The 112,701-nt window shown below is 73.7% G+C and carries 101 protein-coding genes and 4 pseudogenes; 47 read left to right on the forward strand and 58 right to left on the reverse strand.

The genetic code is table 11. The features are described 5' to 3' along the window. Positions 1–322: 322 nt before the first annotated feature. Positions 323–1,153: a maleylpyruvate isomerase family mycothiol-dependent enzyme gene (locus tag SCA03_RS19770; RefSeq protein WP_030894816.1), complete on the reverse strand. Its 831-nt coding sequence runs from the start codon at positions 1,151–1,153 to the stop codon at positions 323–325. Between the two features lie 21 nt (positions 1,154–1,174). Further along, entirely contained in the window at positions 1,175–1,483 is a 309-nt protein-coding gene (locus SCA03_RS19775) for a DUF8827 family protein (RefSeq protein ID WP_030887797.1), read from the reverse strand. 302 nt (positions 1,484–1,785) lie between these two features. On the opposite strand from SCA03_RS19775, the gene SCA03_RS19780 reads away from it, so the two are divergent. Both SCA03_RS19780 and SCA03_RS19785 read left to right on the forward strand, forming a co-directional pair. Further along, positions 1,786–2,775, forward strand: a complete 990-nt coding sequence (locus SCA03_RS19780; RefSeq protein WP_086815077.1) for a C40 family peptidase — start codon at positions 1,786–1,788, stop codon at positions 2,773–2,775. A gap of 357 nt (positions 2,776–3,132) precedes the next feature. Beyond that, positions 3,133–3,852: a phosphatase PAP2 family protein gene (locus SCA03_RS19785; protein ID WP_030887803.1), complete on the forward strand. Its 720-nt coding sequence runs from the start codon at positions 3,133–3,135 to the stop codon at positions 3,850–3,852. A gap of 84 nt (positions 3,853–3,936) precedes the next feature. On the opposite strand, the gene SCA03_RS19790 is transcribed toward SCA03_RS19785, so the two are convergent. Then, positions 3,937–4,200 carry a hypothetical protein gene (locus SCA03_RS19790; RefSeq protein WP_086815076.1) on the reverse strand — a complete coding sequence of 88 codons (264 nt, stop codon included), beginning with the start codon at positions 4,198–4,200 and terminating at the stop codon, positions 3,937–3,939. Between the two features lie 86 nt (positions 4,201–4,286). On the opposite strand from SCA03_RS19790, the gene SCA03_RS19795 reads away from it, so the two are divergent. Further along, entirely contained in the window at positions 4,287–5,204 is a 918-nt protein-coding gene (locus SCA03_RS19795) for an SCO4651 family lipoprotein (RefSeq protein ID WP_212767304.1), read from the forward strand. A gap of 135 nt (positions 5,205–5,339) precedes the next feature. Further along, positions 5,340–5,564: a hypothetical protein gene (locus SCA03_RS19800; protein WP_037852756.1), complete on the forward strand. Its 225-nt coding sequence runs from the start codon at positions 5,340–5,342 to the stop codon at positions 5,562–5,564. Positions 5,565–5,581: 17 nt separating this feature from the next. Here SCA03_RS19800 and SCA03_RS19805 read toward each other — a convergent pair whose 3' ends face one another. Further along, positions 5,582–5,974 (reverse strand): metal-sensitive transcriptional regulator, encoded by a 393-nt coding sequence (locus SCA03_RS19805; protein WP_170298008.1) that lies wholly within the window; start codon positions 5,972–5,974, stop codon positions 5,582–5,584. A 194-nt stretch (positions 5,975–6,168) separates the two neighbouring features. Here SCA03_RS19805 and SCA03_RS19810 point away from each other — a divergent pair, with 194 nt between their 5' ends. Both SCA03_RS19810 and SCA03_RS19815 read left to right on the forward strand, forming a co-directional pair. After that, complete coding sequence (locus tag SCA03_RS19810) at positions 6,169–6,789, forward strand: DUF47 domain-containing protein (protein WP_030887812.1); 621 nt, start codon at positions 6,169–6,171, stop codon at positions 6,787–6,789. Between the two features lie 6 nt (positions 6,790–6,795). After that, complete coding sequence (locus SCA03_RS19815) at positions 6,796–7,791, forward strand: inorganic phosphate transporter (protein ID WP_030887815.1); 996 nt, start codon at positions 6,796–6,798, stop codon at positions 7,789–7,791. 134 nt (positions 7,792–7,925) lie between these two features. Here the strand turns inward: SCA03_RS19815 and pstB are convergent, their stop codons facing one another. The 4 genes from pstB to pstS form a co-directional block, all read right to left on the reverse strand. Further along, a complete protein-coding gene (gene pstB / locus SCA03_RS19820) occupies positions 7,926–8,702 on the reverse strand; it encodes a phosphate ABC transporter ATP-binding protein PstB (protein ID WP_030887818.1) in 777 nt (258 codons plus the stop codon). Between the two features lie 13 nt (positions 8,703–8,715). Continuing rightward, positions 8,716–9,786: a phosphate ABC transporter permease PstA gene (pstA, locus tag SCA03_RS19825; RefSeq protein ID WP_030887821.1), complete on the reverse strand. Its 1,071-nt coding sequence runs from the start codon at positions 9,784–9,786 to the stop codon at positions 8,716–8,718. Between the two features lie 115 nt (positions 9,787–9,901). Beyond that, positions 9,902–10,882 carry a phosphate ABC transporter permease subunit PstC gene (pstC, locus tag SCA03_RS19830; RefSeq protein WP_030894824.1) on the reverse strand — a complete coding sequence of 327 codons (981 nt, stop codon included), beginning with the start codon at positions 10,880–10,882 and terminating at the stop codon, positions 9,902–9,904. A gap of 281 nt (positions 10,883–11,163) precedes the next feature. Continuing rightward, positions 11,164–12,288, reverse strand: coding sequence for a phosphate ABC transporter substrate-binding protein PstS (gene pstS / locus SCA03_RS19835; RefSeq protein ID WP_030887826.1), 1,125 nt, complete (start codon positions 12,286–12,288; stop codon positions 11,164–11,166). Between the two features lie 543 nt (positions 12,289–12,831). On the opposite strand from pstS, the gene SCA03_RS19840 reads away from it, so the two are divergent. Further along, positions 12,832–13,923 carry a C40 family peptidase gene (locus SCA03_RS19840; protein WP_086815081.1) on the forward strand — a complete coding sequence of 364 codons (1,092 nt, stop codon included), beginning with the start codon at positions 12,832–12,834 and terminating at the stop codon, positions 13,921–13,923. A gap of 701 nt (positions 13,924–14,624) precedes the next feature. After that, positions 14,625–15,998: a PP2C family protein-serine/threonine phosphatase gene (locus SCA03_RS19845; RefSeq protein WP_037852760.1), complete on the forward strand. Its 1,374-nt coding sequence runs from the start codon at positions 14,625–14,627 to the stop codon at positions 15,996–15,998. On the opposite strand, the gene SCA03_RS19850 is transcribed toward SCA03_RS19845, so the two are convergent. From SCA03_RS19850 to SCA03_RS19865, 4 genes are all read right to left on the reverse strand, one after another. Beyond that, positions 15,985–16,335 carry a DUF2516 family protein gene (locus SCA03_RS19850; protein WP_086815080.1) on the reverse strand — a complete coding sequence of 117 codons (351 nt, stop codon included), beginning with the start codon at positions 16,333–16,335 and terminating at the stop codon, positions 15,985–15,987. The genes SCA03_RS19845 and SCA03_RS19850 overlap by 14 nt on opposite strands. Before the next feature lie 246 nt (positions 16,336–16,581). After that, positions 16,582–17,301, reverse strand: coding sequence for a prolipoprotein diacylglyceryl transferase (locus tag SCA03_RS19855; protein WP_107428961.1), 720 nt, complete (start codon positions 17,299–17,301; stop codon positions 16,582–16,584). Between the two features lie 116 nt (positions 17,302–17,417). After that, complete coding sequence (locus SCA03_RS19860) at positions 17,418–17,852, reverse strand: helix-turn-helix domain-containing protein (protein ID WP_030894830.1); 435 nt, start codon at positions 17,850–17,852, stop codon at positions 17,418–17,420. Positions 17,853–18,051: 199 nt separating this feature from the next. Beyond that, positions 18,052–18,459, reverse strand: coding sequence for a RidA family protein (locus SCA03_RS19865; protein ID WP_086815074.1), 408 nt, complete (start codon positions 18,457–18,459; stop codon positions 18,052–18,054). Positions 18,460–18,572: 113 nt separating this feature from the next. Here SCA03_RS19865 and SCA03_RS19870 point away from each other — a divergent pair, with 113 nt between their 5' ends. After that, entirely contained in the window at positions 18,573–18,956 is a 384-nt protein-coding gene (locus SCA03_RS19870; RefSeq protein ID WP_086815073.1) for a winged helix-turn-helix transcriptional regulator, read from the forward strand. Positions 18,957–19,019: 63 nt separating this feature from the next. On the opposite strand, the gene SCA03_RS19875 is transcribed toward SCA03_RS19870, so the two are convergent. Next, positions 19,020–19,883, reverse strand: a complete 864-nt coding sequence (locus SCA03_RS19875) for a helix-turn-helix domain-containing protein (protein WP_169729620.1) — start codon at positions 19,881–19,883, stop codon at positions 19,020–19,022. Between the two features lie 214 nt (positions 19,884–20,097). Between SCA03_RS19875 and SCA03_RS19880 the strand changes: the two genes are divergently transcribed. Then, on the forward strand, positions 20,098–20,988 hold the full coding sequence (locus SCA03_RS19880) for an alpha/beta fold hydrolase (protein ID WP_086815072.1): 891 nt from the start codon (positions 20,098–20,100) through the stop codon (positions 20,986–20,988). A 333-nt stretch (positions 20,989–21,321) separates the two neighbouring features. Here SCA03_RS19880 and yczR read toward each other — a convergent pair whose 3' ends face one another. Beyond that, positions 21,322–22,779: a MocR-like transcription factor YczR gene (gene yczR, locus SCA03_RS19885; RefSeq protein ID WP_086815071.1), complete on the reverse strand. Its 1,458-nt coding sequence runs from the start codon at positions 22,777–22,779 to the stop codon at positions 21,322–21,324. A 304-nt stretch (positions 22,780–23,083) separates the two neighbouring features. On the opposite strand from yczR, the gene yczE reads away from it, so the two are divergent. Beyond that, positions 23,084–23,935 (forward strand): membrane protein YczE, encoded by an 852-nt coding sequence (gene yczE, locus SCA03_RS19890; RefSeq protein WP_230988825.1) that lies wholly within the window; start codon positions 23,084–23,086, stop codon positions 23,933–23,935. On the opposite strand, the gene SCA03_RS19895 is transcribed toward yczE, so the two are convergent. Next, positions 23,924–24,331 carry a YunG family protein gene (locus SCA03_RS19895; RefSeq protein WP_086815070.1) on the reverse strand — a complete coding sequence of 136 codons (408 nt, stop codon included), beginning with the start codon at positions 24,329–24,331 and terminating at the stop codon, positions 23,924–23,926. The two genes, yczE and SCA03_RS19895, sit on opposite strands and share 12 nt — an antisense overlap. A 177-nt stretch (positions 24,332–24,508) precedes the next feature. Between SCA03_RS19895 and SCA03_RS19900 the strand changes: the two genes are divergently transcribed. Together SCA03_RS19900 and SCA03_RS19910 are read left to right on the forward strand one after the other, a co-directional pair. After that, the gene (locus SCA03_RS19900) at positions 24,509–25,990 is read left to right on the forward strand and encodes a pyridoxal phosphate-dependent decarboxylase family protein (protein WP_086815069.1); all 1,482 of its coding nucleotides are present in this window, start codon (positions 24,509–24,511) and stop codon (positions 25,988–25,990) included. 880 nt (positions 25,991–26,870) lie between these two features. After that, positions 26,871–27,569, forward strand: a complete 699-nt coding sequence (locus SCA03_RS19910; protein WP_086815068.1) for a TetR/AcrR family transcriptional regulator — start codon at positions 26,871–26,873, stop codon at positions 27,567–27,569. Between the two features lie 58 nt (positions 27,570–27,627). Here SCA03_RS19910 and SCA03_RS19915 read toward each other — a convergent pair whose 3' ends face one another. Beyond that, positions 27,628–28,347 (reverse strand): TetR/AcrR family transcriptional regulator, encoded by a 720-nt coding sequence (locus SCA03_RS19915; protein ID WP_030887872.1) that lies wholly within the window; start codon positions 28,345–28,347, stop codon positions 27,628–27,630. A gap of 287 nt (positions 28,348–28,634) precedes the next feature. On the opposite strand from SCA03_RS19915, the gene abc-f reads away from it, so the two are divergent. The 3 genes from abc-f to SCA03_RS19930 all read left to right on the forward strand — a co-directional run bounded on the left by abc-f (position 28,635) and on the right by SCA03_RS19930 (position 32,362). Next, positions 28,635–30,323 carry a ribosomal protection-like ABC-F family protein gene (abc-f, locus tag SCA03_RS19920; protein WP_086815067.1) on the forward strand — a complete coding sequence of 563 codons (1,689 nt, stop codon included), beginning with the start codon at positions 28,635–28,637 and terminating at the stop codon, positions 30,321–30,323. A 239-nt stretch (positions 30,324–30,562) separates the two neighbouring features. Next, on the forward strand, positions 30,563–31,465 hold the full coding sequence (locus SCA03_RS19925; protein ID WP_230988826.1) for a Vgb family protein: 903 nt from the start codon (positions 30,563–30,565) through the stop codon (positions 31,463–31,465). Positions 31,466–31,576: 111 nt separating this feature from the next. Then, positions 31,577–32,362, forward strand: coding sequence for a methyltransferase domain-containing protein (locus SCA03_RS19930; RefSeq protein WP_086815066.1), 786 nt, complete (start codon positions 31,577–31,579; stop codon positions 32,360–32,362). 163 nt (positions 32,363–32,525) lie between these two features. On the opposite strand, the gene SCA03_RS19935 is transcribed toward SCA03_RS19930, so the two are convergent. The 4 genes from SCA03_RS19935 to SCA03_RS19950 all read right to left on the reverse strand — a co-directional run bounded on the left by SCA03_RS19935 (position 32,526) and on the right by SCA03_RS19950 (position 36,678). After that, positions 32,526–32,942, reverse strand: coding sequence for an ankyrin repeat domain-containing protein (locus tag SCA03_RS19935; protein WP_030887880.1), 417 nt, complete (start codon positions 32,940–32,942; stop codon positions 32,526–32,528). Between the two features lie 107 nt (positions 32,943–33,049). After that, entirely contained in the window at positions 33,050–34,324 is a 1,275-nt protein-coding gene (locus SCA03_RS19940) for a GNAT family N-acetyltransferase (RefSeq protein WP_086815065.1), read from the reverse strand. Positions 34,325–34,569: 245 nt separating this feature from the next. Then, complete coding sequence (locus SCA03_RS19945; RefSeq protein WP_078873873.1) at positions 34,570–35,583, reverse strand: asparaginase; 1,014 nt, start codon at positions 35,581–35,583, stop codon at positions 34,570–34,572. Between the two features lie 396 nt (positions 35,584–35,979). Continuing rightward, a complete protein-coding gene (locus SCA03_RS19950) occupies positions 35,980–36,678 on the reverse strand; it encodes an RsiG family protein (RefSeq protein ID WP_141275545.1) in 699 nt (232 codons plus the stop codon). A gap of 593 nt (positions 36,679–37,271) precedes the next feature. Between SCA03_RS19950 and dtd the strand changes: the two genes are divergently transcribed. Next, on the forward strand, positions 37,272–37,697 hold the full coding sequence (gene dtd, locus SCA03_RS19955; RefSeq protein ID WP_030887894.1) for a D-aminoacyl-tRNA deacylase: 426 nt from the start codon (positions 37,272–37,274) through the stop codon (positions 37,695–37,697). Between the two features lie 63 nt (positions 37,698–37,760). On the opposite strand, the gene ygfZ is transcribed toward dtd, so the two are convergent. From ygfZ to SCA03_RS20020, 12 genes are all read right to left on the reverse strand, one after another. After that, positions 37,761–38,792 (reverse strand): CAF17-like 4Fe-4S cluster assembly/insertion protein YgfZ, encoded by a 1,032-nt coding sequence (gene ygfZ / locus SCA03_RS19960; protein ID WP_086813834.1) that lies wholly within the window; start codon positions 38,790–38,792, stop codon positions 37,761–37,763. A 9-nt stretch (positions 38,793–38,801) separates the two neighbouring features. Next, entirely contained in the window at positions 38,802–39,239 is a 438-nt protein-coding gene (locus tag SCA03_RS19965; protein ID WP_030887901.1) for a Fur family transcriptional regulator, read from the reverse strand. A 154-nt stretch (positions 39,240–39,393) separates the two neighbouring features. Continuing rightward, a complete protein-coding gene (locus SCA03_RS19970; protein ID WP_030887904.1) occupies positions 39,394–39,960 on the reverse strand; it encodes a heme-binding beta-barrel domain-containing protein in 567 nt (188 codons plus the stop codon). Positions 39,961–40,297: 337 nt separating this feature from the next. After that, positions 40,298–40,666, reverse strand: a complete 369-nt coding sequence (locus SCA03_RS19980; protein WP_030887908.1) for a DsrE family protein — start codon at positions 40,664–40,666, stop codon at positions 40,298–40,300. Positions 40,667–40,772: 106 nt separating this feature from the next. Continuing rightward, entirely contained in the window at positions 40,773–41,060 is a 288-nt protein-coding gene (locus SCA03_RS19985; RefSeq protein ID WP_030887918.1) for a DUF1416 domain-containing protein, read from the reverse strand. Between the two features lie 41 nt (positions 41,061–41,101). Continuing rightward, on the reverse strand, positions 41,102–41,938 hold the full coding sequence (locus SCA03_RS19990; protein ID WP_030887920.1) for a sulfurtransferase: 837 nt from the start codon (positions 41,936–41,938) through the stop codon (positions 41,102–41,104). A gap of 787 nt (positions 41,939–42,725) precedes the next feature. Beyond that, a complete protein-coding gene (locus tag SCA03_RS19995) occupies positions 42,726–43,442 on the reverse strand; it encodes an LmeA family phospholipid-binding protein (RefSeq protein WP_030887932.1) in 717 nt (238 codons plus the stop codon). A 178-nt stretch (positions 43,443–43,620) separates the two neighbouring features. Then, a complete protein-coding gene (locus tag SCA03_RS20000; protein WP_030894874.1) occupies positions 43,621–44,043 on the reverse strand; it encodes a DUF2267 domain-containing protein in 423 nt (140 codons plus the stop codon). Between the two features lie 245 nt (positions 44,044–44,288). Further along, entirely contained in the window at positions 44,289–44,711 is a 423-nt protein-coding gene (locus tag SCA03_RS20005; protein WP_086817700.1) for an Hsp20/alpha crystallin family protein, read from the reverse strand. A gap of 274 nt (positions 44,712–44,985) precedes the next feature. Next, positions 44,986–46,647: a hypothetical protein gene (locus SCA03_RS20010; RefSeq protein WP_141275546.1), complete on the reverse strand. Its 1,662-nt coding sequence runs from the start codon at positions 46,645–46,647 to the stop codon at positions 44,986–44,988. A 659-nt stretch (positions 46,648–47,306) separates the two neighbouring features. Continuing rightward, positions 47,307–47,573: a MoaD/ThiS family protein gene (locus tag SCA03_RS20015; RefSeq protein WP_030891813.1), complete on the reverse strand. Its 267-nt coding sequence runs from the start codon at positions 47,571–47,573 to the stop codon at positions 47,307–47,309. 13 nt (positions 47,574–47,586) lie between these two features. Continuing rightward, positions 47,587–48,660 (reverse strand): alpha/beta fold hydrolase, encoded by a 1,074-nt coding sequence (locus SCA03_RS20020; RefSeq protein WP_086818153.1) that lies wholly within the window; start codon positions 48,658–48,660, stop codon positions 47,587–47,589. A gap of 961 nt (positions 48,661–49,621) precedes the next feature. Between SCA03_RS20020 and SCA03_RS20025 the strand changes: the two genes are divergently transcribed. The 6 genes from SCA03_RS20025 to mshD all read left to right on the forward strand — a co-directional run bounded on the left by SCA03_RS20025 (position 49,622) and on the right by mshD (position 56,845). Continuing rightward, a complete protein-coding gene (locus tag SCA03_RS20025) occupies positions 49,622–50,398 on the forward strand; it encodes a winged helix-turn-helix transcriptional regulator (protein ID WP_086818150.1) in 777 nt (258 codons plus the stop codon). Between the two features lie 362 nt (positions 50,399–50,760). Continuing rightward, on the forward strand, positions 50,761–51,813 hold the full coding sequence (locus SCA03_RS20030; protein ID WP_030891819.1) for a LacI family DNA-binding transcriptional regulator: 1,053 nt from the start codon (positions 50,761–50,763) through the stop codon (positions 51,811–51,813). A 443-nt stretch (positions 51,814–52,256) separates the two neighbouring features. Next, positions 52,257–53,393: a S1C family serine protease gene (locus SCA03_RS20035; protein WP_086818152.1), complete on the forward strand. Its 1,137-nt coding sequence runs from the start codon at positions 52,257–52,259 to the stop codon at positions 53,391–53,393. Between the two features lie 52 nt (positions 53,394–53,445). Next, a complete protein-coding gene (locus tag SCA03_RS20040; protein WP_051847025.1) occupies positions 53,446–54,249 on the forward strand; it encodes a response regulator transcription factor in 804 nt (267 codons plus the stop codon). Positions 54,250–54,311: 62 nt separating this feature from the next. Continuing rightward, complete coding sequence (locus SCA03_RS20045) at positions 54,312–55,859, forward strand: HAMP domain-containing sensor histidine kinase (RefSeq protein WP_086818151.1); 1,548 nt, start codon at positions 54,312–54,314, stop codon at positions 55,857–55,859. Between the two features lie 83 nt (positions 55,860–55,942). Next, the gene (gene mshD, locus SCA03_RS20050) at positions 55,943–56,845 is read left to right on the forward strand and encodes a mycothiol synthase (RefSeq protein ID WP_030891825.1); all 903 of its coding nucleotides are present in this window, start codon (positions 55,943–55,945) and stop codon (positions 56,843–56,845) included. 124 nt (positions 56,846–56,969) lie between these two features. Here mshD and SCA03_RS20055 read toward each other — a convergent pair whose 3' ends face one another. From SCA03_RS20055 to SCA03_RS20065, 3 genes are read right to left on the reverse strand one after another with little or no spacing between them, the layout of a single operon-like run. Then, positions 56,970–57,191: a DUF397 domain-containing protein gene (locus tag SCA03_RS20055; protein WP_030894886.1), complete on the reverse strand. Its 222-nt coding sequence runs from the start codon at positions 57,189–57,191 to the stop codon at positions 56,970–56,972. Next, a complete protein-coding gene (locus SCA03_RS20060; RefSeq protein ID WP_230988827.1) occupies positions 57,188–57,328 on the reverse strand; it encodes a hypothetical protein in 141 nt (46 codons plus the stop codon). Before SCA03_RS20060 ends, SCA03_RS20055 begins: the two co-directional genes overlap by 4 nt. Before the next feature lie 49 nt (positions 57,329–57,377). Continuing rightward, positions 57,378–58,151, reverse strand: a complete 774-nt coding sequence (locus tag SCA03_RS20065) for a glycosyltransferase family 2 protein (RefSeq protein WP_086818149.1) — start codon at positions 58,149–58,151, stop codon at positions 57,378–57,380. A gap of 314 nt (positions 58,152–58,465) precedes the next feature. On the opposite strand from SCA03_RS20065, the gene SCA03_RS20070 reads away from it, so the two are divergent. The 5 genes from SCA03_RS20070 (at position 58,466) to SCA03_RS20090 (ending at position 65,750) form a co-directional block, all read left to right on the forward strand. Then, positions 58,466–60,730 carry an RNA degradosome polyphosphate kinase gene (locus SCA03_RS20070; protein ID WP_030891843.1) on the forward strand — a complete coding sequence of 755 codons (2,265 nt, stop codon included), beginning with the start codon at positions 58,466–58,468 and terminating at the stop codon, positions 60,728–60,730. A gap of 158 nt (positions 60,731–60,888) precedes the next feature. Next, entirely contained in the window at positions 60,889–62,052 is a 1,164-nt protein-coding gene (locus tag SCA03_RS20075; protein ID WP_078875433.1) for a CHAD domain-containing protein, read from the forward strand. A gap of 102 nt (positions 62,053–62,154) precedes the next feature. Beyond that, positions 62,155–63,978 (forward strand): FUSC family protein, encoded by a 1,824-nt coding sequence (locus tag SCA03_RS20080; RefSeq protein ID WP_086815478.1) that lies wholly within the window; start codon positions 62,155–62,157, stop codon positions 63,976–63,978. A 181-nt stretch (positions 63,979–64,159) separates the two neighbouring features. Next, positions 64,160–64,621 (forward strand): MarR family winged helix-turn-helix transcriptional regulator, encoded by a 462-nt coding sequence (locus SCA03_RS20085; protein WP_051847054.1) that lies wholly within the window; start codon positions 64,160–64,162, stop codon positions 64,619–64,621. A 199-nt stretch (positions 64,622–64,820) separates the two neighbouring features. Continuing rightward, entirely contained in the window at positions 64,821–65,750 is a 930-nt protein-coding gene (locus SCA03_RS20090; protein ID WP_030892228.1) for a D-alanyl-D-alanine carboxypeptidase family protein, read from the forward strand. Between the two features lie 168 nt (positions 65,751–65,918). Here SCA03_RS20090 and SCA03_RS20095 read toward each other — a convergent pair whose 3' ends face one another. Beyond that, positions 65,919–67,124, reverse strand: coding sequence for an FAD-dependent monooxygenase (locus SCA03_RS20095; RefSeq protein ID WP_086815479.1), 1,206 nt, complete (start codon positions 67,122–67,124; stop codon positions 65,919–65,921). A gap of 131 nt (positions 67,125–67,255) precedes the next feature. On the opposite strand from SCA03_RS20095, the gene SCA03_RS20100 reads away from it, so the two are divergent. After that, on the forward strand, positions 67,256–67,912 hold the full coding sequence (locus SCA03_RS20100) for a MarR family winged helix-turn-helix transcriptional regulator (RefSeq protein WP_141275547.1): 657 nt from the start codon (positions 67,256–67,258) through the stop codon (positions 67,910–67,912). 49 nt (positions 67,913–67,961) lie between these two features. Here the strand turns inward: SCA03_RS20100 and secD are convergent, their stop codons facing one another. The 3 genes from secD to SCA03_RS20115 all read right to left on the reverse strand — a co-directional run bounded on the left by secD (position 67,962) and on the right by SCA03_RS20115 (position 72,075). Further along, positions 67,962–70,340, reverse strand: coding sequence for a protein translocase subunit SecD (secD, locus tag SCA03_RS20105; RefSeq protein ID WP_170298182.1), 2,379 nt, complete (start codon positions 70,338–70,340; stop codon positions 67,962–67,964). 717 nt (positions 70,341–71,057) lie between these two features. Then, positions 71,058–71,561, reverse strand: a complete 504-nt coding sequence (locus tag SCA03_RS20110) for a hypothetical protein (RefSeq protein WP_086818160.1) — start codon at positions 71,559–71,561, stop codon at positions 71,058–71,060. Between the two features lie 256 nt (positions 71,562–71,817). Then, a complete protein-coding gene (locus tag SCA03_RS20115; protein WP_051857210.1) occupies positions 71,818–72,075 on the reverse strand; it encodes a DUF2277 domain-containing protein in 258 nt (85 codons plus the stop codon). A gap of 245 nt (positions 72,076–72,320) precedes the next feature. On the opposite strand from SCA03_RS20115, the gene SCA03_RS20120 reads away from it, so the two are divergent. Next, positions 72,321–72,791: a Crp/Fnr family transcriptional regulator gene (locus SCA03_RS20120; RefSeq protein WP_030892245.1), complete on the forward strand. Its 471-nt coding sequence runs from the start codon at positions 72,321–72,323 to the stop codon at positions 72,789–72,791. A 391-nt stretch (positions 72,792–73,182) separates the two neighbouring features. Here SCA03_RS20120 and SCA03_RS20125 read toward each other — a convergent pair. The 4 genes and pseudogenes from SCA03_RS20125 to SCA03_RS20140 all read right to left on the reverse strand — a co-directional run. Further along, positions 73,183–74,172, reverse strand: a pseudogene (locus tag SCA03_RS20125) (rod shape-determining protein); the annotation flags it as partial. A 138-nt stretch (positions 74,173–74,310) separates the two neighbouring features. Beyond that, positions 74,311–76,365: an ABC transporter ATP-binding protein gene (locus tag SCA03_RS20130; protein ID WP_086817982.1), complete on the reverse strand. Its 2,055-nt coding sequence runs from the start codon at positions 76,363–76,365 to the stop codon at positions 74,311–74,313. Positions 76,366–76,431: 66 nt separating this feature from the next. Further along, entirely contained in the window at positions 76,432–77,112 is a 681-nt protein-coding gene (locus SCA03_RS20135; protein ID WP_086817983.1) for an ABC transporter ATP-binding protein, read from the reverse strand. After that, positions 77,109–78,200, reverse strand: a complete 1,092-nt coding sequence (locus SCA03_RS20140; RefSeq protein ID WP_086817984.1) for an ABC transporter permease — start codon at positions 78,198–78,200, stop codon at positions 77,109–77,111. Before SCA03_RS20140 ends, SCA03_RS20135 begins: the two co-directional genes overlap by 4 nt. 542 nt (positions 78,201–78,742) lie before the next feature. Between SCA03_RS20140 and SCA03_RS20145 the strand changes: the two genes are divergently transcribed. The 3 genes from SCA03_RS20145 to SCA03_RS20155 all read left to right on the forward strand — a co-directional run bounded on the left by SCA03_RS20145 (position 78,743) and on the right by SCA03_RS20155 (position 81,318). Continuing rightward, positions 78,743–79,957: a sensor histidine kinase gene (locus tag SCA03_RS20145; protein ID WP_086817985.1), complete on the forward strand. Its 1,215-nt coding sequence runs from the start codon at positions 78,743–78,745 to the stop codon at positions 79,955–79,957. A gap of 143 nt (positions 79,958–80,100) precedes the next feature. Beyond that, complete coding sequence (locus SCA03_RS20150; RefSeq protein WP_030891056.1) at positions 80,101–80,751, forward strand: response regulator; 651 nt, start codon at positions 80,101–80,103, stop codon at positions 80,749–80,751. A 327-nt stretch (positions 80,752–81,078) separates the two neighbouring features. Continuing rightward, the gene (locus SCA03_RS20155; RefSeq protein ID WP_030891057.1) at positions 81,079–81,318 is read left to right on the forward strand and encodes a DUF397 domain-containing protein; all 240 of its coding nucleotides are present in this window, start codon (positions 81,079–81,081) and stop codon (positions 81,316–81,318) included. Positions 81,319–81,691: 373 nt separating this feature from the next. Here SCA03_RS20155 and SCA03_RS36370 read toward each other — a convergent pair. Next, positions 81,692–81,820: pseudogene (locus SCA03_RS36370) on the reverse strand (ATP-binding protein); the annotation flags it as partial. A gap of 330 nt (positions 81,821–82,150) precedes the next feature. After that, positions 82,151–82,507 (reverse strand): annotated as a pseudogene (locus SCA03_RS36375) (ATP-binding protein); the annotation flags it as partial. A 288-nt stretch (positions 82,508–82,795) separates the two neighbouring features. On the opposite strand from SCA03_RS36375, the gene SCA03_RS20165 reads away from it, so the two are divergent. The 6 genes and pseudogenes from SCA03_RS20165 to SCA03_RS20190 all read left to right on the forward strand — a co-directional run bounded on the left by SCA03_RS20165 (position 82,796) and on the right by SCA03_RS20190 (position 89,863). Beyond that, the gene (locus SCA03_RS20165; protein ID WP_051847027.1) at positions 82,796–83,701 is read left to right on the forward strand and encodes a Sco1979 family transcriptional regulator; all 906 of its coding nucleotides are present in this window, start codon (positions 82,796–82,798) and stop codon (positions 83,699–83,701) included. Positions 83,702–83,759: 58 nt separating this feature from the next. Further along, positions 83,760–85,217, forward strand: a complete 1,458-nt coding sequence (locus SCA03_RS20170; RefSeq protein WP_030891061.1) for an aldehyde dehydrogenase family protein — start codon at positions 83,760–83,762, stop codon at positions 85,215–85,217. 162 nt (positions 85,218–85,379) lie between these two features. Further along, on the forward strand, positions 85,380–85,943 hold the full coding sequence (locus tag SCA03_RS20175; protein WP_086817913.1) for a DinB family protein: 564 nt from the start codon (positions 85,380–85,382) through the stop codon (positions 85,941–85,943). Positions 85,944–86,092: 149 nt separating this feature from the next. Next, positions 86,093–86,689, forward strand: coding sequence for a PadR family transcriptional regulator (locus SCA03_RS20180; protein ID WP_086817914.1), 597 nt, complete (start codon positions 86,093–86,095; stop codon positions 86,687–86,689). Positions 86,690–86,795: 106 nt separating this feature from the next. Then, positions 86,796–87,551 (forward strand): annotated as a pseudogene (locus tag SCA03_RS20185) (MerR family transcriptional regulator); the annotation flags it as partial. A gap of 665 nt (positions 87,552–88,216) precedes the next feature. Further along, a complete protein-coding gene (locus SCA03_RS20190) occupies positions 88,217–89,863 on the forward strand; it encodes a threonine/serine exporter family protein (RefSeq protein ID WP_030891069.1) in 1,647 nt (548 codons plus the stop codon). Positions 89,864–90,012: 149 nt separating this feature from the next. Here SCA03_RS20190 and SCA03_RS20195 read toward each other — a convergent pair whose 3' ends face one another. Further along, positions 90,013–90,504, reverse strand: a complete 492-nt coding sequence (locus tag SCA03_RS20195) for an inorganic diphosphatase (RefSeq protein WP_030891071.1) — start codon at positions 90,502–90,504, stop codon at positions 90,013–90,015. A gap of 104 nt (positions 90,505–90,608) precedes the next feature. On the opposite strand from SCA03_RS20195, the gene dacB reads away from it, so the two are divergent. From dacB to folE, 6 genes are all read left to right on the forward strand, one after another. Further along, positions 90,609–92,273 carry a D-alanyl-D-alanine carboxypeptidase/D-alanyl-D-alanine endopeptidase gene (gene dacB, locus SCA03_RS20200; RefSeq protein ID WP_086818284.1) on the forward strand — a complete coding sequence of 555 codons (1,665 nt, stop codon included), beginning with the start codon at positions 90,609–90,611 and terminating at the stop codon, positions 92,271–92,273. 74 nt (positions 92,274–92,347) lie between these two features. Then, complete coding sequence (locus SCA03_RS20205; protein WP_030891077.1) at positions 92,348–93,502, forward strand: Rv3626c family coenzyme F420 biosynthesis-associated protein; 1,155 nt, start codon at positions 92,348–92,350, stop codon at positions 93,500–93,502. 268 nt (positions 93,503–93,770) lie between these two features. After that, the gene (gene tilS / locus SCA03_RS20210) at positions 93,771–95,000 is read left to right on the forward strand and encodes a tRNA lysidine(34) synthetase TilS (protein WP_141275550.1); all 1,230 of its coding nucleotides are present in this window, start codon (positions 93,771–93,773) and stop codon (positions 94,998–95,000) included. 161 nt (positions 95,001–95,161) lie between these two features. Beyond that, positions 95,162–95,701, forward strand: a complete 540-nt coding sequence (gene hpt / locus SCA03_RS20215) for a hypoxanthine phosphoribosyltransferase (protein WP_030891083.1) — start codon at positions 95,162–95,164, stop codon at positions 95,699–95,701. A 181-nt stretch (positions 95,702–95,882) separates the two neighbouring features. Beyond that, positions 95,883–97,904, forward strand: a complete 2,022-nt coding sequence (gene ftsH, locus SCA03_RS20220) for an ATP-dependent zinc metalloprotease FtsH (RefSeq protein ID WP_030891091.1) — start codon at positions 95,883–95,885, stop codon at positions 97,902–97,904. 98 nt (positions 97,905–98,002) lie between these two features. Further along, the gene (folE, locus tag SCA03_RS20225) at positions 98,003–98,608 is read left to right on the forward strand and encodes a GTP cyclohydrolase I FolE (RefSeq protein WP_030891094.1); all 606 of its coding nucleotides are present in this window, start codon (positions 98,003–98,005) and stop codon (positions 98,606–98,608) included. Between the two features lie 81 nt (positions 98,609–98,689). On the opposite strand, the gene SCA03_RS20230 is transcribed toward folE, so the two are convergent. From SCA03_RS20230 to SCA03_RS20260, 7 genes are all read right to left on the reverse strand, one after another. Then, positions 98,690–99,178, reverse strand: coding sequence for a DUF3180 domain-containing protein (locus SCA03_RS20230; protein WP_086815492.1), 489 nt, complete (start codon positions 99,176–99,178; stop codon positions 98,690–98,692). Between the two features lie 77 nt (positions 99,179–99,255). Further along, complete coding sequence (folK, locus tag SCA03_RS20235) at positions 99,256–99,852, reverse strand: 2-amino-4-hydroxy-6-hydroxymethyldihydropteridine diphosphokinase (RefSeq protein WP_030891101.1); 597 nt, start codon at positions 99,850–99,852, stop codon at positions 99,256–99,258. Then, positions 99,849–100,208 (reverse strand): dihydroneopterin aldolase, encoded by a 360-nt coding sequence (gene folB / locus SCA03_RS20240; RefSeq protein ID WP_030891104.1) that lies wholly within the window; start codon positions 100,206–100,208, stop codon positions 99,849–99,851. Before folB ends, folK begins: the two co-directional genes overlap by 4 nt. Positions 100,209–100,656: 448 nt before the next feature. Beyond that, a complete protein-coding gene (locus tag SCA03_RS20245) occupies positions 100,657–101,178 on the reverse strand; it encodes a nuclear transport factor 2 family protein (RefSeq protein ID WP_030891107.1) in 522 nt (173 codons plus the stop codon). Next, the gene (gene folP / locus SCA03_RS20250; protein WP_051847029.1) at positions 101,175–102,116 is read right to left on the reverse strand and encodes a dihydropteroate synthase; all 942 of its coding nucleotides are present in this window, start codon (positions 102,114–102,116) and stop codon (positions 101,175–101,177) included. Before folP ends, SCA03_RS20245 begins: the two co-directional genes overlap by 4 nt. A gap of 243 nt (positions 102,117–102,359) precedes the next feature. Beyond that, positions 102,360–103,895, reverse strand: coding sequence for a PH domain-containing protein (locus SCA03_RS20255; protein WP_086817864.1), 1,536 nt, complete (start codon positions 103,893–103,895; stop codon positions 102,360–102,362). 17 nt (positions 103,896–103,912) lie between these two features. Then, positions 103,913–104,431, reverse strand: coding sequence for a PH domain-containing protein (locus tag SCA03_RS20260; RefSeq protein WP_030889416.1), 519 nt, complete (start codon positions 104,429–104,431; stop codon positions 103,913–103,915). Positions 104,432–104,500: 69 nt separating this feature from the next. Between SCA03_RS20260 and SCA03_RS20265 the strand changes: the two genes are divergently transcribed. Beyond that, positions 104,501–105,658 carry an NADH-quinone oxidoreductase subunit D gene (locus SCA03_RS20265; protein WP_086817863.1) on the forward strand — a complete coding sequence of 386 codons (1,158 nt, stop codon included), beginning with the start codon at positions 104,501–104,503 and terminating at the stop codon, positions 105,656–105,658. 57 nt (positions 105,659–105,715) lie between these two features. On the opposite strand, the gene SCA03_RS20270 is transcribed toward SCA03_RS20265, so the two are convergent. The 4 genes from SCA03_RS20270 to SCA03_RS20285 all read right to left on the reverse strand — a co-directional run bounded on the left by SCA03_RS20270 (position 105,716) and on the right by SCA03_RS20285 (position 109,441). Then, a complete protein-coding gene (locus SCA03_RS20270; protein ID WP_141275551.1) occupies positions 105,716–106,621 on the reverse strand; it encodes a hypothetical protein in 906 nt (301 codons plus the stop codon). Between the two features lie 152 nt (positions 106,622–106,773). Beyond that, positions 106,774–107,814, reverse strand: a complete 1,041-nt coding sequence (locus tag SCA03_RS20275) for an ABC transporter substrate-binding protein (RefSeq protein WP_141275552.1) — start codon at positions 107,812–107,814, stop codon at positions 106,774–106,776. A 65-nt stretch (positions 107,815–107,879) separates the two neighbouring features. Continuing rightward, positions 107,880–108,668, reverse strand: coding sequence for an ABC transporter permease (locus SCA03_RS20280; RefSeq protein WP_230988829.1), 789 nt, complete (start codon positions 108,666–108,668; stop codon positions 107,880–107,882). Beyond that, a complete protein-coding gene (locus tag SCA03_RS20285; RefSeq protein ID WP_030889385.1) occupies positions 108,665–109,441 on the reverse strand; it encodes an ABC transporter permease in 777 nt (258 codons plus the stop codon). The genes SCA03_RS20280 and SCA03_RS20285 overlap by 4 nt, the downstream gene beginning before the upstream one ends. A 248-nt stretch (positions 109,442–109,689) precedes the next feature. Here SCA03_RS20285 and SCA03_RS20290 point away from each other — a divergent pair, with 248 nt between their 5' ends. Beyond that, complete coding sequence (locus SCA03_RS20290) at positions 109,690–110,919, forward strand: ABC transporter ATP-binding protein (RefSeq protein ID WP_086818405.1); 1,230 nt, start codon at positions 109,690–109,692, stop codon at positions 110,917–110,919. 37 nt (positions 110,920–110,956) lie between these two features. Here the strand turns inward: SCA03_RS20290 and SCA03_RS20295 are convergent, their stop codons facing one another. After that, complete coding sequence (locus SCA03_RS20295; RefSeq protein ID WP_141275553.1) at positions 110,957–112,450, reverse strand: dihydrolipoyl dehydrogenase family protein; 1,494 nt, start codon at positions 112,448–112,450, stop codon at positions 110,957–110,959. Positions 112,451–112,701 lie beyond the last annotated feature (251 nt).

Here is a 112,701-nt window from a genome sequence, read left to right on the forward strand (position 1 = left end):
TGCCGGGTGCCGGGTGCCGGGTGCCGGGTGCCGGGTGCCGGGTGCCGGGTGCCGGGTGCCGGGGCCGGGGCCGGGTCGCGGCGAGGGCGGGCTCTCCGTTCTTCCGGCCGTGCCGGGGCCGCGGCGAGGGCGGGCTGCTCCGTCCTTCCGGCCGTGCCGGGGCCGGTGGGCCCGTCCGGTCGGATTCAGGACAGGCCGGGCCGGTTCCGGTCCGGCCCCGGCTCGGGCCCGGGTGGCGCGCGCCCTTCGGCCCTCCGTGCGCCTGTCGTGCGACCCCGGCGCCACCGCTTGCCGGACCTCACGGACCTCACCGGCCCCGCGCTCAGCCGAAGTTGGCGGACTCCAGCCACAGATCCAGCAGGCCGCGGTCGCCCAGCACTTCCAGGCGCTCGTGGTCGGGGGACCGGCGCCGGTAGAACGTCAGGAGCAGGTCCGTCATGGGGCCGCGGACGGCGACGTCGGCCTTGGCGTGTGCCCGGGTGTAGGCCATGGAGCCGTCGGCCACCTCGATCAGCCACTCGGCGGGCTGTTCGCCCTCGGCGGGCGCCGGCATGTCCGTCGGGTGCGCGTGCAGGGAGGCGCCGGCGCGGGTGTTGAGCTTCCGGAGCGAGGTCATATGGGCGCGGGCCTGCGGGCTGCACACGATCTGGAGCCACTCGTCGAGGCCGTCGGCCGCGAGGTCCGGGGCCACCGTGAAATCCCGGTCGAGCCGGTCGAGTGTGCGGAAGGCGTCCGCGCGGTGGATCACCGTCTCGTGGGTGGCCCGGCGGGCCCAGAAGGCGGCGCTCTGGTCCTCGGACCAGGTCCACACCGGGGCGTCGGGGCCGGCGGAGCGCAGGGCGTCGACGAGCTGCCGGGCGCCCTCGCCGAACCACTCGGCCAGCTCCGGGGCGCCCGCCTGCTCGCCCGGCCCGCTGCCGCCCGGTACGGCGTCGTGGGGCACCATCTCGCTCGCCCTGCTGCGGACCGTCTCGCCCATCCAGCGCAGGGCGCCGCCGAGGTGCTCGGTCAGGTGACGCAGTGTCCAGTCGGGGCAGGTCGGCACCCGGTGGCCCAGCGCGTCTTCCCCGGCGGCGGTCAGTGCCTCGGCGAACAGGCGGACCTGGTGGTCGAGTTCCGCGCAGTAGCGCTCGTGCGTGAGTGTGTTGGCCATGGGCCGAGGCTAGCCGCCGGCCTAGACCGCCATCCCGTACACGATGGTGAACAGCGTGGTGAGCGAGCCGATGATGAACACTCCGGTCAGCCCGGCGACGATCAGTCCCTTGCCTTGCTCGGCGCTGAAGGTGTCGCGCAGTGCCGTGGCGCCGATGCGCTGCTTGGCCGCGCCCCAGATCGCGATACCGAGGCAGAGGAGGATCGCGACGGCCATGACGACCTGGATCATCGTCCGCGCCTCGTTCCCGAGTGTGCCGAACGGGCCCCAGTCCGGGGCGATGCCGCCGATGATGGTGGTGATGTCGCCCTTGTCGGCCGCCAGGAGCATGGTGAACTCACCGCCCTAGTTCGAAGGTTGTCTCAGACGGATTGTGCCACGCCGGGGCGACACCCGCGCCCGTCGCACGGTCCGAAGTGCCGCGGTGCGCTGTGGTCTTGTCGCTCGGACACCATCTGTCGCGGGGTTTCGGCGGGTCCGGGCGGCCGGGGGCGGGTGGGGCTGCCGGGAGGGGGGTGACGGATCGAACGCGGCTGGAATGATGGGGGCGTTGAGGGGGCGCGCGGCGGCACCGGGGAACGTTTGTCGCCCTCTCGGTACTGAACAGGTGGTCGGCGGGGGAGGGTTGAGGAATGCGCCAGAACCGCAAGAAGCTGTGGCTGCTGGGGTTGGGCGGCGGGCTGGGAGTGCTGTCCCTGTTCGTCGTGCTGCTCGTGGTGGGCACCTATATGGCTGCCGCGGGGATGGCGGGTGCCGGCGGGCGGTCCGTCGGCCTGGCGAAGGGTGCGGTGCCGGCCGCGTACCAGGGGCTGGTGCAGAAATGGGGCAACCTGTGCAAGGCGCTCAACCCGGCGCTGCTGGCGGCGCAGTTGTACCAGGAGAGCGGCTGGAAGCCCGATGCGCAGAGCGGGGCGCAGGCGCAGGGCATAGCCCAGTTCATCCCCGGCACCTGGGCCACCCACGGCATCGACGCCAACGGCGACGGGAAGCGGGACGTATGGGATCCGGAGGACGCGATTCCGTCAGCGGCGAGTTACGACTGCAAGCTGGCGAAGTACGTCGAGGACGCCCCCGGCGACGCCGGCGACAACATGCTGGCGGCCTACAACGCGGGCGCCTACGCCGTGATCAAGTACGGCGGTGTGCCGCCGTACAGCGAGACGAAGAACTACGTCTCGACCATCCGCAAGATGGAGCAGAGCTTCGCGTCGCACAAGAAGGGCCGCCTCGATCCGTCGCAGCAGGCGGCGGGGGCGATCACCTATGCGCAGAAGAAGCTCGGCACCCCGTATCTGTGGGGTGGCGACGGCACCCCGCAGGAGGGCGGCCGGTTCGACTGCTCGGGGCTGACCAAGGCCGCCTACGCCTCGGTGGACATCGAGCTGCCCCGCGTGGCCAACGACCAGTGGAACACCGGGCCGCATCCGAAACGGAACGAGCTGCTGCCCGGCGATCTCGTCTTCTTCGGCTCGGACCTGAACAACTCCCGGTCCATCGACCACGTCGGCATCTATGTCGGCGGGGGGTACATGATCGACGCTCCCTACACGGGTGCGAAGATCAGGTTCGACCCGATCGACACCCCGAACTACTTCGGGGCCACGCGCCCGAGCGCGGACTGAGCGGACGGCTCGTCCGACGGCGGCGGGCCCGCTCGCGCGGGGGCCGGGAGCGGAGCCGGCACCGCTGTGACCGGGAGTGTCGGATTCGGTCAACAATTCGTGAGGCATAGGCCCTGAGCTGCGCGAACGGGTCACTCTTGGGTAACGTCCTGGTGATCGTTCGGTAAGAGCGGAACGGCAGACCCGGCACAGGGCGTTCTTCTTCGCGGAACCGGACTTCCACACAGCGACCACGGGGGGTCGTCAGCGTTGTCTGTGACATCGACGCCACCGGCGTCAGCAGCGTCACCGGCGTCCGCAGCGCCGCCGACGTGAACCGAGCACACCCACGGAGCAGAGAAGAGGGGCCGCACCGCCATGGCTGTTTGGGACAACCCTGATGTCGAGCTGCTCTACGACATCAATGGACTGGCCAAGGACGCCCCCGGATGGGCCGACCGGCTCATGGAGTACGTGGGTGAGTACGGCATCGCGATCGGCCTCGTCGTTCTGGGCCTGTGGACGTGGTGGGGGGTGACCCGCAAGCGGGACACCCTCGACGAGGCCGTGAGCGGCTTCGCCGGGCTGGTGTGGGCGCCGCTCGGTGCGGTGATCGCACTGATCATCAACATCCCCATCCGGGACTTCGTCGGACGGCCCCGTCCCTTCCTCGAACACAAGGGGCTCGACGTCCTGATCGACGGGAAGAGCGACTTCTCCTTCGTGAGCGACCACGCGACGCTCACGATGGCCATCGCGGTCGGCATCTTCATGGTGCAGCGCAAGCTCGGTCTGATCGCCATCGTGCTCGCCGTCCTGGAGGGCTTCTGCCGGGTCTACATGGCCGTGCACTACCCCACGGACGTCATCGGCGGCCTCGCCCTCGGCACCGCCGTCGCCCTGCTCCTCGCGCCCGTCGCCCAGTGGGCCCTCACCCCGCTGGTGCGCCTGCTGACCGGCAACGCGTTCCTCCGCGGACTGCTGTGGGCCGGGCCGCACACCGACCACGCCGACGCGGGCGGGCCGTCCGCCGCCGGTGCGGACTCCGGCCGCGCCGCCGGAAGCCGCCGCGCCGGCGACCGCGACCTGGCGGCCTGACACCGGTCCCCCTCGGGCGTCAGCGGCCCTGCTCCGCCGCCGGCCCCGCACGGTGCTCGCCGCTCCCCGCTCCCTGTTCGCTGTTCAATGTGCCCCTGCCGGGCCTCCCGGCGGGGGCACGCTGCTGTCGTCCCCCGGGCCGCCGGGGCCCGCCTGTTCCGTGTGTGTCCCGGCGTCGAGCCGGGCGCGGTCCCGTGCCCGCCGGGCCGGGCCGCGCCAGCCGCAGCTGCACTGCGCGTAACAGAAGGAACCCCGCTCCCGGGTGTCCGCCCGGTGGGGTACCGGTCCGGTTCCCGCCGCGGCCTCGGGGCCGGTCGTGGGCTCGTCGTCCAGCGTTCGCTCCAGCACGTGACCACCGTACTGCGGGCGTGACGGCCCGGACGCGGGCCTCGTTGAGTCTGGCATCCGAAGCGGGGAGCGCGGACGTGGGGCAGATGACGCACGAAGGGCATGCAGCGTCGAGGCGGCGCGGGCGGGGGGCCGGAGCGTCCCGGGAGGCCGTCGCGGTGCGGGTCTGCGCGGTGGGGGCGATCGGTGCGGCCCTTCTCGCCGTGACCGGCTGCACGTCCCAGAGCCCGGCGGCGGGGGACGGCCGGCGTCCCGGGGAGCGGCCCCGTGCGGCGGACGTCGAGCGTGCGGCCGAGACGCTGCGCCGGGCCGGCAGCTCCCGGGCGCTGACCTCCATGGAGGTGGAGAGCGGCGGCACCCGGCTGACCATCGAGGGCACCGGCGTCTTCGATCTGGCCCGCGGCACCGGCCGGCTGCGGGTCACCCTCCCTCCCGGCGCGGGCGGTGCCCGGCCCGGTGAGCGCCGCCCGGTGCCCGAACTGCTGGCGCCCGGTGCGCTGTACATGAAGAACCGGGGCGCGGGCGTTCCCGCGGACAAGTGGGTGCGGGTGGACACCACGACGCTGCCGGACGGCAATCTGGTCACCGGGGGCGCCACCGACCCGCTCAGCGCGGCCGAACTGCTGGGCGGCGCACGGCGGATCCGGTACGAGGGCACCACCGCGCTCGACGGTGTACGGGTGTGGCGGTTCACCGGCGTCGTCGACATGGAGGCCGCGGCCGTCGCCGCCGGGTCGACACAGGTGCGGCGGCAGTTGCGGGCGGCGGAGAAAGGGTTCTCCGGTGCGGGCGTCCCGTTCGACGCCTACTTCGACGAGCGGGGCCGGCTGCGCAAGGTGCAGCACCGGTTCACGGTCGCCGCCGCGCCGGCGGGCTCCGGGAACGAGGCACGGGGCGGCGTCGAGGTGCTCTCGACGACGCGGCTGCACGGCTTCGGTGCCCGCGCGGACATCTCCTTCCCCGAGCCCGGGGACATCTACGCCGGGAAGATCGCGCTGCCGTAGCGGACGGGACCGCCGGCCCGCGCCGCGGTGTGGCCGTGCGGGGGTAAATGGTTCCCAAGTGCCATGCGCGCGCTGTGCGGCGCTCCTACGCTGGGGAGGGGTGGGGCCGGTCCGCATGCGCAGGAGGTGAGACGTGTGCCTGTTCCGCTGCCCGACGAGGGCGAGGAGACCTGCGACAGGCACCGCTCTGCCATGCAGGACCAGGTGGCGCTCGCCGAGATCGAGCTGTGCGGCGAGTTGATGATCGCCGCGTCCGCCGCCGAGGGTCCGCTCTCGGCGGCCCGGATCGACGAGGTGCTCGGCGGCGCGCCGGGCGGCGGCCGGGAGGAGGGGCCGCGTCCCGCACGCCGGGCCGAGTGACCGGCGAGCGGGGGTGATCAGGTGCGCAGCAGGCGCGCGATCGCGGCGGTGGCCTCCTCGACCTTCGAGTCCATCTCGGCCCCGCCGTCCTGCGCGGCGTGTGCCACGCAGTGCCGCAGATGCTCCTCCAGCAGCTGGAGCGCGAAGGATTGCAGTGCCTTCGTGGACGCCGACACCTGCGTGAGTATGTCGATGCAGTAGACGTCCTCGTCGACCATCCGCTGGAGGCCGCGGATCTGGCCCTCGATGCGGCGCAGTCGCTTGAGGTGTGCGTCCTTGTGCTTGGTGTAACCGTGCTCGCCGGTGGCGGCGTGTGCCGAGCAGCACTGCGATGTGGCTTCGGCCACGGTCGCGGGTGCCGTCTCCGGTGCGTCCGCCGCCTCCACGGCGCCGGTTTCGGCTGACGTCATGCATCCTCCCTGGGGGAAGCGGGGCCGGTCGCCGCGGGCGCCGATACCCCTCCTGGGTATATGGTACCGGACTTTCCGGAGCCCGCTTCAGGCCCCGAGTCCCCATGGGTGACACTGGGGACGCCGGTTCGCTGTGGCCGGATGATGCGCCTAGCATCAACGAGACCGACATCGAGGCACCCCGAGGATCCCCAGTGCGCTTTCGTCTGACCCCCAGGGAGACGAGCTTCTACGACATGTTCGCGGCCTCCGCGGACAACATCGTGACCGGCTCGAAGCTCCTCATGGAACTGCTCGGGGCGGATTCCTCCGCACGTGCGGAGATCGCCGAACGGATGCGGGCGGCGGAGCACGCGGGGGACGACGCGACGCACGCGATCTTCCACCAGCTCAACTCCTCGTTCATCACGCCGTTCGACCGCGAGGACATCTACAACCTGGCGTCCTCCCTCGACGACATCATGGACTTCATGGAGGAGGCCGTCGACCTCGTCGTCCTCTACCAGATCGAGGAGCTGCCCAAGGGGGTCGAGCAGCAGATCGAGGTCCTGTCGCGGGCTGCCGAACTGACGGCCGAGGCCATGCCGAACCTGCGTACCATGGACAACCTCACCGAGTACTGGATCGAGGTCAACCGGCTGGAGAACCAGGCCGACCAGATCCACCGCAAGCTTCTCGCCCACCTGTTCAACGGGAAGTACGACGCGATCGAGGTCATGAAGCTCAAGCAGGTCGTCGACGTCCTGGAAGAGGGGGCCGACGCCTTCGAGCACGTGGCCAACACCGTCGAGACCATCGCGGTCAAGGAGTCCTGACCTTCCGTGGACACCTTCGCGCTGATCGTGACCGTCGGTGTCGCGCTCCTCTTCACCTATACGAACGGCTTCCACGACTCGGCGAACGCCATCGCGACGTCGGTCTCCACCCGCGCCCTCACCCCGCGTGCCGCGCTGGCGATGGCCGCCGTGATGAACCTGGCCGGTGCCTTCCTCGGCAGCGGCGTCGCCAAGACCGTCAGCGAGGGGCTCATCCAGACCCCGCACGGCGACATCGGGATGGGTATCCTGTTCGCCGCGCTCGTCGGAGCCGTCGTCTGGAACCTGATCACCTGGTACTTCGGGCTGCCCTCGTCCTCCAGCCACGCGCTCTTCGGCGGCATGGTGGGCGCGGCGCTCGCCGGCGGCATCGGCGTCTACTGGTCCGGCGTGTTCGAGAAGATCGTGCTGCCGATGTTCCTCTCGCCGATCATCGGCCTGGTCGTCGGCTACTTCGTCATGTGCGTCATCCTGTGGCTCTTCCGCAAGACGAATCCGCACCGGGCGAAGCGCGGCTTCCGGATCGCGCAGACCGTCTCCGCCGCCGGTATGGCGCTCGGTCACGGCCTCCAGGACGCGCAGAAGACCATGGGCGTGGTCGTCATGGCGCTCACCATCGCCGACGTCCAGGAGCACAACGAGATCCCCGTCTGGGTAAAGATCGTCTGTGCGGCGATGCTGTCGCTGGGCACCTACGCCGGCGGCTGGCGGATCATGCGGACGCTGGGGCGGCGGATCATCGAGCTGGACCCGCCGCAGGGGTTCGCGGCGGAGACCACGGCCGCGTCCGTCATGTACAGCGCGTCGTTCATGTTCCACGCGCCCATCTCGACGACGCATGTGATCACTTCGGCGATCATGGGCGTCGGGGCGACCAAGCGGGTCAGCGCCGTCCGCTGGGGGGTCGCCAAGAACATCATCGTCGGGTGGTTCATCACCATGCCCGCTGCGGCGGTCGCCGCGGCCGTCGTCTACTGGGCGGTCAAGCTGGCCTTCGGCTAGCGCCGTTGCCGCCGGCCCGTGCCGTCTTCCCGCTCGTCCGTATCCGTGTCGGCCGGGGCGCTCGTCCTCAAGTGCCGGACGGGCCCGGGCCGGCCGGGTCCGGCCGTCGAGGGCGAGCACCGCCCGGCGGGGGATCAGCCGAAGCGGCCGGAGATGTAGTCCTCGGTGGCCTGGACCGAGGGGTTGGAGAAGATCCGCTCGGTCTCGTCGATCTCGACCAGCTTGCCGGGCGCTCCGACCTCGGCGAGGTTGAAGAACGCGGTGCGGTCCGAAACCCGCGCGGCCTGCTGCATGTTGTGCGTCACGATCACGATCGTGTACTGCGCCTTGAGGTCGGCGATGAGGTCCTCGATGGCGAGGGTGGAGATCGGGTCGAGCGCCGAGCAGGGCTCGTCCATCAGCAGCACCTGCGGCTCGACCGCGATGGCCCGGGCGATGCACAGCCGCTGCTGCTGTCCGCCGGAGAGCCCGGAACCGGGCTTGTTCAGCCGGTCCTTGACCTCGTTCCACAGGTTGGCGCCCTTGAGGGAGCGCTCGACGACCTCGTCGAGGTCCTTCTTCTTGTGGTCGCCGTTGAGCTTCAGTCCGGCCGCGACGTTGTCGTATATGGACATCGTCGGGAACGGGTTGGGCCGCTGGAAGACCATGCCGATGGTGCGGCGGACGGAGACCGGGTCGACGCCCGAGCCGTAGAGGTCCTCGTTGTCGAGCATCACCTTGCCCTCGACGCGGCCGCCGGCCGTGACCTCGTGCATGCGGTTGAGCGTGCGCAGGAAGGTCGACTTGCCGCAGCCCGAGGGGCCGATGAAGGCGGTCACGGAGCGCGGTTCGACGGTCATGGAGATGTCGTCGATGGCGCGGAAGCCGCCGTAGAAGGCGGAGAGGCCGCTGACGTCGATGCGCTTGGCCATGGGAACCACTCTCTTAGTGCTTGGGGGCCTTCCAGCGGGCGATGCCGCGGGCGACCAGGTTGAGGATCATGACGAAGGCGATCAGCACGAGGGCCGCGGCCCAGGCGCGGTCGTAGGAGGGTGCGTTGCCGTTGGCCCACTGCTCGTAGATGTAGTACGGCAGCGAGGACTGGGCGCCTTCGAACGGGTTGGCGTTGATCTGTGCCGAGCCGAAGACCAGCAGCAGGACGGGCGCGGACTCGCCGGCGACGCGGGCGACGGCGAGCATGACCCCGGTGGTGATCCCGCCGACGGCGGTCGGCAGCACCACCTTGAGGATCGTCTTCCACTTCGGCACACCGAGCGCCAGTGACGCCTCGCGCAGCTCGTTCGGGACGAGCCGGAGCATCTCCTCCGTCGAGCGGACGACGATCGGCATCATCAGGATGGCCAGCGCCATGGCGCCCGCGAAGCCCGAGTAGCCGAAGTCCAGGATGATGATCCAGAAGGAGAGGACGAACAGCCCGGCGACGATGGACGGGACGCCCGTCATGACGTCGACGAAGAAGGTGACGGCCTTGGCGAGCCGCCCGGTGCCGTACTCGACCAGGTAGACGGCGGTCAGCAGCCCGATGGGCGCGGCGATCAGCGTGGCCAGCCCGACCTGTTCGAGGGTGCCGATCAGCGCGTGGTAGATGCCGCCGCCCGGCTCCATCGTGATCACTCCGTTCATGGAGTGCGTCAGGAAGTAGCCGTCGAGCACCTGCACACCGCGTGCCACCGTCTCCCACAGCAGGGACGCCAGCGGGACGACGGCCACCAGGAAGCAGACCCAGATGACGCTGGTGGCCAGCCTGTCGCGCGCCTGCCGGGCGCCTTCGACGGCCCCGGCGACGGTGACGGTGAGCACGACGTACAGCAGCGCCGCCATGAGCCCCCACTGCAACCGGCTCTCCAGCCCGGCCAGCAGCCCGACGCCGGTGCCGAGCGCGGCGGCGAGCGCGGCGAGGCCGAGCGGTGCCCAGCGCGGCAGCCGGGGGCGGCGCAGGGACGGCGCCGGCTGCGCGGGTTCCACCGGCGCTTCGGCGAGGACGGTCTGGCTCATGCCGCCTCTCCCTTCCGGGCCGGGCCGCGCCGGTGTGCCGCGCGGCCGGTCGCGGGGACGGACGCGGGGACGGACGGGCCGCCCGCCCGCCGCCGGGTCGTGGTGCGTGCGGGCCTCATGCGTTGGCTCCCGAGTACTCCTTGCGGCGGGCGATGATCAGCCGGGCCGCGCCGTTGACCAGCAGGGTGATGACGAACAGGACGAGGCCGGAGGCGATGAGCGCGTCCCGGCCCGTCGAACCGGCCTCCTTGAAGCCGGCGGCGATGTTCTGCGCGAAGGTGCCGCCGCCGGGGTTCAGCAGGCTCGCCTTGATCAGGAAGCTGGGGGACAGCACCGTGGCGACGGCCATCGTCTCGCCCAGGGCGCGGCCCAGGCCGAGCATGGACGCGCTGATGACGCCGGAGCGCCCGAAGGGCAGCACCGACATGCGGATGACCTCCCAGCGGGTGGCGCCCAGCGCCAGCGCCGCCTCCTCCTGCATCTTCGGGGACTGCCGGAACACCTCGCGGGAGACGTTGGTGACGATCGGCAGGATCATGATCGCCAGCAGGACGGCCGCGGTGAACAGCGAGCGCGCCGGGCCGCCGTCGTAGGCGAACAGGCCCGTCCAGCCCAGGTACTCGTCGAGCCAGGTGTACAGGCCGGTCAGATGCGGGACGAGGAAGAGGGCGCCCCACAGGCCGTAGACGATGGAGGGCACGGCGGCCAGCAGGTCGATGACGTACCCGAGCGGGGTGGCCAGCCGGCGCGGCGCGTAGTGCGAGATGAACAGCGCGATGCCGACGGCGACGGGCACCGCGAGGACCATCGCGATGAGCGAGCTGACGACGGTCCCGAAGGCGAGGACGGCGATGCCGAAGCGGGGCGGGTCGGCGTTGGCGTCCCACTCGAAGGACGTGAGGAAGTTGGCCTCGTCGGCGCCGATGGCGAGGGCGGCACGCCAGCTGAGGAAGACCGCGATGGCGGCCATGAGCACCAGGAGTGCGATGCCGGACCCCCGCGAGAGCCCGCGGAACATCCGGTCGCCCCGGTGGGTCACGCCCCGTGCGGAGCCCTGCTCCGGGGTGGCCGGGGCGGGCGGTGTGTCGGTTGCCATGGTTTCTCCGGCTCTGTTGTGCGGGCCGATTCCGGGTGGCGCCACGGGGCCCTCGGTGGTGCACCGGGTGGTCCCGAGCCCTGGGCCCCGCCCCGCGCGGGGAGGCGGAACATGTGCCGCAGAGCGGGGCATAAAGGGCGAGGGGTGGCGTGCGGGAGGGGAGCGGCGGCGGTCTTCGGTGCCGCCACCGCCTGCGCGGTCCGGTCAGTCGGACGGTGCGCCGTGCCCCGGCCGGGCGGGCGGTCGTCCACCCGGCCCGGGGAGCGCCGGCCCGGTGTGCCTCAGCTCAGTCCGTCGACGGTCGAGCGGACCTTGGCGGCGATCTCCTCGGGGATGGGCGCGTACCCCTTGTCCGCGAGGGCCTTCTGGCCGTCCTCGCCCGCGGTGTACTTCAGGAAGGACTTGGTCGCCTCCAGCGACTCCTTCTTGTTGCCCTTGTCGCAGGCGATCTCGTACGTCACCAGCGTGATCGGGTAGGCGCCGGGGGCCTTCGTGCGGTAGTTCAGCTCCAGGGCCAGGTCCTTGCCCTGGCCGACGACCTTCGCGTCGGCGATCGCCTTGGACGCGTTGTCCGTCGTCGCCTCGACCGGGTCCTTGGCGCCCGTGTCGAGCTTGACCGTGTTCAGGTCGTTGCCGTCGGCGTAGGACAGCTCGACGTAGCCGATGGAGCCGTTGTTCTGCTTGACGTTGGTCGCGACACCCGAGGAACCGTCCGCTCCCTGGCCGCCCTTGCCCGTCCACTTCTTGCCGGGCTCGCCCTTCCAGGCGCCGGGGGCCGCCGCGCTCAGGTACTTGGTGAAGTTGTCGGTGGTGCCCGACTCGTCGGAGCGGTGGAACGCCTGGATCTTGGTGCCCGGCAGATCGGCCTTCGGGTTGAGCTTCTTGATGGCCGGGTCGTCCCACTCGGTGATCTCCGAGTTGAAGATCTTGGCGAGCGTCTCGGCGTCCAGCACCAGGTCGTCGACGCCCTCCAGGTTGTAGGAGACCGCGATCGGGCCGCCGACCATCGGCAGATCGATGCCCTGGCCGCCCTTGCAGACCTTCTTGGACTGGGCGACCTCCTCGGGCTTGAGCGCCGAGTCGGAGCCCGCGAACGCGGTCTTGCCCTGGAGGAACTCCTGGATGCCGGCGCCGGACCCGGTGGGCTTGTAGTTGATCTGCGTGGTGTCGCAGGCCGACTGGTAGGTCTGCGTCCACACGTCCATCGCGTTCTTCTGCGCGCTGGAGCCGGAGGCCAGCAGCTTGCCTTCGCCCGCACACTTGATGTTGCTCGCGGCCTTGCTCGTCTCGCCGCCCGAGCCGCCGGAGTTGTCGTCCGAGCCGCAGGCGCTCAACACCAGGGCGCCACAGGCCGCGAGCGCGCCGAGGGACACGGCGCGGAGCCGGTTCGTGCGCTGAAGCTTCACTGTCGTTCAGTTCCTTCCTGGGGCCCGGGACGGACGGCCGCCCGGCTCGCCGGAGCCGGGGGTGTGCCCCGGCCCGGGTGGATGGTGGCGGAACTCCCCGGTGCCCGGGAGGCCGGGGAGTCGCGGGTGGTTCCAGTGATTCTTGAGGGGTGACACCGCTGCGCTGTCGGTAAGGCCGAAATTAGGTAGATCAGGTGAAGCGGCCAACGGACCTGGGTGAACGCGGAGTGAACCTCGGCGGTCAGCCCGGTGTTCTCCCCCGGAGCCCGGCCGCTCTCCGCCGGGGGAAGGGCGGCTCCATACCGGCGAGTACAAGGCTCTGTTGCTTTTGAGTACAACGTGGCACCATCCGCTGGGTTGGCCTGAGTTTGGCCTGAGTTGACCATACAAACAGGGGGTGGGCCGGTGCGGCGGCCGGAGTTCAGCTCGACCTTCCCGACGGAGCACCCTTCCTCTTCTGTACCTCTTTCTGCACCTCTCCTCGATCCTTCTGACCCCCGGGCTCCCGCCCATGCGTCCGGTCCGCTGCGACCTGTGCGTCCTCTGCGTTCTCTGGGCTCTCCTCGGACGTCCCCGCGGCGCCGCCACCGGGGCGCACCCGCCGTCCCCGTCGTCGTCTGCGCGCTCGCGCTCGTCGCCGGGCCGGCGCTCGCACCGGCGCAGCCGGCGCACGCGCAGCCCGGGCCCGGTACCTCGGCCAAGACCGACCTGGAGGAGATCCGCAAGAAGATCGAGCGGCTGCACGACCGGGCCGGATCGGCGACGGACGCCTACAACGCGGCGGCGGAGAAGGCGAAGAAGCAGCAGAAGTCCGTCGACCGCATCAACCGGCGGATCGAGACCACCCAGGGCGAGCTGGACAGGTTCACCGACACCGCCGGCGCCCTGGCCCGTGCCCAGTACCGCAGCGGCGGCCTGCCCGACGCGGCCCGGCTGGTGCTCGACAGCGATCCGGAGAACTTCCTGCACAAGGCGTCGCTCGCGCGCAAGGGCCAGCAGGCGACCCGCGGCGTGATCAGCGGCCTCGCCCGCACCAGAGCCGAGCTGAAGCGGGACGGGAAGAAGGCCAACTCCGTCTGGAAGGAGCTGGAGGAGAACCGCAAGAAGAAGGCCGCGGCCAAGAAGAAGATCGAGGGCCGGCTGAAGGAGGCCAAGGAGATCGAGTCGCGGCTGAAGAAGAAGGAGCGCGAGCGCCTGCGGAAGCTGGAGCGGGACGCGGCACAGCAGCGGCAGGCGAAATGGCTGGATTCGGGCGCCTGGAAGGACGTCGACGGGAAGGCGTCGAAGGCCGGTAAGCGGGCGATCGCCTACGCGACCGAGCAGCTCGGCAAGGACTACGTCTGGGGCGCCGAGGGCCCCGACACCTTCGACTGCTCCGGACTGACCATGCGTGCCTGGCAGGCGGCGGGCGAGGCGATCCCGCGCACCTCGCAGGAGCAGTGGCGGCAGCTGCCGCATGTGCCCGTCGCGCGGATGCGCCCGGGGGACCTGATCATCTACAAGAGGGACGCCAGCCACGTCGGCCTCTACGTCGGCGACGGCAAGCTGCTGCACGCGCCGCGCACCGGGCGGCAGATCACGGTCGAGGGCGCGGGCACCATGCCGATCCTGGGTGTCGTCCGGCCGGACAAGTGACGCACGGCCGCCGGCGCCCGTGCGCCGTCCCGCGCGCGGGCGCGGTCGCGCGCCGCGTCGGCGCCGTCACCGGGGGGAACGGCGTGTGAGGCCGCTCACCGGGGCCGCCGCGGGCCCGGCTGTGAGCTGTCTCATCGATCCCGTCCCGGCCCGTGCGCGGTGGCGTGCCGCGGGGGTGCCGGAGGGGTGACGTTGGTCATGCGGGACCCCGCGCGGGGCCCGGACCGGACCCTCCAACTCTCGGTCAACCCGGGGCATATGACAGGGGCGGGTTACCCGGAGCCATTCCGTACCGGTGCGGGGGAGCGCTAAGGTCCCTTCCGGAAAGCCCGGGATGGCGCGCGCACGACCACCGCACGCGTTCCGGGCTGTGTCATGGTGACGCGCCGCACGGCACGGCACCACGCCCTCGGGGGGAGGGGAGAGGTAACGACATGTCCGCACGTGCGCCTTCGGCCTCGGCCGCCGGCTGCTCGTCGGCACCGCGAGCGGAACGGCGCCCGGGAGCCGTGCCCCCGGGCCCGGCCGGCCCGGCAGCGCGCCCGACGCCGGAGGAGGCCGCGGTGCCGCCTCCGCAGGACGCCACCGGCCCGGCGGCGCCTCCGGCAGCGACCTCGGCTGTCTCTCCGGCGGCTTCGGCGTCGTCCGCCCCCTCGCCGGGTCCGGCGGGCCCGGAGGTCTCGGCGGGCTCGGCGGCCTCGGTGTCCGCTCCGGCGCCCGAGAGCGGTGCGCCGGCCGAGGCGGCGGAGACGCGGGCGAAGGGCGCGGGCAGCGCGCTCACGCTGCTCGTCATCGAGGACGACCCCGGCGGTGCGCCCGGCGTGCCCCGCATGCTGGACGAGTCCGGCAGGCCCGTGAAGATCCGCACCGCCCGCAACCTCACCGAGGCGGCGCGGCTGCTCACCGACGACGTCCACTGCATACTGCTCGACCTCGCCCTGCCCTGTGACGGGATCGTCGAGGACGCCGGCGAGGCCGGCGGCCGGGCCGACGGGCCCCGGGCCGCGGAACCGGCGCCCGCACCCGCGGCGGCGGACGGCGGCGCCGACGGCGCACCCGAGCCGGCGGCCTCCGCCGCCGGCGGGCCGGACGAGCTGGAGACCCTGCGCCGCGTCCTGCGGCTGGCACCCCGGCACGCCGTGCTCGCGCTCACCGACGGGGCGGACGCCGAGCGGGCCGCCGAGGCCGTGCGCGTCGGCGCCCAGGACTACCTCTTCCGCGACGAGCTGGACGCCGGGCTGCTGACCCGCGCCATCCGCTACGCCGTCGAACGCAAGCGGGCCGATCTGGCACAGCGCCAGCTCACCGAGTCACGGCTGCGTGCCCAGGAGAACGCCCGTCTGGAGCGCGGGCTGCTGCCCCGGCCGCTGCTGGACGGCAGCGATCTGCGGTTCGCCGCCCGCTACCGCCCCGGCCGCTCCCGCGCCCTGCTCGGCGGCGACTTCTACGACACCGTCCGCACCCAGGACGGCACCGTGCACGCGATGATCGGCGATGTGAGCGGCCACGGGCCCGACGAGGCGGCCCTCGGCGTCGAGCTGCGCATCGCCTGGCGCGCGCTGACCTTCGCCGGGCTGTGCGGGGACGAACTGCTCGGCACGCTGCAACGGGTGCTGGAGCACGAGCGGGCCAACGAGGAGATCTTCGCGACGCTGTGCACCGTCGACATCGCGCCCGACGGCCGCAGCGCCGGGGTCTGCCTGGCCGGCCACCCCTCGCCGCTGTTCGCCGGAGGAGGCGGCGCCGCGCCCCGGCTGCTGCCCTACGACGAGAGCGGCCCGGCGCTCGGTCTGCTGCCCCAGGCCCGCTGGCCGCGCCGGCATGTGACGCTGGGCCGGTCCTGGAGCCTGATGATGTACACCGACGGCCTGATCGAGGGCCATGTGGACGACCGCAGCCGGGAGCGGCTCGGGCAGCAGGGGCTGCTCGACATCGTGTCCCTGCGGATGCGGGAGGGCGCCCGGGGTGAGCGGCTGCTGGAGTCGGCGATGACCGATGTGCACCGGCTCAACGGCGGTGAACTCACCGACGACGTGGCCGTCCTGCTGCTGGAGCGGGACGTCAGCGGCCGTTGAACGGGCCGTACGGCCCGTCGCTGCTGCTGCCGCCCCGGCGGCGGCCACCGCCGGTGACCTGCTTGAGCGCCGGGCGGACATCGACGAGATAGACGATCGTCGCGATCAGACCGATGATCTGGAGCAGCATGATCGGCCCCATCAGGCCGAGGAACGGCAGCACATTGATCAGGGCGGTGATCCCCAGGAGGATCAGCCAGAACGGTTTGGTCTGCTTGTCCGCCGCGCGGTAGGCGTCCTCACGGCGGAGCGTGCTGTCGACGAAAGCGAAGACGGCGAGCGCCGCGACCACGAGGGTGATCAGCAGCAGCAGGCCGTTGAAGCCTTCTATCAGCATGGTGCTCACTCTCCTGATCGGTGCTGCGTCCCTGCTGCGTCCTGCTGTGCCCCGCCCGTCCGCTCCGCCCGGCGGCCGCTTCCGGGCCGCCGCTCCGGCCGGGGCGCGGGGCCTGGCGGGGCGCGGGCCGCCGGGTCGGGGCCGTGGAGGCCCACCGTACCCCAGTGCGAGGGGAACGAACCGGGCCCGAGAAGGGTGCCCGGTCCGTTCCGGCCCGGCCCCGCGGCGCTGTGCGCGGTGTCCTGCTCAGACCTCGGGCGTCTCGCCGCCGGAGGCCGTCCCGCCCTCGGTCGCGGTCTTGCGCGGGCTCGTCTTCCGGGCGCGCGTCCCGCTCTTCGCGCCGGTCCCGTTCGCGCGGGCGCTGGCGCTGCCGCCGCTCTTGGCGGTGCCGCTCTTCGCCGTGCCCTTCGCCGAGCTGCTCCTGGCCGTGCTCTCGGCCGGGCCGCTCTCCGTCGCGCCGCTGCCCGCGACGGTGCTCTGCTCCGCGCTCCCGTCCCCGCCCGCGGAGGCGCTCCGGGCGGCCGGGGCCACGGGCTCGTCCGCCTCCTCGGCCGGGGGCTCGGCGACCTTCACGGGCTCCCGCTCGACGGTCACCTCCGGGGCGCCGCCGTCCTCACCGCGCCAGTTGCGGACGGCGACCCGGCCGCGCACCGCCAGCTCGTCGTAGGTCTCGCGGGCCTTGACCGCGTACTCGGCGGCGACCCCGACACCCTGGAGCGCCAGGTGCTGTGCCTGCTCCCGCAGCTTCTTGATGTCGGTGTCGATCCCGCCGAGGGTCTCGCTCACCTTCGCCTGCGTCTCCTTGGCCTGCCGTGCGAGCCGGGCCTGCACCTCCTTGGGGTCCGTCTCCCGGACGGCGGCCAGCTGCTGCGGCACCTCCTCGCGCAGCTTGTCGAGGACCCCGGCCGCGAAGTAGAGCGGCGTCGGGTCGGTGAGCGTCTTGCGCAGGTCGTTGGCGATGGGCATGGTGCGCCTCCGTGCTGAACGCGTGGTGAGGGTGTGCGGTGTGAACGTGCGTGGTGCGGCGGCCCGTTGCGGGGCGGGCCGCGCCGGGACGGCCGTGCCGGGCCGGGACGGGCCGTTCATCTGTGCCGGTGCGACGGGTTCCCGGGCCCGTCGCGCTCGCCCGTGGCGCCGCTGCCGTCGACGGTGCCGTCATCGGCGCCGGGCTGTCTGTTCTCCTTGCGGAACGACTCGTAGACCTGGAGCAGGGCCTGCTTCTGCGGCTCCGTCAGCGTCGGGTCCGCGAGGATCGCGGCCGGCACCTGGAGCAGATCGTCCCGCTCCCGCTCGTCGAGGATCCCGGCCTGGACGTAGAGGGTCTCCGCCGAGATCCGCAGTGCCTTGGCCAGCTGTTGCAGGATCTCGGCGCTCGGTTTGCGCAGGCCGCGCTCGATCTGGCTCAGATAGGGGTTGGACACCCCTGCGGCGTCCGCGAGTTGACGCAGCGACAGCTTGGCGTTGCGCCGTTGTTCCCGCAGGAACTCGCCGACATTCCCGACATTGAGCGAGGCCATGCCCTCCAGGGTGCACCCCGTTGCTAACTATTGCAAGCAAGTTGCTTGCAGCTGTCGCGGTTTCGTCCGCCCGATGGCCACGCGGCCGGGCGCCGCCCGACGGCCACGAGGACCGGCGCCGCCCGGCGGTCACGGGGACGGGCGCCGCCCGGCGGTCACGGGGACGGGCGCCGCCCGGCCGACTCGCGGGCCGGGGCGCTCAGTCGAGGACCGCGGTGGCCTCCACCTCGACAAGGTGTTCGGGGATGTCCAGCGCTGCCACGCCCAGCAGGGTGGCCGGCGGGGCCGCCGTCGTCCCCAGTGCGGCCTTGGCGCGGGCGATCCCGTCCAGCAGCGGACGCATCTTCTCCGGAGTCCAGTCGACGACATGGACGTTCAGCTTCGCCACGTCGTCGAAGGAGCCGCCGGCCCGGGCCAGCGCGGTGGCGACGTTGCGGTAGCACTGTTCGACCTGGGTGGCGAGGTCGCCCTCGCCGACCGTCTTCCCCCGGGCGTCCCAGGCGACCTGGCCCGCGATGAAGACCAGCCGAGCGCCGGACGCGATCGACAGATGGCGGTAGATGTCGTTCCCGGGCAGTCCTTCGGCGTCGGTCAGGGTGATGGACATGGCGGTGCCTCCTCGCCGGGAGAGCTGCTCCCGATCTCTTGTGGTTACTCGGGAACCGTAAGAGAGTTGCTCCTGACCTGGAAGAACGCACTTTTTGGTAACGGGGGAACCCCATGGTGAGTCAGCAGGTGGCGGGCGCGGACAAGGACGAGGCCGATCTGCGGCGCGCGGACTCGCTGGCGCGGGAGATCTTCTCGGACGTCGCCAACAAGTGGGCGTTCCTGATCATCGAGGCCCTGGGCGAACGGACGCTGCGCTTCACCGAGTTGCGCCGTGCCGTCGAGGGCGTCAGCCACAAGATGCTCACTCAGAATCTGCGCATGCTGGAGCGCAACGGACTGGTCGAGCGGTGTGTGCACCCCACCGTCCCGCCGCGGGTCGACTACACCCTCACCGAGCCGGGCCGGGCGCTGCGGGGGACGGTCGACGCCATGTGCGACTGGACCCACCGCTACCTCGGCGCCATCGAGCACGCCCGCCTCCGCTTCGACGGCTGAGGAGCGGCCCGGCGCGGGACGGCGGGACGGCGGACGGGTCCTGCCGGGGGCCCTGTCGGGGCCCTACCGGGTGTCCGGGCGTGTGACGGGTGGGGCCTCGCCCGGCCAGGCGAGGTCGTCCACCGCCAGGAACGGCTCCCCGGCCAGGGTGGCGGGTGTGGTGCCGGTGAACGCCCGGACGTGGCGGTGGAGATGGGACTGGTCGGTGTAGCCGCAGTCGGCCGCGGTGAGTGCCGGACTCCGGCCCCCCGCCAGCAGATGGGCGGCGTGGTGGAAGCGCACCAGCTGTGCGGCGCGGCGCGGAGTGAGGCCGATGTCCGAGCGGAAGCGTGCCCACAGCCGTTGGCGGCTCCAGCCGGCCTCGGCGGCCAGGGCCTCCACCCGCACTCCGCCCCGGCTGCGGGCGATCCGCTGCCAGGCCCGCACCACCTCGGGGCGCGGGCCGCGCTCCGGCCGTGCCGCCGCGTGCCGGCGGGCGAGCAGCTCCTCCGTCAGCGCGAAGCGGTCCCGCCACGAGGGCGCGTGGCTCAGCTGCTCCCGGACGCGGGCGGCCTCCCGGCCCCACAGCTCGTCCAGACCGACGACGGTGCCCTCCAGATCGGCCGGGGAGACGCCCAGCACGGTGGCGGCGACGAGCGGCGACAGCCGGACCTGTACGGCCTCGGTACCGTGGCCGTGCACACGGAGATCGCGGAACGCCAGCCCCGCGACGAGGCTTCCAGGGCGCCGCCCGGCCGCGTCGTCGACGACGAGCAGGCCCGGACTGAAGTCGAGGGACAGCGTCACGGCCGGGTGCGGGACCGCCCGCATCCGGATCGGCTCGGGGCCGCGGTGCCGGAACCCGGCCATGCTGACGCCCGGCAACCGGCTGCGCCGCGGGGGCGGCACCACATCGAACACCGCTCGGTCGTACCCGACAGGCCGCATGCCCTCATGCTACGAGCGGGCGCGCACGCGGGCGCCCGGACTCCCCAACTCCGGCCCGTGGGAAGGTCGTTGGTCGTGATCGGCGGGCGGCCCGTCGGCACGGACGTCGGCACGGACGTCGGCACGGACGTCGGCACGGACGGCGGGGCGGAGGGCGGGGCGGAGGGCGACATTCGTCCAAGACCCGGCTCGGGCGGGCGGTGACGGTGGGGGCATGGACAACAACCAGCGGGCTCGTGTCCGCCGCCGTACCCCGCACGCCGCCGGCCCGGACGGCCGGGCCCGGGCCGCCGACAGCGAACTGCTCCACGTCGTCGAGGACGGCCCGGCCGACGCCCCGGCGCTCGTCCTCGTCCACGGGTCCGCCGCGTCCGGCAGGAGCTGGGACGCGCCGGTCCCGCTGCTGGCCGGGAGCCACCGTGTGATCCGGATCGATCTCCTCGGCCACGGCAGGTCGGCCGGACCGGCCGGTGCGGACTACGGGATCGCCGCGCAGGGCCGCCGGGTCGGCGAGGTGCTCGACCGGCTGGGCGTCCGGCAGGCCGTCGTGGCCGGGCACTCCACCGGCGGCTCGGTCGCCACCGCGCTCGCCGAGCAGCGGCCCGGCACGGTGACCGGCCTCGTCCTCGTCAACTCCGGCCCCCGGCTGGACGCCTTCCTGCCGCAGGGCCCCGCGGCAGGGCTGCCGCTGCTGCCCGTCGTCGGCCGGCTGCTGTGGGGGCTGCGTACCGATTCCCTGATCCGGAAGGCGGCGGCCACCGCCGTCACCCGCGACGTGGAGATCCCGCAGGCGGTCGTCGACGATGTGAGCCGCATGCCGCACCACGTGTTCGCGGCGGCGCAGCGGGGAGCCGCCGACTACCTCCAAGAGCGTCCGCTTCCCGACCGGCTGGCGGGGCTGGGCATTCCGCTCCTGGTGATCTTCGGGGACAGCGACCGGCGTTGGCGGTCCTCCTCGGCCGCCGACTACCGCGCGGTCCCCGGCGCGACGATCGAGCTGCTGCCCGGCGTCGGACACTCGCCCCCGCTGGAGGACCCGCAACGGACCGCCGAGCTGCTCCTGGCCTTCGCCGCGGCCCATCCGCCGGGCCGCCCGGCCGACTGAGACGGCGGAGGGGGAGGCGCGGCCGGTTGCCGGTGCCGGTTGCCTGCCGCCGGTTGCGGGTTGGGGGTTGCGGGTTGCGCGTGCGGAGGGCAGGGGGCGACGGGCAGGCGAGGGCGCCGAGTTCGCGCGGTGAGCCGGTGGTTGTCGGGCCGTGCGCCCGGCGTGAGAGGGCGTGCAGGGGCGCGACCGGCCCTGCCCGGGCACCTGCCGTGGGTGACCGCCTTGGCCGTGTTCGGCTCTGCTCGACCGTGCTCGACCGTGCTCGGCAGCGCAGGAGCGTACCGGGCATGACCGGCCGTGCTCAGCTGCGGTCGCCGGGGGCCCGGCAGGCTCTCAGGCCACCCAGTGCGGGCGGCGGGTGGCGGACGCGAGAGGCAGTCCGTCGGTGAGGGCCGTCGCCATGCGGTGAACGGCCTCGCGCAGTGTCTCGGGCGGCAGGGTGTAGGGCACCCGGAGTCGCTGTTCGAGGACGCCCGGATCCGCGGCGAAGCAGGCGCCTCCCTCGATCCGTACGCCGTACTCCACAGCCCGCTCGGCCAGCGCGGAGGAGACGGGCTCGCCCAGATCGGCCCAGAGGGACAGCCCGCCGGGCGGCAGCCGCCACGTCCACCCCGGCAGATGCGTCGTCAACGCGTCGGCGAGCGCGGCACGTCGGGTGCGCAGCCGGTCGAGGCGGTCGGGCAGCAGTTCGGCGTCCCGGGGGAGGAGATCCAGCGCCAGCAGCTGGTCCAGGACGGAGCCGCCGAGGTCGGTGGCGATGCGCTGGGCGGCCAGCTCCGTCACCAGGTGCGAGGGGGCGCGCAGCCAGCCGATGCGCAACCCGCCCCAGTGGCTCTTGCTCATCGAGCCGATCGTGACGACCCCTGACGCGCCGCCGTGCGGGGCGTGCGCGGCGAAGGGCGCCGGCGCGGGCACGTCGAGCGCGAGCTCGGTCAGGGTCTCGTCGGCGACGACCCAGGTACCGGAGCGTACGGCGGCGTGCAGTATCCGGGCGCGCGCCTCCTCGGGCATCAGGCAGCCGGTGGGGTTGTGGAAGTCCGGTACGAGATAGGCGAGTCGGGGCACCACCTGCCGCAGCGTCGACTCGACAACCTCGGTGTCCCAGCCGTTGTCCGCGACCGGCACCGAGACCGGGCGCAGCCGGGCCCGGCGCACCGCCTCCAGCGCGTTCGGATACGAGGGGCTCTCCACCAGCACCCGGTCACCCGGCGCGGCCAGCAGCCCCAGCACCAGCGTGAGCGCGTGCTGCGCCCCCGAGGTGATCAGCACCTGCTCCGGCACCGTGGCCAGCCCGCGCCGGGTGAACCGCTCGGCGACGGCTGCCCGCAACTCCGGCAGCCCGTAGGGGTGGTAGCCGGGGCTGTGGGCGTGCGCGGCCAGCCGGGGCGCGACCCGGTCCAGCGCGTCCCGCAGCATCTCTTCCGGGAGTCCGGGGGCCGCCCTGGCCAGGTCGATCGCCGTGTCCGGCGGGACGAGCGCCCGCGCGACACCGCTGGGCGCCGACCCCGGCGGCAGGGCCGTCCAGGTGCCGGAGCCCTGTCGGCTGTGCGCGTAGCCGCTCTCGCGCAGCAGGTCGTAGACGGCGGTGACGGTGGCCCGGCTGGTCCCCAGTGCTGCCGCCAGCTCCCGCTCGGCGGGCAGCCGCACGTGCAGCGCCACCCGCCCGTCCAGGACCAGTTCGCTGATCGCCCGGGCCAGATGGCGGTAGGCGGGCCGCCGCTCGGCCGGGTCCGGCAGCATCCCGGCGAGCTGCCTGCTGCCCAGCGTCCGCTCGGAGCGCTCCGGCGCCATACCACTCTCCCGGAATTGGCCGTGCCGACAAGGCCGATCACTGTACAGACTCCCCGTGAATGGCCCGGAAACCGGAGGGGCCCGCCAGCGGTCCCGCGAGGCGCGGAGCGGTCCGGACGCGGTCCCTGCGCACCCGGGCGGGCCCGGAACACGAGCATCCCGGAGGCGGCGCATGCGTCAGGACGGCACCGGCCACGACCAGCGCGCACGAGGGCGGCGCACCCCGCGGCCCGACGGCGGGGGAAGCTCGCGGCCCGCCTTCGGGCGAAGCGCGCGCCCCGGCGGCGGGAGGAGCCCGCGGCCCGTGCCGCCGCTCGGCTACGTCCCGCTCGGAGTGCGTCCGCTGCGCCGCCTCCCCCAGCTGTTCCTCGGCCTCGCCCTGTACGGGTTCAGCCTGTCGCTGCTGGTCAGGGCCGCGCTGGGGGTCAACCCGTGGAGCGTGCTGTACGAGGGGCTGGAGCAGCGCACGCCGCTGAGCTTCGGCGAGGTCAGCGCCCTCGTCGGGGCGCTGGTACTGCTGCTGTGGATCCCGCTGCGGCAGCGGCCCACGTTCGGCACCGTCGCCAACATCCTCGTCCTCGCGTGCGGGGCCGACCTCGGACTGCGGCTGCTGCCCGGACAGCCGGGCCTGCCCGTGCGGTGCGCCCTGCTGGCCGTGGGGGTGCCGCTCAACGGGCTGGCCGTCGCCGTGTACGTCGGTGCCCGCTTCGGACCGGGGCCCCGGGACGGCCTGATGACCGGCGCGTCGGCCCGCACCGGGCGCTCCCTGCGGCTCGTCCGCACCCTGCTGGAGCTGACCGTGCTCGCCGCCGGCTGGCTGCTCGGCGGGACCGTCGGCATCGGAACCGTCCTCTACGCGGTCGCCGTCGGCCCCGTCACCCAGTTCTTCCTGCCGCTGTTCACCTGGCGGGAGCCGGGGTCGGAACCGGAACCTGAGCCGGAACCCGAACTGGAGCCGGAGCCGGAACCGGAACCTGAACTGGAGCCGGAACCGGGGGCGGGGGCGCAGTTGCCGCCCGAGCCGCGAGCGGTGGCGGCGCCGGGGCACGGACCCGAGCCGGAGGCGAGGCCGGAACCCGGGGCAGGCCCGGGACGGTGCTCCGGGCCGCCCCGGGGGCAGGGGGCCGGGCGGGAGACCGGCTCCTCAGCGGGCTGAGCCCGGCCCCTGCCGCTGCCCCTCCAACTGCTCCCGCACCCGGTCGCGCAGCAGCTCGTACTCCTCGCCCAGCCGCACGATGCGCGCGGGCCGTGGCACGGCCACGCCCTCGGTGACGTGCTCGTGCGGCGCGAACTGCTCACGTGTGAGGTCGACTTCGAGCCCGTCGGCCAGCCGGTTCCACCAGTGGAAATCGACGCGCTCGCCCGCCACGAGGACCTCGCCGCGCAGCAGTTCGCCCCCCAGCAGATCGTGCAGCACCAGCGCGGTGACCCCGCACTGGTCCCGTGCGGGGTTCCCGGCGTTCCAGTGCGGCCGGTGGTCGGGTGTGCACGTGTCGGCGCCCCAACTGCTGCGGACGGCGCGTTCGATGTCGGTGAGGAGTACGGGGGTCATCCCGGCATCCTCGCCCCCGGCACCGACAGCCGGGCTCCTGCGCGGGCGGGACCGGGCCACTCGCCGGTGATTGGCCCACGACCGCGTCCACGAGGGCTGGTTGGCTGCCCGACGCCGGAAGAACCACGACCGAGCACCGCCGCCCGGCAGCGGGGGGTGGACGAAGGGAGCCTGCCCGTGGACCCGCGCCTCGCAGCGGACCTGGACGATCTGCCGCAGCTGTTGGAAGCAGTACGCCGGCGCACGGCCGCGCTGGCCCGGGACGTACCCGAAAGAGCGGTCCTCCCGGCTGTCCCGACTGCGCCGACTGCGCTGACCGGATCGGCTGGATCGGCTGGATCGGCTGGATCGGCTGGGTCGGTTGGGTCGGCTGTGCCGGTGGGGGAGCCCGCGCCCCCTCCCGAGCGGGGCAGCGGCCTGCACGGCGCGCTGGAGGAGTTCACCGCCCGCTGGGAACCGGCCTTCTCCAGCAGCACCGGACCCCGGTACCTCGGCTTCGTGACCGGGGGTACGACCCCGGCCGCGCTGGCCGGCGACTGGCTGGCCGCCGCCTGGGACCAGAACCCGATGAACTCGCTGGACCCGGGCGGGCCACTGCTGGAGCGCGAGACGCTCTCCTGGCTGCGCGCCCTCTTCGGCCTCACCGACGCCCACCACGGCGTGTTCGTGAGCGGCGCGACGATGTCCAACACGACCGGCCTCGCCGTCGCCAGGGAGTGGCTCGGCGAACGCGCCGGTGTCTGCGTGGCCGAGGACGGGGCGGCGGCGCTGGGCCCGGTGCGGGTGCTGTCCGGTGCCGCGCACTCCAGCGTCGCCAAGGCGCTGTCGCTCCTCGGCCTGGGACGCGGTGCACTCGTCCGGGTGGAAACGCTGCCGGGGCGGGAGGCCGTCGACCCGGCAGCGCTGGAGAGCGCGCTGCGCGAGGCGGAGGAGGCCGGCGCCGGCTGCGTCGTCGTGGCCAACCTGGGGACCGTCGACACCGCCGACTTCGACGAGCTGCGCGCGCTCCTCGCACTGCGCGAGCGGTACCGCTTCTGGCTGCACGCCGACGCGGCCTTCGGCGCCTTCGCGGCGCTCTCGCCGCGCCACGCACATCTCGTCACGGGCGGCGGCGGCCTCGACGCGGCCGACTCCGTCTGCGTCGACCTGCACAAGTGGCTGAACGTCCCCTACGACAGCGCGGTCCTCTTCACCCGGCGCCCGGACCTCCAGGCAGCCGTCTTCCGGAACGCCGCCGCCTACCTCGGCCCGCTCGGCGAGAACCCGGACGGCGTGCACCTCACCCCGGAGAACTCCCGCCGACTGCGGGCTCTGGCCGCCTGGTTCACGCTGCGCGCCTACGGGCGGGAAGGCCACCGGGAGATCGTGGAGCGGTGCGTCGCCTGCGCCCACCGGCTGGGCGCAGCTGTCGAGGCCCTGCCCGGCCTGCGGCTGCTCGCGCCGGTACGCCTGAACGTCGTCTGCTTCACCCTCGCCCGGGACGCGACCGGCGAACGCCTCGCCCGCCTCGCGGAAGCACTCGCCGACGAGGTGTTCCTGACCCCCACGGTTCACGCCGGCACCCCCGCCCTGCGCGCGGCCTTCAGCAACTGGCGCACCACAGAAGCGGACGCGGACCGCGTCGCGGCAGCACTGGCCCACGCGCTCCACAGCCTGTGACAGCGCCGGGACGCTCCCGCGGTCCCACGGCGCTCCGCCCCGCGCGAATTCTTCGACAGCTGTGGCGCCGTTTCCCTCCGAAAGCTGCGGCACCGTTTCCTTCGACAGCTGTGGGCGCCTCGCTCAGCTGTGCTCGGTCACCAGCACGGCCCGGGCGTGCGGCGCCGGCGCCCCGAAGGTGCGGGAGGTCCCCGGGGTAGGCCACGTAGTCCCGGACCGGAGTTCGACGGGCCCGGAGGTGAGGCCGACGAGGGCGCGCCCCGAGGTCAGCAGCACGTGCCCGACGACCCCCGGCATGTGCGGCTCGGAGTCCCGCGCGGTGCCCCGTGCGGCCGTCGATGCGGTAGAGGTCGCGGCGTACCCCGGGCGGGCCCGCGGCCGGCAGCGTCGCGCGGTCGTCGGCCTCGGCGGCGGCCGCGGTGAGCCCTTCGTCGGCGCGGACGACCCGGGTGCGGGGACGGGGCGGGTCGAAGAGCCGCGCGAACGGCACGTCCAGCGTGACGCAGAGCGCCCGGAGGGTTCCCGGGCTGGAATCCCGGAGCCCGCCTCCAGCTGGGAGAGCGTCGACTTCCAGCGCTCGTGCATGCGCTATGGAGAACGCCGGAGCGGCGACAGCTGCGCGACATCGCGCTGATGTGCCTGGCGATCTGCTGCATCGGTCTGTCGTACGGAGCGTCAGCGCGGCCTCCGGCTTCCCGCTGTGGTTCCCGGTGCGGCTCGGCACGCTCGTCCTGGCCGCCTCGTCGGAGTTCCTGTTCACCGGCGTCCTCGCAGGAGCGGGGCCGGGTGTTCCGGGTACGGCCTGGCGGCCCCCGGCCGGGAGGGGTGCGGGGGCCGCCGAACCGGAGGCGCATCTTTGCTACGGGGGTAAGGTTCCGGTATGGGAACCGACACGAGTCCGGCCGGTGCGCCGGTGCGCCCCCGCCGTCCGGTCCCGGACCCGGAGGTCGCGGCGCTGGGGCTGCGGGAGGTCAAGAAGCGGGAGACCCGGCAGCTGATCTCCGACCACGCCACCCGGCTCTTCGTCGAGCAGGGCTTCGAGGACACGACGATCACGGACATCGCCACCGCGGCGCGGGTCGCCAAGAAGACCGTCACCAACTACTTCCCGCGCAAGGAGGAGTTGGCCCTCGACCACCAGGAGGAGTTCGTCGCCGGCCCCGCACGCACCGTCCGGGAACGCGCGTCCGGCGAGTCGGCCCTGGCGGCGCTGCGCCGCGCGTTCCTCGCGGCCGTCGCGGACGAGGACCCCGTCGCGGGCTTCGCGGGGCACGAGTTCTCCCGCATGGTCGCCGACAGCCCGACGCTCTCCGCCTGTCTGCGCGGACTCCACGACCGGCGTGAACAGGCCCTGCTGGCGGTGCTGTCCGAGGCCGTCGGCGAACCGGCCGAGAGCGTCACCGTGCGCACCGCGGCGTCCCTGCTCGGCGGCGTCCACCGCGTGCTCTTCCAGCGCATCCAGGAACTCACCCTGGCCGGACAGGACAACCGGGAGATCGCCCGGACCCTGGCCCGGGAGGCGGCCCGGGCCTTCGACCTCCTGGCCCCCTCGCTGGGCGACTACGCGGTACGCCCCTGAACCGACCGCCGCCGGGGCCGTGTTGCGGTGCGCGCCCCCGAAGCGGGCGCGGAACGGCCTATCCCGCCGGGCAGTCGGCGGACGCGCGGCTGAACGCGCCCCCGCGGGCGGCGAGGACGGCGGCCCGGGCGGACCGCGCCGGGAGATCGGGATCCGCCGCCGTGTGCAGGAGCACGGCCTCGTGGTACAGCGGCGCCGTGGCGTGGACCAGCAGTTGCCGCGCGTCGGTCGAGGCGGCGATCTCCCCGCGCGCCACCGCGCGGGCGACGATCACCTCGCACCGCTCGTAGCGCTCCTCCCAGAAGCGGCGCAGCGCCGTGGCGGCCTCCTCGGAGCGGAACGAGGCCGCTATCAGGGCGGTGGCCAGCGAGGGCTCCTCCTGGAGCGCGGCCAGCAGTTCCTCGTTCAGCGCGAGCAGATCCCCCTCCAGCGTGCCGGTGTCGGCGGGCCGCCAGGTGTCGTCGCCGGCGGCGTCCAGTGTGTCCGCGAGGAGCCCTCCCACGTCGCGCCAGCGCCGGTAGACCGTGGCCCGGTGCACACCGGAACGGATCGCCACGGCCTCGATGGTGAGCCCGTCGTAGCCGTACTCCATGAGCAGCGGGCCGACCGACTCCAGGACCTGCGAGCGGACCCGGGCCGTCCGGCCGCCGGGCCGCGTGCCCGCCCCTCCCGCGCGCCCGTCCCGCCCGCTCCGGCCGTCCCGGGAATCGCCGGGGTTCCCGGGGGCTCCGGGGGTTCTGGCGTCCTCGGCGGCCTCGTCGGCCTCGGCGTCGTCCATGTCCGCTCCTCGGTCGGGTCGTGCGGTGGGCTTCGGAAGTCTGTTGCGCGGGTCGGTGCGACGTGCCATCATCCTAACGCGACAACCGTCGCGATAAAAGCCCGCCGGGTGTCCGGTCGGGCCGTGCAGAGCCGTACGGGGCCGTACAGGGCCGTGCTGAGCCATGTAGAGCCGTGCGCCCCGCCGGAATCCGGAATCAGAGGAGAAGCCGATGCTCGTCCGAAGCGCTCACCAGTCCCCGCGGCCCTCGCAGGCCGCTCCGTTCCGGAACGCTTCGGAGTGCGCGCATGCCGACACAGATCACCGCCCGGTCCGTCACCAAGTCGTACGAGGGCCGCACCGTTCTCGACGGAGCCGACTGCACGCTCAGGCCCGGTGAACGCGCCGGAATCGTCGGCGAGAACGGTTCCGGCAAGTCCACACTGCTGCGCCTGCTCGCCGGCCGCGAGCAGCCCGACAGCGGCGAGGTCGTCGTCCAGGCCGAGGGCGGCGTCGGGTATCTCGCCCAAGAGGAGCACCTCCCGGCGGAGTTGACCGTCCAGCAGGTCATCGACCGCTCCCTGGCCGTCCTGCGTTCCATGGAGGAACGCCTGCGGACGCTGGAATCGGCCATGGCACGAGGGGACGACTCCGTCCTCGCGGAGTACGGCGAACTGCTCACCGCCTTCGAACTCCGCGGCGGATACGAAGCGGAGGCGCGCGTCGAACGCGCCCTGCACGGCCTCGGCCTGGGCCTCCTGCCCCGCGGACGCACCGTCGGCGGGCTGTCCGGCGGCGAACGCGTCCGGCTGCGGCTGGCCGCTCTGCTCGCGGCCGGCCCCGAGATCCTCCTGCTCGACGAGCCCACCAACCATCTCGACGACGCCGCCCTCACCTGGCTCGAAGAGCATCTGCGCGGCCGACGGGGCACGACCGTCGCCGTCTCCCACGACCGCGCCTTCCTGGAGCGCGTCGCCACCACCCTGATCGAGGTCGACGCGGACACCCGCGCCGTCGAGCGGTACGGCAACGGCTACGCGGGCTATCTGCGGGAGAAGGCCGCAGCCCGCCGGCGCTGGGCCGAGTCCTACGAACGGTGGTGCGAGGAGGCCGCGAGGCTGCGCGAGGCCGCGGCCACCACCGCCCGCAGGGTGGCCCCCGGCAGAGCGATGAAGGACGGCAACAAGATGGCGTACGACCGCGCCGGAGGCCGGGTCCAGCAGTCGCTCGCCGCCCGGGTGCGCAACGCGGAGGAACGCCTGCGCCGCCTGCTCGCCGATCCGGTCCCCCCACCGCCCGAGCCGCTGCGTTTCGCCACCGCCCCGCGCACCGGCGGCCCGCTGTCGCCCGGCGCGGGCCGGCGCAGCGTGCTGGTGGCCGAGGCGGTGGCCGTCGACGGGCGGCTGGCCCGCACCGATCTCTCGCTGAAACCCGGCGCCCGGCTGCTGATCACCGGGCCCAACGGCGCCGGAAAAAGCACCCTGTTGCACGTCCTGGCGGGCAGGCTGACGCCCACGTCGGGCCGGGTGGAATGTGGCGGAGCGGTCGGGCTGCTCGCCCAGGAACCCGAACTCCCGCCCGGCGCCGGGGAGATGACGCTGCTCGACGCCTTCGCCCAGGGGCGCCCGGGAGCCCCGGAGGACCACACCCGGCGGCTGCTCTCCCTCGGCCTGTTCACCGCCGACCGGCTCGCCGTGCCCGTGTCCCGGCTGTCCACGGGGCAGCGCCAGCGGCTCGCGCTGGCCCGGCTGGTCACCGAACCCGCCGATGTGCTGCTGCTGGACGAGCCGACCAACCACCTCTCGCCCGCGCTGGTGGAGGAGTTGGAGGCGGCGCTGGAGCAGTACACCGGCGCGCTCGTCGTCGTCAGCCACGACCGGCGGCTGCGGCAGCGATGGCGGGGCGAGCGGCTCTCCCTGGAGTCCGCTCCTCCCCCTCTCGGGGAGGCCTCGCTCCCCCTCGGCACGGCGGCACCGCACGAGAGGAGCACACGGTGACGGCCACCCCGAACACCCCGGATACCTCGAAGGCTCAGAACGCCCCGAAGACACCGAAGGCTCACAACACTCCGGACACCCGGAGCGCGCCGGACGTGCAGAACACTCGGAACACTCGGAAGACGCCGCACGCCCCGGGCACTTCGAACGCCCCCACGACTGCGGACGCCCCGCGCACCGGGGGCGCCCGGTACCTCCCGGCGATCGCGGGGGCCGCGATCGCCGGGCCGGGGAGCGCCGTGGAACGCATCGCCGTCGCCGAGGACGGAGCGGGCCCCTACGACCTGGTCACCGGGCCGGACGGCGCCCTGTGGCTCACGCTCGTCCACTCCGGCGAGATCGGCCGCCTGGCCCCCGACGGCCGGTTCGACCGCTTCTCCCTGGGCGCTCCCGGCTGTGCGCCGTGCCGGATCGTGGTGGGCCCGGACGGCGCCCTGTGGTTCACCCGGACCAAGGACCACCGCATCGGGCGGATCACGGTCGACGGCCGGGCCACGGCCTTCACCCCGCCCACCCCCGGCTGCGCGCCCTGGGATCTCACCGTCGGCCCGGACGGGGCGCTGTGGTTCACGGAGACGACGGCGGACCGCATCGGCCGGATCGCCGTGGAGGGAGAGATCACGGAGTTTCCGCTGCCACTGAGCGGAGCCTTTCCCTCCGGCATCGCGGCCGGCCCGGGCGGGGCGCTGTGGTGCACGCTCAACCAGGCGGACGCCCTGGCCCGGGTCGGCCTGGACGGCAAGGTCACGGTGCTGCCGCTGCCGACTGCGGGGGCCGCCCCGGTCGGGCTGGCCGACGGGCGCGGCGGGGGAGACGAGGCGGTGTGGTTCGTCGAGATCGGGGCGGGCCGGCTCGGCAGGGCGACGCCGGAGGGAGACATCCAGGAGTTCCCCCTGCCGGACAGCGCGTCCCGGCCGCACGCCGTCACCGTCGCCCCGGACGGCACCCGCTGGTTCACCGAGTGGGGAGCGCACCGCGTCGGCTGCCTGGCGCCGGACGGCACGCTGACCGAGTACGCACTGCCCGAGGGGGCGCAGCCGCACGGGGTGGCGATCGGCCCGTCGTCCGCCCCACCGGGCTGGACCGTCCATGTGGCGCTGGAATCGGGGGAGGTGGCGACGATCGGCACGGGCAGCGCATGACATCTCCGCACCCCGGCGCGCACAGCCGGTGACAGTACCCGGCGGGGCCGCCGAGCAGGATCGGGGCCCGCCCCGGCCAGGCGGCCGGACGCTTTCGACAAGGATGGAGACATGGCACACCCCGACACGTTCGACGCTCTCGTCGCCGAGGCGGAGGCGGCCCCGGTCGAGGGCTGGGGCTTCTCCTGGCTCAGAGGCCGGGCCACGGAGGACCGCCCTTCGTGGGGCTACCAGCGGCTGATGAGCGCACGCCTCGCCGCCGCGGGCGCGGCACTCGATCTTCAGACGGGCGGCGGCGAGGTCCTGGCGGAGGCGGAGAAGCTGCCCCCGGTGATGGCGGCGACCGAGGGCTGGCCGCCGAACGTCGCGAAGGCCACCACACTGCTCCGGCCGCGCGGCGTGGTGGTGGTCGCCGTACCGGACGAGCCGCCGCTGCCGTTCGGGGACGGGGCGTTCGACCTGGTGACGAGCCGCCACCCGGTGCGGCCGTGGTGGCAGGAGATCGAGCGGGTGCTGGAGCCGGGCGGCACCTATCTGGCCCAGCACGTGGGCCCGGCCTCGGTGTTCGAGCTGGTCGAGTTCTTCCTCGGGCCCCAGCCGGAGGGGCGCGCCCAGCGGCGTCCCGAGGACGAGGTGGGGGAGGCGCGGGCGGCCGGTCTGGAGATCGTCGATCTGCGGGCGGAGCGCCTGCGGATGGAGTTCTTCGACGTCGGCGCCGTGATCTGGTTCCTGCGGAAGGTCGTCTGGATGGTCCCGGACTTCACCGTCGACCGCTACCGCGACCGCCTGCTGGAGCTGCACGAACGGATCCGCGCCGAGGGGGCGTTCGTGGCGCACTCCGCCCGGCACCTCATCGAGGCACGCAAGCCGGCGGCCCCCGGCCCGGGCAACCGATGAGTCGGCCGGGCCCGTACCGGGGCAGCCGCGGCAGAGCGGTCAGACGCAGGGAGCGGTCAGACGCAAGGAGTCGTCACCAGTAGGACAACCAGGCACGGCGGAACGGCCCGGTACAGCAGGGCAGTCGGGTGCAGGAGAGCGGTCGGGAGTGGAAGGGGGGGAGTCAGCCGCCGAAGAGCTTCAGCAGGTCCTGCTTCTCGAACATCCGGGCGGTGTCGATGGCGGAGGGGGTGCCGGCGTTGGGGTCGGCGCCCGCGTCGAAGAGCACACGGACGACCTCCTCCTCGCCCTTGAAGACCGCTCCCGCCAAGGGGGTCTGCCCCCGGTCGTTGGCGCGGTCGGGGTCGGCGCCGCGTGCGACGAGGGCGCGGACCGTCGCCGGGTGGCCGTGGTAGGCGGCCAGCATCAGCAGGGAGTCGCCCTTGTCGTTGGTGAGGTTCGCCGGGACGCCGGCGTCCACATAGGCGGCGACGGTGTCGACGTCCCCGTGCCGCGCGAGATCGAAGATCTTCTGCGCCAGCTCCAGGACCTCCGGGTCGTGTGCGGGCTCGTCGCTCTCGGGTGTGGGTGCGTCCGTCATGCCGTCAGCTTACGTACGGTGCGCCCGGTGAGCGCGCCGTGTGCTGCCCGTCCGGTGCGGGCGCCCTCCGGAACCGGTGCGGGCGCCCTCCGTACGGGCCGGGCCGGTCAGAAGGTGTCCGGGCACCAGGGGCGGCGGGCGGTGCGCAGCAGAAGCGTCGCGGACTCGGCGGCTCCGGCCCGGTGTTCGGTGAGACGGCCGAGCTGGGCGAGGCGTACGGCGGTCTCGTCGCCGAGGTAGAGGCAGGCCAGTTCGCCGACGTCGAGGGAGAGGTCCGGCTCGCCCCGGGTGGTGGTGCACCGGGCACCGTCGGGTCCGGCTTCGAGGCGGAAGCGGCCGCCGGTGTAGCCGTCCGCGTCGTGGATGTCCAGGACGAGCGTGCCGGGGGTGGAGTAGCTCCGGCTCTCCAGCATCCGCGGGACGTCCAGCGGGCGCAGCCACAGCAGATCGCAGAAGGAGGTGACACGGGCGGCACGCGGATCGGGCAGCAGGTGGGGCAGCACGTCGTCGGGGGCGCGCGGCCCGGTGCGCAGGGTCTGCACCCAGTCGGTGGCCAGGAGGTACCGCCACAGCGCGGTCTCGGCGGCGGTGCTGGTGGCGAACAGGTCGTGCACCTGGAGCGTGTTGTCGGGGCGGTGCCCGTCCCAACGGTCGTCGACGCTGTAGGTGGCCGCGCCCTGGGGTATGCCGTCGCCGTCGCGGTAGACGGCGTGGAAGGCGGGGGTGAACCCGTCGCCGGGGTAGCGGTGCCGGCCGGTGAAGTTCTCCCACCAGCGGGCGGTGCGGTCGATGGTGCCCTGCCGGTGGGCGCCGGAGCGGAAGCGGTCGTGCACGGCGGGCAGGGTGTGCAGCAGCTCTTCGGGGGTGACGAGGTCGATGCGTCCGGGGTCGCCGAGGTCGGCGGGGCCGGCATGACGCCGGTCGAGCCCGGTGCGGCCCAGCGAGACCTCCCAGGAGGAGATCCAGGCGGCCGGGCCGAAGCCGTACCGCCCGTAGATCGGGTATTCGGCGGCGGTGAGGCTGGCCATGGGGTCGCCGCGTTCCTTGGCGGCGTCGAGGGCGTCGGCCATCATCCGGCTGAGCAGTCCCCGCCGTCGGTGGGTGGCGGTCACGGTGACGTTGGTGACGGCGCACGCGGGCAGGGCCGTTCCGCCGGGGACGGTGAGCTGTTGCGGGGTGGTGCGGAAGGTGGCCACGCAGCGCCCGTCGTCCCAGGCGCCCTGGGTGCGTGCCAGGTCGATCCCCGGCGCGCGCTGGGCGATCTGCTCGGGGCCGATCGGTGCGCTGCGGAGAAACCCGGTGGCCATCGCCCGGAGCCACTCGGGCAGCTCCTCGGGGCTGTGCAGGGGGCGGACGTCGAGGCTGTCGGCGCTGTAGGGCATGGCGTCACGCTAGGTAGACGCTTGGCGGGGTGCACCCGGATTTCGGCAGGGGACAACGGGGGTGCGCGTCCCGGGCGGGGCGCTGCCGGGTGGTACGCCTCGGCGCGGGCTGCGCGGCACGCACCGCACGGGCCCGCGCGTCCCGTACGGGCCCGCGAGCCCGGCCGAACTTTCAGCAGCAGCCAGCGGCCTCGGAAGGCGAAACCCTTCGGGGGGCGGCGGTCTTGAAAGGTGGCGGACGGGGGTCAGAAGGTGGCGCGGATTTCGCCGACCCGTTCGCCGCCGCCGAGCAGCGGGGCGTCGGCGAGCCGGGCCAGTACGGGCGAGGTGACGCCCATGTGCGCGCCCAGGACCCGGGCCAGCACGGGGCCGAGGGCGCGTGTGCCGCCGTCGTCCACCTTGAGCGCGACGGCGCGGCCGTCCGGCAGCGCGAAGCCCTGGACGGCCTCGGCGCCCATCTTGCTGAGGGAGCCGGGGAGTTCCCGCATCAGCCAGGTGTCGTGCCGGCGGGTACCGGCCACATATTCGGGGTGTGCGCGCATGGCGGCGGCGACCCGGCCCTCGGCGGAGTCGGACGGGGCCAGCGCGAAGTGGCGGAACCCGCGCGCCAGACCGGTGAGGGAGACGGCCATCAGGGGTGCGCCGCAGCCGTCCGTCCCGGTGTGTGCGACGGGGTCACCGGTGGCCTCCTCCAGGGTGTCCCGGATGAGCAGCTGGAGCGGGTGCTCCGGGTCGAGGTAGCTGTCCAGGGGCCAGCCGTTGCGCAGGCAGGCCGCGAGCATGGCGGTGTGCTTGCCGGAGCAGTTCATGGCGGCGCGGCTGCGTGCGTGCCCGGCGGCGAGGTAGGCGTCGGCCTCCTCGCGGTCCAGCGGGAGGTCGGGCGGGCAGCCCAGCGCCGACTCGTCGAGCCCGTACTCCGTCAGCATCTTGTGGACGAGGTCGAGGTGGAAGCGCTCGCCCGAGTGGCTCGCCGCGACGAGGGCCAGCCGTTCGCCGGAGAGCTCGACACCGGCGCGCAGGACGCCGGCCGCCTGGAACGGCTTGTTCGAGGAGCGGGGGAAGACCGGTGCTTCGGGGTCGCCCAGTGCGAACGTCACGCTGCCGTCCTCGGCGAGGACGACCAGCGAGCCCCTGTGCTGCCCTTCGGTGAAGCCGGACCTGACGACCTCGGCGAGCACGGGAGGTATGGCAGCGGGCATCGGGCGACCTTTCCGGTGGGTCCCGGTGGGACGGGGCGCGGGCGGAGCGCGGGCGGACATGTGCGCCTCTCACCGTAACCGGAGGCTTGGGCCCCTCTTGTCACAGGTGGGGAACGACCGGGGCTCCGTACCTGCCGTCACGCCTGTCACCACGGCCGGAGCCCGAGGTTCGTCCCCTGCCTGTGCGGTTTGCCACGCCCTGGCCCGTACCCGGCCTCCGGCCGCACCCACCTTCGCCCGGACCGGCCACCCCGCCTTCGCCCGGAGCGTCCACCCCACCTTCGGTCGGACCGGCCGCCCCCGCCTTCGCCCGGACCGGCGGCACTCCGCCTTCGGCCGGACCGGGCCGGGCCGCTCCGGCCGGGCGGTGAACACGATCGTGATGGTGCACACGGTCCCGGCGGTGGGTGTGACCGCAGTGGTGGGTGCGGCCGGGACGGCGGACCGGTGGGGTGGTCAGGCCAGGAGGTCGTCCACCTGGGCCTCGCCCTCGCGATAGCGGCGGGCAATCTCGGTGCTGCAATCGTCGGCCGTGCGCTGTAGATCCTGGCGGCGCCGGGAGACCTGCTGTTCGTAGCGGACGAGCCGGCCCATCGCGTCGTGGAGTTCGTCGTCGGTGCGGGCGGTCAGATCGCTGAGCTCCACTTCGGCGAGCATCTCCTCGGCCAGCTCCCGGTACTCCTCGCCGCGCGGCGCGCCCAGGGTCACGTGCCGGGCGGAGGAGCGCTGGCGGGAGGGGGTGTCGGCGAGGATCTCGGGCAGCAGGTCCAGCAGGGGTGAGCCGGCGCAGCTGCGGCGGGCGAGTTCGGCGCGCAGGATGTCGATCCGGCCCTGGAGAAGCCGGCGGACATAGCTGAGGTCCGCCTCGTCCTGCTGGGCGGACCTGCGCAGGGTGCGCAGTTCGGGCAGGCGCAGCGTGTGCAGATCGGGCCGGATCCGGTCGCGCAGCGCCTCACGGCCGGCCCGCTGCTGGGGCGAGCGGGTCCGGACGGTCGCCGCGAGCCCCCGGGGCTGCGCGGGCGGTGCGGTCTGCGGTGTCGGTGCGGTCGGTGCGGCCCGTGCGGGCTGTGGGGGCCCGGTCGGTGCGGTCCTGTGGAGCGCTGACCACTGTGCGGCCACCCCGGTCGGTGTGCCGTCGGCTCCGGTGCTGTTCATGGGCGGTGTCCCCTCATCGTCCCCTCAACGTTCCCTCGTCGTCCCCTCAACGTTCCTCGGCGCTCGTCGCCCCCCGCGCCCCCCTCCTGAGGCCCTCCTGAGGCCGTGCCCTGTTGTTGCTTGTTGCTCCCTGTTGTGCCCTGCTGCGGCTTTTCTGCCCTGCTGTGCCCTTCCGGATTTCTGCTCCGCCCCCTCCGTGACCCTCCGCGCCCCCTTCGCGACCCCCGGGGCCACCCGGCGGCATGCCCCTGCCGGGGCGGGCCCGAGGGGCGGGTGGGGTGTGCGTCCGTCGGCGCTCGCCGGTGCGCACCGCTGTTCGCCGATACCCGATTCGCGCCGGTGCGTTCCGACGTATCCCGATGTGCCCTGATGTGCTCTGTGTTCCCCGGTGACCGGTCGGCATCCCCTCGGTGTTTCTCGTCCCTCTGAGCGGCAAGGACTGCCTTGTCCCTGCGTGGCAACGGCGCGCACACGGCACCGGAAACGCGCCGCGTGTGCGCATCGTGCCACTCCGTGACGGGTGTGTGCAGCGGGCCGAGCGTCCGTACGGCCGGGGTGCACACGGCCGAATCGGCGCACGGCATGATGGCCGGATGCGAGCAGTGGTACAGAGAGTGGACGGCGCGAGCGTCGAGGTGGACGGCCGGGTTGAGGGCCGGATCGACGGCGAGGGCCTGTGCGTGCTGGTCGGCGTCACGCACGAGGACACCCCGGCGAAGGCGGCGCAGCTGGCGCGCAAGCTGTGGTCGGTGCGGATCCTGCACGGAGAGAAGTCGTGTTCGGACACCGGCGCACCACTGCTCGTGATCAGCCAGTTCACTCTCTACGGTGACGCGCGGAAGGGCCGCAGGCCCACCTGGAACGCCGCGGCGCCGGGCCCGGTGGCCGAGCCGCTGGTCGACGAAGTCGTCGCGCAGCTGCGGGCGTTGGGCGCGGAGGTCGCCACCGGTGTCTTCGGGGCCGAGATGAAGGTGTCGCTGACGAACGACGGCCCGTTCACGGTGCTGCTGGAGGTGTGAGCGGCACCGGTGCCCCGGCCGCGGGCGGATGCCCACGGCCGGGGCCGGTTCGGCGGGCGCGGTTCAGGGGGCGACGACGACTTCCTGGGCCGCAGCGGTGGCGTCGTCGCCGACGATCAGCGGGGCGTCCACCGGCACGTTCCGCTTGACCAGGGCCAGGGCGATGGGCCCCAGCTCGTGGTGGCGGACGCAGGTGGTGACGAAGCCCACCGGGCGCCCCTCGGGCGCGGCCCCGGCCTCGGGGCGTGCGGCGTCGCCCTCCGCGATGCGCACCTTGTCGCCGTGCACGGGGATGTGCACCTCGCTGCCGTCGAGGTGCAGGAAGACCAGCCGGCGCGGGGGCTTGCCCAGGTTCTGCACCCGGGCGACGGTCTCCTGGCCGCGGTAGCAGCCCTTGTCGAGGTGGACGGCGGTGCCGATCCAGCCGACCTCGTGCGGAATGGTCCGGTGGTCGGTCTCCAGGCCGAGCCGGGGGCGGTGCGCCTCGACGCGCAGCGCCTCGTGGGCGAGGACGCCGATGGCGGGCGCGTACTCCTCGGCGAAGCCGGGCAGCTCGGCGCGCGGCAGGAAGACGTCCCGGCCGTGCGGGGTCTCGCGGACGGCGGCGGCCGAGGCGGGGGTGGCGGCGATGGAGCCGGCCGGCAGATGGACGACGGCGTACTCGTCGGTGCGGTCGGCGATCTCGACGCGGTAGAAGAACCGCATGCTCTCCAGATAGCCGACCAGTTCGCCCTGTTTGCCGGGTTCGGTGTGCATCCACACCGTCTCCCCGTCGTCCACGAGTTGCAGGGCCTGCTCGATGTGGCCGTTGGCGGAGAGGATCAGCGCGTCGGTGGCCTGCCCGGCGGGCAGTTCCGTCATGTGCTGGGTGAGCAGCAGATGCAGCCAGGAGAGCCGGTCGTCACCCGAGACGGTGACGACGCCGCGGTGCGACAGATCCACGAAGCCGGTGCCGTCGGCGAGTGCGCGTTGCTCCTTGAACAGATCGCCGTAGTGGGCGGCGACGCCCTCGTCCGGCGCCTGGGCCGGGACGGCTCCCGGCAGGGTCAGCAGGGGGCTGTGGACGGGGCCGTCGCTGGAGCTGCTGGAGGACATACGACCAGCCTACGACGGGCTCTCGGCCGCCTTCGAGGCGCAGTTGCCGCACCGGCCGAAGATGGCGAAGTGCTTCATGTCGGTGTCGAAGCCGAAGCGTTCGCGCAGGGTCCGGGTGAAGGGCTCGGCCACCGAGAGATCGGCCTCGATGACGCCCTCGCAGTCCCGGCACACCAGGTGCATGTGGTGGTGCCGGTCGGCCAGGTGGTAGGTGGGGGCGCCGTGGCCCAGGTGCGCGTGCGAGACCAGGCCCAGCTCTTCGAGGAGATCGAGGGTGCGGTAGACCGTCGAGATGTTCACGCCGCCGGCCGTGCGCCGCACCTCGGCCAGGATGTCGTCCGGGGTGGAGTGCTCCAGCTTGTCCACGGCCTCCAGCACGAGCTGGCGCTGCGGGGTGAGCCGGTACCCGCGTGCCCTCAGATCGCTCTGCCAGTCGGTGGTAGCCACGCCGTCCAGTGTAGGAGAGGCGGCGGGCGGTCCGGACCGCCTGTACCGGCCGGGGCCGGCCGCCGGGTCACCCGGGGGCGGGCCCCGCGGACGGGGCACCGAGGGTGCGGGCGATACCGGCGGAGGGCGTCGGACCGTGGAGGACGGCGGGGGATTACTTGAAGAAGGCGATGCCGTCGTCGGGGAGGTCGACGACGTCCTTGGCCCACTCGCTGGGGTCGACGACCTTCTTCAGCTGCGCCGACATGTAGGGGCGCAGCGGCTCGTCCGGTGTGGCCTTCTCGCCGACCCACATCAGATCGCCGTTCACGTACCCGTACAGGCGCTTGCCGCCGCTGTAGGGGGCGGCGGGGGCGGTGCGGGCGACGGCGTCGGTGGCGAGGTCGATCTGCGGCTTCTGGTCGGCCAGTTCGCCGTACCAGACCTCGGCGATGCCCTGGTCGCGGATCATCACGACCGAGACCTGGCGGTCCTTGTCGATGCGCCAGTACCCCGTCTCGGTCTCCAGCGGGGCGACCTTCTTGCCCTCGGAGTCCAGCCGCCACGAGTGGGAGACGTACTCCAGGAAGTCGCGGCCGTCGTGGGTGAAGGTGACCTCCTGGCCGAAGTTGCACTTCTCCTCGCCGGCTCCGGGCTCGGCGACGCCGGCGCCGGTCCAGTTGCCGAGCAGGAAGGCCAGGGGGACGAGGTCCGGGTGCAGGTCGGACGGGATCTCGATCATGGGGAACTCAGACGGTCGATGCGGAGCGGGTGGTCAGCGCTGGCCCTGGTACAGCTTCTTGAACGTCAGCCCGGCGAAGGCCACGGTGCCGATGCAGACCAGGACCATCAGGGCGGTGAAGAATGCCTCAAGCACGGTGATTCTCCTTGCGCATGTACCGAAGGGGCGTACGGGCGGACGCGGCCCACTCTAGCTGTCGGCTCCACGGGGCGCGCTGCGAGGGAGGCCGGTGGAGGGGCAGGCCCGGCGGCGCGCCCCGGCGGCGTCCCGGCACAGCGGGCAACGGCCGTCGGCGGACGGCGGGGCGGCGGCCCTCGGCAGATGCGCGGGCAAGGGGTCAGTAGACGAGGGCCTGGACGCCCTCCGGCATGATCTCGCTGACGAAGACCTGCGCTCCCGCGATCCGGACGCCCTCGATGACGTCCTCCTCCGTGATGTCCCGCCGGGCCGCGCACTGGGTGCACAGGGTGAGCGTGCCGGTGGCCTGGACGGCGGCGATGAGATCGGGGAGCGGAGCGGAGTGCGGCAGCTCGAACGCGGCCGCGCGGCCGGGAAGCGCGAACCAGGCGGACTCGCCCGTGAGCCACAGGCTGACCTCCACCCCGCTCGCGGCCGCGACGGAGGCGACCGTGAACGCCTGGGAGCACCGCTCCGGGGCGTCCGCGCCGGCGGTGAGCTTGATGACGAGCTTCTTGCGGTGGGCCATGCACCGCAGCATAGGAGGCGCGGGGCGGACCGTGGACCGGTCCGTCCCGCGCCCGGTGCCCGAAGGCCCGGCGGCCAAAAGGCGCACCGGGCCGGAGAAGGGCAGGTCAGACCGCGATGGTGACCTCGGCCAGGCCGCCCTGCTGGGCGACGACCTTGCGGTCGGCGGAGCCGCCGGGCACCAGCGCCCGCACGGTCCACGTCCCCTCGGCCGCGTAGAACCGGAACTGCCCGGTGGCGGACGTCGGTACCTCGGCGGTGAACTCGCCGGTCGCGTCCAGCAGCCGGACGTAGCCGGTCACGGGCTCGCCGTCCCGCGTCACGCTGCCCTGGATCGTCGTCTCGCCGGGCTTGACGCCCGAGGCGTCGGGGCCGCCGGCCTGTGCTCCGCACATGGTGTTCTCCTTGGGTTCCGCTCGCTCCGTCGGGAGGGTGGTCAGTTCGAGCCCAGCTCGACGGGGACGCCGACGAGCGAGCCGTACTCGGTCCAGGAGCCGTCGTAGTTCTTCACGTTCGGCTGGCCCAGCAGCTCGTGCAGCACGAACCAGGTGTGGGCCGAGCGCTCACCGATGCGGCAGTAGGCGATGGTGTCCTTGCCGAGGTCCACGCCCTCGCCCTCGTAGAGCGCCTTCAGCTCCTCGTCGGACTTGAAGGTGCCGTCGTCGTTGGCCGACTTCGACCAGGGGATGTTGCGGGCGCTGGGCACATGGCCGGGGCGCTGCGACTGCTCCTGCGGCAGATGGGCCGGGGCCAGCAGCTTGCCGCTGAACTCGTCGGGGGAGCGGACGTCGACGAGGTTCTTGCTGTTGATCGCGTCCACGACCTCGTCGCGGAAGGCGCGGATGGAGGTGTCCTGCGGCTGGGCCCGGTACTCGGTGGCCGGGCGCTGCGGGACCTCGGCGACCAGGTCGCGGGAGTCCAGCTCCCACTTCTTGCGGCCGCCGTCGAGCAGCTTGACGTCCCGGTGGCCGTAGAGCTTGAAGTACCAGTAGGCGTAGGCGGCGAACCAGTTGTTGTTGCCGCCGTAGAGGACGACGGTGTCGTCGTTCGCGATGCCCTTCTCCGAGAGCAGCTTCTCGAAGCCGGCCTGGTCGACGAAGTCGCGCCGCACCGGGTCCTGGAGGTCCTGCTTCCAGTCGATGCGGATCGCGTTCCTGATGTGGTTCTTGTCGTAGGCGGAGGTGTCCTCGTCCACCTCGACGATGACGACCTTGGGGTCGTCGATGCGGGCCTCGACCCAGTCGGCGTCGACGAGGACGTCGCTGCGGCTCATGCTGTGCTCCTCACGGTGGTGGGGCGGGGGCTGGGCTTGCGGTGCTGCTCGGGTGCTCGTTGCCCGAGTCGCTCGGGGTGCCAGGTGCTGTCCGGTGCCGGCCCTGGTGCCTGTCCGGCTGCGGCCGGGCCGCGGGCCGTCCGGTTGTGGCGGCCGTACCGCCGCCGGTCGCTCGCTGCGGCTGCCGGTCGCTCGTCGTGCCGGGCCTCCGGTGGCTCTCGTCCGCCGTCCGGCGGTGGTGGCCGGCGGGGAGGCGGGCCGGAGCCGGGTGCGCGCGGTGCGCTCGCGTACCCCTCGGCGCGGCCACGGACGGCGGGGAGGCCGGAACGGGTGGGCGGCGAGGGGCGGGGCGGCGGCCGGGCGCGGCGGGTGAGCCGGCGATCCGGCGTGGGCCGGACCGGCCGGGGCCGGGCGGTACGGGGCCGTCAGCGGGCGGTGCGACAGAGCATGGCGGCGATGCGGCACAGGTCCACTGTCCGTCGCTTGGTGAGGTCCGCCTGTCGCTTCATGCGCCGATCGTAAGGACGAGCCGGGGGCCGTGTCACCGGGGATCCGGACTATGAGACGTACGAGTCCGGAATGTGGGAAGCGGGCGGGGTGCGCGGTCGTCGCCCGCCGCGGGAGGGGCCGGGCGGTCCTGCTGTGCGGACCGGGCGGTCTCGGTCCGTGGGATCCGGCCACGCGGCCACCGGCCTCCGTGCCTGCCTGCGCCGCCCGGAGCCTCGCCCGCGCGCGTCGGGGCGCCGTGGGGAGGCCGAGGCGGCCGAAGGGAGCGCCGTGCGGGGGATCAGCCGGTGAGTTCGACGTCGGTGCCGCTCATGGAGAGGTCCACGCCGTCCCGGTCGGCCACGACCTTCTCCAGCTTCAGGCCCTCGGGCAGCTTGTCGATCTTCCGCTGGAAGTCGATCTTCTTGCGGATGGTCTCCTCCACGCCCGGCAGCTTCGAGCCGGGCACGTCGTCGGCGTGCAGCCGCACGGTGTCGCCGCCCGTCACGCTGACCGTGCTGTGGACGCTCCGCTCCACGGTGCGGCCCACCAGCGGCAGCGTCACCCCCGCCGTGACCTTGACCTGGCTGCGGCCCGAGGCGTCCTTGCCGCCCCAGCTCACGCGCACCCCGTCGTCCGCCGCCTTCGACAGGTCGTCGTAGGAGATGTGGACGGTGCCGGAGGCGCGTTCCGCGGTGCCGGAGGTGTAGTCGTCGGCCAGATCGACGTCGTGCGCCGTCATGGAGACCTTGCTCAGCCGCACCTGGCGGTCCCCGGCCGTGGCCGTCATCCCGCTCAGCTCCGCCTCCACCTTCTCCAGCCGTCCGCCCGCGACCTGGGTCAGGAAGGGGAAGCCCGTGATGGAGACCGAGGCGTCGCCGGAGGAAGGGACGTCCAGCCCGCTGCGGAGCTTGTCGGCCACCTTGTCCTCGGCGAGGTTGACGGCGATTCTGTCGGCCGCCACGAAGAGACCGGCGAGCACCAGCAGAATCACCAGCACCGTGCGGAGTGCGCGCATCGCGTTCGGTTCCCCCTGTGGTCGGTTCGGGCGGGCCGTCGTCCGGTGGTGGCGGGCGCCCTGCGGTGAGCGTAACCCGCTCCCGGGCAACCGCCCGGGCCAGGTCGGACGGGGGCCCACCCGAACCGGCCGGGCGGGACGTACCGCCGCCCGGCCGGCCGTCCGTGCGGCACCGGCTTCAGGCCGCCGGGATCAGCTCCGCGCGGCCGAACAACAGCGCGTATCCCGGGGGCAAGGACGCGATCAGACGGCCGGTCAGTTCCTCACCGGCCGCAACGGCCACCGCGCACAGCACGGACCCGGCGTCCCAGCGCGCCGCCGCGTGGTCGGCGGACCCGAGCCGCGCCGCGAGCGCGTCGACGAACTCGGCGCCCGTCGACGCGCCGCCCGCCGGCTGCGCCGCAGCGGCCGAGGCGCGCGCGGGGACGGCGAGCAGGGGCGCCGCCGTGCGCGGCAGCCGGGCGGCGAGTGCGGCGCGCTCCGCCGGGCCGAGCTGCCGGGCGAGCAGCGGCAGCACCGCGCGGAGCACCCGCTCGGCCTGCTCCCGTGTGCGGTAGCGGCCCAGCTCGCGCACCTGCTGGACGAGGTCGTTCCACTGCATTGTTCAGTTTTTCCTCTCTGCCGAGGTGTCTGCTCTGCTGAGCTGTCTGCCCTGCCGAGGCGTTTGCTCACGTTTGCTCTGGCGAGGTGTCCGCCGAGGTGGCTGCTGCCGAGGGGCTTTCCGCCCTGCTCGGGCGGCTTCCCGCCGCCGCGGCTCCCGGGGCGGGGCGGCCGTTTCGGGGCCGCGGCGGCGAGGACGGCGGGTGCTGACGGTCCTGTCGGGTGCTGACAGGGGCGGACGGTGCGTCAGCCGGCGATCTGGCGGGCGCCGTCGCCCCCGGTGACCTGGATCTTCCGCGGCTTGGCCTGTTCGGCCACCGGTACCCGCACCGTGAGGACTCCCGCGTCGTACGAGGCGCTGATCCGCTCGGTGTCGAGCGTGTCCCCGAGGAAGATCTGGCGGCTGAAGCGGCCCGTCGGACGCTCGGCCGCGATCTGTTCGGCGTTCTGCGGGAGGGGCGAGCGCCGTTCCGCGCGGATGGTGAGGACGTTGCGTTCGACGTCCAGATCGATGGTCTCCGGGTCCACGCCGGGCAGGTCGAGGTGTGCGGTGACGTGGTCCCCGTCGCGGTAGGCGTCCATGGGCATGCCCGCGGGGCGGGTCGCCGTGCCCATGAGCTGGCCGGCGAGGCGGTCGAGGTCGCGGAACGGGTCGGTGCGCAGGAGCATCACTGTCATCTCCTTCCACGGTCGGTGCGGCCGGAACGGGTCGGTCCGGCCTCGCGATGCCCTATGTGCACCTATATAGCTCACGGACAGGAAAGTTGACAAGCCGGGGCTCAACTCGGCGGCCCGATGGCTGCCCGGCGGCGGGGAACCCCGGTGACGGGCGGACACAGACCTCCGGCCCGGCCGTCGTGGCGGACGACGGCCGGGCCGGAGGAGAGGCGGAGGAGGTGCGGAGGAGGGGCGGAGGAGGTGGTGGGCGAGCGCCCGGGGCCGGTCAGCCCAGGACGCGGCCGAGCAGGTACCAGGCCGGGACGGCGAGGGTGAGCGGCAGCGCGACACCGGCCGTCATATGGACGAAGCGCGAGGGCCAGTCGTAGCTGGCGACCCGCAGCCCGGCCAGTGCGCACACCCCGGCACCGAGGCCGAGCAGCGCGGCCTGCGGGCCCGTGCCCGTCACCTGGCCCATCGCGACGCCCGCGCCGGCCGCCGCGGCCAGCGCCACCAGCGGGGAGACGTACGCGGGCAGCGGCACGGCGCGGGCGAGCGCGGCGACCGCGACCGCGACGGCGCCGATCGTCACCCCGTCCGCGTCCGCCGGGATCGTCCCCGCCGCCAGCACCGTGAGCCCCGTCGCCGCGAGCCCGGCGGTGAGCGCGTAGAGCCGCTCGTCCGGGCTGGAGTGGTTGCGCAGTTGGAGGATCACCGACAGCACGCACCACACGCCGGTGGCGCCGATCAGCACCGTCGTCGCCTGGTCGCCGTCGGTCAGCAGGAGACCCACGTCGGCCGAGACGCCGGCGAGGAACGCCAGCGCGATGCCCTGCCGGGCCGGCCACATGCCGTTCAGCCGGTACCAGCCCGCCGCCGTGAACGCCTGGAGCAGTACGACGCCGCAGGCCAGCGCGGTGTGGCCGAGCGGCGCGAGCCCCGCCAGCAGTGCGGCGAGCACCGTCGTGACCCCGGCGGGCGCGAGCCCCGGCGCGATGATCGGCGATCCCGTCCGCCGTGTCCCGCCCTCCTGGGCACCCGCCTCGGCGGTGCCGTGCGGGCCGGACGCCTGCCGGGGGTCCGGGGCCGGGTGGCCGGGAGGCGCACCCGTCGGCGCCGGGCCGTGGGCGCCTGCCGCGGCCGGGTACGGGGCGCCGGGGGCCGGTGCGGCGGTCGGCGACGACGGTGACGCCAGGGACGCCGGGGACGCCGGGGACGACGGCGACGGTGTCGGCGAGGGCGTCGGGGACGGGGAGGAGAACGGCTGCTGTCCGTGCATGGGCTCGTGTTCCGGTGGAAGCGGTCCCGGGTGCGGGTGCCGGGGGCGCGCCGTGGGCGCGGTGGCACCGTCCGCGGACCGGCGGGCGGGGTCGGTGGACGGATCGGTGCCCGGTCCGGGAGCCGGCTCGGGCAGGGGCAGAGCTGTCGAGGTGCCGTCGGCCCCGCCGGTACCGCCGTGCGCGGCGTACGCACCGTGTGCGCTGTGCCCGCTGTGCCCGCCGTTGTCCGGGTCGGGGGCCGGGGCGGGAAGCGGGGACGCCGACAAGGACGGGCCCGTCGGCGACGTGGGGGCCAGGGGGACGGGGTGTCCGGGGCTGTGGTCTCCGGTCGGCGGGAGGCCGCGGCCCGGGGACGGTTCGCGGGTCACCTCGTACGTCGGTTCGTAGGACACCTCCCCGCCGTAGGGCGGGCCGTACGCGGTGCCGTAGGGCGGACCGTGCGGAGCGTGCGGAGACGGGGCGGTGGGGTCGTACGGCGTGCCGTAGGGGCCGGGCGGCGGGGAGCCGTACGACGCCGCCGGCTGCTCGGGCGGCAGCGCGTTCCCGCCCTCGGCGCCGTACGGCCCGGGCTGCTGTTCGGGTAGCGGCTGCGCTCCCTGCGGCCGGTGGTCCGGCCGCTCCTGGGGAAGCGGTTGCGGGCTCTCGCCCGGAACGGGGCGCAGAGACACGGTGCCGCCGTCGCCAGGACCTGCGCCGTCCCCACCGTCCCCACCGCCCCGCGGGGCCGGGGGCGCGCTGCCGTAGGACGCCTGCCCGTAGGGCTGCACGGCGTACGGCTGCTGCCCCGACGGCTGCGGGGCGTAAGGCTGTTCGGCGTAAGGACTCTGCGAGTAAGGACTCTGCGAGTAAGGGCTTTGCGAGTAAGGGCTTTGCGAGTAAGGGCTGTGCGAGTAAGGGCTTTGCGAAGAAGGTCCCTGTGCGTAGGTCCCGTGTGCGTGCGGCTGCGGGGCGTACGGGGTGCCGGGGGTGTTGCCGTAGGAACTCCCGCTGTAAGGGCCGGTGCCGTAGGGATGCGCGGGCGGCGCCGTGCCGTACGGACCCGACGGCGGTGGTGTGCCGTAGGGGCCGGTCTCCGGCCGGTCGCCGTAGGGCAGTTGCCCAGGGTGCTGCGGCCCATGTCCGTCGTACCGGCCGTCTCCGTACGGCAGTGGCCCGAGGCCGTCCGGATCCACGGGGCCGTAGGCGCCCGGGCCCTCGCCGTCGCCCGGGGCGCCGGGCAACTCCCCGGACTCCGGCTCCGGTTGGTGGCCCGTCCCGTCGGCGCGGTAGGGGCCCGGACTTCGGGGACCGTAGGAGCCGTGGTCGCCGGGGGGCGGTTGCCGGCCGGTCATCGGGCGCCGCCCGCGAACGGGGGGAGGACCTCGACGGTGCCGCCGTCGCTGAGCCGTACGGAGTCGTGCTCCCGGGTGCCGACCGGGGTGCCGTCCACCAGGAACGAGCACCGCAGCAGGACCCGGGCGAACTCGGGCCGCCCGGTGTGCGTCTCGCGGGCGCGCACCAGCGCGTCGGCGAGGGTGTCCGCTTCGTATGGCTCCTCCGCCGTGCCGGCGGCGGCCTTTGCCGCCGCCCAGTAGCGGATCGTGCCGCTCGCCATGGTGGGGTCCCTCTCAGCCGTCCGTGCCCTGGGTGCCTGCGGTGGTACCGGCGTCGCGCGGCCGAGCCGGCCCGTCCGCGGCGCGGCTCCCATGATGGCGCCTCGCCCCGGGCGCGTGTGCACGGGCGGTCTTCTCGCCGCCGTCCGGTCCGTCGCCGGTGCCGGGGGAGGGCCGGGCCGTACCGGCGCCGAGGCGTGTGACCAGCCAGTCGCCGATACGGTGCAGCAGCTCGGGCCCGGCGGCGTTCTCGGCATGGCCGAAACCCCGCTCGATCCACAGCTCGCAGCCGTCCGGCCCGGCCGCCTCGGCGAGCGAGCACGGGTGGTCGAGCGGGAAGTACGGGTCGCTGTCGCCGTGCACGACGAGCAGCGGTACCGGGGCGAGCAGCGGTGCGGCGGCGACGGGGGAGAGGGGCACCGGGTCCCAGTCGTGCGGATGGATCCGGGTGCGCAGGCCGAGGCGGGAGACGACGCGGCCGAGCGGGTGCTGCACGGCCCAGTGGAGGCGGCGCATGGGTGCCGTGCCCCGGTAGAACCACCGGGCGGGCGCGCTCACGGCGACGACGGCGTCCGCCGCGGTGGACGGCGCCGGTCCGTCGGTCGCCTCGGTCGCGTCGGTCACTTCGGTTGCCGCGTCGGTCACCTCGGTCGCGACGTCCCCGTCCGCCGTGTCATCGGTGCCGGCCGTGGCATCGGCATCCGCGTCGGCTGTGGTGGCCGCTTCGGCCGTGTCCGCGTCAGCCGCGACCGGTGTCTCCGCCGTGGCGGTCGGTTCCGGGCGGCGGTGCAGGGCGCCGTGGCGCAGGACGACGGAGCCGCCCATCGAGAAGCCGACGGTGGCCACGCGGTCGTGGCCGAGCCGCCGTGCCCAGGCGACGGCCGCCGCCAGGTCGAGCACCTCGCGGTCGCCGACGGTGGAGCGTCCGCCCGATCCGCCGTGACCGCGGAACGAGAAGGTGATCACGGCCCCGTGCGCGGTGAACGCCGCCGCGGCGCGGCGGACCGCCGGACGGTCGAGCGAGCCGGTGAAGCCGTGTGCGAGGACGAGTGCCGGGGCCTTCGCGGGGTCCGGGGCGGCGTCCGGGATGCTCGGGGTGTCCGCCCGCGCTCCCGGCCCGGCGGCGCCGGTGACGCCGGGGACGCCGGTGACAGAAGCGGTGGCGGTACCGGCGGCTCCGTACGCGGCAGAGGCGGCAGCAGCGGAGGTAGCGGTACCGGATGCGGAAGCGGCGGCACCGGGCGCGGACACGGCGTTCGGCGCGGAAGCGGCACCGGGCGCGGCCCCGCCGTGGGACGCGGTCCCACCGTGGGATGCGAGCGCAGTGCCCGGCACGGAAGCAGGGCCCGGCAAGGGAGCAGGGCCCGGTGTCGAGGCAGCGGGTGGTGCGGGGCGGGGTGACGGGGGGTCGTAGCGGGCCTCGATGCGGACGCCGTCGGCGGTGATCAACTCCGTGCGCAGCACGCCGTTCCGCTCCCGCTCCCGCGCGGTGCCGCCGCCTGACCGTTGTGCTCCGTTCCTCCGGGCCTGCCCGCTTTCTCCGGTTGTTCCCGTACGCCGCCGGACGCTCGATACGCCGCGTTTTCCGGTGAGTTGGCCGCTACGGAAGGTGACGAGCATGCGGCGAGCGCGAGCGAGGTCACATGCCGCTCGGTAGGTCATGTGGGTATTCTGCTCGGCAAGGAGGATCCGGGCAGCGTCGCCCCCGGGTCCTTTCGTGCTTTCTGGGGGCCCGCGTCCGTATCCCCCGGGCGTGGCCCGGTCCTCGGGCAGTGCCGTACGAAGCAGTACCGCCACACTTCCCCCGGGCAGCTGCCCGGGTGGCGCCCCCGGCGCGGGGCGCCAGGAGGGAACTCGACGTCATGGTCAAGCGAACCGTGCAGAAACGAGAACGTACGACCGCACACCGACCCGTCCCCGACCCGTCGCCCGCCGCACCCCGCACCCGCCGTACCGCGCGCGTCTCCCGCTCGGCGCGTACCTCGCCCGTCCCCCGCACACCGCTCCCTTCCCGGGACCCGGCCGCCGGGCGAGGGGAGGCCGTGCGCGCATGAGCTCGCTCCTGCTGCTCACCAACGCGCTCCAGCCCTCGACCGAGGTGCTGCCCGCGCTCGGCCTGCTTCTGCACAATGTGCGCGTCGCGCCCGCCGAGGGGCCGTCGCTGGTGGACGCGCCGCAGGCGGACGCCCTCCTGATCGACGGCCGGCGCGACCTTCCGCAGGTCCGTTCGCTGTGCCAGCTGCTCCGCTCGACGGGGCCCGGCTGTCCGCTGCTGCTCGTCGTGACGGAGGGCGGGCTGGCCGCCGTCACCGCCGACTGGGGCGTGGACGACGTCCTGCTGGACACGGCGGGGCCCGCCGAGGTCGAGGCGCGGCTGCGGCTCGCCTGCGGCCGGCAGCAGACCGCGCTGGACGACGGGCCGACGGAGATCCGCAACGGTGATCTGTCGGTGGACGAGGCCACCTACAGCGCCAAGCTGAAGGGCCGCGTCCTGGACCTGACCTTCAAGGAGTTCGAGCTGCTGAAGTTCCTCGCGCAGCACCCGGGACGGGTGTTCACGCGGGCCCAGCTGCTCCAGGAGGTCTGGGGCTACGACTACTTCGGCGGCACCCGCACCGTCGACGTCCATGTGCGGCGGCTGCGCGCCAAGCTCGGCCCCGAGCACGAGGCGCTGATCGGCACCGTGCGCAACGTCGGCTACCGGTTCGTCTCGCCCGAGAAGGCGGAGAAGACGGCCGAGGAGAAGCAGGCGGCGGCCGACGAGCGGGCGGTCGCGGATGCCGCGACGCGGGTGGCCAGAGAGGCGGCCCGCTCCCGGTCGAGCTGAGCGGCGCTCGGCAGGCTCGGGAGCCGGTTCGGCTTCCGCCTCCGGGCGGAACTCCCGCCCCGGGCCCGTTCTGATCCGCTTCTGATCCGCTTCTGATCCGCTTCTGATCCGGTTTTGATCCGCTTCCGACTCCGGGCCGGGCTCCCGCTCCGGGCCGGATCCGCCTCCGGGCGGTTCTCGCCTCCGGGACGGTCTCCGTTCCGGTTCCGGGCCGCGGGTCCGTCGACGGTCCCCCGCCGGGCATCCGCCCCTCGGGAGGCCGCCGACGGACCCGGTGAGGCCCGTGACGGTCCCGGACAAGGCCCGTGGAAGCGGCCGGAACTACCCCGTACACCGTCCGGGTACACGCGTAGACTGCCCGGGTGGCCAAGGTGACGCGGGACGACGTGGCGAGGCTGGCAGGCACCTCGACGGCGGTTGTCAGCTATGTGATCAACAACGGTCCCCGGCCGGTCGCCCCGGCCACCAGGGAACGGGTGCTCGCCGCCATCCAGGAGCTGGGGTACCGGCCGGACCGGGTGGCGCAGGCGATGGCCTCGCGCCGTACCGACCTGATAGGTCTCATCGTCCCGGACGCCCGGCAGCCGTTCTTCGCGGAGATGGCGCACGCCGTGGAACAGGCGGCTGCGGAGCGCGGAAAGATGGTGCTGGTCGGCAACTCCGACTATCTCGACGAGCGCGAGGTGCACTATCTGCGGGCCTTCCTCGGTATGCGGGTCTCCGGCCTGATCCTCATCAGCGCGGGCCCGAGCGAGACGGCGGCCAACGAGATCGACGCCTGGGACGCACGGGTGGTGCTGATGCACCGGCGGCCCGAGGCCATCGACGATGTCGCCGTCGTGCTCGACGACGTCGGCGGCGCCCAGCTCGCCACCCGGCATCTGCTGGAGCACGGGCACGAGACGGTGGCCTGCCTGGGCGGTACGGAGTCCACGCCGGAGAAGGGCGACCCGGTCACCGACCACATCGAGGGCTGGACGCGGGCGATGCGGGAGGCCGGCAAGTCCGTCGAGGGCCTGCTCATCGAGTCCCCGTACAACCGCTACGACACCTACCGGCTCGGCCTGGACCTGCTCGCGAAGGAGGACCGGCCGACGGCGCTGTTCTGCGCCACCGACGACCAGGCCATCGGCATCCTGCGCGCGGCCCGGGAGCTGGAGGTGCGGGTGCCCGAGGAGCTGGCCGTCGTCGGCTTCGACGACGTGAAGGAGGCGGCGCTCACCGATCCGCCGCTGACCACCGTCGGCTCCGACCGGGAGGCGATGGCCAAGGCCGCCGTCGACCTGGTGCTGGACGACTCCCTGCGGGTGTCCGGCGCCCGCACCGCGATGGTGCCCGGCGGCAAGGGCCGGGTGCGGCAGTTCCCCTCCGGGCTGGTCGTACGGCGCTCCTGCGGGTGCCCGGCGGTTCCGTAGCCGTAGCCGTAGCCGTAGCCGCAGCCGCAGCCTCGGCCGGAGCCGGGCGGGAGCCGTGGCCGGTCCCGTCGCGCGGGAGCCGTGGCCGAGCAGGGCCCGCCGGGCGGGGAGTTCAGCTTTTCGGGGTTTCTCAGCGGCTCCTCAGCCGGTTCTCATCTTGCGGGGCGAAGCTCGTCGGTATGGAGAACTTCGGCGGCAACGCGAACAGCGGACGGGTCGGCCGGGACGCGGCGCCCCGGCCGGACGAGCAGACGACGACGGCACAGATCCCGCAGCCGGACGGGACCGATCGCACCGCTTCGGCGGCCCGGACGGCTCCTGCGGCCCGGACGGCTCCTGCGGCTCAGGAGGCGCGAACCGCGCCGATTCCGCAGCAGTTCGGACAGGTTCCGTCCGGCGCGGAGCCGGGGCCGGGGCCGACGGGGCCGGGGACGACGCGGAGCATGCCCGCCGTCGGCGCGGCCCCTCCTCCCGGGACGCCTCCGCCGCCGCCGGCCCCGCCCGCCTTCGGCGCCCAGGACGGCCCGTCCGGCGCGTACGGCCCGTCCCACGGCGCCGCCGAGGGGGCCACGGCCGCCGGGGCGCCGGGGTACGCGACGCTGCCTCCGTACGGGAGCGGTGCGGGCGGGCCGGAGGGGCCGCAGGGCCCGTCGGGGACGGGCGCCGGGGGCCGCGGCCGGTGGCGGCGGAAGCCGGCGGCGCTGCTCGCGGCGGTCGCGGTGGCGGCGGCGCTGGTCGGCGGAGGCGCCGCGTTCGGGATGGACCAGCTGTTCGGGGACGACGGCGGTCCGGGCACGGTCGCGTCGGCGGGCGCGAACGGCAGCCCCACGGCGGCCAAGGGCACGGTGGCGCGGGTGGCGCAGGATGTGAGCCCCAGCGTGGTGGAGATCAGCGCGACGACCTCTTCGGGGAAGTCCCTGGGCTCCGGCGTGGTGATCACCAAGGGCGGCGAGATCGTCACCAACAACCATGTGCTGGCGGGCGCCGACACCGTCAAGGTGACCTTCAGCAACGGGAAGTCCGCCGCGGCCGATGTGGTCGGCACCGACGCCGCCAAGGACCTGGCGCTGGTGAAGGTGAACGGTGTGGACGGGCTCAAGCCGGCGGTGCTCGGCGACTCCGACAGCGTGGGCGTCGGCGACCAGGTCGTCGCCATCGGCTCCCCGGAGGGGCTGACGGGCACCGTGACCAGCGGCATCGTCTCCGCCAAGGACCGCAAGGTGACGGTGCCGAAGGAGGGCGGCAGCGAGGGCGGCTCCGGGCGGGGCGACCCCGGGGACGGCTGGCCGTTCGAGTTCGGCGGTGACGAGTACAACGGCGATGTCGGCAACGACACCACGTCCTACAAGGCCATCCAGACCGATGCCTCGCTCAACGTGGGCAACTCCGGCGGTGCGCTGATCAACATGTCCGGGCAGGTCGTCGGCATCAACTCGGCGATGCTGCCGGCCGGCGGGGGCCAGAGCGGCGGCAGCCAGGTCTCGCAGTCGGACCCGGGCAGCGTCGGCCTGGGCTTCGCGATCCCCTCCAACGATCTGAAGAAGGACCTGGACGCGCTCCGCAACGGCGGCGATGACTGATCCGGGAGACTTCGGCGGGGGTGCGGGCACGGAGGGTGCCAAGCTTGAGGCCATGCCAGCCACTCCAGCCGCACCGGGCACGCCCGGCACCCCCGCCGACCCGGCGCCCGAGCCCCCCAGGATCCTGATCGTCGACGACGAGCCGGCCGTCCGTGACGCGCTGCGCCGCAGCCTCAGCTTCGAGGGGTACGCGGCGCAGACGGCCGCGGACGGCGTCGAGGCGCTGGAGAAGGCGGACGCCTACCGGCCCGATCTGATCGTGCTCGACGTCCTCATGCCGCGCATGGACGGGCTGACGGCGGCGCGCAGGCTGCGGGCCGCCGGGCAGCGGGTGCCGGTGCTGATGCTGACGGCGCGGGACACCGTCGGCGACCGGGTCACCGGCCTGGACGCGGGCGCCGACGACTACCTCGTCAAACCCTTCGAGCTGGACGAGCTGCTGGCCCGGGTGCGGGCCCTGCTGCGGCGCAGCTCGTACGCGCGGGAGCAGGCGCTGGCCGAGGCCGAGGAGGAGCCGGAGGTACTGGCCTTCGCCGATCTGCGGATGGATCTGCGCACCCGCGAGGTGACCCGGGGCGGCCGGGACGTGGAGCTGACCAGGACCGAGTACACGCTGCTGGAGATGTTCCTCGCCCACCCGCGCCAGGTGCTCACCCGGGAGCAGATCCTCAAGGCCGTCTGGGGCTTCGACTTCGAGCCGTCCTCCAACTCCCTGGACGTCTATGTGATGTACCTGCGCCGCAAGACGGAGGCCGGCGGGGAGCCGCGGCTGGTGCACACGGTGCGCGGCGTCGGCTACGTCCTGCGCGACGACGCGAAGGGCGGCCGGCGCGACGAGCCGGAGGGCCGCGGGTGAGCCCGCACGCTCTGCGGACGGCCTGGTGCCGCTTCCGCCGCGAGGGAGCGCGCGCGGTGACGATGCCGCTGCGCGGCCGGCTGGCGCTGCTGGCCGCGCTGACCGTGGCGGTGGCGGTGGCCGCGTGCGCGCTGGCCTGCTGGTTCCTGGTGCGCGCCCAGCTGTTCAACTCGCTGGACGATGCGCTGCGCGACACCTCCGTGCAGCCCAGGGACGTCGTCGACCGGCTCCAGTCGGGCCAGTGCTCGCCGCCCGACCGGCCCGCGCCCAACCCGTTCGGTGCCACCGTGCAGGTCGTCGACGTCTCCGGCACCAGCTGTGTGATCGTCGGCCGGAAGCTGGAGGTCAAGCAGGCTGACATCGCCGTCGCCAAGCGGGACCGGGCCGAGGTCATCCACCGCTCGCAGGGCGACGGCGCCGGCTACCGGGTGCGCACCACGCCGGTGCCCGGCACCGGGCTGGCCGTCTCCGTCGCCCGGCCGACCACCGAGGTCGACCAGTCGCTGCGCAACCTGGCGCTGATCCTGACCCTCGTCGGCGGCGCCGGGGTGCTGGGCGCGGCCGGCGCGGGCGTGGCGCTCGCCCGCGCGGGGCTGCGCCCCGTGGACCGGCTCACCCACGCCGTCGAGCACATCGCACGCACCGAGGACCTCGCGGTGCGCATCCCCGTCGAGGGCGACGACGAGATCGCCCGGCTGTCCCGCTCGTTCAACGCGATGACGGGCGCGCTGGCCTCCAGCCGGGAGTTGCAGCAGCAGCTCATCGCGGACGCGGGACACGAGCTGCGCACCCCGCTGACCTCGCTGCGCACCAACATCGATCTGCTGGTGCGCAGCGAGGAGTCCGGCCGGCCGCTGCCCGAGGAGGACCGCAGGGAGCTGCTGTCCTCCGTCCGCTCCCAGATGACCGAACTGGCCGCGCTCATCGGCGACCTCCAGGAGCTGTCCCGGCCGCCGGGCCCCGCGGAGGGCGCCGAGGCGCAGGCAGCGGCGGCGGTCGTGGGCCTGCACGAGGTCACCGGGCGCGCGGTCGCACGGGTGCGCCCGCGCGGGCCCGGCGTGACGGTGACCGCCGAACTGGAGCCCTGGTACGTACGGGCCGAACCGGCGGCGCTGGAGCGTTCGGTGGTCAACCTGCTGGACAACGCGGTCAAGTTCAGCCCCGAGGGCGGCACCGTCGACGTCGCGGTGCACGGCGGGGAACTGCGGGTGCGCGACCGCGGCCCGGGCGTGCCCGAGAGCGAACTCCCGCACGTCTTCGACCGGTTCTGGCGCTCGCCGTCCGCGCGCAGCCTGCCGGGCTCGGGCCTCGGCCTGTCCATCGTCGCGCGGACGGTGCGGCAGGCCGGCGGCGACGTGTGGCTGCGGCGGCCGGCGGACGGCGGCGCGGGCACGGAGGCGGTCGTCCGGCTGCCCGGTGCACCGGTTCCGCCGCCGGACACCCCGCCGGGTACAGGTCCGGACACACCGCCGGGCGGAGGTCCGGACACACCGCCGGAAACGCCGCCGGGGACGCCTCCGGATGTGCCCCCGGGAGCAGGGGAGTCACCGGGCCCGACGGACGGGTCCGGGCACGGACCGGGGCCCGGGCCCGGGCAGCGCCCCGGATAGCCGCCGCGCCCGGTCGGGGGCCCGTGCCCCGGCGGCACGTGCCGACTGCCCCGTCGACTGCGGGCAGTCGTAAGGTCGTTGTCATGAGCGACGTGGACGTAAGGGACGAGGTGACCGGGGACGCCCTGGGCGAGGTCCTGGCACTGATCGACGCGGCGGCCCGCGAGGACGGGCAGCCCGCGGTCTCCGAACAGGGCCGGCTCCAGCTGCGCGGCGGCCGGCGCGAGGGCGTGCGCCATGTGCTGCTGCGCGCCGGCACCGGGGCGCTGGCCGGGTACGCACAGCTGGAGGACACCGACCCCGTGGAGGCGCCCGCCGGCGAGCTGGTCGTCGCCCCCACGCAGCGCGGCAACGGCTACGGCAGGCGGCTCGGCCGGACGCTGCTCCAGCTGTCCGGCAAGCGGCTGCGGCTGTGGGCGCACGGCGGCCACCCCGCCGCCCGGCACCTCGCCCAGAGCCTGGGCCTGACGCTCTTCCGTGAACTGCGCCAGCTGCGGCGCCCGCTGGCCGGGCTCGACCTGCCCGAGCCCGCCCTCCCCGAGGGCCTGACCATCCGCACCTTCCGGCCCGGCGAGGACGACACCGCCTGGCTCCGGCTCAACGCCGCCGCCTTCGCCCACCACCCCGAACAGGGCGGGCTCACCCAGCGCGACCTGGACGACCGCAAGGCCGAATCCTGGTTCGACCCGGCCGGTTTCTTCCTCGCCGAGCGGGACGGCGAACTCGTCGGCTTCCACTGGACGAAGGTGCACGCCGGGGAGAACGGGGGGCTCGGCGAGGTGTACGTGCTCGGGGTGGCGCCCGGGGTGCAGGGCGGCGGGCTCGGCAAGGCGCTCACCGCCGTCGGACTGCGGTACCTCGCGGAGCGGGGGCTGCCCACCGCGATGCTGTATGTCGACGCCGACAATGCCGCGGCGGTGCGGGTGTACGAGGGGATGGGGTTCCGGACCCACGAGGTGGATCTGATGTACCGCACGGAGAGCTGAGGCCGTGTTGAGCGCGCCTTCTGTTCTGTCCGTGGGCGTACGGAACTCATCTGAGTGAGCACACGGAAAAGCCCCGCCGGCTCACGTGTCGGTGGCCGGGCGGGGCTGGATGGGCAGCTCGCGGTCAGAGCTGCGAGTCGTTCTCCTTGACGGCCTCGATGAAGGCTGTCCAGGAGGCCGAGGAGAAGGCGAGCGGGGAGCGGGAGGTGTCCTTGGAGTCGCGCACCGGGAGGGTGGTACCCATGCCATCGGCGACCTCCAGGCAATTCCCGTTGGCCTGGCTGTAGCTGGACTTGCGCCAGGCGGCACGGGCTGTGTTCACGTCCGTACCCTTGTTGTTCGTCATAGGTCATTCACCATGTTCCGGATCAGTGCCGGCGTCTCGGGGACGCTGGTGGCAGCAGCTCTCAGGTTGTCGAACACCAACTCGTAGCGTTGTGGATCATCTGGGTACTGATCGCTGTTGGCTTCGACGTCGACCACGTCCGGGGCTTCCTGCTCCCCTCCGGCCGCTCCGCAGGGTGCGGCGGTTTCAGATGCGCGAGTTGCGCAGTGACTGCCACACGGCGCCGGCCAGGGCCCGAGTCGACTGCGGGACCGACAGGTGCTCGTGCTTGCGGTACAGCTCCCAGTTGTACTGGACCAGGCTGAGCTTGTTGGAGGACAGCGAGCCTGCCTGGTGGGCTCGGTACACCGCCAGCGGCTCGACCAGGCCCCGGGCGTCGAAGCCGTCCCGCATGATCGACAGCCACAGTGCGTAGTCCTGCCGCTTGCGCATCTCGGGCATCAACCTCGTGCCCAGCACGGTGCGGTCATACATGGCGGTCAGGGCACCGATGTGGTCCCGGACGAGCATTTGGCGATATGTCACGTGTTCCTTGGCGCGGATCACCCGCCCGTTCGGTGCGAAGTCGGTGCTCTCGCCCGCGTGGTCGGCAGACATCTTGAAGTACGAGGTGAAGGTCAGCGGCGCGTTGCCTTCCGCGGCGAACGCGAGTTGCCGCTCGGTCTTCTCCGGCAGCCACATGTCGTCACTGTCGAGGAAGGCGATGTAGTCCCCCCGGGCCCGCTCGATGGCGCGGTTGCGTGCCCGGCCGGCACCACCCCGCTCAGGCGCCGATTCCGGCAGCACACGCTCGTCCTCCCGGGCGAACTCCCTGAGCAGGTCCATGGAGCCATCGGTCGACTGGTCGTCGGTGATCAGCAGCTCCAGGTCGCTGTGGGTCTGCGTGAGGACCGACCGGACTGCTGCACCGAGAGTCGTTGCCGAGTTGAACACGGGCATCACGACGGACACCAGGGGCACAGCGCTTCTCCTTGCTCAGCCAGGAACGACGGTCCATTCAAACACCGCGATCGAGTAGGAACTGCCGTGCGTGTTGTGGCCGCTGGTCGGGGGTACGTAGGGCTGCCGCAAGGAGACCTCCGCTCCGTGGCGCCCCGTGCGCATATCGGGCCCGCAGGGCGCTACTTGGGAGGGCTGTGCGCTACTCGGGGATCGCTGGGGGGTCATGTTCGTGTAACCGGTGATTCAAACTCGCTTGCGACGCTCCTGGAATGGCACGTCCCCCGGTCATCAGGAGCGCAGACCGTGTCGCTGTGGCGCGGAACAATGGGTTCATGAGTCATGACGTCCCGCACACGCCGGCTTCCCGGCCCTCCGTCGGGTCGATAGCGGCGCAGCGCAACAGCGTGCCCGGGGTGGACACCGGGCTCGCCCTGGAGCCGGATCTGGACTCCGACGGCGATCTGTACGAGGAGGGGCTGGGGCCCGAGGACTCCGGCGCGGGTGATCTGCCCGCCGGGCGGTTCCTCGACCGGGAGCGCAGCTGGCTCGCCTTCAACGAGCGGGTGCTGGAGCTGGCCGAGGACCCGGAGACCCCGCTGCTGGAGCGGGCCAACTTCCTGGCGATCTTCGCGAGCAACCTGGACGAGTTCTTCATGGTGCGCGTCGCCGGGCTCAAGCGGCGGATAGCGACCGGCGTGGCCACCCGCAGCGCCTCGGGGCTCAAGCCGCGCGAGGTGCTGGAGCTGATCTGGACGCGTTCGCGGGAGCTGATGGCCCGGCACGCCGCGTGCTACCAGGAGGACGTGGCGCCGGCGCTGGCCGGTGAGGGGCTCCATCTGATCCGCTGGGACGAGCTGACGGAGAAGGAACAGGCCCGGCTGTTCACGCTGTTCCGGCAGCAGATCTACCCGGTGCTCACCCCGCTCGCCGTCGACCCGGCGCATCCGTTCCCGTACATCTCGGGGCTCTCGCTGAACCTGGCCGTCGTCGTCCGCAATCCGGTCAGCGGGCACCACCACTTCGCGCGGGTGAAGGTGCCGCCGGTGCTGCCCCGGTTCCTGGAGGCGTCGCCCTGGCGGTACGTCCCGCTGGAGGACGTCATCGCCGCGCACCTGGAGGAGCTGTTCCCCGGCATGGAGGTGCTCGGGCACCACATGTTCCGGGTCACGCGCAACGAGGACCTGGAGGTGGAGGAGGACGACGCGGAGAACCTCCTCCAGGCCCTGGAGAAGGAGCTGATGCGGCGCCGGTTCGGGCCGCCGGTGCGGCTGGAGGTCGAGGAGTCGATCGACCCGTACGTACTCGACCTGCTGGTACGGGAGTTGAAGATCAACGAGGCGGAGGTCTATCCGCTGCCGGGCCCGCTGGATCTGACGGGCCTGTCCGGGATCGTCTCCGCGATGGACCGGCCCGAGCTGCGGTACCCGAAGTTCGTGGCGGGCACCCACCGGGATCTCGCCGAGGTCGAATCGGCGTCCGCGCCGGACATCTTCGCCGCGCTGCGCGAACGCGACGTGCTGCTGCACCACCCCTACGACTCGTTCTCCACGTCCGTGCAGGCGTTCCTGGAGCAGGCCGCCGCCGATCCGGACGTGCTCGCGATCAAGCAGACGCTCTACCGCACCTCGGGCGACTCGCCGATCGTGGACGCGCTGATAGACGCCGCCGAGTCCGGCAAGCAGGTGCTCGTCCTCGTCGAGATCAAGGCCAGGTTCGACGAGCAGGCCAACATCAAGTGGGCGCGCAAGCTGGAGGAGTCCGGCTGCCACGTCGTCTACGGGATCGTCGGGCTCAAGACGCACTGCAAGCTCTCCCTCGTCGTACGGCAGGAGGGCGAGACGCTGCGCCGCTACGCGCACGTCGGCACCGGCAACTACCACCCCAAGACGGCGCGGCTGTACGAGGACCTGGGGCTGCTGACCGCCGACGCCGAGGTGGGCGCCGACCTCTCCGACCTGTTCAACCGGCTCTCCGGCTACTCGCGCAGGGAGAGCTACCGGCGGCTGCTGGTCGCCCCGCGCTCGCTGCGGGACGGGCTGGTCTCCCGTATCCACCGGGAGATCGACCACCACCGGGCGGGCCGTGCGGCGTCGGTGCGGATGAAGGTCAACTCGATCGTCGACGAGGCCGTGTGCGACGCGCTCTACCGGGCCGCGCTGGCGGGGGTCCCGGTGCGGGTGTGGGTGCGCGGCATCTGTGCGCTGCGGCCCGGTGTGCCCGGGCTGAGCGAGAACATCACGGTGCGCAGCGCGCTGGGGCGGTTCCTGGAGCACTCCCGGGTCTTCTGCTTCGGCAACGGCGGCGACCCGGAGGTGTGGCTGGGCAGCGCCGACATGATGCACCGCAACCTCGACCGCAGGATCGAGGCCCTCGTGCGGGTGACCGATCCCGCGCACCGGGCGTCCCTCGTCGGGCTGTTGGAGACGGGCATGGCGGACACCACGGCGTCCTGGCATCTCGGCCCGGACGGCGACTGGCGCAGGCACGCCTGCGACGAGGACGGCAGGCGCCTGCCCAACGTCCAGGAAATGCTGATCGAGGAGCGGCGGCGCAGGCGTGCCGGTCCGGCGCTGTGGGAGCCGGGGACGGCCGGGTGACGGGGACGGGCACGGGGACGGGCACACGCAGCGACACGCGGACGGGGACGGGCGGCGGACGGGCGCCGGGGGCCGCGGCACGGGGGTTACCGGGGCCGCGGCCGGGACCGAAGGCGGCCGGGCCACAGCGTCCGGCCGGGCAACGGAAGGGACAGCGGATGGTGGGGCGGAGCGGGGAGACGGTCGCCGAGCCGGGACAGGCGGCGTCCGGCACCGGCCCGGGGGAGCACACCGCCGGTTCCGGTGCGCCGGAACCGGGCGGGGGCGCCACGGCGGGCGAGGTGCTGGGGGGCTATCTGCGGGCCCGGGCCGGGGAGTTCCTGCGCGCGCTGCGGGCGCACACGCTCAGCGCCGGCACCGTGGAGAGCGCGGCACGCACCGCAGAGGCCGTCGAAGCGCTGCGGGCGGCGGCCCGCCGGCTGAGCGGCACGCTGCACACCTACCGGCCGCTGCTGGACGCCGAGTGGGCCGACCATCTGCGTGCCGAACTCAGCTGGCTGTCCGGCAGTCTCGCCCGCGAGTACGCCTACGCCGACCGGCTCGACCGGCTCCTCGGCTCCCTGCACCGGCTGTCCGGAGGCGGCGGCACGGGGCGGACGCCTCCGCCGCCGTCCGCCCCGGCCGGCCGGCACCGGGAGCGGCCGGCGGGTGAGCGGGCGGCGGGCGGCCGGGCCGGGCACGCCGGCGCGGGCGAGGACGGTGCGCTGCCCGTCGGGGCGGCCCGGGCGGGCGCGCTGCTGGACCGTCAGCTGACGCTGTCCCGGACGCGGGCGCACACGGCGGCGCTCCAGGCGCTGGGGTCGGCCAGGTTCCACGCGGTCGCGGACGCCGTCGCGCTGCTGGCCTCCGAGCCGCGCCTGCCGGACGGCGTGGCCGACCGTCCCGCCGTGGCCGGGCTGGCGCCGCTCGCCGGGCAGGCGCGCCGCAGGCTGTCGGAGGCCGTCGCCGCGCTGCCGCTCTCCCGCGCGGGCGCGCCGTACAACGCGGAGGCGCTGGCGCGTTCGCTGGCCGGGGAGGCCCGCCAGGACGCGGCCTGGCACCACGTGCGGGTGCTGCTGCGGCTGCACCGTTACGCGCAGGAGGTGCTCGGACCGTACGCCGAGCCGGACGCCCGGCTGCTGCCGGCGGGCGCGGCGCTGGAGCGGCACCGGGACGCGGCCGAGGCGGCGGCGGCCGTCGCGGCGGCGGCCGGGACGCCCCGTATCGCGCCCGCGACCGCCTATGCGCTGGGCGTTCTGCACGCCGATCAGCGGCACGAGGTCGAGGCGGCCCGCTTCGTCTTCGGCCGGGTGTGGGACCGGGGCACGGCCGGACCCACCTGACGGCCCCGCACCCTGAGCACGGGGGAGCGGTACGGCGAGCTTTCACGGTGGGCTTGCACGGCCAGCTTTTTTACGGGTGAAACACTTGTTAGCCTTTTACGAGTGAACAAAAGTACGCGCCCCCTGCCGGTCCGTGGCCTCGTGTCCCTGCGGCCGCGCGGGGACATCTGGCACAAACCCGCCCTGAGCGCGGGTTTCGCCGTGGCCGTGCCCGACCTGGTGCTGCTCGCCCTCGGGCGCACCGACCTCGTCATCTATCTGACCTCGGGCGCGATGTGTGCCCTGTACACACACGGCCTGCCGTACGCCGCGCGGGCCCGGGCCCTGCTGTGGGTGGTGCTCGGCATGGTCGCCGGGGTGGGCGTGGCCCTGACGACCTCCGCGCTGGTGGACTCGGCCGTCGTCCTGGTGCTGTGCGCCTCCGTGCTCGCCGCCGTGCACAAGGTGCTCTGCGACGCCACCCGGATCGGCCCGCCCGGCAACCTGATCTTCACCTTCATCGCGGCCAGCTGCTTCTTCGCACCGCAGCGCCTGGCCGAGGTCCCCGCGCACACCGGTCTGGCCCTGCTCGGCGGCGCCGTCGCCTGGCTGGTGTGCATGGCCCCCGCGCTGGTGCGGCCGCGCGGCCCGGAGCGGATCGCCACCGCGCGTGCGCTGGAGGCCGCGGCCCGGCTGCTGCGCGCTCCCGGGGACGGCGCGGCCCGGGCGGCGACGGCGGCGGCCGTCAACGCGGCCTGGCACACCCTCTTCGCGGTGTCCGGGCGCTCCACCGCGGCCGCGCTCTCCCGCGCCGGTCTGGAGCGCCTCCTGGTCCGTGCGTCGGCCGTACTGGCCGGTGACGGGCACGGCCCCGAGGGCACACGGGACCCCGACGGCGGGCGGGACGGCCCCGGGCACGGACGGGGTCCGGCGGACGCCGCCGAGACCGAGGCCGAGGCCGAGGCCGTACGGCTGCTCGGCTGGGCCCGTGAGGTGCGCGGCGGCGGCCCGCTCCCGGCCGTGACGCTGACCCCGCGGCAGGACGAGGAGCTGACCGGCGCCCTGGAGGAGCGGCTGAACACGGCAGCGGCCGAGGGCCCGGCGGCCGTGGGCCGGGGCGCACACCGCAGGGGCGGCCCGCGCCCCGGGCGGCACCGCTCGGCCGAGGGGCTGCTGCACCGGCTGCGCCGCCCGCACACCGCGCTGTGGCCGCTCGGTCTGCGCACGGCCACCGGCTGCGCGCTGGCGGGCTGGCTCTCGCTGGCCGCCGGGGTGGGGCACCCGTACTGGGCGGTGGTCACCGCGGCCTCGGTCTTCCAGGCCAACACGGCGCTCTCCTGGCAGCGCGCGGTGCAGCGCACGCTCGGCAATCTGCTGGGGCTGCTCGTCTTCGCGCTGCTGCTGCCGGTCTCCGGGCTGGGCGCGCTCGCGATGGTGCTGCTGGTGTTCGTCCTCCAGGTCGCCGCCGAGGCGCTGATGCCGCGCAACTACTGGCTGGGCAGCGTGTGTGTGACGCCGATGGCGCTGCTGCTGAGCGAGTTCGGCTCGCACAGTCCCGCCGGGCGGCTGATCGGGGACCGGCTGATCGACACGGTGCTCGGCGCCGTCGTCGGCGTCCTGGTGTGTGTGCTGGTCACCAACCGGCGTGCGGGCGACCGGATCGAGGCCGCGCTGGGCCGGGTCGAGGAGGCCGGCGCGGCGGCGCTGGCGGCGGTCTCCGCGGCCCGGACCGGCCCGTCGGCGCCCGTGCGGCCCGGCGTCCGCCAGGTGCGGGCGCGGGACCGGCTCGTGGCGGCGCTGGCGGAGCTGCGGGAGGCCGTGGACACGGCGTCCGGCGAGTGGTGGCAGCGGGCGCTGCCGGAGGAGCGGGTGGCCGAGGCGGAACGCGCCGGTCATCTGGCGCTCCACCGGCTCGCGGCCGCCCTGCGGCACCCCGTCGCGGTGTGACGCCGCGGCCGGGCGGCAGAATTGTCCGGTGAACGGGAGACGGCAGCGACCACAACGCCGACGGCTCAGTCGAGAGGGGCAGCACGTGCCGCAGGAGACCGGAGCGCCCGGGGACCCCGCGGTCCACGGCGGCACCCGCCAGGACATCGTCGCGCGGGTGCTGACCCAGTGGCAGCGGGTGATGCCCGAGCTGGACACCGCGCCGATGGGGGTGATCGGCCGGATCAACCGGTGTGCGGCGCTGCTCCAGCAGGCAGCGGACGCGCCGCTCGCCCGGGAGGGCTTCTCCCGCGCCGAGTTCGACATCCTGGGCACCCTGCGCCGTGAGGACCGGGAGCTGACGCCGGGCCAGATCGCGCGGGAGACCTTCGCGTCGGGTGCCGCCGTCACCAAGCGGGTGCGGCTGCTGGAGGAGAAGGGCCTGATCGCGCGCCGCCCCGACGCCCGGGACCGCCGGGTCGCGCATCTGTCCCTGACGCCGGAGGGCTCCGTGCTCATCGACCGGCTGATGCCGGACCAGCTCGCCTACGAGAAGTCCCTGTTGTCCGGTCTCGACGAGGGGCAGCGTGCCGAACTCGCCGACGTGCTCGGCGATCTGCTCCTCCTGCTCGAAGGCCGCGTCGGCGGACGAACCGGACGCTGACCGGCCCGGTGCGGCAGGCCCGGCCGGCAGGGCGTGTGAGCCTGCGCAGAAAATTCACAGAGTTTCTGTGAACTTATGTTCCCTTAACACCGTCTGACTCCGTGGGGGTCAGGTCGGCCCCATGCGCGGCCGGCCGCCCCTGGCTCATCTGTACAGCCCTATGCGGTACCCCACGTACCGAAGAACCGGAGTCATCTCCATGGTTTCCAGAAAGCTGAAGACGCGGCGCGTCATCATCGGCGCCACCGCCGGTGCCGCGCTGCTGGCGGCCACCCCGCTGGTCGCCTCGGCGGTCTCCTCCGAGGACCCGCCGCCCACCGTGTCCGCCAAGGGCGCGAAGATGCTGGACGTCAACAGCGGTGAATCCGTCTACGACAAGGACGGGGACACGGCCCGTCCGCTGGCCAGCACGACCAAGATCATGGTCGCCTCCACGGTGCTGGACGACAAGAACGTCGACCTGGACCGCCAGGTCGAGGTGAAGCAGCGCTACCGCGACTACGTCACCGAGCACCACGCCAGCACGGCCGACCTCCAGACCGGGGACAAGCTGACCGTCCGGCAGCTGCTCTACGCGGCCCTGCTGCCCTCGGGCGCGGACGCCGCCTACGCCCTCGCCGACACCCTCGGCGAGGGGGACACGCCCAAGGCGCGGGTCGCCTCGTTCACCGACAAGATGAACGCGAAGACCAACGAACTGGGCCTGCCCAAGACCCACTTCGAGACCTTCGACGGCACCGGCGACGATGTCGGCACCCCCGAGGAGCTGACCCGGCTGGCCCGCCACGCGATGGAGAAGCCTCTCTTCCGCAAGGTGGTGGCCACGAAGGAGTACAAGACCGAGGCACCGGCGGCCAACGGCCGTACCCGGTACTACACCTGGAACAACACCAACAAGCTGCTCGGTGCCTACGACGGCGCGATCGGCATCAAGACGGGCACCACCAGCAAGGCCGGTGAGTGCCTGGTGTTCGCCGCCACCCGCGGCGACAAGAGCTTCGTCGGAACGGTGCTCAACAGCAAGGACCGTTTCCAGGACGCGGCCAAGATGCTGGATCACGGCTTCGGTTCGGACGACGCGAAGGACCTGAAGCTCCGCAAGCTCCCGTCCGGCAGCCAGCAGGACTAGCGCACGCCAGGGGCCACCCGTCGCGGTGGCCCCTGCTGTGCCGTCGACGGTGCGCGGCAGGCGCACCGCGCGGCACACGGCCGGGGCCCGGGAGAACCGGACGGCCGGGAGAACCACGGCCGTGGCGGACCTGGGCCCCGGCGGCGCACCGCGCGGCCGGCTCGTCCCTCAGCGCCGGTAGTCCGGCAGCGTGAGCGCGGTGTGCGCGGGATCGCCGCCGTTGTCCCGCGGCTGTGCCGGCGCGCGCAGGGCCCGGTCGCGCCGGGCGAGTTCCTCCGCGGTGCGGGGGAGCAGCGCGGCGGCGCCACCCGGTGCGAGGTCCTGGTTCAGCTCCACGAACTTCCGCATCGTCCGCTCGTATCCCGCGAAGGCCGCCCGGTGTCCACCGGTCGTGGCCAGCTCGCCGGCGAGCACATAGGCGCCGGCCAGCGCGAGGCTCGACCCCTGGCCGGACAGGAACGACGGCGCGTGCGCCGCGTCCCCGACGAGCGCGACCCGGCCGCGCGACCAGTCGGACATCCGGATCTGCCCGACGGCGTCGAAGAACAGGTCGTCGGCGGTGCGCAGCCCGTCCAGCATGCGGGGCACCTCCCACCCGCCGCCGGCGAACACCGAGGCGGTCAGCTCCCGTTGGGCCGCCGGGTCGCGCAGCAGCTCCCGGGAGGGCTCGTCGTGCGCGAAGGCGAGGAAGGCGTGCAGCCGGCTCGTGTCGCCGGGCCCGTACAGGATCGCGGCCCGGCCCGGGGTGTTGCAGACGACGCCCTCGTGGGAGAGCCCGAGGTGGTTGGGCACGGTGAACCCGGCGAAGCAGTAGCCGAGATGGCGCTGGACGTGTGCCGCGGTGCCGAAGGCGAGGCGACGGGTGCGGGAGTGCATGCCGTCGGCGCCGACGACGAGGTCGTAGGTGTGCCGGGCGCCGCTGTCGAAGGTGACGTCCACCCCGTCCGCGTGCTCGTGCAGGGCGGCGATGGAGTCGCCCAGGCGGTACGCGACGTCGTCGCGCACCGCCTCGTACAGGATCGTGACGAGGTCGCCGCGGCGTATCTCGATGTCCCGGCCCGCGACCCCGCCGGTGAGGGACTCGGGGCGCTGGACGGCCACGGTCGCGCCCTCGGCGTCGACGAAGGTCAGGCGCCGGGTGTCGATGTGCGCTTCCCGCATACGGGGCAGCAGCCCCATGCGGCGCACGGCCTCCAGCGCCGTGCCGCGGATGTCGACCGGGTAGCCGCTGTCGCGGACGGCGTCCGCCTTCTCCACGACGGTCACCTCGAAGCCGTACCGGTGGAGCCGGTGGGCGAGGGCCGGTCCGGCGATTCCGGAGCCGGAGACGAGGACCGTGCGGGCGGTGCGGCCGGTGGGCTGGGTGCTGGGCATGGGTCGTCCTCTCCCGGTCCGCCCCGTGCGAGGGGCCCGGTACGAGATGGGGATAGCTTCTTTCGGGCGGCGGCCGGTGGCGGACGCCCCAAGAAAACATATACCTAAGTTAGGTAACTAAGGAAGCGACGATGCCCCCCAGCGAACCCCCCGGCCGTCCCCCGGGCGGCACCACACGACCCGGCGGCGGCTCCGGCGAGCAGCCGCCGCCGGTGCCCGGACTCCTGGAATTCCTGCCCCGGCTGACCCGGCTGAGCCACGTGGTGACCCGGGGCCGGCTGGTCGAGCGCGCGATGGACGCCGCCGGGGTCCGCCTCGACCGCCCCGCCATGTCGGTCCTCATCACCCTGCACAGCGCCGAACGGCCGCTGCGGGTGGGGGAGATCGCCGAGCGCTTGCAGGTGGTCGGGCCGCATGTGACGCGGCAGGTCAACGGGCTCCGGCAGCGCGGCCTCGTGCACCGGGTCACCGACCCGGGCGATCAGCGTGCCCGGCTCGTCGAGCTGACGGACGAGGGGAGGCAGGCGGCCGAGCGCTATCTGGGCACCGTGCTCGGCTGGTTCGTCGACGCCCTCGCGCACTGGTCCGAGGAGGACCGCCGCGACCTCGGCCGGCTGCTCGGCCGCTTCGCCGACGACGTCGTGGCACATCTGCGGCGCTTCGAGGACGCGGACCGGGAGGACGGCGAGCACGGCGACGGCGGCGACGGCAGCGATGGCAGCGACGGCGGGAACCGCGACCGCGGGGGCGGCGGGCGCGGCGGCGGTGCGGAGGCGGACGGGGGCTGAGCGCCGTCCGGGACGCCCGCGGCCGGGCGTCCCGGACGGCACCGCTCGGTCACACCACCGCGCCCGAGCCCTTCCGCTCCCTGGCCTCGCGGCCCGTCCGCCGGGAGCCCCCGGTGCGCTGCTCCGGGTGGCGGCGCTCCAGGAGGACGGCGAGCGGGGTGGCCGTCAGCACCGTGGAGGCCATGCCCGCCGTGACGCCCGCCAGCAGGGCGACGGAGAAGTCCGTCAGCGAGTCCCCGCCCAGCACCGCCAGCGCGATGAGGATGAACATCGCGCCCATGCCGGTGTTCACCGTGCGCGGGAGGGTGCGCATGACGGCGGCGTCGGCGAGGTCCGGCAGCGGGGTGTCGCGGTCCACCCGCCGCATGCCGCGCAGCCGGTCGAAGACGACGACGGTGTCGTTGACCGAGTAGCCGATCACCGTGAGCACCGCGGCGAGGAAGACGCTGTCCACCGGCTTGCCCAGCCAGGCGAACAGGCCCACCACCAGCAGCACGTCCTGCACCATCGCCACCACGGCCGCCGTCGCCAGCGTCCAGCGGAACCGGATGCTCAGATACAGCAGTTGGGCTCCCACGGCGATGGCCAGCGCGATCAGCGCCTTGTCCCGCAGCTCGCTGCCCAGGCTCGGCCCGACCATCTCGTCCCGCTCGACGGACACCTTCCCGCCCGCCGGCTCCAGGCTCGCGCGGATCCGCTCCTGCTGGTCGTCGGTGAGCTGTTCCGTGCGGACCGAGACGCCGTCGTCGCCGGACTCCTGCACGACGGCACGCGGGAAGCCGGCGTCCGCGACGGCGGCCCGTGCCGTGTCCGCGTCCACGGTCCGGCTCGTCGTGTACTCCACCATGCGGCCGCCGGTGAACTCGACGCCCCACTCGGGGCCGCGCACCACCAGCCCGGCCACCGCCGCCAGCACCAGACCGGTCGTCACACCGAGCCACAGCCCCGGCCGGTGCGCCAGGCGCGGCTTCCCGGCCGACAGCCGGGTACGCAGCCGGGCCGCGCCGGTCAGCCCCGTGACACCGGGCCGGCGCCGTACCGGGCGGCGCCGCACGGCCCAGTCGGCCAGCACCCGGGTGATGACCATCGCCGAGATCATCGAGGCCAGCACGCCCAGCGAGAGCGTCACACCGAAGCCCTTCACCGGGCCGGTCGCGAAGAAGAACAGCAGCCCGGCGGCGAGCAGCGTGGTGACATTGGAGTCGATCACCGCGCTGTACGCCTGCCGGAAGCCGACCCGCAGCGCCCGCTTCAACTCGCGGTCGCGCAGCGCGTCCAGTGCCGTGCCGTCCTCCTCGTCACCGTCCTCGCCGGTACCCGCCCCGGCGCGCCTGCTGCGCAGCCGCGGCCGGGTGTACTCCTCCCGGGCCCGCTCGAAGACCAGCACGTTGGCGTCCACGGCCATACCGATGGCCAGCACGAAACCGGCCAGACCCGGCAGGGTCAGGGTGGCGCCGAGGGCGACCAGGGACGCGTACGAGATCAGCCCGTACAGCGCCAGGGCCACCGTGGCCAGCGCCCCCAGCAGGCGGTAGACGACGGTGATGAACACCGCCGTGCACACCAGCCCGATCACCGCGGCCCGGGCGCTCGCCTCGATCGCGTCGGCGCCCAGCGTCGGCCCCACCGTCTGCTGCTCGGCCACCTCCACCGGGACGGGCAGGGCACCGCCCTTGATGAGGGCCGCCAGATCGTGCGCCTCCTCGTCGTCGAAGGAGCCGGTGATCTGGGTGCTGCCCCCGGTGATGCCGGTCTTGCAGGCGACGCTCTCCTGGATGTTCGGCGCCGAGATGATGCGGTCGTCCAGCACGATCGCCACCCGCCGGGCCGGATCGCCCGGCTGTTCGCAGGCGGCGTCCCCGGTCAGCTTCGCCCAGGAGTCGGAGGCGCCACCGCGGAAGTCGACGGTGATGCTCCAGCCGTTGCCCGTCTCCGTGTCGAACCGCGGCTCCGCCTCCTTCACGCCCTCACCGGTCAGCGCCGCGGGACCGAGCCGCAGCGCCGCCCCCTCGGCATCCGGGTCCGGCAGCACACGGGCGCCCTTGCTGCCCTTCTTGTCGGGCTTCTCCTTCTTCGCCTCCCCGGCCGGGACGGCGGCCTCCACCGGATGGAAGGTCAACTGGGCCGTACGCCCGATCACTTCGGCCGCCTCGCGGGGATCCTGCACCCCCGGCAGCTCGACGACGATCCGGTTCTCGCCCGAGCGCGACAGCGACGGTTCCGAGACGCCCAGCGCGTCCACCCGCTGCCGCAGCACCTCCAGCGCACGGTCCGTCGCCTTCGCGTCCGCCCGCACGCCGGGCCCGTCCCGGGTCTCCAGGACGATCCGGGTGCCGCCCTGGAGGTCCAGGCCCAGCCGGGCCGGTGACGTCAGCGCGAAGAACAACGAGAGCCCCACGACGGCGAACGCCAGCAGCGCCCGCCACAGCGGGGCCCGGGAGCGCCGCCGGCCCCCGGGAGGCGCGGCGGCGCCCCCGCTGCGGGGACGCGGGGGACGGGAACCGCCGCGCGAGGCGCGGGACGAGCGCGCGGCACCGGGCTCGCGCGGGGTCGGTGTACGGGACACGATCACTCCAGCGGGGAGGGCGCACCGGCCGCGGCGTCGGCGGTCGTGCCCGGCGCCGACGGCGGGGCACGGACCGCACGGCGGGGCACGGCACGGCACGCGGGGATCAGCCCACGGCCTCGTCCGCTCCCGTCCCGCGTCGCCCACGGCGGCACGGACCGTCACCGTCTCGGGACGGTCCGCCGCCGGACGGTGCGCGGCCCGCGCACGGGGCCTCCGGCGCGGGGCCCGCGCACGGCAGGCCCTGCACGCGGTCCTGCACGACAGGCCCTGCACGGAAAGCCCTGCACGGAAAGCCCTGTGCGGAAGGCCCTCGTAGGACGGTCCGCACGCGGAAGCTCCCGTGCGTAAGGCTCTCGTGCGGAAGGCCCTCGCGTGGAAGGTCCTCGTGGGGGCCTGGTGCGCAGAGCCCTCGTGCGGGGGCCGCGTGCGGAGGGAAGCCCTCGCGTGGGGCGGTTCCGTGCGCGGGCGCGCGGCGTCGCCCGGCGGGGTGCCGGCACACCGCGGGGTGTGCCGGGCGCCGGGCGGGCGCGGGGTGCGAGCGGGGGAGCGGAGCGGGGCAGTGGGCGCTGACAGGCGTCAACTGCTCCGGAGCGCCGGGGGACCGCGTGCCGAGCGCGGTGAGTCGTCGTTCTGCGGCGGTGCCCGCTCCTGGCGGGGGCCGGCGACGAGGGCGCTCGGCAGCGGCGGCTCGTCGTCCGGTACGGCCCGCACGGGGAGGGCCGTGGGGAGCGGCGGATGACCGGCGAGCCGTGCCTCGTGCGAGGCGGGGACGAGTGCGGTGTGCGCCGCCTGCACGGTGTGGCCGTGGCCGTGGCCGTGGACCGCGCCCGCGCCGGGTGCTTCGGCAGCGGCCGGGTGGCCGCGCGCGGGGCGGACCGGTGCGGGGCGCGCCGGTGCGCCGTGCGGGGTGGCGGCGGAAGCGGGGGCGCCGGTTCCCGGGCCCGTCGGGTCGTCGGCTGCGGCCGTGACCGTGCCGACGCCCGCCACCAGCAGCAGGACGCCCCACAGCAGGGTGAGGAACGTGGCGAGCGGGCGGCGGTGCGGGGAGCCGGGAGAGCGCTGCGGCACGCGGTGGCGCATGGCGGCAGCCCCTTCCTTCCCGTGCTTCCCGGCCGGACCTGCCCTCCGCCCGGGGCGGAGCGCCGGCGACGCGACTCCCGGCGGCCGTCCCGTGCCGGGCCGGCCGCGCCGGTACGCCGCCCGGGGCCCGCGTACCGTCCGGCTCACCCTAGAGGACCCGCGGCGGGCGGCCCACCTCCCCGGCCGCCGGAGGCCGCGGGCCGGCGCGTGCGGGCCCGCCGTCCGGCGGCGGTGCCGTCGGGGCGTGCAGCCGTGGTCAGTGGTGGGGGACGGAGCCGGAACCGGGTTCTGCGGTGGTGGACCGGCCCGGGGCGCGCACGACGAGCCCGTCGAGCAGCTCCCGGGTGGCGGCGGCGATCCGCTCGACGGCCTCGTCGAAGATCTGCTGGTTGTGTGCGGCCGGCTGCCGGAAGCCGGACACCTTCCGGACGTACTGCAACGCCGCGGCGTGGACGTCCGCCTCGGTGACGGCCTCCGCGTACGGCGGACGCAGTGTCTTGATGCTCCTGCACATGGGGCCGAGGGTACGTCCGGGGTCCGACGGACCGTCCCGTCCGGCCGGGCCGTCCGGGACCGAAGTCCCTTCCGGCACCCGTCGCGCCGGGGAAAGACTCCCGTCTCACGAGCTCGCCTGTTCGAGTGAGGCGAGGTACCGTGAAATGGCCGTGACGTGCGTATTTGCGAGCTTTGGAAAACATGCCGGATACGCACCCACTCCGCGGTCGTGCGCTGCACGGCCGGGCGAAGGGAGGCGGGGCGATGCACACCATGTCGGGTCTGCTCGGGGAGCTGGAACCCGAGCAGCGGGAGCGACTGCGGGCCCTGGGAAGCGAAGTGCACTTCCAGGCGGGGGAGCGGATCTTCGAAGAGGGCGGCAGGGCCGACCGCTTCTGGATCCTGCACACCGGATCGGCCTCACTGGACATGCATGTGCCGGGCCACCGGGACGTCGTCATCGACCATGTGCGCCACGGCGAACTGCTCGGCTGGCACTGGATGTTCCGGCCGTACGTGTGGACGCTCGGCGCTCAGGCGGAGAGTCCCGTGCGGGCGCTGGAGTTCGATGCGCTGTCCGTGCGGACGCTGTGCGAGGAGGACAAGGAGCTGGGGCTGGTGTTCACGCATGCCGTCGCGGCCGTGATCGGGGAGCGGCTGCAACGCACCCGGATGCGTCTCATCGACCTCTTCGGGCCGTACGCCCCCCGGGATCACGTCCTCGGCGCACTCTGAACCGGCCGCTCTCGGGCTGCTCCCGGGCCGGTCCGGCTGCTGCCGGGCTGGTCCGGCCGCTTCCGGCTGATCCGGCCGCTCCCGGGCGGAGCCGGTGGCCCGGCGGGGGCGGGCGGGATCAGGTCGGGGAGGGGGCCGCGGGGCCGGCCGTGCCGGGCGCCGGAGTGCGCGCCTCCGGCATGGCCCGCTCGCCGTCGGACGAACTGTCGCCGACCGGTTCCGGGGTGGTGCCCCCGCCGGTGGGCCGGTCGTTCCGTGCCTCGGAGGCGTCCGGTGCGTCGCCGGACGTCTCGGGGCCGGATCCGGCCGCGCCCTGTGCCGCGGGGCGGCGGCGCCGCAGCCGGACGGTGCCGGAGCGCCCGCCCCGCGCGGGCGGTGCGGTGATCGCCGGGACACGGCCGTCCATCAGCGCGGCGAGGCCGTCGACGGCGCTGAGTTCGGGCCGGTCGGCGACCCGCACCCGCATGCCGGTGCACTCCCGCAGCCGCTCGTCCAGCCCGGGCAGCACGGCGCTGCCGCCGGCCAGCACCATGCCGCGTTCGGCGAGGTCGGCGACGAGGTCGGGCGGGCAGCGGTGCAGGACGGCGCGGATGGTGTCGGTGAGCCCGGTCATCGGGGTCTGCACGGCGCTGCGGACGTCGTCCGGGTCGATGGTGACGGTGCGCGCGAGCCCGGTGACGACATCGCGGCCGAGGACCTCGGTGGGCCCCTGGACACCCTGGGTGAGCGCCAGGTGCAGGGGCCGCACGGCCTGGCTGGGCAGCAGCAGTTCGTGCCGGTTGCGGACGTACTGCACGACGGCGTTGTGGATGGTGTCCCCGCCCAGGTGCACGGTCCCGGCGGCGACGATCGAGCCGAGGGAGAGCACCGCGACCTGTGTGGTGGCCGCGCCGCACACCAGGATCATGGTCGCTTCGGGCCGCTGGACGGGCAGTCCGCAGCCGATGCCGGCGGCGGTCGGCGCGTCCACGAGTTCGACGCTCTTGGCGCCGACGCCGGTGAGCGTCTCGACGGCGGCGCTGTGCGCGAGCGGATCGGCGTCGTGCGGGATGGTGGCGACGGCCCGCAGAAAGGCCCGGCGCCGGAAGACGCCCCGCAGCTGGTCGCCGACGAGCGCCCGCAGCATGCGCTGTGCCATGTCGATGTCGACGACGGTGCCGCCGCAGACGGGCCGCACGACCCGGATGTGCCGGGGGGTGCGCCCGTCCATGCGTGCGGCGGCGCCACCCGCGGCGATGAGCGCCCCCGAGCGGGTGTTGACGGCGACGACGGACGGCTGGTCGACGATGAGCCCCGTGCCCTTCACATGGACGCGGGTCCTGGCCGCGCCCAGGTCGACGGCGACGGAGCAGCGGGTCAGGTCCTTCAGGCTGGAGCTCATGGCGGGTGTCCTTCCGGGGTGCTGCGACGGCCTGGGACCGTCCGGCCGCCGGACGGTCCACTGCTCAGCGTGTGCCGCGCCGCATCCGCCCGCGCGCCGGGCGGGACCGGGCGGGTGACCCGCCCGGCTGACCCGCCGTCAGTTCGCCGCGGGCGCCGCGTCCCCGGCCGGCGCGCCCGCGTCGCCTGGGGCGGCGGCGTCCGCCGCGGGCCGGTCGGAGCGGCCCGGCCGACCCGACTGCTCGGACGGTTCGGACCGTTCGGACCGGTCGAGCTGGTCGGACTCCGAGGACGGTGAGGACGGTGAGGACTGTGCGGACGGTGAGGACTGTGCGGACTGGGCGAACTGGGTGCGGTACAGCTGTGCGTACCGGCCGCCGGCGGCGAGCAGTTCGGGGTGGGTGCCGCGCTCGACGATGTGGCCGTCCTCCAGGACGAGGATGAGATCGGCGGCCCGGACGGTCGACAGCCGGTGGGCGATGACCAGCGAGGTGCGCCCTTCGAGCGCCTCGGCCAGCGCCTCCTGCACGGCGGCCTCGGACGTGGAGTCCAGGTGCGCGGTGGCCTCGTCGAGCAGCACGACGCGGGGCCGGACCAGCAGCAGCCGGGCGATGGTGAGCCGTTGGCGTTCGCCACCGGAGAGGCGGTAGCCGCGTTCGCCGACGAGGGTGTCGAGCCCGTCGGGCAGCGCGGCGACGAGCCCGTCGAGCCGGGAGCGGCGCAGCGCGTCCCACAGTTCCTCGTCGCTCGCCTCGGGCCGGGCCAGGAGCAGGTTGGCGCGGATGGTGTCGTGGAAGAGGTGCCCGTCCTGGGTGACCATGCCGAGGGTCTGCCGGACGGCCTCGGCGCTCAGATCGCGCACGTCGACGCCGCCGAGGCGTACGGCGCCGCTGTCCACGTCGTACAGCCGGGGTGCGAGCGCGGCGAGCGTCGACTTGCCGGCGCCGGAGGAGCCGACGACGGCGACCATGTCGCCGGGCTCGGCGCGGAAGGAGATGCCGTGCAGCACCTCCTCGCCGCCGCGGCTGTCGAGCGTGGCGACCTCTTCCAGCGAGGCGAGCGAGACCTTCTCGGGCGAGGGGTAGCTGAAGCGCACCTCGTCGAATTCGAGGGAGACGGGCCCCTGCGGCGCCGGTTCGGGGTCCGGCTTCTCCTCGATCAGCGGCTTGAGATCGAGCACCTCGAACACCCGCTGGAAGCTGACCAGCGCGCTCATCACCTCCACCCGGGCGTTGGCCAGCGCGGTGAGCGGGGCGTAGAGCCGGGTGAGGAGCATGGCGAGGGAGACGACGGCGCCCGGTTCGAGGCTGCCGCGCAGGGCGAGATAGCCGCCGAGCCCGTAGACGAGGGCCAGGGCGAGGGCCGCCACCAGGGTCAGCGCGGTGAAGAACACCTCCTGCACCATGGCGGTGCGTACGCCGATGTCCCGCACCCGCCCCGCGCGCGCGGCGAACGCGCCGGACTCCTCCTCGGGCCGCCCGAAGAGCTTGACGAGGGTGGCGCCGGGCGCGGAGAACCGCTCGGTCATCTGGGTGCTCATCACGGCGTTGTGGTTGGCCCGTTCGCGCTCCAGCCGCGCCAGCCGGGTGCCCATCCGCCGGGCCGGCAGGACGAACAGCGGCAGCAGGACGAGCGTGACGAGGGTGATCCGCCAGGAGAGGTTGAGCATCACCACGAGCGTGAGCAGCAGCGTGACCAGGTTGCTGAAGGCTTCCGAGAGGGTGCTGCTGAACGCCCGCTGGGCGCCGATCACATCGTTGTTGAGCCGGCTGACGAGGGCTCCGGTGCGGGTGCGGGTGAAGAACGCGACGGGCATGCGCTGGACGTGGTCGTAGACGGCCGTGCGCAGATCGAGGATGAGTCCCTCGCCGATACGGGCCGACAGCCAGCGTGTCAGCAGCCCGACGCCGGCCTCGGCCAGCGCGATGACGGCGATCACGGCGGCGATGCCGAGCACGGTGCCCAGCGGCGCGCGGTGCACGATCGCGTCGACGACGCGGCCGGCGAGCAGCGGCGTGGCCACGGTCAGCGCCGCCAGCACGCTGCTGAGCAGCAGGAAGGCGAGCAGCTTGCGGTGGTGGCGGTGGGCGAACCGCACGATGCGGCGCACGGCGGCCGCGGAGAACGGGTGCTGGTCCTGGTGGGCGTGTTTCGCGTTGTAGAGCGCGTTCCACGCGGTCATCTCCATGCTCATGCCCAGAAGCTAGAACTTGAAGCTAACTTCAAGTCAACTGTCCGGGCCCGGCCGGGCCCGGGGCGCTCAGCCCGCCACCGGCTCGCCCAGCCGGCCGTCCCGCACCTCCACCACCCGGTCCACGGCGGTGAGCTGGCTGCGGTCGTGGGTGACCAGCACCGTCGCGGTCGCCCACCGGTGGGTGAGCCGGGTGATCAACTCCAGGACGGCGGCGCCCCGTTCGTGGTCGAGGGCGCTGGTCGGCTCGTCGACGAGCAGCACCGTCGGCTCGTTCATCAGTGCCCGGGCGATGTTGACGCGCTGCCGCTGGCCGCCGGACAGCTGGTGCGGCCGGCGGCCCGCCTGCCCGGCCAGGCCGACCGCGTCCAGCAGCTCCATGGCCCGCGAGCGCGCCCGCGCCGGCGAGCGCCCGTCGATCCGCGCCATCACCTGCAACTGCTCGACGGCGGTCAGCGAAGGCAGCAGATTCGGCTGCTGGAAGACGATGCCGATCCGGTGCCGGCGCAGCTCGGCCAGCTCGCCGCGGCTCAGCCCCGTCGTCTCCGTCCCGTCGACCGTCACCGTCCCCGAGTCGGGCGTGATGAGGGTCGCGGCGACGGCGAGCAGGCTGGACTTGCCGGAGCCCGACGGCCCGACGACGGCGGTGAGCCCGCCGCGCTCCACCTCCAGGCCGACGGAGTCCAGCGCGGTCAGCCGGCCGTCGCCGTCCGGGTAGGTGAGGGTGATCTCGTGCAGTCGCAGGCTCATCGGACGCTCCCCAGGGCGGTCAGCGGGTCGACGGAGGTGATACGGCGGACGGCCAGCGCGGCCCCGGCGGCGCCGAGCACGATCATCACGCCGGCCGGGGCCAGCACGGTGCCGGCCGAGAGCGCGAACGGCACGCCCGCGCCCGAGGACGTGATCGCGGCGCCGAGCGCGACGGCGAGCCCGGTACCGGCGAGGGTGCCGCCGGCCAGCAGCACCACGGCCTGGCCGAGGGCGTCGCGCAGCAGCGAGGCCGTGGAGGCGCCGAGCGCCTTGAGGACGGCGATGTCCCCGCTGCGCTGGATCGTCCACACGGTGAAGAAGGCCCCGATGACGAGGGCCGAGATGGCGAACAGGAAGCCGCGCATCAGCTGGAGCGAGCCGTTCTCGGAGCTGTAGGAGCCGATGGCGCTCAGCGACTCGTCCTTGGTGACGGTCCGGGTGCCCGCCTTCGCGTCCCCGTCCGCCGCGTCGAAGCCGGACCCCGTCCGCAGGGCGAGGACGGTCGCGGCGGGCGGCCGTCCTCCGTCGCCGGGTGCCGTCCGCTGCCAGGTCGACAGGTCCGTCCACACGACGGGGGTGTGGCTGAAGGAGGCGTCACCGCGCACGGCGGCCACCGTCAGCTTCCGCCCGGCCAGCGTCAGCGCGTCACCGGCCCGCACCCCGAGATCGTCGGCGGCGGCCGTGGACAGCACCGCCGAGCGCCCGTCGAGCCGGCCGCTCTCCGGCGCCAGCGCCGAACCGGGCCGCACACCGAAGGCGGACACCCCGGCACTGCGTTCGCCCGCGGCGGCCTTGGTGGTCGCGATGCCCAGCGGCTCGGCGGAGCGCACCCCGGGGGCCTCGGCCCAGCGCGCCACCTGGGCGCGGGTGAGGGAGGAGTCGGAGTACGAGAGGTCCTGGCCGTCGCCGGGCGCCGCGAAGGTGATCCGGTCGGCGGGCAGCCCCGTGACGGCGGAGATGTTCTGCCGGCCCAGCCCGGCGGTCAGCCCGGACAACAGTCCGACCAGCAGCGTGATGAGTACGATCACGGTCCCCATCAGGGCGAACCGCCCCTTGGCGAACCTCAGATCCCTCCAGGCGACGAACATGCCCGGCCCTTCCTGTACGGCGCTCCGTTGCGGTCTGCCCGCCCGGTCCGGCTGCCCGGCCCGGCGGCCCGGGCAGCACACGCCCCACGGTCGTCCGCCGGGCCCGCCGAGGGCATCGCGCCCAGGTGAGGACTTCACGGGCCGAAGGATGGCCACCGGTTTGCATCTTTCGACCGATGCCGCCGTTCCGCCCCTTCCGTACGCTGGAACACACCGTGAACCCTGAGAACGCCGAGCGCCCCGCGAAGGCTGCTGCGCACGCCGAGCGCACCGCGGGCGCGGAGAGCACAGCGAACGCCGAGGCCACCGAGCACCCGGAGCGGGCCTCGACGGGTGCTGAGGACGCCGGCCGCACGGCAGGCGCCGGGCGCACGGGACGCACCGGCCCCGCGGAAGGCACCGGGCACACCGGCCCCGCGGAAGGCACCGGGTCCACCGGACGGGCGGAACCTGCGGGGCACACCGGATGTACGGGACCCGCCGGGCACACCGGACGCACGGCAGGCGCCGGGCGCGGGGCGGGGGCCGCGGGCGCCGGGAGCATGCTGACGCCCACCACCCGGCCGCTGGCCTGGTGTCTGCACCTGCTGTTCGCCGGGCTGCTGGCGCTGACCGCCGGCCGGGCCGTGCTGGACGGCACGTCGTCCACCGCGGCCGTGCTGGTGCTGTGTGCCGCGCTGGGTGCGGCGTACGCGACCGGTCCCGCGCTGCCGCGGGTGCGCGGCTCGCGGCGGGCCGCCGCGGTGTGGCTGGGCACCGTCGGCGCGGTGTGGCTGGTGCTGCTCGTGTTCTCGGCGGACGGCGTCTGGCTGGCGTTCCCGCTCTACTTCCTCCAGCTGCACCTGCTGCCGCGCCGGGTCGGTGAGGCGGCCGTCGCCGCCACCGCGCTGGCCGCGATCACCGCCTTCTCGGCGCACCAGGGCGGACTCACCCCGGCCGTCGCGATCGGGCCCGCGCTGGGCGCCGCCGTCGCCGTGGCCGTCGTCCGCGGCTACCAGGCGCTCTACCGGGAGAGCGAGGAGCGGCGCCGGCTGATCGAGGAGCTGACCGCGACCCGCGCCGATCTGGCCGCCGCCCAGCACACCGCGGGCGCGCTGGCCGAACGCGAGCGGCTGGCACGGGAGATCCACGACACCCTCGCGCAGGGCCTGACCAGCATCCAGCTCCTGCTACGGGCCGCGGAACGGGCCCTTCCGGAGCGCACCGAGGCCGCCGCCGGGCACATCGCCAGGGCCCGTGGCGCCGCCGTCGACAATCTGGCCGAGGCCCGGCGGTTCGTCGCCGCCCTGTCCCCGCCGTCCCTGGCGGGCGGCACCCTGGCCGGCGCGCTGGAACGGCTGTGCGCCGACGTCAGCGCCCGGCATCCGCTCGCCGTCCGCTTCCACCTCACCGGCCCCGCCGCCCCGCTGCCGACCGCGCACGAGGTCGCGCTGTTGCGCATCGCCCAGTCCGCGCTCTCCAACACCGCCCGGCACGCGGGTGCGAGCGGCGCCGAGGTCACGCTCGCGCACGGCGAGGGCGCGGTCGTCGTGGAGGTCCGCGACGACGGCGTGGGCTTCGACCCGGGCCGGCTGCCTGCGCCCGACCCGGCCACCGGCGGCTTCGGGATCGCCGCCATGCACGCCCGGATGCGGGCCCTCGGCGGCACCCTCACCGTCGACGCCGCGCCCGGCCGCGGCACCGTGCTGACGGCCCGGCTGCCGCTCGCCACCCCGGCCGGCACCACCCACGACGACCCTGCCGAGGCCCGCCCATGAACCCGTCCGCGACCGGCCCCGATCCGTCCGAGGGCACCGGCCCGTCCGGAACCGGCCCGTCCGGCTCGCCCGGACCCGGTACCGACTCGCCCGGACCCGGTACCGGCCCGTCCGGAACCGGTACCGGCCCGGCGGAAGGCACGGTGCCGGAAGCGGAGGCGCCTGTCCGGTCCATTCGGCTGCTGCTCGCCGACGACCATCCCGTGGTCCGCGCCGGACTGCGTGCGGTGCTGGAGACCGAGCCCGGCCTGACGGTCGTGGGGGAGGCGGCGACGGCCGCCGAGGCGGTGGAGCGTGCGGCGGCCGGCGGCGTCGACGTCGTGCTGATGGATCTGCGGTTCGGGACCGGGATGAGCGGCGCCGAGGCGACGGCCGCGATCACCGCGCGGCCCGGCGCCCCGCGCGTCCTCGTCGTCACCACCTACGACACCGACGCCGACACCCTGCCGGCCATCGAGGCGGGTGCCACCGGCTATCTCCTCAAGGACGCCCCGCCGGAGGAGCTGGCCGCCGCCGTCCGCACGGCCGCCGCCGGACGCACCACCCTCGCGCCCGCCGTCGCCGACCGGATCATGAGCCGGCTGCGCGATCCGGCCACCGCGCTCACCCGCCGGGAGACGGAGGTGCTGGCGCTGGTCGCCGAGGGGCTGTCCAACCAGGGCATCGCCGGTCGCCTCCACCTCACCGAGGGCACCGTGAAGTCCCATCTGGCCCGGGTGTACGCCAAGCTCGGTGTCGACTCGCGTACCGCAGCCGTCGCCACCGCCACCGACCTGGGGCTCATCCGCCGCTGACGGCCGGTGCGTCGCCGTGCTGCGTGGAGTGGACGCGGCGTGCCGGGGAAGGCGCCCCGGAGAGGCGCTCAGGCGACGGAGCCGCCGGGAGCGTCCGCAGAGGTGCCGGGGCACGCCCGGCGCGACCGCCGACCGAGACCAGGCGTGACGGGCTCGAAGCAGTGAGCAACCCGCTTTGACCGGCTGTGATGGCCTCACGACAGGGGGTCGTGCACGTGCATCGGCACATGCAAGAGCACGTGAACGCGGTTATGATCCCGGGCAGTTGGCCGCTTTTCCTGGCGGTCGATCTGCGCCCCCCACACCTGACGAGTTCGGGAGAACCAAGTGCCTCACGCGTACAACGGCATGGCCGCCCGGGACCTGCAGGGGGTCGTGTGGAGAAAGAGCCGTCACAGCAACTCACAGGGAACCTGTGTCGAGTTCGCCAAACTGCCGGGAGGCGATGTCGCCGTGCGCAACTCGCGCTTCCCGGACGGACCGGCGCTCGTCTACACCCCGGCAGAGATGGAAGCCATGCTGCTCGGCATCAAGGACGGCGAGTTCGACGATCTGATCCGGGACTGATCCCTCAGCCGGAACCGTTGTCTCTCAGCCGGGACTGATGCGCACACCGCACCACACAGCACCACCTGGGCACCACACAGCACCATCCGGTACAACTCAGCACCATCCAGTGCCACCCGTATCCGACACCGCCCCCGGGAACGGACCCACCGCACGACGGGTTCCGCCGGGGGCGCCCGTGTCTCCGGCCCCGGTGACGGGCGTACGCGGGTGACGGGCGTACGCGGGTGACGGGCGCGCGGAGTACGGGGTTCCCGGCGCACCCGCGGTTCCCGGCGCAGCTGTGCAGAGCGCCGACGTGCGGTGCACCAGCGCGCAGCGCACCGGCGTCAGGAGGTGTGGCGTAAGGAGTGCCGGCGCGTGTGTGCGGCCGTCAGAGGGAGCGCAGCCGGAAGAGTGCCCATACGACCTTGCCCATGAGCGGACCGGAGAGCGGATGCCAGCCCCAGGTGTCGCTGAAGGTGTCCACCAGGCGCAGTCCTCTGCCGGACTCGGCGGTGAAGAGATACAGATCCGCCGCACCGTCGAGCCCGGCGTCGGGGAACCCGGCGGACCGGCCGGGCTCTCCCGGGGCGTCGCTGTGCGCGCCCCCGAAGCCGCCGACCGGTACGCCGGTTCCCGCGGGCCCGCCGTGTCCCCCGTCGGGCCCGCCTCCCCCGTTTCCCCCGTGTCCCCCGTTTCCCCCGTGCCAGGGGGGTGTGCCGTGCCCGCCGTCGTCCTCGCATCCCCCGTGGTGCTGCGACGACGGCGGGCACGGCGATCCGTCGGCCGCCCCCGTGCGGCCGGCGAATCCTTCCCCCGTTCCCGGCGTGTGCGCCACGGCGCTCACGTCGGGAGGTGTGGTGCTCGGATCACGCACCGCGCACACCAGCCGGGACGACCAGCGCATCAGGTGCAGGCGTACCGGGGGGTCGCCCTCGTCCCCCGACGCCGCCCCGTGATCGGCGCCGGGGGCGAGGCCGTGGCGCATGGCGTTGGTCACCAGCTCGGAGACCACCAGCGCCACGTCGTCGAACTCCCGGTCGAGCCCCCAGCGGTCGAGCGTCCGCCGGGTGAAGTCGCGCGCGCTCTTGACCGCTTCGTAGCGCGGTGGCAGCGCGCACGAGGCGGAACCGGAGACCGAGGCGGCATCCAGTGTGGGGAGCCCCTGCCATAAGGGCTCCAGCACCGTTGATCCATCGGTCCCCATGACGGGCCACTCCTGGGGTTAGCGGCAGTGGTGATCCTGTGCGGATCCTGTCGGCTGTGCTCCCCGCCTGGTGCGGGCGACACCGTACGCCCAGGTCAGGCCGGAAATTCCTCAACTGGCTCGACTCCGGGTGCACTTGTGCGATCCCCATGGTTCCCAATGCTCACAGCAGATGCAAGGGCAGATGCACGTGCACGGAAGACTTTCGATCGTCTGTAACCGCACGGGCACGCAACGGAACGCGGGATGGCACACTTCCCTTCAAGCAGGGGTGGAGGGTTGATCGAAATGGCTGCAGAACCGGCGCAGAACGTCAGCGGAGGAGCGAAGGGGGTGGGCAGTTCCAGCGGGTCGATGGTGCGGCGGATCCTGCTCGGGTCCCAGCTGCGGAGGCTCCGCGAAGCGCGCGGTGTCACCCGTGAAGCCGCCGGATATTCGATCCGTGCCTCCGAGTCCAAGATCAGTCGCATGGAGCTGGGCCGGGTCAGCTTCAAGGCCCGGGACGTCGAGGATCTGCTGACGCTCTACGGCGTGACGGACGACTCCGAGCGCGAGCCCCTGCTGGCGCTCGCCCGCGATTCCAGCATCGCCGGGTGGTGGCACAACTACAGCGATGTGCTGCCCGGCTGGTTCCAGACCTACGTCGGGTTGGAGGGCGCCGCCTCCCACATCTGCACCTACGAGGTCCAGTTCGTCCACGGCCTGTTGCAGACCGGCGACTACGCCCATGCCGTCGTGACGGCGGGTATGCGCGCCCCCATTCCGGACGAGGAGATCGAACGCCGGGTCGCCCTGCGGCTGGAGCGGCAGAAGCTGCTGCTCGGCGAGAGCGCCCCGCAGCTGCTGTGCATCCTGGACGAGGCGGCGTTGCGGCGGCCGTTCGGCAGCGCCGAGGTCATGGCCGGGCAGCTGGCGCACCTCGTCGAGCTGTCGGAGCGGCCCAATGTGACGCTCCAGGTCGTCCCGTTCGAGTCCGGTGGGCACGCCGCCGAGAGCGGGGCCTTCACACTGCTGCGCTTCCCGGAGTCCGATCTGAGCGACGTCGTCTACCTGGAGCAGCTCACCAGCGCCCTGTATCTGGACAAGCGGGACGACGTGGGGCAGTACGACAAGGTCCTGGAACGGCTGGAAGCGATCGCTCTCACTCCGGAACAGACCCGTGACCACCTGCGCAAGATCGGTCAACTCCGGTAGCCCGCCGGTACGATGACGTGCTGAGAGAGCATCTCCTGTCACCCCCCGAAGGAAGTGCATGTCCTACTTCACGGATCTCGCGTTGCAGTGCATAGACGGCGAGTGGCGCCCCGGGACGGGGTCCTGGGACATCATCGACTTCAACCCCTACGACGGCGAGAAGCTCGCCTCGATCACGGTCGCCACCCCCGATGAGCTGGATCTCGCCTACCGCGCGGCCGAACGGGCCCAGCCCGCCTGGGCGGAGACCAACCCGTATGCGCGCAGAAGGGTCTTCGAGGGCGCGATACGCGTCATCGAGGAGAACGAGCAGCAGATCACCGACGCCATCGTGGCCGAGCTGGGCGGCACCCTCAGCAAGGCGGCCTTCGAGATCCACATGGTCAAGGAGTTCCTCCGCGAGGCCATGCAGCTCACGCTCTACGCGCGCGGAGAGATCCTGCCGTCCATCGCGGAGGGCAAGGAGAACCGGGTCTACCGCGATCCCGTCGGCGTCGTCGGCGTGATATCGCCGTTCAACTACCCGTTCCTGATATCGGTCAAGTCCGTGGCCCCGGCCCTGGCGCTGGGCAACGCCGTCCTTCTCAAGCCGCACCAGTCCACCCCCGTCACCGGCGGCACGCTGGTGGCCAAGGTGCTCCAGGACGCCGGGCTGCCGCCCGGTCTCGTCAACGTCGTGATCACCGACAGCGCGGAGATCGGCGACACCCTCGTCGAGCACCCCGTCCCCAAGGCGATCTCCTTCACCGGCTCCGACCGGGTCGGCCGGCACGTGGCCACCGTCGCCGCCCGCAACTTCAAGCGCACCATTCTCCAACTGGGCTCCAACAGCGCCCTGTTGGTGCTGGACGACGCCGATGTCGACTACGCCGTGGACGCCGCCGTCTTCAGCCGCTTCGTCAACCAGGGCCAGCTGTGCATGGCGGCCAACCGGATCATCGTCGACCGGCGGGTGGAGGCCGAGTTCACCGAGAAGTTCGTCTCTCGCGTCCGCGAACTCGTCGTCGGCGACCCGCGGGATCCGGCCACCCACATCGGCCCGCTCATCAACTCGCGCCAGGCCGAACGCGTCACCGCGATCGTCGACCAGGCCCTGGCCGAGGGTGCCGTGCCACTGCTGCACGGCCGTGCCGAGGGCAATCTGGTGGCGCCCAGCGTGCTGACCGGACTGCCCGCCGACTCCTCGCTGCTGCGCGAGGAGATCTTCGGCCCGGTGGCCCTGATCATCCCGGTGGACGGCGACGAGGAGGCGGTGCACGTCGCCAACGACACCCCCTACGGCCTGGCCGGCGCCGTGCACAGCGCGGACGTCGAGCGCGGCTTCGCGGTGGCCCGCCGGATCGAGGCGGGCATGGTGCACGTCAACGACTCGACGGTCGCCGACGAGCCGGGTGTGCCGTTCGGCGGCGAGAAGCACTCCGGGCTCGGCCGGCTCAACGGCCCCGAGGTCGTCGAGGCGTTCACCACCACCAAGTGGCTCTCCATCCAGCGCGGCCGGGCCACCTTCCCGTTCTGAACCCGGGCCCGGGCCCGGCCCCCGCACGTCCCCGACTGCGGCCGTACGGCGGCCTGTTGAGGACGCAGGTCGAGGACAGAGAGTGTCCGCGACTGCGCCTACTGTGGAACTCACCGAGCGGACGCCGACCGAGGCGTTCCCCAGCGAGAGGTGGCGACCGGCATGCCGGTGATTGTCGAGCCCGAGGAGCACGGCGACGAGCGCGGCGCACTCCTGGCCTACCTCCGGGCACAGCGCGGCGCGGTGCGCCGGGCCCTGCACGGGCTGACCGAGGAGCAGGCCCGCAGCGCCCCCTCGGCCAGCGCGATATCCCTGTCCGGAGTGCTCAAGCACCTCACGTTCGTCGAGGAGCTGTGGCTGCGGGTCTTCGTGGACGACCCGCTGCCCGACGAGGAGAAGAAGCGGCTGCGGGAGGCCAGTTTCACGCCCGGCCCGGACGAGACCGTCGAGCACCTGCTGGAGCGCTCCGAGCGGGCCGCGGCCGAGCTGGAGAAGGCGGCGCTCGCCCAGCCCTCGCTGGACGACACCTTCGTGATTCCCCCGGCGCCCTGGTTCGAGGGCGGCCGGTACTCCTGGCGCTGGGGCCTGCTGCACCTGATCGAGGAGTACGCCCGGCACGCGGGCCACGCCGACATCGTCCGCGAGACGATCGACGGCAAGGTCGCCTTCGACCTCGTCTTCGAGACCGGCGCCATGCCCGAGCCCGACCGGTCCCGGGGCGCCTGACCTTCCGGGCGCCCGCCCCTCCCGGCCGCCGGGCGCCCGCTGCCGGACACCGCCGCGCCGCCCCCGCCGCGCACCCTGCGACTAGGCTGGGGCGGCCGCGCGGCGCGCGGTGCGCGGGGGCAGACACGGGACGCGAAGGGGACGCAGGCATGTCGGCCATCCGGCTGCTGGTGCTGGGCGCCGTACGCGACCGGGGCCGGGCACACGGCTACCAGATCCGCGGCGATCTGGAGTTCCGCACCCGGCAGGGGCTCCGGCAGCCGGCCGGCAGCAACCCGGGCTCCCTCTACCACGCGCTCCGACAGCTCGCGGAACAGGGCCTGTTGCGCGCCCACGAGCGCGCCCCCAGCACGGCCGGCGGCCCGCCGCGCACCGAGTACGAGACGACCGCCGAGGGCGAGCGGGAGTTCCTCCGCCTGCTGCGGCACGCGCTGACCGCCGTCGACGAGAAGCCGGACGTGCTCACGGCAGGTATCGGCTTCCTGGCCGACCTCACCCGCGCCGAGGCGATCCGGCTGCTGCACGAGCGGCTGGACGCGCTGCGCGACCGGCACCGCGAGCCGGCCGCCCCCCGGACACCGGAGGCACCGACCGGGCCGTGGGGCCACCTCGACGAGATCGCCCGGCTGCGGGCGTACAGCACCGACGCCGACGCCCGGTGGACCCGCGAACTGATCGCCCGTCTGGAGTCCGGCGCCTACACCATGGCCGGCGAGGGCGAGGGCGGTGCGGCTCCGCGCGGCTGACCGCCCGGCCCGGGTCCGCCGCATCCGCCGGGCGCCGGGCCCGCGGACTTGCACCTCACGTCACGTGAGGCGGCAGCGTGGCATCCGTCAGCGAAAGGAGGCGGACATGAGCTGGTCCGTCGGGGAAGTCGCCGGTTTCGCCCGGGTCACCGTGCGCACCCTGCACCACTACGACGCGATCGGGCTGCTGGTACCCGGCGAGCGCACCCCGGCAGGACACCGGCGCTACACCGACGCCGACCTGGACCGGCTCCAGCGCGTGCTCTTCTACCGGGAACTGGGCTTCCCGCTGGAGGAGATCGCCGAGCTGCTCGCCGCACCGGAGCAGGACCCGACCCGGCACCTGCGCCGACAGCACGCGCTGCTGACGGACCGGATCGCCCGGCTCACGGAGATGGCCGCCGCCGTGCAACGAGCCCTGGAGGCACAGAAGATGGGCATCAACCTCACGCCCGAGGAGAAGTTCGAGGTCTTCGGCGACTTCGACGTCGACGAGGCCACGGCCGAGGCCGAGCGCCGCTGGGGCGACTGCGACAACGGCGCCTTCGCCTCGTCCGCGCGCCGCTCCGCCGCCCGCACCAAGGACGACTGGAAGCGGTTCACGGCCGAGATGGACGCGCTCCACCGGCGCTTCGCCGCCCTGCTCGACGCCGGCGCCCCCGCCGACGCGCCCGAGGCCCTCCGGCTGGCCGAGGAGCACCGCGCCTTCATCACCCGGACCAGCTACGACTGCGACCACGCGATGCACCGCCGCCTCGGCGAGCTGTATGTGACGGACGCCCGCTTCACCGCCACCTACGAGAACATCCGCCCGGGCCTGGCCCGCTATGTGCACGACGTGCTCGCCGCCAACGCCGAACGGGCCGAAGAGGCGGCACCAGCGGAGCGCGCCGGACGCGCAACCGGTTCCGCACCCGACTCCGGCCCGGACTCCGGCTCGGACTACGACTCCAACCCCGCCTCCGGCTCGGACTCCGACTCCCTCCCCGGCTCCGGCCCCGCCCCGCAGAGCTGAGGCGCCCGCGTCCGTACCGCCCCCGCAGCGCGCGATCCCGCCCCGCGGCCGGGCGGCCGAAGCGGCGGAACGCACCGTCCCCGAGGACGCGTTCCGCCGCTTCCGTGTGCTCCGGGAGGCGGCCGGACGGCGTATGGCGTACGGGTGCATCTGCCGGACGGGGCGGGCGAGGTGCCCCTCGGCGCTCCGGGGGCCGTCGTACGACTGGGAAGCCCTGCTCCGAGAACCCGGAACGCCGGGGCAGGGAACCCGGGACGCCGGGGCAGGCCGGCTGAGACGTACCTACGGTCCGCAGCACCGGAATCTCCCCCTCCGCTCGTGCCGACGGGAGTGACGCCCTTTAACCTCCGTTGGTACAGAGGGTTTTGGGGAGAGCCTTGCAATCCACTGTGAGGTAAGACGCTTCCGGAAGATGGAACCGCCCCCGAGGAACGCCACGTGGAGGGTGTGGCACTGCTGGAGGCACAAGGCTTTCCACGCGTACGGCGCACAAGGTGAGGAGCGGACAGAAAGTGGTGGGGCAGCCCAAAGGGAACGGCGACGCCGCAGAACAGGGTGAACCGGAGGACGTCAAGCCGCCCTCCGACGAGGCACGCAGCGCTTTCACCCCGCCGCTCGGCGTCCCCCTCCCTCCCGCACCGGAGGACGAGCACCCCACCTCCGAGTTCGCCGTACCCGAAGGACTGGTGAACCCGACGCCCTCGGAACAGGGCAGCGCGTTCACCCCGCCCGAGGGCATCCCCGTCGTCGGCCCGCTCGCCAAGCCCGGCTCCCCCTGGCAGGACCGGATGCGCAGCCTGGTGCGGATGCCGCTGGCCGAACGGCCCGTCCCCGAGCGGGTGGCCCGCGAGGAGGCCGAGGCGGGGCCGCCCGTGCCGCGCGTCCTCGACCTCACTCTCCGTATCGGCGAACTGCTGCTCGCCGGCGGGGAGGGCGCCGAGGACGTGGAGGCCGCGATGTTCGGCGTCGCCCACGCCTACGGACTCGACCGCACCGAGCCGACGGTGACGTTCACCCTGCTCTCCATCACGCACCAGCCCTCGCTGGTCGACGACCCGGTGACGCTCAGCCGCACCGTCCGCCGTCGGGGCACCGACTACACCCGGCTCTCCTCGGTGTTCCGGCTCGTCGACGACATCACTCAGGGCGACGTCACCCTGGAGGAGGCGTACCGGCGGCTCGCCGAGATGCGGCGCAACAGGCACCCCTTCTCCAAGGGCGCCCTGACCATCGCCGCCGGCTCGCTCTCCGGCGCGGCGTCCCTGCTCGTCGGCGGCGACGCGCTCGTCTTCCTCCTGGCGGCCCTCGGCGCGATGCTCGGCGACCGGCTCGCCTGGCTGTGCGCCGGGCGCGGACTGCCGGAGTTCTACCAGTTCGCCGCCGCCGCCATGCCGCCCGCCGCGATAGGGGTCGCCTTCGTCCTCATCGACACCTCGCCCGAGGCCCGGGTGAACGCCGCCGCGGTCATCACCGGCGGACTCTTCGCCCTGATCCCCGGGCGTCCCCTCGTCGCCGCGGTGCAGGACGGCCTCACCGGCTTCTACATCACGGCCGCCGCACGCCTGCTGGAGGTCGTCTACCTCATCGTCGGCATCGTCTGCGGCGTGCTGCTCGTGCTCTACGTCGGCGACCGGCTCGGCGCCAAGCTCACCCCGGACGTGATCCACCACGGCAACGGCCGGCCCGTCATCCAGCTGTTCGCCGCCATGCTGCTGGCGCTGTCCTTCTGCGTGCTGCTCCAGCAGGAGCGCAGCACGGTCATCCAGGCCACCCTCAACGGCGGTGTCGCCTGGCTCATCTACGGCGCCATGACCACGGCGAACATGCACCAGGTGCCCGCGACGGTCGTGGCCGCCGGACTCGTCGGGCTGTTCGGGCAGCTGATGTCGCGCTACCAGTTCTCCTCGTCGCTGCCCTACATCACCGCGGCCATCGGCCCGCTGCTCCCCGGTAGCGCGACCTACTTCGGGCTGCTCAACATCGCCCAGGGCCAGGTCAACGACGGCTTCGAGCGGCTCGCCACGGCGGTCGCGCTCGCCCTGGCCATCGCCATCGGCGTCAACCTCGGCGGCGAACTGGCCCGGCTGTTCATCAAGTCCCCGGGCCGCGAGACCCCGCTCCCGGGCCGCCGCGGCGTCAAGCGGACCCGCGGCTTCTGACGGACCTTCTGACAGGCGGCGACTTCTGACGGGGCCGGGCCGGGTCGGCCCCGCGGCGCCGGATACGGCCGTGCCCCGGCCGCGGGAGCGGACCGGGGCACGAGGCGCGGGCGGTGCCGGGGCACGGCCCCGGGGAGACGGCGCGAGGGTCAGTGACCGCCCTCGGCCTCCAGCCGCTTGATGGAGGCCTCGACCTCGGCCTCGGCCTCGGCGCGGCCGACCCAGTCGGCTCCTTCGACGGACTTGCCGGGCTCCAGGTCCTTGTAGACCTCGAAGAAGTGCTGGATCTCCAGCCGGTCGAACTCGCTGACGTGGTGGATGTCGCGCAGGTGCTCCATGCGCGGGTCCGAGGAGGGCACGCACAGCAGCTTGTCGTCCCCGCCGGCCTCGTCCGTCATCCGGAACATGCCGATCGCGCGGCACTTGATGATGCACCCGGGGAAGGTGGGCTCCTCCAGCAGCACGAGCGCGTCCAGCGGGTCGCCGTCCTCGCCCAGGGTGCCGTCGACGAAGCCGTAGTCCGCCGGGTACACGGTCGACGTGAACAGGTGGCGGTCGAGCCGGATACGGCCGGTCTTGTGGTCCACCTCGTACTTGTTACGAGAGCCCTTCGGGATCTCGATGGTGACGTCGAACTCCAAGGGAGGCTCCTCCGTATAGATCATCAATAGATCAGCACTCGTATGCCTGGGGGCCGTCCCCCAGAAGAACGCCAGTCTGGTGATTAAGTGTCCCCCACGCACATGTGTGCTCGCGAAAGGGGCTGGTCGTGGTGGTGGACACCGCATCAAAGGTGCGTGACACCGCGAACCGGGCATATCGCGCGGCAGTGCGTGCGCTACGGACGGTGAACCACCGGGCCCGGCAACGCTGGCGGGCCACGACACCGCACGAGCGGCAGACGGTCCGGCTGACGGCGGTCGCCGCCGCGCTCGGACTGGTGATCTCGGCGGTGACCGTGGGCGCAGCGGGCCCGTGGGACTCGGGTCAGCGTACGGCCGAACGGGCGCGGGCCGCCGGTGCGGACGGCCGGAGTGGCACGGACCACACCGGGGAGCCGGGCGGGCCGACGGCCGCCCCGGTCCTGGCCGCGACGGGCCCCCTGCCCGGGAACCGGAAGGCGGACGGCGCCGGCGGCGGGAGCGGCGGGGGAAGCCGACAGGACGGTGACGGTGACGGTGACGGTGACGACGCCGCCGCCGGCACCGGCGGCGGCCCGGCCGGACAGGTGCCGCCGCCCACCGCCTCCGCGCTGGCCGACACCCTGGAGCCGCTGCTGGGCGAGCCCTCGCTCGGCGCGGTGCGCAGCGCCTCCGTCGTGGACGCGGCGTCCGGCAGACAGCTGTACACCGAGCGGTCCGGCGCACCGGCGACCCCGGCGTCCACCGTCAAACTGGCCACGGCCGTCGCCGCGCTCACCGCACGGGGAGCCGACCACCGCATCACGACCCGCGTGGTCGGCGAGGGCTCCCGGGTGACCCTGGTCGGCGGCGGCGATCCGACGCTGACGCCCGAGGCGCTCGGCGACCTGGCGAAGAAGACCGCGGGCGCCCTGCGGAAGGCCGGCACCCGTACCGTCCGGCTCGGCTACGACACCAGCCGCTACCGCGGTACCGACCAGCACCCGATAGGTCCGAACGAGAACCTCGCCCCGGTCACGGCCCTGATGGTGGACGAGGGCCGGCTGGACTCCAGCGACCACGGGCCCGCACCGCGCACCGACGACCCGGCCGGCCAGGCGGCGGAGGAGTTCGGCAAGCGCCTGGAGGCCGAGGGCGTCGAGCTGGCGGGCCCGGCCAAGGCGCACACGGCGGCCGGGGGAGCGAAGCGGTTGGCGGCGCACCGTTCGGCCCCGCTGGGCGCCCTCGTCGAACGGATGCTGACGCACAGCGACAACGACATCGCCGAGGCCCTCGCCCGGCAGACCGCGCTGGCCACCGGCGAGGAGGCCAGCTTCGAGGGCGCGGGCCGGGCCGTGGAGCGCACGCTCCGGCGGCTGGACGTCCCGCTGAAGGGCGCGGTCTTCGCGGACGGCAGCGGCCTGGACCGCACCGACAAGGTCACACCCGCGCTGCTCACCCGGCTGCTGGTCCGGGCGGCCGACCCGGACCGGCCCGAGCTGCGCGGCATCCTCACCGGGCTCCCGGTGGCCGGCTTCACCGGCACCCTGGGCAGCCGGTACGGCGGCGAGCGGGGCGAGCCCGGCGCGGGCCTCGTCCGGGCGAAGACCGGCACGCTCACCGGCGTCAACACCCTCGCCGGCACGGTCGTCGACGCCGACGGCCGGATGCTCGCCTTCGCCTTCATGACCTCCGGCGCGAAGGACCCGGGCGCCGCCGAGGCCGGGCTGGACAGGCTCGCCTCCACCCTCGCCAACTGCGGCTGCCGCGACTCCCCGTCCACCGGCTGAGCCCGCGTCCCCTACGGGACGAGTGGTCCCCCGGTCGGCTCCCGTGCGCGGCCCATGGCACGTACCGTGAAGGAATGACGAGCCTCGGTGGTGTGGAGATGGTCGACTGGAAGCTCGCGGTCCAGACCGCGACCCGGCTCGTACGGCCGGGGCCCGATGTCAGCAGGGACGAGGCACGCGAGATCGTCGCCGAGCTGCGCCGGCACGCGAAGGCGTCCGAGGAGCATGTGCGGGCGTTCACACGCCTGGCGCAGGACGGCGCGGGCGCGGCGGACACCCCCGTCCTCGTGGTGGACAGGCCGGGCTGGGTGCGTGCCAACGTGGCCGGCTTCCGCGAGCTGCTCCAGCCGCTGCTGGGCAAGATGGAGGCGCGCCGCGCGGGCATGCCGGGCGGGGCCGTGCTCGGCGCGGTCGGCGGCAAGGTCACCGGCGTGGAGGTCGGCATGCTGCTGTCCTTCCTCGCCTCGCGCGTCCTCGGCCAGTACGAGACGTTCGCGCCGGCGACCCGCGATCTGCCCGGCTCCCCGGACGGCGGCCGGCTGCTGCTGGTCGCGCCGAACATCGTGCACGTCGAGCGTGAACTCGGCGTCGAACCGCACGACTTCAGGCTCTGGGTGTGCCTGCACGAGGAGACGCACCGCACCCAGTTCACCGCCGTCCCCTGGCTCCGCGACCACCTCCGGATGGAGATCCAGTCCTTCCTGGAGGAGACGGACATCGACCCCTCCACCCTGCTGGAGCGGCTGCGCCAGGCGGTGCAGACGCTGGGCGGCAACCGCCAGGGCGAGCCGGCCGAGCACGCCGGGGAGGACGGCGGCGGCGCGGCCGGTGAGCACGGCGGCATCGTGGAGCTGGTCCAGACCCCGGCGCAGCGGGAGATCCTCGGCCGGCTCACCGCGGTGATGTCGCTGCTGGAGGGGCACGCGGACTACGTCATGGACGGGGTCGGCCCGCAGGTGGTGCCGTCCGTCTCGGAGATCCGCGAGAAGTTCCAGAAGCGCCGCGCGACCGGCGCCGGCCGGCTCGACCAGGCGCTGCGCAAGCTGCTCGGCCTGGACGCCAAGCTGCGCCAGTACCGGGACGGCGAACGCTTCGTGCGCGCGGTCGTCGACGAGGTCGGGATGGACGGATTCAACCGTGTGTGGACGTCCCCGAACACGTTGCCGACCAGGGCGGAGATCACCAAACCCGCCGAGTGGATCGCGAGGGTGCACCGGAAGGCGGACTGAGGCGCGAGCAGGCGGCAGAACGTCGTGGGAGAGCCGCGGCAATCACCCTTCCGAGGGACCGTGAGGCCGGGGTACGCGTGCGATGCTCGGGAAACACAGTCCGTCTCTGTCACCATCGACACACGCAGCGTGATCGACGACGGGCTCCCCAACTCCCAGTAGAACGCCGCTGATCGCGCACATTCCCGCACAGTGCGCGATTCCCCCCGCATCCCCCGCGAATCCCCCCGGGATTGGCGCAGATCCCTGACGAGGAAGTGAATCGGACATGGGTCCCCACCCCGCGGTCGCCGCGATACGCCTGGCGGTCCGCCGCACGCTCCACGAGGTGCGCGACGCGCACCCGACGGCCCCCGCCGCCCCCGGCACCCGCAGCCCCCGTCCCCCCGCAGCCCCCGCGATCCCCCCGTCTCCGCTCCCCGCGTCCGCCCCGACGGGCCCCGCGCAGCAGGCCCCGCTCCCGGCCGCAGCGCCGCTCGTTCTCGTCGCCTGTTCCGGCGGCGCCGACTCCATGGCACTCGCCTCGGCCCTCGCCTTCGAGGCGCCCCGGCTCGGCCTCCGCGCCGGCGGTGTGACCGTCGACCACGGTCTCCAGCCCGGCTCGGCCGAGCGCGCCCGCGACGTCGTCGAGCGGCTCACCGCACTCGGACTCGCCCCCGTCGAGTCCGTCTCCGTGCAGGTGCCCCGCACCCGCACCGGCCCCGAGGCCGCCGCCAGGGACGCCCGGTACCGCGCGCTGGACGAGGTGGCTGAGCGGCACGGCGCGGCCGCCGTCCTCCTCGGCCACACCCGTGACGACCAGGCCGAGACGGTGCTGCTCGGCCTCGCCCGCGGCTCGGGGACGCGCTCCCTGTCCGGCATGGCCGCCGTCTCCGGGCCGGGCGGCCGCTACCGGCGCCCGTTCCTGGCCGTCGACCGGCAGAGCACCCGCAAGGCGTGCATGGTCCAGTCGCTGCCCGTCTGGGACGACCCGCACAACGCCGACCCCGCCTACACCCGCTCCCGCGTCCGCCACGAGGCGCTGCCCGCGCTGGAGAAGGCGCTCGGCAAGGGCGTCGTCGAGGCGCTCGCCCGCACCGCACAGCTCTCCCGCGACGACGCCGACGCGCTCGACGCGTGGACGGACGACGTGGAACGCACCGTCCTGGAAGGGGCCGAGGGCCTCCGGGGCGCCGAGCCCGCCGAGGGCGTCCGTGGTGCCGCAGGCGCCGGACGTCCCGGAGTCGCCGGTGCCGCGGGCGCCTGTGCTTCCGGCCGCTGCCGGGTGCTCGACGCGGCACGGCTGACGCAGCTTCCGCCGGCGGTGCGGCGCCGGGTGCTGCGCCGGGCGGCGATCGAGGCCGGGGCGCCGGCCGGTTCGCTGAGCGCACGGCACATCGAGGAGGTGGACCGGCTGCTGACCGCCTGGCGCGGTCAGCGGCCCATCAACCTCCCCGGGCGTGTGGAAGCCGCACGGCAGGGTGGCAGACTGGTCATCCGGCATGGCTCACCGAACTGACCGGCCCGTCCACCGCTGACCGGCCCGGCTGCTCGGCGGGGCCGCAATCCCGGCGGAGAGCGGCGGGCGCCACGGACGCCGGTGACACCGGATCCGGCGGCGGTCCGCGGCGGGCCGCCGGGCCGCGACGAGCGAGAGCGACACGGGTGGACGAGAAAGACATGGGCACCGAGCTCGAATCGGTGCTGGTCAGCAAGGAACAGATCGACGCGAAGCTGGCCGAGATGGCGGCTGCCGTGGACGCGGAGTACGCGGGCAAGGACCTGCTGCTGGTGGGGGTCCTCAAGGGGGCCGTCATGGTGATGGCGGACCTCGCGAGGGCCCTGTCGAACCCCGTGACCATGGACTGGATGGCGGTGTCCTCGTACGGCGCCGGCACCCAGTCCTCCGGTGTGGTCCGCATCCTCAAGGACCTGGACACCGACATCCAGGACAAGCACGTGCTGATCGTCGAGGACATCATCGACTCCGGCCTGACGCTGTCCTGGCTGCTGTCGAACCTCGGCTCCCGGGGGCCGGCCTCGCTCAACGTGTGCACGCTGCTGCGCAAGCCGGACGCCGCGAAGGTCGACATCGACGTGAAGTGGGTGGGCTTCGACATCCCCAACGAGTTCGTCGTCGGCTACGGGCTCGACTACGCCGAGAAGTACCGCAACCTCCCGTTCGTCGGTACGCTCGCGCCCCACGTCTACGGCGGCTGAGCCGCCCCGGGCCGGGCGTCCGGAGCGGGAACACAGGGGCGGGTCCCCACGTTGAGGCTTCGGAGGGCGGTCCGGTTGACCGTCCTCGGCGGCGCCGGGTGACAATGCTGGGGTACCGTCCGAAGGTCAGGCTTTTCAACTCACTGTGGCAGGAGGGACGGGGCGCACACGCTCCGTATGGATGGACGTGAAGCGATACTTCCGCGGGCCGGTCATGTGGATCGTGCTGGCCGTCCTTGCCGTGGTCGTGTTGATGCAGGTCGTCGGCTCGTCCGGCGGCTTCAAGACGGTGGACACCGGCCAGGTCGTACAGGCGATCAACGATGACAAGGTGAAGTCCGCCGAGCTCACCACCGGCGACGAGCAGATCGTCAAGCTGGAGCTCAAGGACGGCGCCAAGGTCGAGGGCAGCGACAAGATCAAGGCGAGCTACATCGACGACCAGGGCGTCGACGTCGCCAAGACACTTCAGCAGAAGTACGACCAGAAGGAGATCCCGAAGGGATACACGGTCGCGCCGCAGAAGCAGAACCCGTTCGTCGGGATGCTGCTCTCGCTGCTTCCGTTCGTCCTGATCATCGTCGTCTTCCTGTTCCTGATGAATCAGATGCAGGGCGGCGGCTCCCGGGTGATGAACTTCGGCAAGTCGAAGGCCAAGCTCATCACCAAGGACACCCCGAAGACGACGTTCTCCGACGTCGCCGGTTCGGACGAGGCCGTCGAGGAGCTCCAGGAGATCAAGGAGTTCCTCCAGGAGCCCGCGAAGTTCCAGGCCGTCGGGGCGAAGATCCCCAAGGGTGTGCTGCTCTACGGCCCGCCCGGTACCGGTAAGACGCTGCTGGCCCGCGCGGTCGCCGGCGAGGCCGGTGTCCCGTTCTACTCGATCTCCGGCTCCGACTTCGTCGAGATGTTCGTCGGTGTGGGCGCCTCCCGCGTCCGCGACCTCTTCGAGCAGGCCAAGGCGAACGCCCCCGCGATCGTCTTCGTCGACGAGATCGACGCCGTCGGCCGCCACCGCGGCGCCGGCATGGGCGGCGGTCACGACGAGCGCGAGCAGACGCTCAACCAGCTGCTGGTCGAGATGGACGGCTTCGACGTCAAGGGCGGCGTCATCCTGATCGCCGCGACGAACCGGCCGGACATCCTGGACCCGGCGCTGCTGCGCCCGGGCCGCTTCGACCGCCAGGTCGCCGTGGACCGCCCGGACATGCAGGGCCGGCTGGAGATCCTCCAGGTGCACCAGAAGGGCAAGCCGATGGCCACCGATGTGGACCTCGGCGCCGTCGCCCGGCGCACCCCCGGCTTCACCGGTGCCGACCTGAGCAACGTCCTCAACGAGGCCGCGCTGCTCACCGCGCGCAGCGATCAGAAGCTGATCGACAACAAGTACCTGGACGAGGCGATCGACCGCGTCGTGGCCGGGCCGCAGAAGCGCACCCGGATCATGAGCGACAAGGAGAAGAAGATCACCGCGTACCACGAGGGCGGGCACGCCCTGGTCGCGGCGGCCTCACCGAACTCCGATCCCGTCCACAAGATCACGATCCTCTCCAGAGGCCGTGCGCTGGGCTACACGATGGTGCTGCCCGACGAGGACAAGTACTCCACGACGCGCAACGAGATGCTCGACCAGCTCGCCTACATGATGGGCGGGCGGGCCGCCGAGGAACTGGTCTTCCACGACCCGACCACCGGCGCGGCCAACGACATCGAGAAGGCCACGGCCACGGCCCGTGCGATGGTCACGCAGTACGGCATGACCGAGCGGCTGGGCGCGATCAAGTTCGGCTCCGACCAGTCCGAGCCCTTCCTGGGCAAGGAGATGTCCCACCAGCGCGACTACTCCGAGGAGGTCGCCGGGCTGGTGGACGAGGAGGTCAAGAAGCTGATCGAGACGGCGCACAACGAAGCCTGGGAAATCCTGGTGGAGAACCGCGACGTCCTCGACAACCTCGTCCTCGCGCTGCTGGAGAAGGAGACGCTGAACAAGGAGGAGATCGCCGAGATCTTCTCGCCGGTGGTCAAGCGCCCCACCCGTCCGGCGTGGACGGGCTCCTCCCGGCGTACGCCCTCGACGCGGCCTCCGGTCTCGGCTCCGCCCGCGGCGCTGACCAACGGCTCCACGTCGCTGGACAAGGGCAAGGAGATCGGCCCGCGCGACTCGGACGCGATCGTCGAGCCCGTGGACCCGGACAACGGATAGGCCCCACAAGGCCCCCGGAATGTCAGCCGCGCCCCTCGTGTTCTCATCCACGGAGGGGCGCGGCTCTTTGCTGTGCACGCACGAGGAACGAGGGACAGATGACCGACCCGGTGACCCTGGACGGCGAGACGCCGATAGGCGAGTTCGACGAGAAGCGAGCCGAGAACGCGGTGCGTGAACTGCTCATCGCCGTCGGTGAGGACCCCGATCGGGAGGGCCTGCTGGAGACGCCGGCCCGGGTGGCGCGGGCCTACCGGGAGATGTTCGCCGGGCTCCGGCAGCGGCCGGAGGACGTGCTGACGACCACCTTCGACCTCGGGCACGACGAGATGGTGCTGGTCAAGGACATCGAGGTGGTGAGCCAGTGCGAGCACCATCTGCTGCCGTTCCACGGGGTGGCGCACGTCGGCTACATCCCCTCGGCCTCCGGGAAGATCACCGGACTGTCCAAGCTGGCCCGGCTGGTGGAGGTCTTCGCCCGGCGCCCGCAGGTGCAGGAGCGGCTGACGACGCAGATCGCCGACTCGCTGATGCGGATCCTGGAGCCGCGGGGCGTCATCGTCGTCATCGAGTGCGAGCACATGTGCATGTCGGTGCGCGGGGTGCGCAAGCCGGGTGCGAAGACGACGACCTCGGCGGTGCGCGGTCAGCTGCGCGACTCGACGACCCGTGCCGAGGCGATGAGCCTGATACTGGCCAAGTGAGCCGTGTGTGCCGGGTGAGCCCCGTGGGGCGGCCGTCGGCCGGCTGAGGCGCCGGGCCGGCCGCCGCCGGGGAGCCGCCCGTCAGGCCGCGGTGGCCGGCGGGTGGTCGTCGTCATCGTCCTCCGGGAGCCGGCAGACGCGCTCCAGGAAGACGGCCGCCGCTATCACGGTGATTCCCGCGACCACGGCTGCGCCGGCATAGATGGCCTGGTCGCCGCGGGCGGGGATGTCGGAGCGCTCGGCGAGCAGGAAGACGCCGGCGCCGCCGTACATGCCGGAGACGAGCGCCGCGACGAGGGCGCTGGCCTGACCGAACAGCACGGCGCGTGCGGCCATCATCGGGTCCACGCCCTTGGCCTCCGGCTGCCGCTCGCGCTGGGCCTTGAGCCGGGCGCGCAGCGACAGCGCGGTGGCCAGCAGGACGGCCGCGATCGCGCCGAGCACGATCGGCGCCGCGACCGGGACGCCCGGCAGCGTGCCGAGCGCGTCCCAGAGCCGGGCGCCGCCCCACGAGAGCACCCCGGCGACGACGAAGAGCCCCGCCAGGGTGCGGATGCGTAGTTCCTTCACTGAGCTTTCACCTCGCGGGGGCGGCGTTCCGGGGTGCGGCCCGGGGCTGCTGATGGCACGGGTACCGGCGCCAACGCTCAGGCCGGGAGGCTGAGTTCCAGGTCCGCGCGCGCCGTGACGCCCTCGGTGCCGAGTGCGGCCAGCAGATCGTGGACGCTGCCGTGCCCGGGCACTTCGGCGGCCGGGTCGATGTCGTGCCACGGCACGAGGACGAACGCCCGCTCGTGCGCCCGCGGGTGGGGCAGGGTGAGCTTCGGATCGTCGGAGACGACGCCCTGGTAGGCGACGATGTCCACATCGATCGGCCGCGGGCCCCAGCGCTCGTCGCGCACCCGCTCCAGCGCCTCCTCGATGGCGTGCCCGCGCTCCAGCAGCGAGCTGGGCGGAAGCGTCGTCTTCACCAGCACCACGGCGTTGAAGTAGGAGGGCTGGCTGTCGGGGGCGACGCCCCACGGTTCGGTCTCGTAGACCGGCGAGACGGCCTTGACCTTCAGGCCCGGGGTGTCCGCCAGGGCGTCCACGGCGCTTTGCAGCGATTCCAGGCGGTTGCCGAGGTTGCTGCCGAGCGAGAGGACGGCGAGCTTGGGGTCGTGCAGGGTCGTGTCCGCCGCATCCACCTGCTGCACCACCGAGGCGGGCACCGGCTGTACGGTCGGGTCACTGTTCGGCGTCATGCGCGGCTCCGCTTGATAGTGAGGGTCACGTCTTCGAACGGCACGGTGATCGGGGCTTCGGGCTTGTGGACGACCACCTCGACCTCCTGCACGGCATCGTGCCGCAGACAGGTGTCGGCGATCCGCTGTGCCAGGGTCTCGATCAGGTCGACCGGCTCTCCTTCGACGACCGCGACGACCTCCTCCGCCACGATGCCGTAGTGGACGGTTCTGGTGAGATCGTCGCTGTCGGCGGCCGGGCGGGTGTCGAGGCCCAGCACGAGGTCGACGACGAAGGTCTGGCCTTCCTCGCGTTCCCTCGCGAACACCCCGTGATGCCCACGCGCCTTGAGGCCGCGCAGTGCGACGCTGTCCACGCGCATCACTCCCGTCGGTCGTACGGACACGGCGCCATGAAGCGCGCCAACGAATCGAATCTACCTGCGAGCGTCCGGCCCTCCGGGCGAGGGGCCGGGGCGCCCGGCACCGGGAATCCGGTCGTAGGGGGACGAACCACCGCCGACCGGGCCGGGGCCCGGGCCGCCGGGACGGCGGCGCGGCCGTCCGTCGGCGCCGCCTACCCACAGCGTCGCCGCACACGCGTGCATTCCCACGCACGTGACTCGAACGAGTGGGGTGGTGTCGGGAGTTCTCGCGACACCCACGGGTGACGCCGGGCCCGGTGGGGTGGAAAGGCGCCGTTCCGCGCGGCGCGCGGGCCGTCGGGAAGCGTTCGACAGCGGCCGACGGCAGCGGGGAGCGGCCGGGAACGGCCGGGGCGGTGCGCGGAGCCCGGGGGAGCGCTCGGCGGGCCTCGGCGCACGCTCAGAGCTCGATGTCCCCCTGGCCGAGGTCGCGCTCGTCCTCGCCGCCGTCCCCGTCGTCCTCCCCCTCTTCGTCGTCCTCCCGTTCGACGAGGACGGGGGAGCCGTGGTGCGACCACACCTTCCAGGCGCCGTCCGCACTCCGCCGGAAGACGTTCGTGGCGACCACCAGGCCGCCGACCAGCGGGCCCGCCGTGCCGTCCGCCTCGGCCGGGCCGCCGCTGAGGATGTTTTCCGTACAGGTCAGCAGGGCCGTGTCGCCCTGTACGGAGACCTCCACATCGGTGAGGAAGAACTGGATGTAGTCGGTGTTCGCCATGATCAGCGCATAGGAGCGGAGCACCTCCCCGCGCCCGGTGAGGACCGGCCAGCCCGGGTGGACGACGCTGACCCCCGAGCCGCCCACCTCCTCGTCCTCCAGCCACAGCCGGGAGAGGGCCTCGATGTCGCCCTGCTCGACCGCCTCGTAGAGCGCGGTGTTGGCGGCTTCCACGGCCTCGGTGTCCGTCTCGGGACTGCTCACGCGGTGGCCTCGGTGTCCTTCGCTTCGGGTACGGGGGCGACGGTGTGCGGGAGGGCCTCGGCGGCCTGCTCCACGGCGTGTGCGACCCGGACGGCGTCGGCGCTGGCCCGGACCTCGTGCACACGGACGGCCCAGGCGCCCTCGCGGGCGGCCAGGGAGGAGACGGCGGCGGTGGCCGCGTCCCGCTCGCGGGCGGGCGGCGGCGCCGCGCCCTTCTCGGCGGCCAGCACCCGGCCCAGGAACCGCTTCCTGGAGGCGGCCACGAGCAGCGGCAGGCCCAGTTCGGTGCGCAGCCGGGACAGCGCGGCGACCAGGGCGAGATCGTGCTCGGCCCGCTTGGCGAAGCCCAGGCCCGGGTCGACGACGATGCGTTCGGGGTCGATGCCGCCGGAGACCGCCCGGTGTATGGACTCGCGCAGCTCGGCCAGTACCTCGCCGACGACATCGGTGTACACGGCCCGGTTGTTCATGTCGATGCTCCGGCCGCGCCAGTGCATCACCACGAACGGTGCGCCGGTCTCGGCGACGGCCGGCACCATCCGGGGGTCGGCCAGGCCGCCGCTCACGTCGTTGACCAGGGCCGCGCCCGCCGCCAGCGCCCGCGCGGCGACGGAGGCACGCATGGTGTCGACGCTGACGACGACGCCCTCGTCCGCCAGGTCCCGGACGACGGGCAGCACCCGGCGCAGCTCCTCGTCCTCGTCCACGCGTGCCGCGCCCGGGCGGGTGGACTCGCCGCCGACGTCGATCAGATCGGCGCCCTGCGCCACCAGGTCCAGGCCGTGCTTGACCGCGGTCTCCGCCTCGAACCACCGTCCTCCGTCGGAGAAGGAGTCCGGGGTCACGTTGACCACGCCCATCACGGCGCAGCGGCCCCATACGGGGAGGCCCCGGGGGCCCTCCGGGCGGCCACAGCGGGCGTCCGTCGTCGCACTCATGCGCCCAGGGTAGGTGCCTGCCCGCCGCCCGGCCTTTCCGCCCTGTCGCCCCCACCCGTCCACCCTGTCGCTCCCACCCGGCCACCCTGTCGCCCCCCCACCCGGCACACGACGCCCCGCCGCCCGCGCCGCCCGTGCTGTCCGCGCCGCTCGTGCCGTGGGCCCGGTCCGGGGCGTCCGTGCCGGGTGCGCCGGGTGCGCCCTCCGCGCCGGGTGGGTGTCCTGCGCCTCCCGGGCGCCCCGTCACCTCCGTCTGCCCGTCACCAGGGCCCTGGCCTCGTCCTCGTCGCGCAGCCGGGCCGTCGCGTGGCCGCCTGCTCCGTCGTCGACGGTGACGTTCGCGAGCCGGTTGCGGCGCTCCCACGGGCCCTGGGCGAAGCGCACGCTCTGCACCTTGGCGTGCGGGACGAGCGTGGTGCGGCGGCCGAGCAGCCCGGTGCGGGTGACGAAGAGCGTGTCGGTCAGCCCGTGCCGGTAGCCGCGCCGGAAGACCGGGACGCAGCGCCCCGCGCGGCGCGGTGCGGGGCGGGCGGCGGCCGGCGCGGCAGCGACGTCCACGCCCGGCAGGACGCGGGCGAGCACGGCGGCGGCCTCCTCGCGGCGGGCCACGGGGATCAGCACGCCGCTCTCGTCGTCGTCCGTGCCGGCCACCCGCAGCTCGACGCGTACCCAGCGGTGGCGGCGCCACAGCAGCGGCTCGACGAGGCGGACCGCCTGCACCCGGCCGGGCGGCACCGTCTCGTGCCGCCGGTCCAGGAGCCCGGAGTCGAGGCGGAGCCCGTCGGGCGACTCGGCCACCGTCCAGTCCCACTCGCGCACCACCCGGCCGAGGCCGTGCGACCAGGCGAAGCCCAGCAGCGGGACGCCGCCCGCGCCGACGGCCCACAGGCTCTGCGCGCCGAACACGGCGAAGGCCGTCACGGCGGCGGCGACCACGAGCGGCACGATCCAGGCGCTGGACAGCAGCAGGGTGGCGGTCACCAGGGTGCGCGGTGCCACCCGCAGCAGGGCGCGGGAGGGCGCCTCGCCCGCGGCGGAGGCCTCCTCCGGCGCCATCCCGGCGGCCCGGGCGAGGAGTTCGGCGCGCAGGGCGACGGCCTCCCGCTCCCCGAGGAAGGCCAGTTCGTCCTTGGACTCGGTGCCGACGACGTCGAGTTTGAGCTTCGCGACGCCGGCCAGCCGGGCGAGCAGCGGCCGGGAGACGTCGACGGCCTGCACCCGGTCGAGCCGCAGATGCGCGGTGCGGCGGAAGAACAGGCCCGTGCGGATGCGCAGTTCGGTGTCGGTGAGCAGATAGCTGGTGCACCACCAGGACAGGAAGCCGTAGCCGGCGGCCACCGGCAGCAGGACGCCCAGGGCGAGCAGGACCCAGCCGGGGGTCAGATGCCCGGCCCATTCACGGGCCCGTCCCACGTCGTGGGCGACGGCGGCGAGCACGGCGGCGAGCGGTGCCCAGGCGCGCCGCCACGGGGTGACGGGGTGCAGCCGCCGGCCCTCGGGGCGAGCAGGCAGCAGCCTCCGGCCGCCCTTCCGGGCCGGGGTGTTGCCGTCCTCCCGGGCGGAACCGCCGCCGTCGTGCCGCGCGGGGGCTTCGTCGCTCTTCCGCGCGGGGGCGTCCTGAGCGCTCGGGGTGGTGTCCTGGGCTCGCGTGGCAGCGTGTTGGGCTCGCGTGGCAGCGTCCTCGGTTCGCGCGGGCTCGTCGTGCTTCCCGTGCTTCCCTTGCTTCCCGTGCTTCCCGTGCTTCCCGTGCGGCGGGGTGAGGGGTTCGTCGGCGGGCATCCGGGGCCTCCGGGGGGTCACAGCCCGGCCGCGCGGGCCTCGCCCAGCTCGGTGAGCCGGTCGCGGAGCCGTTCGGCCTCGGCGGGGGAGAGGCCGGGGATCTCCGCGTCGGTCCTGGCGGCGGCCGTGTGCAGCTGGAGCGTGGCCAGGCCGTAGCGGCGCTCCAGCGGTCCGGAGGTGACCTCGACGAGCTGCATCCGCCCGTACGGCACCACCGTCAGCTCCTGCCACAGCACGCCGCGCGCGATGAGCAGGTCGTCGGCGCGCTCCGCGTACCGCCACGAGCGCCAGTTGCGTCCCAGGGCTCCCCAGCCCCAGGCCGCCGCCGCCAGCGGCAGCACCGCGCACACCGGCCAGAGACCGCCCACCGTCAGGGCGAGCGCGAGGGCGCAGGCCACGGCCGCCGGCAGCAGCGTGGCCAGCAGCAGGAGCCGGCGCAGGGGCAGCAGGGCGGGCTGGAGGCCGCGCCAGCCGGTCCCGGCGGCGGGGTCCGCGGCCTCGTCCGGTATGCCCGCGCGCGGTGTCCGACTCGTCATGGGGACAGCGTAGAAGTCCCGGCAGAGAGGGCTTGTCCGTCTGGAGGAGGAGGCTGCGAGACTTGCGTCATGACGCAGACGGAGACGGCGGTCACGACGGTCGGCATCGGCGGCGCGGCGGAGAGCACCGACATGGTGCTCAACATCGGGCCGCAGCACCCGTCCACCCACGGGGTGTTGCGGCTGCGGCTCGTCCTCGACGGGGAGCGGATCGCGCGGGCCGAGCCGGTGGTGGGCTATATGCACCGCGGGGCCGAGAAGCTCTTCGAGGCGCGCGACTACCGGCAGATCATCGTCCTCGCGAACCGGCACGACTGGCTGTCGGCCTTCTCCAACGAACTCGGCGTCGTCATGGCCGTCGAGCGGATGCTCGGCATGGAGGTGCCCGAGCGGGCGGTGTGGCTGCGCACGCTGCTGGCCGAGCTGAACCGGGTGCTCAACCATCTGATGTTCCTGGGCTCCTATCCGCTGGAACTGGGCGGGATCACCCCCGTCTTCCACTCGTTCCGGGAGCGCGAGGAGCTCCAGAACGTCATGGAGGAGGTCTCCGGCGGCCGGATGCACTACATGTTCAACCGGGTCGGCGGCCTGAAGGAGGATCTGCCGGCCGGCTGGCGCGAGCGGGCCCGGCGGGCCGTCGCCGCGGTGCGCGGCCGGATGGGCACCTTCGACGAACTCGTGCTCGGCAACGAGATCTTCCGCGGCCGCACCCGTGGCGTCGGGGTGCTCGCGCCCGAACTCGTGCACGCCTACGGGGTCAGCGGGCCCCTGGCCCGCGCCTCGGGTGTCGACTTCGATCTGCGCCGCGACGAGCCGTACCTCGCCTACGGGCAGCTGCGGGGCACGCTGCGGGTGGTCACGCGCGAGCAGGGCGACTGCCTGGCGCGGTTCGAGGTGCTGCTGGAGCAGGTGCACAACTCCCTGGAGCTGGCGGACGCCTGCCTCGACCGGCTCGCCGAGCTGCCGCCCGGGCCCGTCAACCAGCGCCTGCCCAAGGTCCTCAAGGCCCCCGAGGGCGCCACCTACGCCTGGACGGAGAACCCGCTCGGGCTCAACGGCTACTACCTCGTCTCGCGCGGCGAGAAGACGCCGTACCGGCTGAAGCTGCGCTCGGCCTCGTACAACAACATCCAGGCGCTGGGCGAACTGCTGCCGGGGACGCTCGTCGCGGACATGGTGGCGATCCTCGGCTCGTTCTTCTTCGTCGTCGGCGACATCGACAAGTGAGCCGCATCCGTTGACCCGGCGCCCGGCCGGTGCGGCTCGCGCCGTCCGGCGGCCGGGTCAGTTGCGCGGGCCGACGCCGAAGAAGTCGAAGGTGCCGGTGTCGGCGCTCGTGCCGTCCGGCTCCGCGGGGCCCGTGCCGTCCTCGCCGCCCTTGCCGTTGCTGCTGTGCTTGCCGTCCTTGCTGTGCCGGCCGTCCTTGGCCGTGCGGTCCGCCGGGCCGGCGGGCGGCGGCACCGGGGAGGCCGTGCTGGTACGGGCCCGCCGCTCGGCCTCCACCCGCTCCTGCGCGGCGCGCTCCTTGCTCAGCCGCGCCTCGTGCGCCGCCCGCTCCTCGCGTTCGCGCTCCTCCTGCGCGGCGCGCTGCCGGGCGGCGTTCTCGGGCAGCTCGTCGAGGGCCCGGCCGGCCCGCACATAGGTCAGCGGTGAGGGGGCGCCGGTGGCGCTGCGGTGGTCGGTGGCGGCCGGGGCCAGCTCGCGGGCCGGTTCGCCGGCCTCCAGCTCCAGCTGCCTGCGGCCCTCCAGCTCGTCCGCCCGGTCCGACTGCGCCTGGGCGAACCGGCGCAGCAGGTCGGCGTGTTCGGAGCGCAGCCGGGCCAGTTCGGCGCGCTTGTCGCGCAGCTTCGTCTCCAGCCGGGCGCGGATCTCCCGCAGGTCCTCGGCCTCGGTCTCCAGCTCGGCCTGCTTCTCCTCGGCACGCCAGGCCGCGCTCGCCTGCTGTGCCCGCAGATCGCCCACGCGCCGGCCCGCCGCCTTGTCCCACCGGCGCAGCAGCACGGCACCGCACACGGCGCACAGCGCGGCCAGCGCGGCGAGGCAGCGCAGTACGACGGTCGCCGTATCGCTCAGCCCCGGTTCCCCGAACAGCCAGGCGGCGCCGGCGCAGGCCAGTGCGGCCACTGCGACGGCGGCCGGGTACAGAAGCCGGTGCAGGGGTGGCGAATGACGGTGACGTCCACGTGGCATGGCTGGGAATTTACCGCGTTCGGACCGGTTGGTGACACCGGCCGGTCCCCCCGCTCCCCCGCCCCGCCTCGTGCACACCCCCGCCGCCGGCCGTGTTCACACAAGCCGCACAGGCTGTTTTCAGCCCCTGCGGGGTTACCGGGGGAGCGTCCCTAGACGAGGCCCTTGCGGGAGAGGTACTGCTCGGCGACGTCGTGGGGCTTGAGCCGGTCGCGGTCGACCTTCCGGTTCAGCTCGGTGAGGTCCTCGGTGGTGAGGACGCGGGTGAGGCGGTCCAGGGCCCGGGCCACCTTCGCGTCGCCGGCGTCCTTCGCGTTGACGACGGGGACGATGTTGTCCGCGTTCTGGAGCCTCTTGTCGTCCTCCAGCAGGACGAGGCCGAACTGGTCGAGGGTGGCGTCCGTGGTCGTGGTGAGGACGAGCTGGTCCTTGCCGTCCTTCACGGCCTGCTTGGACTGCGCCGTGCCCACGCCCTTGGGGTCGATGCCGCGCACGTCGATGCCGTAGGTCTTCTCCAGGCCGGGGCGGCAGAACGGCCGTGTCTCGCATTCGTCGCCGGCGGCCACGGTGATGCGCTGCTTGCTCTTCCCGAGGTCGGTGAGGGTCTTGAGGTGGTGCTTGGCCGCGTAGTCGCGGGAGACGGCGAACGCGTTCTGGTCCACGGCCCGCCCGGCCTCCAGGACCTTCAGCCCGCGCGGCTCGGCCAGCCTGCGCAGCGCCTGGAGGGTGCGGTCGGCGTTCGGCGAGGCGACGGGGTCGGCGTCGGGGCCGTGCGCCTTCGCGTTGAGGAACTCGGCGAGCGTCGCCGCGTACTCGGGGACGACGTCGATGCGGCCCTTCTCCAGCTCGGGCTCGTACAGTTCGCGGTTCTTGACCTTCTTCACGGAGGCGCGGAACCCGGCCTTCGACAGCACGCCCGCGTACAGCTCGGCGACGATCTGCGACTCGGTGAAGCCGGCCGAGCCGACGACGAGGCCGCCCTTGCCGCCGGGCGCCTGCTCCTCCAGTCCGGCGCCGCACGCCGTGAGCGCCGTCGTCAGCGCGGTGCACAGACCGGCGAGTGCGAGGGCGCGTCCGGCCCGGCGGGCGCGGGCGCGCGGGCGGGCGGGGGCGCGGGCCGGACCGGGGCGCCGGGAGCGCGGGGGCTTCCCGGGGAGCGCGGGCGGCAAAGGCAGCGGGGGCAGCGCGGGCATCGGGCTCACCGTTTCGTCGGGTGCGGGTGTGCCGGGACGTCGGGTGCGGGCGGGCGGCGCGGGGCTCAGGTGCCGGGGCGGGCCGGGGCCGGGCGCCGGGCCCGGCCTCCGGGAGGTGCGGTGGTGTTTCCGGTGTCCCCGGCGCCCCCGGTGTCCTCGGCCGGTCCGGTGGGGCGGCGGCGCATCGGGTCGGCCCGGCGCTCGACGAGCTTCAGCACGCCCTCGACGAGCAGCGCGAGCGCGGCGACGAGCAGGGCGCCGGCGACCACCTGGGCGGTGCGGTAGTTGCCGAATCCGGCGGTGATGAGCCGGCCGAGTCCGCCGCCGCCGGGCAGCGCGGCGAGGGTCGCCGTGGCGACGAGCTGGACGGCGGCCGTCTGGATGCCGGTCATGATCAGCGGGAAGGCGAGCGGCAGTTCGACCTGGCGCAGCAGCTGGCCGCCCGTCATCCCCATGCCCTTCGCGGCCTCGACGACGTCCCGGTCGGCCTCCCGGACGCCCGTGTAGGCGTTGGTCAGCAGCGGCGGCAGGGCGAACAGGACGAGGGCGACGATCGTCGCCCAGTCCCCGTACCGGCCCAGCGGGCCCATCGACAGCAGGACGAGGACGGCGAACGTGGGCACGGCGCGGCCCGCGTTGGAGATGTTCACCGCGAGCGCGCCGCCGCGGCCGATGTGCCCCAGCCACAGCGCGAGCGGCAGCGCGAGGACGCAGGTGATCGCCAGGCAGACGCCGGTGAGATAGAGGTGCTCGCCCAGCCGCTGGAGGATGCCGCCCTCTTCCGTCCAGTGGGCGCCGGTGGTGAGCCAGGAGAAGGTGTCGGTCACATAGGAGAGGAAGTCCACGGCCGTCACCCGGCCCTTCCGGCGAGCTGCGGCGCGGGTGCGCCGCCGTCCGCACCGGACGCGGTGGCGGCCGGGCCGCCCGGGGAGCCCGCGGCGCGCCGGCGCCGCCGGGAGCGCGTCCACGGGGTGAGGGCCCGCTGGAGTGCGAGCAGCAGGACGTCGGCGAGGACGGCGAGCAGCACGCACAGCACGGACGCGGTGAGCACCTGCGCCTTGAACCAGCTCTCCATGCCGTCGTAGATGAGGTTGCCGAGGCCGCCGTAGCCGACGATCGCGCCGATGGTCGTCAGCGAGACGGCCGTGACGGTGGCGATGCGGACGCCCGCCAGCAGGGCCGGCAGCGCCAGCGGCAGCTCCACCTCGAACAGGAGCCTGCCGGGGCCGTAGCCCATGCCCCGGGCCGCCTCGGTGGCCTCCTGCGGGACGGCCTCCAGACCGGCGAGCGTGTTGCGTACCAGGACGGTCAGCGAGTAGAGCACCAGCCCCGTCACGACCACGGCCGCCGAGAGGCCGAACACCGGCAGCAGCAGCGCGAACATGGCCAGCGAGGGCACCGTGTACAGGATCGTCGTCACGGCGAGGGCGGGGCCGCGCGCCGCGCGCCAGCGCCGGGCCGCCACCGCGAGCGGCACCGCCAGCAGCACCGCGATCAGGATGGCGACCGCGGTGATCCAGATGTGTTCGACCGTCGCGTCCACCAACTCGCTCTGCCGGGTGCGCAGATACTCCCCGCACCACCAGTCGTTCGCCGCGAGGCAGCCCTCGGGTGATGTGCTGCTCACGCCGTTCTCCTCCCGTACGGTGTCGAGCCCGGTCAGTGACGCGCGACCCTATCCCAGCCCGGTGACAGCGGTGCCTCCCGTGAAGGGTTTCGTGGAAAGGATTGCCCCGAGGCGGACGTTGCGTGTTCAGTGGCGGGCCGCGGCCGGGGGCCGGGACACCGTGCGCCGGTGCGCCGCCCGGGTGTCGGACCGGCCGGTGAGAATGCCGGGGACGGCGAAGGCGTGAGCCGAGGGTGACGGTGAGGGACATGATTCGCTTCGAGGACGTGACCAAGCGCTACCCCGACGGCACCGTCGCCGTCGAGGGGCTCTCCTTCGAGGTCGGGGAGGGGGAGATCGTCACGCTCGTCGGGCCCTCGGGCTGCGGCAAGACGACGACGATGAAGATGGTCAACCGGCTCATCGAGCCGACCGGCGGCCGGATCCTGCTCGACGGCGAGGACATCGCGGACGCCGAACCGGTCCAGCTGCGCCGGCGGATGGGCTACGTCATCCAGCAGACGGGGCTGTTCCCGCACCGCACGGTGCTCGACAACACCGCCACCGTCCCGCATCTGCTGGGCTGGTCGCGCGCCCGGCGGCGGGAGCGGGCACGGGAACTGCTGGATCTGGTCGGGCTCGACCCGTCCCAGTACGGGGACCGCTATCCCGACCAGCTCAGCGGCGGCCAGCGGCAGCGGGTGGGGGTGGCACGCGCGCTGGCGGCGGATCCACCGGTGCTGCTGATGGACGAGCCGTTCGGCGCCGTCGACCCGGTGGTGCGCGAGCACTTGCAGAACGAGTTCCTGCGGCTCCAGGCGCGGCTGCACAAGACGGTGCTCTTCGTCACGCACGACATCGAGGAGGCGGTCCGGCTGGGGGACCGCATCGCGGTCTACGGCGAGGGCCGTATCGAGCAACTGGGCCCGCCCGCGCGGGTGCTGGGCGAGCCGGCCACGCCGTACGTCGCGGACTTCGTCGGCGCCGACCGCGGGCTCAAGCGGCTCTCGGTGACCTCGATCGTGCCCACCGATCTGGAGGCGCCGCCGACCGTGCATCTGACCGACCGCACGGGCGCCGCCATGGCACGGCTCACCGAGGAGGGCGCCCGCTGGGCCGTCGTCCTGGACGACGCCGACGAGCTGCACGGCTGGGTCGGCGCCGCCGAACTGGCCCGGGGCGCCCTGGCCGACGGCGAGCGGGGCAAAGAGGCCGAACAGGGCAAGCGGGGCGCGGGCGGTGAGCGGGGCAGCGGTACGGTCGCCGATCACGCGCGGCGCATGGAGGCGTGGCTGCCGCTGGGCTCCTCGCTCAAGCAGGCGTTCAGCACGATGCTCCAGCACGACGCCGGCTGGATCGCCGTCCTCGACGAGCAGGACCGTTTCGTCGGTGTCCTCACCCCGGCCCGGCTGCACGAGGCCCTGCGCAGATCGGTGGACGCCGACGCCCGCGAAGTCGCCCGCGAGGACGTGTCGTTCACCTCGATCGAGAGCGCCTAGCCGGGCCGGTCCCGGCCGGAGCGTGCGGCGGCGCCGCTCAGGTCCAGCGGGAGCGCTTGGTACGCGGCTCGTCGGTGTGCCCGGCCGCCTGGAGAGCGTTCAGCGCGTCCAGGACGCCGCGGTGGAACGTGGGATAGGCGTAGATCATCTCGCGCAGCGTGGCCACCGGCAGGGACGCGCGGACGGCGACGGCGAGCCCGTAGAGGATCTCGCCGCCCGCCGGGCCCGCGGCGGTGGCGCCGACCAGGACCCCGCGGTCCGCGTCCTCGACGAGCTTGAGGAAGCCCTCGTTGCCCGTGCCGTGGATCCAGCCCCGCGAGGTGGCCGGCACCTGGGCCGTGCCGGTGCGCAGCCGCAGACCCCGCTCGCGCGCGAGGTCCTCGGTCAGCCCGACGGCGGCGATCTCCGGGTCGGTGAAGGTCACCCGCGGCACGGCACGGTAGTCGGCCTCGGGACCCTTCTCGCCCAGGATCGAGCGCACCGCGATGTCCGCCTGGTACATCGCCATGTGGGTGAAGGCGCCCTCACCGGTGACGTCGCCCACCGCCCACACGTCCGGCGCCGCCCGCATCCGCTCGTCCACGCGCAGGCTCCCGGAGGCCGGGTCGATGCCCAGGTGCTCCAGGCCGAGACCGGCGAGCCGCGGCCGCCGCCCGGTGGCCACCAGCAGCCGGCGGGCCCGCAGTTCGCCGTCGCCCTCCAGATCGAGGACGAAGCCCTCCGCGTCGGAGTACCGCGCGGACTTGACCGTCGTGTGCGTCCACACGGTCACCCCGTCGGCCTTCAGCACCCGCTCGACCAGCTCGCCGCTCTCCGGCTCCTCGGCGGACAGCAGCCTGCGCGAGGTCTCGACGACGGTCACCAGCGTGCCGAACCTGGCGAACGCCTGGGCCATCTCCAGCCCGACCGCGCCACCGCCGAGCACCAGCAGCGACGGCGGTGCCTCGGTGGCGGAGACGGCCTGCCGGTTCGTCCAGTACGGCACCCGGTCCAGGCCGTCGACCGGCGGTGCCCACGGGGCGCTGCCGGTCGCGACGACGACGCCGCGCCGGGCCCGGAACCGGGACACCCGGGACGCCGAGCCGTCCTCGCCGCTTTCGACCTCGACCTCGCCGGGGCCCGTGAACCGCCCCCGGCCGCGTACGAAGCGTCCGCCCTTGCCGGTGAAGCGCTCCACGGCCGCCGCGTCGTCCCAGTCCGTCGTCGCCTCGTCCCGGATCCGGGACGCCACCGGCGACCAGTCGGGCTCCACCTGGGCGAGCCCCGCCATGCCGCGCACCCGCCGGGCCTCGGCCAGCAGATCGGCGCCGCGCACCATCATCTTCGTCGGCACACACGCCCAGTACGGGCACTCACCGCCCAGCAGTTCCGCCTCGACCCCGACGACGTCGAGCCCGGCGGACGCCAGCCGCCCCGCCACCTCCTCGCCGCCGGGCCCCATGCCGAGCACCACGACATCGACTTCCTCGGCCGCGCCTGCCGCACCGCCCTCCGCGCCCGCTCGCCCCTCGCCCGTCCGCGTCCGTGCCATGGGTCCGCCTCCTCGTCCGGAGGGCCGGACGGCACACCGCCCGGCACCGCGTCTGAAGCGAGCATAGGAGCGCCCGCCCGCCGCGGCACCCGGGCGCCCGCCGCTTTCGCCCGCCCGCAGGCCGCCCCCGCCGCGCGGTGCCGCCCGCCGCGCCCACGCGTCCCGTCGCCGTCCGCCGCGCCCACGCGTCCCGTGGCCGACCGCAGCCTTGTCGCCGTCCGCCGACGGCTGCCTTGTCGCCGAGAGCCGTG

It is taken from the genome of Streptomyces cacaoi, assembly GCF_006539165.1.
GTDB lineage: Bacteria > Actinomycetota > Actinomycetes > Streptomycetales > Streptomycetaceae > Streptomyces > Streptomyces cacaoi.

Excerpts from the sequence above, each read along its gene's own strand:
- SCA03_RS19770 (WP_030894816.1), bottom strand. The coding sequence starts at position 1,153 with ATGGCCAACACACTCACGCACGAGCGCTACTGCGCGGAACTCGACCAC.
- SCA03_RS19775 (WP_030887797.1), bottom strand. The coding sequence starts at position 1,483 with ATGCTCCTGGCGGCCGACAAGGGCGACATCACCACCATCATCGGCGGC.
- SCA03_RS19780 (WP_086815077.1), top strand. The coding sequence starts at position 1,786 with ATGCGCCAGAACCGCAAGAAGCTGTGGCTGCTGGGGTTGGGCGGCGGG.
- SCA03_RS19785 (WP_030887803.1), top strand. The coding sequence starts at position 3,133 with ATGGCTGTTTGGGACAACCCTGATGTCGAGCTGCTCTACGACATCAAT.
- SCA03_RS19795 (WP_212767304.1), top strand. The coding sequence starts at position 4,287 with ATGACGCACGAAGGGCATGCAGCGTCGAGGCGGCGCGGGCGGGGGGCC.
- SCA03_RS19805 (WP_170298008.1), bottom strand. The coding sequence starts at position 5,974 with ATGACGTCAGCCGAAACCGGCGCCGTGGAGGCGGCGGACGCACCGGAG.
- pstB (WP_030887818.1), bottom strand. The coding sequence starts at position 8,702 with ATGGCCAAGCGCATCGACGTCAGCGGCCTCTCCGCCTTCTACGGCGGC.
- pstA (WP_030887821.1), bottom strand. The coding sequence starts at position 9,786 with ATGAGCCAGACCGTCCTCGCCGAAGCGCCGGTGGAACCCGCGCAGCCG.
- pstC (WP_030894824.1), bottom strand. The coding sequence starts at position 10,882 with ATGGCAACCGACACACCGCCCGCCCCGGCCACCCCGGAGCAGGGCTCC.
- SCA03_RS19850 (WP_086815080.1), bottom strand. The coding sequence starts at position 16,335 with ATGCTGATAGAAGGCTTCAACGGCCTGCTGCTGCTGATCACCCTCGTG.
- SCA03_RS19855 (WP_107428961.1), bottom strand. The coding sequence starts at position 17,301 with ATGCCCATCGCCAACGACCTGCGCAAGACGCTCACCGACCCGACGCCG.
- SCA03_RS19860 (WP_030894830.1), bottom strand. The coding sequence starts at position 17,852 with ATGGCCTCGCTCAATGTCGGGAATGTCGGCGAGTTCCTGCGGGAACAA.
- SCA03_RS19865 (WP_086815074.1), bottom strand. The coding sequence starts at position 18,459 with ATGTCCATCACCCTGACCGACGCCGAAGGACTGCCCGGGAACGACATC.
- SCA03_RS19870 (WP_086815073.1), top strand. The coding sequence starts at position 18,573 with ATGGTGAGTCAGCAGGTGGCGGGCGCGGACAAGGACGAGGCCGATCTG.
- SCA03_RS19875 (WP_169729620.1), bottom strand. The coding sequence starts at position 19,883 with ATGCGGCCTGTCGGGTACGACCGAGCGGTGTTCGATGTGGTGCCGCCC.
- SCA03_RS19880 (WP_086815072.1), top strand. The coding sequence starts at position 20,098 with ATGGACAACAACCAGCGGGCTCGTGTCCGCCGCCGTACCCCGCACGCC.
- yczR (WP_086815071.1), bottom strand. The coding sequence starts at position 22,779 with ATGGCGCCGGAGCGCTCCGAGCGGACGCTGGGCAGCAGGCAGCTCGCC.
- SCA03_RS19895 (WP_086815070.1), bottom strand. The coding sequence starts at position 24,331 with ATGACCCCCGTACTCCTCACCGACATCGAACGCGCCGTCCGCAGCAGT.
- SCA03_RS19910 (WP_086815068.1), top strand. The coding sequence starts at position 26,871 with ATGGGAACCGACACGAGTCCGGCCGGTGCGCCGGTGCGCCCCCGCCGT.
- SCA03_RS19915 (WP_030887872.1), bottom strand. The coding sequence starts at position 28,347 with ATGGACGACGCCGAGGCCGACGAGGCCGCCGAGGACGCCAGAACCCCC.
- abc-f (WP_086815067.1), top strand. The coding sequence starts at position 28,635 with ATGCCGACACAGATCACCGCCCGGTCCGTCACCAAGTCGTACGAGGGC.
- SCA03_RS19930 (WP_086815066.1), top strand. The coding sequence starts at position 31,577 with ATGGCACACCCCGACACGTTCGACGCTCTCGTCGCCGAGGCGGAGGCG.
- SCA03_RS19935 (WP_030887880.1), bottom strand. The coding sequence starts at position 32,942 with ATGACGGACGCACCCACACCCGAGAGCGACGAGCCCGCACACGACCCG.
- SCA03_RS19940 (WP_086815065.1), bottom strand. The coding sequence starts at position 34,324 with ATGCCCTACAGCGCCGACAGCCTCGACGTCCGCCCCCTGCACAGCCCC.
- SCA03_RS19945 (WP_078873873.1), bottom strand. The coding sequence starts at position 35,583 with ATGTCCGCCCGCGCTCCGCCCGCGCCCCGTCCCACCGGGACCCACCGG.
- SCA03_RS19950 (WP_141275545.1), bottom strand. The coding sequence starts at position 36,678 with ATGAACAGCACCGGAGCCGACGGCACACCGACCGGGGTGGCCGCACAG.
- dtd (WP_030887894.1), top strand. The coding sequence starts at position 37,272 with ATGCGAGCAGTGGTACAGAGAGTGGACGGCGCGAGCGTCGAGGTGGAC.
- ygfZ (WP_086813834.1), bottom strand. The coding sequence starts at position 38,792 with ATGTCCTCCAGCAGCTCCAGCGACGGCCCCGTCCACAGCCCCCTGCTG.
- SCA03_RS19970 (WP_030887904.1), bottom strand. The coding sequence starts at position 39,960 with ATGATCGAGATCCCGTCCGACCTGCACCCGGACCTCGTCCCCCTGGCC.
- SCA03_RS19980 (WP_030887908.1), bottom strand. The coding sequence starts at position 40,666 with ATGGCCCACCGCAAGAAGCTCGTCATCAAGCTCACCGCCGGCGCGGAC.
- SCA03_RS19985 (WP_030887918.1), bottom strand. The coding sequence starts at position 41,060 with ATGTGCGGAGCACAGGCCGGCGGCCCCGACGCCTCGGGCGTCAAGCCC.
- SCA03_RS19990 (WP_030887920.1), bottom strand. The coding sequence starts at position 41,938 with ATGAGCCGCAGCGACGTCCTCGTCGACGCCGACTGGGTCGAGGCCCGC.
- SCA03_RS19995 (WP_030887932.1), bottom strand. The coding sequence starts at position 43,442 with ATGCGCGCACTCCGCACGGTGCTGGTGATTCTGCTGGTGCTCGCCGGT.
- SCA03_RS20000 (WP_030894874.1), bottom strand. The coding sequence starts at position 44,043 with ATGCAGTGGAACGACCTCGTCCAGCAGGTGCGCGAGCTGGGCCGCTAC.
- SCA03_RS20005 (WP_086817700.1), bottom strand. The coding sequence starts at position 44,711 with ATGCTCCTGCGCACCGACCCGTTCCGCGACCTCGACCGCCTCGCCGGC.
- SCA03_RS20015 (WP_030891813.1), bottom strand. The coding sequence starts at position 47,573 with ATGGCGAGCGGCACGATCCGCTACTGGGCGGCGGCAAAGGCCGCCGCC.
- SCA03_RS20025 (WP_086818150.1), top strand. The coding sequence starts at position 49,622 with ATGAGCTCGCTCCTGCTGCTCACCAACGCGCTCCAGCCCTCGACCGAG.
- SCA03_RS20035 (WP_086818152.1), top strand. The coding sequence starts at position 52,257 with ATGCCCGCCGTCGGCGCGGCCCCTCCTCCCGGGACGCCTCCGCCGCCG.
- SCA03_RS20040 (WP_051847025.1), top strand. The coding sequence starts at position 53,446 with ATGCCAGCCACTCCAGCCGCACCGGGCACGCCCGGCACCCCCGCCGAC.
- SCA03_RS20045 (WP_086818151.1), top strand. The coding sequence starts at position 54,312 with ATGCCGCTGCGCGGCCGGCTGGCGCTGCTGGCCGCGCTGACCGTGGCG.
- mshD (WP_030891825.1), top strand. The coding sequence starts at position 55,943 with ATGAGCGACGTGGACGTAAGGGACGAGGTGACCGGGGACGCCCTGGGC.
- SCA03_RS20055 (WP_030894886.1), bottom strand. The coding sequence starts at position 57,191 with ATGACGAACAACAAGGGTACGGACGTGAACACAGCCCGTGCCGCCTGG.
- SCA03_RS20070 (WP_030891843.1), top strand. The coding sequence starts at position 58,466 with ATGAGTCATGACGTCCCGCACACGCCGGCTTCCCGGCCCTCCGTCGGG.
- SCA03_RS20075 (WP_078875433.1), top strand. The coding sequence starts at position 60,889 with ATGGTGGGGCGGAGCGGGGAGACGGTCGCCGAGCCGGGACAGGCGGCG.
- SCA03_RS20085 (WP_051847054.1), top strand. The coding sequence starts at position 64,160 with ATGCCCGAGCTGGACACCGCGCCGATGGGGGTGATCGGCCGGATCAAC.
- SCA03_RS20090 (WP_030892228.1), top strand. The coding sequence starts at position 64,821 with ATGGTTTCCAGAAAGCTGAAGACGCGGCGCGTCATCATCGGCGCCACC.
- SCA03_RS20095 (WP_086815479.1), bottom strand. The coding sequence starts at position 67,124 with ATGCCCAGCACCCAGCCCACCGGCCGCACCGCCCGCACGGTCCTCGTC.
- SCA03_RS20100 (WP_141275547.1), top strand. The coding sequence starts at position 67,256 with ATGCCCCCCAGCGAACCCCCCGGCCGTCCCCCGGGCGGCACCACACGA.
- SCA03_RS20110 (WP_086818160.1), bottom strand. The coding sequence starts at position 71,561 with ATGCGCCACCGCGTGCCGCAGCGCTCTCCCGGCTCCCCGCACCGCCGC.
- SCA03_RS20115 (WP_051857210.1), bottom strand. The coding sequence starts at position 72,075 with ATGTGCAGGAGCATCAAGACACTGCGTCCGCCGTACGCGGAGGCCGTC.
- SCA03_RS20120 (WP_030892245.1), top strand. The coding sequence starts at position 72,321 with ATGCACACCATGTCGGGTCTGCTCGGGGAGCTGGAACCCGAGCAGCGG.
- SCA03_RS20130 (WP_086817982.1), bottom strand. The coding sequence starts at position 76,365 with ATGAGCATGGAGATGACCGCGTGGAACGCGCTCTACAACGCGAAACAC.
- SCA03_RS20135 (WP_086817983.1), bottom strand. The coding sequence starts at position 77,112 with ATGAGCCTGCGACTGCACGAGATCACCCTCACCTACCCGGACGGCGAC.
- SCA03_RS20140 (WP_086817984.1), bottom strand. The coding sequence starts at position 78,200 with ATGTTCGTCGCCTGGAGGGATCTGAGGTTCGCCAAGGGGCGGTTCGCC.
- SCA03_RS20145 (WP_086817985.1), top strand. The coding sequence starts at position 78,743 with ATGCTGACGCCCACCACCCGGCCGCTGGCCTGGTGTCTGCACCTGCTG.
- SCA03_RS20165 (WP_051847027.1), top strand. The coding sequence starts at position 82,796 with ATGGCTGCAGAACCGGCGCAGAACGTCAGCGGAGGAGCGAAGGGGGTG.
- SCA03_RS20170 (WP_030891061.1), top strand. The coding sequence starts at position 83,760 with ATGTCCTACTTCACGGATCTCGCGTTGCAGTGCATAGACGGCGAGTGG.
- SCA03_RS20175 (WP_086817913.1), top strand. The coding sequence starts at position 85,380 with ATGCCGGTGATTGTCGAGCCCGAGGAGCACGGCGACGAGCGCGGCGCA.
- SCA03_RS20180 (WP_086817914.1), top strand. The coding sequence starts at position 86,093 with ATGTCGGCCATCCGGCTGCTGGTGCTGGGCGCCGTACGCGACCGGGGC.
- SCA03_RS20205 (WP_030891077.1), top strand. The coding sequence starts at position 92,348 with ATGACGAGCCTCGGTGGTGTGGAGATGGTCGACTGGAAGCTCGCGGTC.
- tilS (WP_141275550.1), top strand. The coding sequence starts at position 93,771 with ATGGGTCCCCACCCCGCGGTCGCCGCGATACGCCTGGCGGTCCGCCGC.
- hpt (WP_030891083.1), top strand. The coding sequence starts at position 95,162 with ATGGGCACCGAGCTCGAATCGGTGCTGGTCAGCAAGGAACAGATCGAC.
- ftsH (WP_030891091.1), top strand. The coding sequence starts at position 95,883 with ATGGACGTGAAGCGATACTTCCGCGGGCCGGTCATGTGGATCGTGCTG.
- folE (WP_030891094.1), top strand. The coding sequence starts at position 98,003 with ATGACCGACCCGGTGACCCTGGACGGCGAGACGCCGATAGGCGAGTTC.
- folK (WP_030891101.1), bottom strand. The coding sequence starts at position 99,852 with ATGACGCCGAACAGTGACCCGACCGTACAGCCGGTGCCCGCCTCGGTG.
- folP (WP_051847029.1), bottom strand. The coding sequence starts at position 102,116 with ATGAGTGCGACGACGGACGCCCGCTGTGGCCGCCCGGAGGGCCCCCGG.
- SCA03_RS20255 (WP_086817864.1), bottom strand. The coding sequence starts at position 103,895 with ATGCCCGCCGACGAACCCCTCACCCCGCCGCACGGGAAGCACGGGAAG.
- SCA03_RS20260 (WP_030889416.1), bottom strand. The coding sequence starts at position 104,431 with ATGACGAGTCGGACACCGCGCGCGGGCATACCGGACGAGGCCGCGGAC.
- SCA03_RS20265 (WP_086817863.1), top strand. The coding sequence starts at position 104,501 with ATGACGCAGACGGAGACGGCGGTCACGACGGTCGGCATCGGCGGCGCG.
- SCA03_RS20270 (WP_141275551.1), bottom strand. The coding sequence starts at position 106,621 with ATGCCACGTGGACGTCACCGTCATTCGCCACCCCTGCACCGGCTTCTG.
- SCA03_RS20275 (WP_141275552.1), bottom strand. The coding sequence starts at position 107,814 with ATGCCCGCGCTGCCCCCGCTGCCTTTGCCGCCCGCGCTCCCCGGGAAG.
- SCA03_RS20290 (WP_086818405.1), top strand. The coding sequence starts at position 109,690 with ATGATTCGCTTCGAGGACGTGACCAAGCGCTACCCCGACGGCACCGTC.
- SCA03_RS20295 (WP_141275553.1), bottom strand. The coding sequence starts at position 112,450 with ATGGCACGGACGCGGACGGGCGAGGGGCGAGCGGGCGCGGAGGGCGGT.